A 114,489-nucleotide genomic window follows, 5' to 3' on the forward strand; every position below is an offset into this window, starting at 1 on the left:
CCCAAAGTACGACGCCACATGACGCTGGGAGGGCTCACCCCCAACGCCTATGCGGCTACTTTACAGTCCGTGTCTACTTAAATGGGGCCAGTCCACACTATTAACTATTAACTATTAACTATTAACTATTAACTATTCACTGTTAACTCTTCCCTGTTCCCTATTAACTCTTCACTGCTTTTCTTTTATATACCGCAGCGTGGCCCGATAGTCCCCTTCCAACGCCTGGTCGAAACGCTGGCCGATCAGTTTTTCCAGTTTGCCGCCCACCAGGGGCACCGAGGAGCGCACCGCCACCTGGGTGATCTGGCGGGATTCGCCGCCGCCATCGCTGCCGGGTAGCAGTGTCATGGTGCCGCTGACTTTCACCGGCACATTGCCGAGGGCGAAGCGGTATTCCGCGCGGTACCCGCCTTCCGGCGCCGGGTGCCAACGGAATTCCGTGGTCAGGTCGGCCCGGGTGGGCAAAAAGCGGCGGGCGAAACCGGGAATTTTGTCGGCGCGGATGGTAATCGGCTGGACGATGCGGATCAGCGCGCCGTCCTCGGTCTGTTCAAAGGCATCAAAGCGATAATCCTCCACCTTCCCCCAGGCATAACGCTGCTCGAAAAACGCCTTGCTGGTCAGAATCGCGTACAACGTTTCCACATCCACCGGATAGCGGCGCTCCACCGTCATTTCCATGTTGTCTCCCGAACGTTTTTTCGTATTGGCCAGTAAGCCTGTGTGCAAAGAACTCTATGATGGGCCAGAAACGGCGGGGAAGGTACACTGGAATACCAGTTCTGAACAGGATCGGGGGGCAGCATGAGCGACGCACGTCCCTATGCCTTGGTGTTATACGGCGCCACCGGTTTCACCGGCGGGCTCACCGCCCGCTACCTGAGCTGTCATTTGCCCCGGGATGTCCGCTGGGCCATCGCCGGACGGCACCGTGATGGTCTGGAGAAAATCGCCGCCGCCCTGGAACAGCGCGGCCACCGTCCGGATCTGCTGATTGCCTGCAGCGACGACGACACCAGCCTCGATGCCATGGCCGCCAGGACCCGGGTACTGGCCAGCACGGTGGGGCCCTATGTCCGTCATGGTGAACCGCTGGTGCGGGCCTGCATCAGCCAAGGTACCCACTACTGTGATCTCACCGGTGAGCCGGAGTTCGTCAATCGCCTGCTGCTGGAACACCATGCCGCTGCCCGCGACGCCGGCTGTGCCATCGTCAACAGTTGCGGCTTTGACTCCATTCCCTACGATGCCGGCGTGCTGTTCACCATCAACCGGCTGACCCAGGCCCACGGCCGCCCGCTGGACCAGCCGGTAACGGTGGAAGGGGCGCTGACCGCTTCCGCCGAGTTTTCCGGCGGCACCTGGCATTCCGCCCTGGAGGCCTTCGCCCGCCCCGGCGCCAATCGCGACAGCCTGCGCCGGGCCAACGAGCAACTGCGCCGGGACTATCCGAGACAGGTCGCCACTGTGCCCTTCCGCGCACGGCGCGACGCGGATCTGGGCGGCTGGCTGGCACCGCTGCCAACCATCGACCCGATGGTGGTGCTGCGCTCCGCCCGCGCTCTGGAGCGCTATGGCCCGCAATTCCGCTATGGCCATTACCTGGCCAGCGGCAATCCGCTCAAGCTGGGCCTGGGCGCCGCCGCCGTCGGCGCGTTGATCGGCGCGGCGCAAGTGGGCCCGCTGCGGCGCTGGCTGTTGCAACGCCGCCCCGCTGGCGAAGGCCCGGACGCGGCCACCCGTGCCCGCTCCTGGTTCCAGGTGCGGCTGCGCGGCCGTTGCGGAGACAGCGAAGTGCTGTGCCGGGTATCCGGTGGCGATCCCGGCTACGACGAAACCGCCTGCATGCTTGCCGAAACCGCCATGGCGCTGGCTCTGGATCCAGGCCAACCGCGGGACACCGGCGTCATCACACCAGTGATGGCGCTGCGCGACCAACTGCTGGAGCGCCTGATCAACGCCGGCATCCGTTTCGAGGAGATCCACGAGTCCAGCGGATAAGGAAACCAGGTGAACAGCCCATTCGCTTGCAGCGGCCCGCCGCCCGGACAAACTCCCACAGCGGCTTCGCGGTCCTTTCCGTGGAAACCGCCGGGCAGCATCGGGCCTTTCCCACAATTGCGCGCTGCCGCGTCAGCCCCCATAATGATAACCATTATTATTATCATGAATGAGCACGGGGAAGACGATCCGCGATGGCGAGTGGCGGCCAGTGGCACCAGCAAATCGACCGGCTTTATGGCGACCACCAGCGCTGGCTGGTGAACTGGTTCCGTCGCAAGCTCGGCTGCCATCAGCGCGCCGATGACCTCACCCACGACACATTCATGCGCCTGCTGGTGCGCCGGGAAGCCATTACCGTGCGCGAACCGCGGGCCTTCCTCACCACCCTGGCCAACCGGGTGCTGTCCAACCACTGGCGCCGCGAGCAAGTGGAAGCCGCTTACTTGAAGAGTCTGGCGGCACTGCCCGAGGAGCAGGCGCCCTCGCCAGAGGAACACGCTCTGCTGCTGGAAGCCTTGCACCAGGTGGACCGGATGCTGGGGGATCTGCCGTTGCCGGTGAAGCGTGCTTTTCTTTACGCCCAGTTGGACGGCCTCACCCATCAGGCCATCGCCGACAAGCTGAACCTGTCGATCAGCACGGTGAAGCGCTACCTGATTCGCGCCTCCGCCCAATGCTACTTCGCTCTGGAAAGCGCATGAGTGAGTTCTGGTCCGCCGACACCGAGGAAGGGCTGCCCACTCCTCCGGACATTCCCAAGGAGATCGCCCGGCAGGCGGTGGAATGGCTGGTGGAATGGCAATCCGGTGACATGGCCGCCGACCGCCAGGAGGCGTTTCGCCATTGGCATGATGCCGATCCGGATCACCGCCGCGCCTGGCGGCACATCGAGCAGGTCAACCAGCGCCTGCGCGATCTCGGCGGGCCGCGCCGGGCGCCGCTGGCCCGGGCTACCCTGCTCACGCCTCCTCTCTCTTCCCGGTCGCGCACGCGTCGGCGTCTGGTGCAATCGCTGGTCGCCGCCTTGTTTCTCGGTGGCGGCGCCTGGAGTACCCGTGATGCCTGGCCGGTGTGGCGGGCGGACTTGCGCACCGCGGTGGGCGAGCGTGCAACCCACCGGCTCGAGGACGGCACCGAGCTGACACTGAATACCGACAGCGCCGTGGATGTACTGTTCGACGATCAACAAAGGCGGCTGCGCCTGGTCGCCGGTGAAATCATGGTCAACACGGGTCAGGACCGCCGTCCTCTGGTGGTCGAAACCGGGCAGGGAGAACTGCGCCCGCTGGGCACCCGCTTCACGGTACGGGTTCTGGACGATGCCGTTCGTCTCAGCGTGCTTGAAGGCGTGGTGGCGATCCACCCCCGCGGTCAGGGGCACGAGGCCGCCAGGGTGCCGGCCGGCCAGCAGCGGCGCTTCAATGCCTTCGACGTGGCGCCGGCGGCTCCTCTGGACGACAACGCCGCGGCCTGGACCCATGGCATGCTGGTGGCCAGCAATCTGCGTCTGGCGGATTTCCTGACGGAACTGGATCGCTATCGCAATGGTTCTCTGAGTTGCGATCCAGCGGTGGCCGATCTGCGCTTGTCCGGCACCTACCCGCTGGCCGACAGCGACCGCGTACTGACCGCCCTGCCCGGCATCCTGCCGGTGGAAGTGCGCTTCCTGACCCGCTATTGGGTACGGATTTTGCCAAAATCGTCTTCCGGGTGAGCTGTTTCGCACGACTCGCGGGACATAGGAGGTAAAGCCACTTCTCTCCCTTGACCCGGAGTCCCTGATGTCTGTTTTGCTGACCTCCCTTGCTTACCGGTCCCTTCCCTCCCTGGGGCGGTCCCTGCTTGTCGCCCTGAGCCTTGGCCTGCCGCTGCTGCCCGCCGCCGCGCTGGCCCAGAATGCGACTCCCAGCGCCGATGCGCGACAGCGCTACAGTATCCCCGCCGGCCCCCTGGAAGCCGCTTTGAACCGTTTCGGACAACAGGCGCGGATCCTGCTGTCGTTCTCTCCCGAGCTGGTCAAGGATCAGCGCAGCCCCGGACTCAATGGCAGCTATACGGTGGCGGACGGCCTCCAGCAGTTGCTGGCGGGCACGGCGCTGCAGGCGCGCGCCAACGGCCAGGGCGGCTATCAAATCCAACCGGCGGCTTCGCGTCTGGCGCCGATCGACGTCAACGCCGATGTTCCGGCCTCCAGCGGTGCCATGCCGGTGCCGGTCTACGCCGGCGGTCAGGTGGCCAGCGGCGGCCGAGTCGGCGTGCTGGGCGACATGGATATGATGGAAGCGCCGTTCAATATCACCGCCTACACCGCCGAACTGGTGGACGATCAGCAGGCGCGCAGCGTCGCCGATATTCTGGTCAACAACAGCGCCGCGGTACGTCTCACCGGCGCCCGGGGCGACCTCAACGACAGCTACACCATTCGCGGCTTTCCGGTGAACAACCATGATGTGGCACTCAATGGCGTCTATGGCCTGCTGCCCTATTGGCGGGTACCGATTGAGTTCGCCGAGCGGGTGGAACTGATCCGCGGCCCCAACGCCCTGCTCAACGGCATGGCCCCCAGCGGCAGCGTCGGCGGCGCCATCAACGTGGTGCCCAAACGGGCGGCGGCGCAGCCGCTGACCCGGCTCAGCGTGGACTACACCTCCGACAGTCAGGTCGGCACTCATGTGGATGCGGGGCGACGGTTCGGTGACGAAAAGCGTTTCGGCGTGCGCTTCAACGGCGTCTATCGTCAGGGTGACACCGCTCTGGAAGACCAGAGCCGGGAATTCCCGTTGATGACTCTGGCGCTGGATTATCAGGGCGAGCGTTTGCGACTGTCCTCCGATCTGCTGTTCCAGAAGGAGAAACTCAACGGAGTGATCCGGCCGATCCAGGTGGCTGAAGGCGTGTCGATGCCGGACGCACCGGACTCCGACCGTCTGTTCGGCATGAAAAACTCCTATTCCGACGCCCAGACCTTATCCATCGCCAACAACGCCGAGTACGACTTCAATGATCACCTCACCGGCTTTCTTACCTTCGGTGGTCGCGAAAATGAATGGGACACCGAAGCCGCCAATGTTGTGGTTACCGATGGGGACAGCGGCGCGTCGGACTTCGGCTCGGCGCGCCAACGCGCCGAACGGCGCACCCTGGTGGCGCAGACTGGCCTGCGCGGACGCTTCGCCACCGGCGCCGTGAACCATCAGTGGTCACTGAGTGTGAATCGTCTTAAACATCGCGAAGGCGTCGTTTATGATTTTGGCGCACCCGTGACCGGCAATCTCTACGCTCCAGCCAAGGATCTGGACGTGGACTACTCCTCCCTGGATGGCCACATTCCCACCACCCAGGAATACGTCTTCAGCGGTCTAACCCTCACCGACCGCTTGTTGATGCTGGACGACCGCCTGCAATTGACCCTGGGCGCTCGCCGTCAGTGGATCAAGACCGATAACTACGATCAGAAAACCGGCGCCAAAACCAGCGATTACAACGAACAACTCTGGACTCCCCTGATCGGCCTGGCGGTCATGCCGTTGAACAACCTGACCTTCTATGCCAACGCCATCCAAGGCCTCAGTCCCGGCGATGCCGCGCCGCTCACCGCCAGCAATCCGGGCACCATTCTGGCCCCCTATAAAACCAAACAGTTCGAAGTAGGCGCGAAGTACGACAGCGGCCGGTTTGGTGCCACCCTCGCCGCTTTCCAGATCAAAAAACCCAGCGCCTACGTGAACAGTGACAATGTTTTCAAAGCCGACGGCGGACAGCGTAATCGAGGCGTGGAAGTGAGTCTTTTCGGTGAACCGGTAAACGGCCTGCGCGTACTTTCCGGTCTGAGTTATATCCAGCCTCGCCTGACCGATACAGAAGGCGGTGACAATAACGATAACGACGCCCCCGGCGTTTCCCGCAAGCAGGCCAACCTGGGTCTCGACTGGGATCTGTCACGCCAAATCAGTCTCGGCGCCCGCTGGATTTACACCGGCGAAGCTTATCTGGACGCCGCCAACACCCGCACTATTCCCGACTGGCACCGGGTGGACCTGGGCGCCCGCTACCGGCTCAATCTTTCCGGTACGCCCGTGGTACTGCGCGCCAACCTGGAAAACGCCTTTGGCGAGGATTACTGGCAGGGCGCCAGCGGTTATGAAGGGGTGAACATCGGCGTGCCACGCACGCTCACCCTTTCCGTCACCGTGGACCTGTGAAGCGCGCTAAGGGAGAACCATCATGACACCACGTGCCTTTCGCCTCTGGTCCTTCGTGCACAAGTGGAGCAGCCTGATCGCCACCGTGTTCATGCTGATGCTGTGCCTGACCGGTCTGCCGCTGATCTTTCATCATGAGATCGAACATCTGACGCTGCCGGAGCTGGAAACCCTGCCCAAGGACCACACGGCGGTGCCGGTACAGAGCATCATCGACCAAGCGGATCGCAACCGCCCGGATGAACAAGTCCTCTACGCGTTCTTCGACGACGAGGATCCACTGGTGATGGTGGCCACCGGCGCCTCGCCGATGAGCCTGCCGGAGACCTTTCACTATCAGACCTTCGATCTGCGTAATGGCCGGCGCCTGGACGTGGCGCAACCCACGGAAGGCTTCATGTATGTGATGAGGCGTCTGCACGTGGATTTGTTCGCCGCGCTGCCGGGCATGCTGTTTCTGGGATTGATGGGACTTCTGGTGATGATCGCCATCGTCAGCGGCGTGGTGCTGTACGCGCCGTTCATGCGCAAACAGCCCTTCGCCACGGTACGCACCCAACGCAGCCGGCGCCTGCGCTGGCTGGATCTGCACAATCTGCTGGGTATCGTCACCGTGGTCTGGCTGGCGGTGGTCACCCTGACCGGGATGATCAATACCCTGGCGGTGCCCATCGAGCGCCTGTGGCAGGCCAGCGAACTGGCGGCGATGAGCGCCTCTCATCGGGACCGGCCCGTACCGGAACACTACGCCGCCGCGGATCGGGTTACTGGCGCGGTCCGGGCCGCTTTTCCGGATAGTCACCTGCTTACCCTGGCCTTTCCCGGCACACCGTTCGCCAGCCCGCATCACTATGGTATCTATCTGGTGGGTAATACGCCGGTGACCAGCCGCGTGCTGACCCCGGTGCTGGTGGACGCCGCCAGCGGCGAGATCACCGCCACCCGCGCCATGCCCTGGTACGCCCAAACCCTGTTTCTGTCACAGCCGTTGCACTTCGGTGACTACGGCGGCCTGCCACTGAAGCTGCTGTGGGCGGTGTTGGATCTGATCACTATCGTGGTTCTTATTAGCGGATTGTATTTGTGGCTCGGCAAAGGACGCGGCAGCAAACGAGCCACGGAAGGAGAACCGGACTACCTGCTGGAGGACGCCGCATGAACACGCAGCAACGATCCGTGGCAAAACCCGCCGGGCTGTGGGGCATTTTCCGCATCCCGTTCTGGATCGGCGTGGTCAGCGCGGTGGGGCTGGTTTCCGCCCTGCTCGCCGACGGCGTCTGGGACGCCCTGTCGTGGCTGTGCCTGACGGTACCGGTGCTCATCGCCCTGCGCCCGCGACGCATTTGATCCGTCGCGGTCCTTTCCTCCCGGAAACGGGGTTGTGGATCAGCAGGCCCATGCGGATACCGGCAAGCCGACTCGCAGCTAAAGCGGCTTCCCATGGACCGGACTACGAAGCCACTGTAGGAGCCAGCCCTGCTGGCGAATTCTTTTTGCGGTGTGCCCTATTCGCCAGCAGGGCTGGCTCCTACAGCGGCTTTGTAGCGACCGGTTTTTTTGTTTCCAGGGTCCGGTTTTTGTGCGGGACAGACCAATCACCAACCAATGGCCTTGGGCAGCCAGGTGGCCACTTCGGGCACGAAGAACAGGATCATCACCGCCAGCATCTGCAACAACACAAACGGCAAGGCACCGAGATAAATGTGACGGGTGGTGATACCCGGCGGCGCCACGCCCTTGAGGAAGAACAGCGCCCAGCCAAACGGCGGCGTCAGGAACGACATTTGCAGATTCATCGCCACCAGCGTCGCCAGCCACACCATGTCGGTGCCATAGCCATGGAACACCGGCAGAAACATGGGCAACGCGATATAGGAAATCTCGATCCACTCGAGAAAGAAGCCGAGCACGAACAACAGCAACATCAGAAACAATACGGCGCCAATTTCGCCCCCGGGCAGCAGCGCGAACAGCTCATGCACCAGGTGATCGCCTCCGAGCCCACGGAAGGCCAGCGCGAAGGGCTGAGCGCACAACAGGATGAAGAACACCATGGCGGTGATGGTCAGGGTGCCGTGCAGCGTTTCGCGTAGCAACGTGGCGTTCATACGGCGGGCGGCGAGCGCGATCAAGGCGCTGCCGAGCGCCCCCATGGAGGCCGCTTCGGTGGGCGCGGCGATACCGGCGATGATCGACCCCAGCACCGCCATCATCAGCAGCAACGGCGGCAAAACGGTGCGCAGCAGGTCACGGCCCAGCCCACCCGATGTCGCCCGCTCCCCGGCGGGAATCGCCGGCACCCAGGATGGCCGCCACCGGCCCAGTATCAGCAGGAACACAACGTACACCAGCGCCAGCACCAGGCCGGGCAGGAACGCCGCGGCGAACAGCGTGCCCACCGATTCACCGACGATTTCGGCAAGCAGAATCAGCACCAGACTGGGGGGAATGATTTGCCCCAGCGTGCCCGACGCGCAAATCGTGCCGGAGGCGATGGACGGGGCGTAACCACGACGCATCAACGTCGGCAGGGTCAGCATCGCCACGGTCACCACGGTGGCGCCGACAATACCGGTGGACGCCCCCATCAGCACACCGACAATGACGATGGCGATGCCCATGCCGCCGTTCACCGGCCCCATCAGGCGGCCGATGGTTTCCAGCATGTCCTCGGCCACCCGCGATTTTTCCAGCATCACGCCCATGAACACGAACAGTGGGATCGCCAGCATGGTGTAATTGGTGACCACGCCGTAGAGGCGCGCGGGCAACAGCGAAAACAGCATGGGGCCGAAGCCGATGAAGCCGACGGTGAACCCCGATACCGCCAGTGAGATCGCCACCGGCACGCCGATCATCATCAGCGTCAGAAAGCCGCCGATCAGCGCCAGTATCAACCATTCATTACCGCTCATGGGCGGGGCTCCCGGCTATCCTCGGGTGCTGCGCGGGAAAACAACCGCGCCCCGGCACGCAGCACGTCGATCAATCCCTGCAACGCCAGTAACGCGAATCCCAATGGAATGAATACTTTGAGCAAATAGCGGTAAGGCAGGCCGCCGGGATCCGGCGATCCCTCACCGGTGTGATAGGACTGCATCACATAGGGTATCGCCAGCGTGGCGATAAGCGCGCCGACCGCCAGGGTCAACAGACTGGCGAGCAAATCGACCCATCCACGCGTGCGCGGCCCGAAGCGTTCATAAAGAAAATCCACCCGCACATCCGCGCGGTGATAGACCGCGTAGGCCATGCCGAGCAACGCGATCGGCGAGACCAGATGCCATTCGGCTTCCTGCATGCCCACCGGACTCCAGGACAACACATAACGCAGCAGCACATTGGTGGCGACCAGAACCACCAGCATCAGCACGGCGGCACGGGCCACCCAGCCTGCGGCCCGCACCACGGGCTCCAGGCGCTTCACTACAAAACGGTTCAACAACCCATCCATCAGCAAGGCTCTCACAGCATCATGAAGGCTTTTTCGCTCACCGCCGCCCAGGACTCGTGTTTGCCACGGAAATCCATGAAGGCGTCGTGCACCTTGCGCGTGGTTTTATCCGCCTTGGCCAGACTTTCGAGGGTTTCGGCGGTGACCTCCTTCAATTTCGCCACCACGTCCGCCGGCAACGGCCGGGCATCCACGCCTTCATTGGTGACCAGGTCGGTCAGGGCATCGGCGTTGACCGCTTCACACCAGGCATGGCTCTCCACATTGCACGCTTGCGCGGCGGTCCGTACCACCGCTCGCAAATCCTCGGGCAGGCTGTCCCAGGCTTTTTTGTTGATGATCAGTTCGGTGACGTTGGTCGGCTCGTGCCAACCGGTGGTGTAATAGTATTTGGCCGCCTTGTGCAGCCCGAGACGCCGGTCCTGGTAGGGACCAACAAACTCGGCGGCATCGATCACGCCCCGCTCCAGCGCCGGAAAGATTTCGCCGCCGGGCAACAGGCGCACGGTCACGCCAAGCTCGGCGTAGACCCGGCCCGCCAACCCCGGGATACGCATCTTGAGCCCATCCAGATCGCCAACATTTTCAATCGGCTTGCGGAACCAGCCCGTCATTTGGGTACCGGTGTTGCCCATTGGCATGGCCACCAGCCCGTGCTCGGCGTAGATCTGGTTCCATAATTCCAGGCCGCCACCGTGGTAAATCCAGGCGTTCATGCCCTGTGTGTTCATGCCGAAAGGTACCGTGGTGAAGTACTGCGCGGCGGGAATTCTGCCGGCCCAGAAATAGGCGTTGGCGGCGTTCATCTCCACCAGCCCCTTGGACACCGCGTCGAACCCTTCCATGGCGGGAATCAATTCGCCAGCGGCGAAATGCTGGATCTTCAGACGCCCGCCGGAGAGGATTTCCACTTTCTTGCAAAAGTCGGTGGGACTGCCCGGCCCCTGCACATAGAACGGCGCGCCCGGCGGGTAGGCGTTGGTCATCTTCCAGTTGAACGTGGTTTGCGACTCCGCGCGAACAACGGCGGGGGCACCCAGTATCGCGCCGGACGCGGCGGCCCCGGCGGTGGCGAGGAACTTGCGGCGATTCAGGGTCATGGTGGTCTGCTCCTGTTTCCATGATCAGCACCCGAAGGCATTTGTAATGCCGACCTCAGCAAGGCTCATGCCAAACCGTAGCTACCCGTAACGCTATGATTTTTATCTTTTTTCTTTTACAGCGAGCCATTCTCCATGAGCACCGGCATCGCCCAGTGCGGAGCCGGAAAACCGCACAAACGAATGACAAATGGCGTATCACCACGGGCCGGGAAGCCATTTGTCATCTGGCGGCAAACATTGGTGTCCGATCGTCAGTCCGGGGGCCGCCATCGCTGACAGATGTATGGCGCGCACCGCTTGCGTACCGCCGCACCCGCACAGTGCGAAGCCGACGCTACAGACGCGGGCCGCCACGCCGGTGCTTGACGCGGGACATCAGCATTTTGCAGTCGACGGAGAGGACCTCCGGACGGTTGAAGATGCGGCGGCGGGCAAAGGCGTCAAAGCTTTCGAAGCTGTCGGTGAGGGTGTGAATATGCAGGCTCTGCAAATCACTCATGATGTAAAGGCTGACTACTTCCTGGCAGTCCGCCAGTTCCTGGGACACCGTTTCCAACTGCGTCGGCGCCACTTTCAGATCGATGAAGAGGGAAATCACCTTGCCCAGCTTCTCCGGATTGACCACGGCGGAGAATTGCTCAATGACGCCGCTGGTCACCAGCCCCTGTACCCGGGTGCGGGCGTGGGCACGGGAAATGCCGAGCTGGCGGGCGATATCGGCGTAGGAGGCGCGCGCGTCCTTGATCAGTATATTCAGCAGAGCGCTGTCGAGTTTGTTCATGACCGGTCCACATCACCATGTGCCACCGGTCATGCAGGGTTCATGCCCTTCGCGGAGTCAGGCCGCCGCCCGCGCCGCCGGAGAGCGCGCCAGGTACGCCAGCGCCTGTTCGGTGTTTCCTTCAAAGAACGGATGGAAGCCGGGGTGAATCCAGCGCAGGGTCGCCGCCACCAGAAAGCTGAAGGTGGGCACATTGCCGGTGCGGCGCCCGGTGCGCTGCAACCGCCATAACAGTCGCGGAATCCACTGCCGGCCGATCCGGCGCACGCGCGGATCCGGATCCTGGCGCGCCAGGCTGCGCGCGCCTTCGGAGATGAAGTAAATGAACAATGGAAACACCAGCGCCATCAACGCCTGTCGGCTGACATAGAACCCCAGTTGGGTGCGGCACAGATGATCGAACAGATCGAAAGCCACGGTGCGGTGCTCGACCTCCTCCGCCAGATGCCATTTGAACAGGTCCGCCATGGCGGCGTCGCCCTGCTCTTCCCAGGACGTATTGTCCATCGCCCATTGGCCGAGTACCCCCGTGAAGTGTTCGATCGCGGCGATGAGGCCCACCCGCAGCACCAGCCAGGGCTTTTCCAGATGACGCTGCCGAAACATCGGTACCGCCAACGGCGTATCACCCAGGAAAGTGCCAAATAGCCAATCCACCCGCGCCACATAGTCCTCCACGCTCAAGCCGTGGCGGCGCAGGTACTCCTGGGCGCCGGAGTGGGCACGAGAGTGAATCGCTTCCTGGCGAATGAAGCCCTCCACCTCGGCCCGCAAAGCGTCATCGCTGATCAGCGGCAGGGCCTGGTTATAGACGCGACAGAACCACAGTTCCCCGGCAGGCAGCAGCAAATGGATGCCGTTGATCATGTAGGAGGAAAACGGGTCTTCCGGCAACCAGTGCAGTGGCGTCCCGGAGAAATCGAAGCGGACACGGCGGGCCTTCAAGGAATGGCCCGCCGCGCGATGCAGCTGTTGTGCTTTTTGTTTGGCGGTGGACATGTCGGATTCCATCTGGACGTTGTCTAGATAGAATCTAATTTACATCGATCAATGTCACTGTCAACAATGTCGAGCCACCGAAATGCCGCCGGTGCCGGTCTCGGTCGTCCTTACGAGGCCAGAAAACCCTGGATCTCCGCCGCCACCGGTTCGGGCGTATCCATATGCAAATGATGACGTCCAGGCAGGATGATCCGACGGGCGTCCCGGAGCCAGTCGAAGCGGTGCTCGAATTTCACCTCGCCGGCGAGACCATTCTCCCCCAGGATCAGCAAGGTGGGTGCTTCAATGGCACGGACAAAGCCTTCCACCTGTTCCTCGGTGAAGCGAACCGAGGAGGCAATCCGCAAACGCATGTCGGTACGCCAGGTCCAGCCGCCTTCCACCGCCACCAGCCCCCGCTCGCACAGCAGCCGCGCGGATTCGGTTTCGAGGCCGCCAAGCGCGGGCCGGCGCACCGCCACCGCGTCGTCCTGGTGGGCATAGACCGGCTTGCGCTTCTCCGGCAGGGAGTGCATCTGATCGATGGCCGTGCGCAGCGTACTGACCACTTCATTGGCCGGCGTGGCAGGCGGGCCCAGTCCTTCGATCAACACCAGTTTGCTGACCCGCTCGGGGAAAGTGGCGGCGAACAGGCAGGCCACCCCTGCTCCCATGGAATGCCCCATCAGCACGAAGCGGTCCCACCCCAATTGGTCGGCCACGGCGAGCACGTCGCGCACATGGTCCACGTAATGGGTGGCCAGCTCCGCCGGGCGGTGCTCGGAATGTCCATGGCCGGCGAAGTCCAGCGCCACCATGGGCCGGTTCAAATGCGCGGACAGCGGCAGAAAAGAAGCGGCATTGTCGAGCCAGCCATGCAGCGCCAGAATCGGTTCGCGCTCTTCCTCCGCATGTGGCCCATCCCAATACAGCGCCGCCAGGGTCTGTCCGTAGGCGGAAAAGCGGCGTTCTTCAGGCACTCTTTTGGTCGGCGGGGAGGACATGCTCGGCTCCGGTCAGTTCCACGATCAGTTCCCGCACCATTTCAGCGGTACGCTCCGGGTATTGCAACGGGTACATGTGGCCTCCTGGCGAGAACAGCCGGCGCAGACGGTGACGGCGCGCGTGCCGTGCGCCGCTGTGATGAAACGGCGGCGGCGAGTCCTGGCCGGTGACCAGGGCGCCGGGTACCTTGAGGCGGGGCATGCGCGTGAGACCGGTGGGGACTTCGCGGAAGATGGCCACTTCGATTGCCGGGCGGAAGCGCAGCCGCCAGCCGTCCCCGTGACGCTCCAGACCGGCCCGCAGATAATCCCGCAGGCAGCGCGGATCGAACGCCTTGAAGAAGCCACGGGAGCCGAAATAGCTCTCCACGTCCTCCCAGTTGTCCCAATGATCGAGCCGGGTTTTGCTGAGGCCGGCGGGGGTGAACCGGTCCTGCAGGCCCAGCGCCTTGATGCCGCGCATGACCACGCCGCGGAATCCGTTGGCCATGGGTGGATCCAGCATGATCAGCGCCTTGAACCAGTCCGGGTGGCGCTGGGCCACGTGAAACATCAGCACCGAGCCCATGGAATGGCCCAGGCCGATCAGCGGCTTGGGCAGCTCCCGCATCCACTCTTCCAGTTCCAGGCTCAGGCTTTTCCAGTCGGCGTCCACCGGGAAACGCGCATCGTGCGCCAGACACTCCATAATCCGCACATCATAGTGCTCCGCCAGCGGCGCCAGAAAGGTGTCGTAACTGTGACCGGGCACACCGTTGGCATGGGCGAACGCGAGCGTGGTTTCGCGCCCGGCGTCACCGGTGTTATCGGTATCCGTCATGCATGAACCTCAGAACCAGCGTGGAAAGGCGGACATCATAGCCACACCGGCGGGGAAACACATGGACCGATTACGACATCATGGGGGGCGAATTCGGTCAGCCGAGCGCTCAACGCAACGCAGGTCCGCTCGTGTACAATGCCCCGATGGCCGACGGCCGCCAGCGGCCGAGTAACGATCCGAGGAAAAGGCATGACTCTGATTTCTTTCAACATCAACGGTATTCGCGCCCGTCTGCATCAGTTGGAGGCGGTGATCAACAAGTACCAGCCGGCGCTGATCGGTCTGCAGGAAACCAAGGTGCAGGACAGCGAGTTTCCCGAACAGGCGGTGCGGGATATGGGTTATCACCCCTATTATTTCGGCCAGAAGGGACATTACGGCGTCGCCCTGATCACCCGTGAGCCGCTGGCGGATATTCGCTATGGCTTTCCCGGCGATGGCGAGGAAGCGCAAAAGCGCATGATCATCGGTCGTCTGCATGATCGCGATGGCGCTCCGGTGACGGTACTCAACGGCTACTTTCCGCAGGGCGAGAACCGTTCCCACCCGACCAAATTCCCGGCCAAGCAGAAGTTCTACGAGGACCTGCAACAGTACCTGGAAAGCGAACACAAGCCGGATGAACAATTGGTGATCATGGGCGATTTCAATATTTCCTCCACCGATCTGGACATTGGCATCGGCGAGGACAATCGCAAACGCTGGCTGCGCGAGGGCAAAACCAGCTTCCTGCCGGAAGAGCGCGAATGGTGGCAGCGGCTGTTGGACTGGGGGCTGGTGGACACCTTCCGCCACCTGAATCCGCAAACCAACGACGTGTTCTCCTGGTTCGATTACCGCTCCAAGGGCTTCCACCGTGATCCGCGCCGCGGCCTGCGCATCGACACCCTGCTGGCGACCCGGCCGTTGCTCGACAAGCTCAGGGACAGCGGCGTGGATTACGATATCCGCGCCATGGAGAAACCCTCCGACCACTGCCCGGTGTGGAGCCGCTTCGACCCGATCTCATGAACGTGCGCCTGAACCTGAAACGGCTGCGCCTGGATCTGGACAGCCTGGGCTATCTGGTCGATCTGGCGATGATCGGCCTGATCCTGCTCAATCTGGGACTGATCCTGTTCGACTGGCTGTTCCGCATCCCCGCCGTGCAGGATTTTCTGCACATGCTGTCACCGGCGTTTTTCAGCTTCTACCGGGACACCGTGCACGCCAATTTCCTCGAGATCGACCTCTGGTTCGTGGCGGTTTTCCTTACCGAGTTCGTGATTCGCTGGGGCTTCGCCATCGGCCGGCGCACCTACCATCGCTGGTTCTTCTACCCTTTCGCGCACTGGTACGATCTGCTCGGCTGTATTCCGGTGGGCAGTTTCCGCTGGCTGCGGATCCTGCGCGTGATCAGCCTCATGTACCGGCTGCAGAAGCGGGGCGTGGTGGATTTCACCGAGACCTATCTGGGCCGCACCGTGCTCAAGTATTACCGGATCCTGGTGGAGGAGATTTCCGACCGGGTGGTGATCAACATCCTGGAAGGCGCCCAGCGGGAGATCGTCAGCGGCGGCCAGTTGATGCATCGCATCGAGCAGGACGTGCTGCTACCGCGCCGTGACGAGCTGGTGGACTACCTCGGCGGACGCATCGCCGATGCCACCCGGCGCAGTCACGACCAGTACCGGGACCAGCTCGGCGATTATCTCAGCCACCTCACCAACGAGGCGGTGAACCGCACCCCGGCGGGCCGCCGGCTGGCGGCGATTCCGGTGGCCGGCCCCCGTGCCGTCGCCCTGCTTGGCGAGACCGTGCGCGATGCCGGCGACGCTCTGGTGGAGCAATTGGTGGAGGACATCAGCGCGCCGGCCAACCGTGAAAGGCTGGATCGTCTGATCAATGATCTGATCAACACCGCCACCAGCGGCCAGCAACAACAACTGAACACGCTGATTCGCGAAACCCTGCTCGATATTCTCGAAGAAGTGAAGGCGCAAATCGCCGTGCAGCACTGGAAGCACGAGGAAGCGGATGAGCGCATGCTCGAGGAGAAGCGCCGGCAGGAAGCCCGCAAAGCGCGCCGACAACGGCGCGAACGGGAAGCCGGGCAATAATGGAGCGAATCCTGGTTGATCGACATTCGCTTGCAAGCAGGCTTCTCACAGGGGCTTCATTGTCCTTCTCTGTGGGAAGCTGCCTTGGCAGAGAATTGTCAGCAGGGCCGCTCCGGCCCGCGCAACCATAATAGGCGGGCACCGTTGGCGGCGGCCACGTCCACATCCAGCGCCGCCACCGAACCGACCCGGAACGCCGGACGGGAGCACGGCTCACCAATCCAGGTGGCGGTGAGCAAGGACACCAGCGGCATGTGGCTGACCAGGACCAGGTTTTCCTGCTCCGGCTGCAGCATCAACCACTCCAGAAACCGCTCTGGCTGGGCCTCGGGCACCAGGTAACCGCAGGATTCCTGTTCCATGCCGCCGAACGCCTGAGCGATGCACAGCGCGGTCTGCTGCGCGCGCCGGTAGGGGCTGGCCACCAGGCGGCCCACGCTTACCCCTTCCTCACGCAAGGTTTGCCACAGGGACAACACTTCCGCGCGGCCCCGTTCGGTCAGCGGGCGCTCCGCGTCAGTGGGGGCCTTGGCCAGCGCTTCACCATGACGGCACAGGTAAACTCTCAAGATGAGGCTCCGTGGAAGCTGAATTCCACATCGTGTTTGTGTTCGCCACTCATCAGCCTCATCACCATGGTGTCCAGCGGCTGATGATCGTAAATGATGTCGTAGAGGGCGGTGGCCAGCGGCATATAGACCTGCAGCTCCCTGGCCCGCTCCGCCACCAGCTTGATGGTGTTGATCCCTTCCGCGGTCTGTCCCAGGTCCGCCACTGCCTGTTCCAGTGACTTGCCCTGCCCCAGCTCGTAACCGACCCGGTAATTGCGGGACAGCGACGAGGAACAGGTGGCGATCAGGTCGCCCACCCCGGCCAGCCCCAGAAAGGTCAGCGGATTAGCGCCCAACCCCACGGCGAAGCGGCTCATCTCCGCCAGGGCCCGGGTCAGCATGAAGCTGCGGCTGTTCTCGCCAACGCCGATGGCCGCCGCCATCCCGGACGCCACCGCGTAGATGTTCTTGAGCGCCCCGCCCAGCTCCACACCATACAGGTCCGGGTTGTCGTAGACACGAAAGTAATCACAGCTCAGGGCTTTCTGAATGGTGGCGCGCAGTTCTTCATCACCACTGGCGATGACGGTGCCGGTGAACTTGCGTTCCACGATCTCCCGCGCCAGATTGGGGCCGCTGAGCACCCCGACCCGGGTGTGCGGCCATTCGCGCTGCAACACCTGGCTCATCAGCAGGAAGCCGTCTTCCAGGATGCCCTTGGTGCAACTGACCACGATGGTGCCGTCCGGCACCCAATCGCGGGCCTGGCCGAGGACCTCCACGAAGGCGCTGCTGGGGACCGCGACGAACACCAAATCGGCGCCCTTGAGCACCTCTTCCAGGCTCTCGGATGCCACCACGCCGGCCGGCAGGGCCTGCCCTGGTAGATAGCGCGGGTTCTCACGGTCTTCATTGATGGCCGCGGCGGTTTCCGGATCGCGCACCCAGAGCCGGGTGCCGTGACCGTTTTCCGCCAGGATACTGGCCATGGCGGTACCGAAGCTGCCGCCACCGAGAATGGCCGCGGTATGTTGCGTCATGCAGGGCATCCTTTGTCCGGCGGCACGACCCCGGGGCCGCGCCGCGAATTTCCGGCATCATAAGAGCCTGGGCCGGATCTTTCCACCTTACGCCACTTTCCTGCTCCGGGTCCGTTGCCCGGCCTTCCTATCAAGCCCGTTCGGCGCGATCCTGCAGCAGTTGATTCAAGCGCCGGGCGGTGGCCGCCGGATCCTTCGGCAACTGGCCTTCAGCCAGCAGCGCCTGATCCAGCAGCAGCTGAGCCAGTTCGGCAAAGGTATCGCCGTCCTCCAGCTCCGCCATGCGCTGCATCAGCGGATGGGACAGATTCACTTCCAGGGTCGGCTTGCTCTCCGGCACCGGCTGGCCGGCGGCTTCCAGCATCATGCGCATCTGCGGGCCCAGCTCGTCGGCGCCGAGCACCAGACAGGCCGGGGATTCCACCAGCCGGGCGGTGGCGCGCACCGCTTCCACCTGCTCGTTGAGCACTTCGCCCAGACGGCCCAGCACCGGCGCATCCTGCCGCGGGTCTTCCGCCTTGTCGTCGTCATCGCCGGGCATGTCCAGCTCACCGCGCGCGGCGTTGACCAGGGTGTGCCCCTTGTACTCGGTGAGGAAGCCCATCATCCATTCGTCCACCCGCTCGGCCAGCAGCAGCACCTCGACGCCTTTCTTGCGGAACACTTCCAGGTGCGGGCTGTTCTGCGCGGCGCTCAGGCTGTCGCCCAGCAGGTAGTAAATCCGCTTGTTCTCTTCGCCGGCACGTTCGATGTAGTCATCCAGCCCCACGCTCCCCGGCGTTGGCGAGGTGGAAGAAGCAAAGCGCAGCAAACCGGCGATGGCTTCACGGTTATCGCCGTCCTCGCCGATCCCTTCCTTGAGCACCTGGCCGAATTGTTGCCAGAACGTGGCGTAGGCTTCCTGGTCACCGCTCAGCTTGCGCAGCATCTGCAGTACCCGCTTGGTCAGCGCCGCGCGGATCTTGCGCACCGGACCATAGTCCTGCAGCAATTCACGGCTGACATTCAACGGCAGGCCCGGCGCATCCACCACGCCTTTGATGAAACGCAGATACAGGGGCAGGAACTGTTCGGCGTCGTCCATGATGAACACGCGCTGAACATAGAGCTTGAGCCCCCGGCTGGCTTCCCGGTGGTACAGATCGAACGGCGCCCGCGGCGGTACGTACAACAGGCTGGTGTACTCCAGGCTGCCTTCCACCCGGTTGTGACTCCAGGTCAGTGGATCCTGGAAGTCATGGCTGACGTGACGATAGAAGCTCTTGTATTCGTCGTCGCTGATCTCCTGGCGGGGGCGCTGCCACAGGGCGGTGGCGGAATTGAGGGTTTCCAGCTTGGTGGCGTCCTCCTCCTTCTCGTCACCGGACGGCACCGCCATGCGGATCGGGAAGGCCACGTGGTCGGAATACTGCCGTACTATGCCGCGCAACTTGCCGGTGTCGACGAAGTCCTTGGCGTCGTCACGCAAATGCAGGGTAATACGGGTGCCACGGCGCGGCACCGTCAGCGTTTCCACACTGAACTCGCCCTGACCGTCGCTTTCCCAGCGCACGCCCTGCTCCGCGCTCTCTCCGGCCCGGCGGCTTTCCACGGTGACCTTGTCGGCGACGATGAATGCGGAATAGAAACCGACGCCGAACTGGCCGATCAGTTGCGCGTCCTTCTTCTGATCACCGGTGAGACTGGCGAGGAATTTTTCAGTGCCGGAACGGGCGATGGTGCCCAGATTCTCCACCACTTCCTCGCGGCTCATGCCGATGCCGTTGTCACTGATGGTCAGGGTGCCGGCGTCGGCGTCCACCGCCAGATCGATGGCCGGCTCCGGGTCTTCCTCCAACCACTCCGGGTGATCCAGCGCGGCGAAGCGCAGCTTGTCACAGGCGTCGGAGGCGTTGGATACCAGCTCACGCAGGAAAATTTCCCGGTTGCTGTACAGGGAATGGATCATCAGATGCAACAGGCGGGACACTTCCGCCTGAAAACCACGGGTCTCGCGGTCACTGCTCATCGAGGGGTCTCCGTTTTGTTGTCGGGTGCGGCTTTCGGATGGGAGAAAAATAGGGTTGGCGGCGGGAATTTCAAGGGGTCAAACCAGATCGGCCAGGGCCTGCTCCAGGTGCGGATAACGGAACACGAAGCCCTGCTCTTCCAGCCGGCGGGGATAAGCGCGCTGCCCACCGAGCATCAGCTGCGACATTTCGCCCAATGCCAGTCTCAGCAGCGGCGCCGGCATTACCCAGGGCGCCGGTCGCCGCACCGCCCGGGCCAGGGTGTGATGAAATTCGCGCTGGGTCACCGGCCCCGGCGCGGTACCGTTGAACACCCCCTCGACGCCGGGAGCGGTCAGCGCCCGGGTCAGAATCGCCACCAGATCATCCCGGTGGATCCAGCTCAACCACTGTTCACCGTTGCCGAGACGCATGCCCAGGCCGAACCGGTAAACGGGCAACAAGCTGGCCAGCATGCCACCGTTGGCGCCCAGCACCACGCCGGTACGGATGATCGTCAACCGTACGCCCAGACTGGTGACTTCACGGGCGGCCTGCTCCCAGGCGTCGCAGAGCCGGTAACCGAAGTCCTTGCGCCGGGCCGGGCTGCGTTCGGTCAGCTCGGCGTCACCGGCATCGCCGTAGAAGCCCACCGCGGAGCCGCTCACCATCACCGCCGGCGGCTGCCGCAGACGGCGCATCAGCGCCACCAACTCGTGGGTAACGCCGACCCGGGAATCCAGCAACCGCTGTTTGCGCGCCGCGCTCCAACGGCGGCTGAACAGGCTTTCGCCGGCCAGATTGACCACCGCGTCCAGCGCTTCGTCATCGGCAATGTCATCGAATGAGGCGATTATCCGGGTGCCGGGCGGGCACGACGCCAGCGCCCGTTGCTGGCTCTGGCGACTGAGCACCACCAGCCGGTGACCGAGACTGTGCAGATGATGTCCCAGGGCGCCACCGATGAAACCGGTGCCGCCGGTCATCAGAATATTCACCGAACCGCCTCCATGGACACGATATCGGGTAATGCATGGAAGTATTCCACTGTGCCGGCACCCACCGGCACAGTCAAAGTAATACGCCCGCCTTCCACCGCCTGCAAGCGCCCCTCCTGGGTTTTTCCATCCCCGGTGGTGACTCGCACCTGACGTCCCAGCAATGCCTGGTAAGGCGTCTCCGGCGCCACCGGGTCATCACCCGGCCGCGCTGGCGGCGGCGTATCGGAAATGGTGGGCGTCGCCACTTGCCAGCGGCGGCCATCGCGGCTGCCCAGGCTGTCGATGTGGGCGCCGTCCACGGCGATCTCGGCGTTGCCCGCACCCAGCGCCAGACGCAGCCAGAGCCGATCACTGGCGACCCGGGTCAGCACACCGGTGCGCTCGCGGCCACTGCTTTCGCGTACCGTCAGCTCGGTGCCGGTCAGCGGCGCCAGGGCCAGCAAGTCGGTCAGCGGCTCCGAGGTGGCCGGCCCCCTTGGTTTTACCGGCTCCGGCTGAACCGGCGGCTCCGGCGGCGGCTGGCGGCCACCGGTCATGGAACCCGGCGTCACCGCCCACCCCACCGGAGTCTTCTCCAGGCCGAGCTGACGCCGTTCACTGGCGCCATCGGAGCGGGTCAGGCGCACCTCCACCCGGCCCTCGCCGGCGGCACGGCGCAGGATCACGTTTTCCACGTCCACGTTTTGCAGTACCCCGGCGGGAAACTGGGTCTGCAAATACTGCTCCGCCACCCAGGCCAGGGTGTCCGGGTGATCGAAAGCGGCATCCACCTTGCCGTTCCGGTAGCGCAAGTGATTGGTGCGGGCGGTGAAGTCCCCCACCAGATAGCTGTTTTTCTCATCCGGCAGGACCAGTTGTATGGTGCCGCTGAAACCGCCGGGATCCCGTGGCGCCAGTGCCAGATCAAGACGGTAGCCGTTACTTATGATGCGCGTTTCCGGATATTGCTGGCCGGCGGGGGTCCAGGAAAGATGCACTTCCGGTGCCTGCTCCTCCCAGGGAGACACCAGCAAGGTGCGGCGTTCGCGGATGGCCTCCGCCGACCAGTTCAACAACAGGCTGACGGACAGTTCCGGCAATACACCGTTTCCCTGGTGCACTGTCAGCACACCATTGACGAGAGTCGCCTGGGGGGTTGTCAGATCGGTACCGTGCAGCCGGCCGCTAAGCGGATGCCCCTCGCCACGGGCCATCAGCAGGGCCGCTTCCGAGGAGCGCACGAAGGGGCTGCTGGTGATGTTGGCGGCGCCGCTCACCACCTGACCGGGCATCGAGGGAATCGTTGCGTTCTCGCGGTAGTCCACGTACATCAGTCCCAGGCCCGCCAGGGTGATCGCCAGCCCCGCGACCCGCAACAAGGCAAGCCGGCCGTAGGCCTCCCAGTTCTCCTGCACCTGCTGCAGACCCGCCACTGGCAATATGAACAGGACCAGGCTGTGACCACGCCAGGCCGCCTGCCTGATCAGCCCCACCGTGGCCATGACCGCCATGCTGACGCCCACTACCACCAGCCAATCCGCCATTGTCTCTTATCTCCCCAATCCCGGGTCCATGCCGCTCGCGGCCGCCCAAAAGGGCAGCTTACAAAGCCTCTGCGGAGCCCGCCAGCGTTTCCCCCGCCATCCGGGGATGGAGATTCCGGGCTTATGACCACGGTCACATAGCGCCGGCACCAGAAGGCCTCCGTGCAGACCCGCCCCCCGATGGAGAGACCCATCCTCGGTTGATCCGCGATGAACAAAAAAAATACTTGTATCGGGGAAAAACAGAAGTTATATAGGCGCTGAGGTAGTCGGGTTGGGAGTTTCGTTCGCGGAGTCCCCCTTGGCACCCGGTTGTTTACGGCGCTTTCGTTACCGAAAGGAGGCCCCATGAGTAACCGCCGCGCTGACCGTGACTATGAATCGGAAGATCTGCTGATGAATGATGATTTTGACCTTGTCGATGACGACAACGATGAGGAACTCCAGGAGGAACGCAGCGCCCGCGCTCGCAGTTTCAACATGGACATGCGTCATCGTATCGAGGATCGGCTGGAGGAGCGCCGTCTGAAACGGGAACTTAGCGAGTACGAGTTCCTTGATTTTGAAGACGACGATACTCTGCACTGAACCTCACCGGCCTCCGTCACCCTTCGGGGCTGACGGAGCCCGCCGGTATCTTTTTATTCTTTTTTCAAAAAAAAACGGGAAAACGTCACTTAGAAGCGTTCATTGTTCGCTTTGCCGAGGTTATTGATTTTGCTTTTCCTCAGTGCCTTGAGTAACAGGTTACGCAGGGCGCGCAACATCGGATACAGCACGGACGCGACCCTGGGCGAACGGAACATCCAGTAATTCAGGCGGTTGAACACCCCGGAACGGCTGCCCATCAATGCCAGCGCGTGGATGGCGTCGGCACCGTAATAGAGTTGATCCCCGACCTTCAACACCATGCCCTGATCAATGTCCCAGCCACGGGCCGTAATCTCGCGCAGGATATCAGTGTCCTCACGCGCATCGACCAGCTGCGGGGGGCCTACCGCATCACGCAGGCGAACCCAGCGGCAATAGTTGTCGCAGGCGGGGCATTGTTTGTCATAGACCAATACGACTTTTCGCTCGCTCACACCGTGCTCCAACACAAGGCCGCCGCCCCTACTCCCGATGGTTCAGCGCTCATCAGCATGCTGCAAGAGATAGAGGCGCCGAACCAGGATGATGAGACTGAGCGTCAGGGGAATCTCAAGGACATCCCCCGCCATCGTAGCCAGGTTGGCGGCAACGAAATGGTTCAGGGATTCCGCATTGCGGGTCAGACTGAATGCTACGTTGCCCAGCATTATCGATATCACCCACATCGCCCACCATGCGTACATCAAACCTGGCGGACGCTGGCCTTTCCAATGAGCAGGGGCGGCACTGGCGCACCAGATTTCCTGCATGGCCTTCAACGGCTGCCAGAGATTGGCGATGGGAATGAAATACCATCCCACCGACCATCCCGGTGAAATCGTCATGCCCTCCGCCCCGAGGCGGCGCGCGTTCTTGCTAGCGCGATAGATCCAGCGCGCCACCAAAACGAAACAGCTGAGCCTTACCGCCAACTGAAGCAGGCCAATCCCTGCCTGCCGCATGTCGTTGGCAACCAGAACCTCGTCGGCAAGTAGCGCACCCTGTTTCAAGTCCATCAGCATTTTCAGTTCAAGCCCCCCGGAGACCATCCCCACTACTGACAATACGATATTGGCGTACAGAAAACGTTTGACCCATCGTGTCAGAGTGGCCGCGGGGATCAAATCCCCGGTATGCACGGAACGCTCCTGCAGATCAGCCCGCGGCGGTGCGTAAAACCGGCTCTCCTCCCTGTTAATACTTCCCTGCTGTTTCATCCTCTGACTTCCTGTTCACGCTTATACGATTAGGTCAGCGCCGACGCCATTGCCCGGCGGACAGCCGGTAAAGACAGTGCTCCCGTATTGGCATGCCTTCCGGCACGCTGGGATGGTCAAAGGTTTCCTCCTGCCGCTCCATGCCCAGCCGCTCCATCACCGCCTGGGAGCGATAATTCAGCACACTGGTGAAGGCAACGATTTCCTCCAGTTCCAGGTTGTCAAAACCAAACTCGAGCACCGCTCTGGCGGCTTCCGTGGCATAGCCATTGCCCCAGGCATCGCGGCGCAAACGCCAGCCGATTTCCACACACGGCTGGAATGGCAGCATGACGTTGGGAATATTGAGGCCAACAAAGCCCAGAAACCGCTTCTGTTGCTGTTGCTCCAGCGCCCAGAAGCCCCAGCCGCGTTCGGCGATCAATGCCTCGCAATGATCCGCCATGGCCTGGCTCTGCGCCTCGTTCATGGTCTCGGGGAAGAATTGCATCACTTCCGGGTCCGCGTTCATAGCCGCGAACGGAGCACGATCCGCGGGCCGCCACTGGCGCAAACGCAGACGCTCGGTGTTCAGTTCGGCAACCGGTTGTTTCATCACTCCCTCCGAGGCAATAGTCTCTCTCAGGCGTTTCCAGCCTTGAAAAAAATGCGCGGCCGGGATCCCCGGCGACGCTGATAAAACGACTCCACCTGCTCCACGAAATAGCGGCTGAGCCGTTCGTCATTCTCCGCGATCCGGTACAGATCCACCGCCTTCCGTATGTCATGCCGACCTGTCAAGGACATTAGGGCCGGACCGGAACGAATTCAGGCTTTCCCTGAACCGGGGAAAGCAATGATGTTGTTGGGGAACTCACGGGAGGCCACCTCACCGGCGAAGTCCTCCGCCACCTGCAAAATGGTGCGGCTGACGTGAGCGTACTGCTTGGAGAACGGCGGCCAGTAATCGCCCAGTCCCAGGGCATCATTGATCACCAGCACCTGGCCGTCGCAGTCCGGACCGGCACCGATACCGATGGTGGGAATCCCCAGGGTGTCGGTGAGCGTCGCGCCCAGATCGTAGGGAATGTGTTCCAGCACGATCATGAAGGCACCCGCCTCCTGGATGGCGATGGCATCCTCCAGCACCTGCCTGGCTTCCTGTTCCGTGCGTCCCACCTTGGTGAAGCTCTTGGCGGTTTGCGGAGTCAGGCCGGTGTGTCCGACCACCGCGATACCGTTGTCCACCAGATGCCGGATCACCTCGGTCTTGGCGCCCTCCAGTTTTACGCTGTCCGCGCCGGCGGCGATCAGGCGGCGGGCGTTCCACAGCGCGGTGTCCGGATCCTTGTCGGTCAGGTAGGGCAAGTCACCGATGATGTGGGTTTCCGGCGCGCCACGGCGTACGGCACCGACGTGATAGGTCATGTGGTCGATGGTCACGTCACGGGTGCTCTCGAAGCCCATCTCCACCATGCCCACGGTATCCCCCACCAGGATCACCGGAATCGATGCCCGTTCCACCGCCCGGGCCACCGGGCAGGTATAGGCGGTCAACATGGCGATGGGCGTCCGCCCTTTCATTTCCATCAAAGCCTGTGCGTGCTTTTTCATCACAAACCACTCCTCCTGAAAACCGGAGCTTGAGCTAATCATGTTCCGCCGCGACAGACAATACGGGTGCGCCACCGCCCGTTGAAAAGCATGGAGACAGCCTTATCGCCCTATCTTCACGACGCCGATATCGTGCAAAATGCTTGCACGATGGCGGCTGATTCCCCAGCGCGGCCAGCAATTCCGCGATGGCCACGCCGTCGTCATGAGTTGGAGAAAAACAATATGTTCGATCTGGTGACACCGGAGCTGGTGGGAATCTCAAGCAATCGATTGGAGCGCGTGGCCGACTGGATGCGGACGCTGGTGGCATCGCGGCGGCTGGCCGGTATCAGCGTACTGGTTTACCGGCGCGGGCACTGCGCCTGGTTTGGCGGTGCAGGCCACCTGAAAACGGATCAGCAGCAAAAGATCGCCGAAGATACCCTCTTTCGTATCTACTCGATGACCAAGCCGGTCACCAGCGTCGCCGCTATGATGCTCTACGAGCAGGGCCTGTTTCAGCTCGATGATCCGATAGCAAAATTTTTGCCTGAGTTCACCGACATGCAGGTCTGTGTGGGCGGGGACGAGGAGAATCCCAAGCTGGAACCGGCGCGCAGCCTGATCACCATGCGGCAACTGCTGACACACACTTCCGGGCTGGCCTACGATTTCACCAGCATTCCACCGGTGGATGCCCTGTATCGCAAGCACGGCATCAACTTCAGTCGCCATCACGGTTCACTGGCGGAAATGACCCGGCAGGCGGCACGAATGCCGCTGCTCTTCCACCCCGGCACGAAGTGGAACTACAGCATCTCCACGGATGTGCTGGGGCGGGTGGTGGAGGTGATTTCCGGACAATCACTGGATCGCTATTTCGAGGAACATATCTTTGCTCCTCTGGGCATGAACGATACCGCCTTCTGGGTCGCCGAAGATAAATTGCACCGGCTGGCGGAGATGTACACCCTGGCTGGCGCCACGCCGCCACGCATCAAGGGCGAGCCCACCGAAGTCACCCCTGACCCGCGGGGCACGCTGGAAGTCAGTGGTGCGTCCGGTGGCCGGCAATTCACTCAGCCACCCAAAATTTTCTCCGGCGGCGGTGGTCTGACCTCCACCACCGGCGACTACCTGCGTTTCGCTCTGATGCTACGCAATGGTGGCAACTTCAACGGAGCACGCCTGCTGGGCCGCAAGACCGTGGAATTGATGCACAGCAATCACCTGCCCGGCTCGATGGCCGACATGGGCGAACCCCGTTTCAACAATACTCACATGGGGGCCGGGTTGGGATTCGGTCTGGGTTTTGGCGTGGTACTCAATCCGGCCTTGGCTCAAACCATGGGTTCGGTGGGCGAGTATTTCTGGACCGGCATGGCCAATACCCAGTTCTGGATCGACCCCAGTGAAGATCTGATCGTCATCCAGATGGCCCAGATGATGCCGTCCACGCTGGTACCGATCCGGCAAACCCTGCGCTCACTGGTCTATCAGGCGCTGATTGACTGAACCCCAAAAAGCATCGCGGCCCACGGGCCGCGATGACATTGGCGCTGGCGGCCGGACTCAAGGTCCGGCACCACCTGGCCTTACCAGCCAGTGGCTTTCTTCACGCCTTCGCCGATTTCCGCCGGGTTGCGCACGGTGACGACACCGGCGGCTTCCAGGGCAGCGAATTTTTCGTCCGCGGTGCCCTTGCCACCAGCGATGATCGCACCGGCGTGCCCCATGCGCTTGCCCGGAGGCGCGGTGACACCGGCGATGTAGCTGACCACCGGCTTGGTCACGTGCTCCTTGATGTAGGCAGCGGCTTCATCTTCCGCGGTACCGCCGATCTCACCCACCATGACGATGGCTTCGGTCTGCGGATCGTTCTGGAACATTTCCAGCGCATCGATGAAGGTGGTGCCCGGAATCGGATCACCACCAATACCGATACAGGTGGACTGACCGTAACCCAGCTTGGTGGTCTGGTTGACCGCTTCGTAGGTCAGGGTACCGGAACGGGAGACGATGCCCACTTTACCCGGCTTGTGAATGTGACCGGGCATGATACCGATCTTGCACTCGCCCGGAGTGATCACGCCGGGGCAGTTCGGGCCGATCAGACGCACACCGCCCTTGCGGGTGATGTATTCCTTCACGTACAGCATATCGAGAGCCGGAATGCCCTCGGTGATGCAGACGATCAGCTCGATACCCGCGTCGGCCGCTTCCAGAATGGAGTCCTTGCAGAACGGTGCCGGTACGTAGATCACGGAGGCGGTGGCGCCGGTTTCCTTGACCGCGTCGGCCACGGTGTTGAAGACCGGCAGGCCCAGATGGGTCTGACCGCCCTTGCCCGGGGTCACGCCGCCGACCATCTGGGTACCGTACTCGATCGCCTGCTCGGAGTGGAAGGTGCCCTGACTGCCGGTGAAACCCTGGCAGATCACTTTGGTGTTCTTGTCGATCAATACGCTCATTTGGCACCTCCCGCCGCTTTCACCACCTGCTCGGCGGCGTCATCAAAACTCTTGGCGGCGATGATGTTCATGCCGCTGTCGGCCAGCTTCTGCGCACCCAGCTCGGCGTTGTTGCCTTCCAGACGCACCACCACCGGCACCTCGACGCCCACTTCTTCCACGGCACCAATGATGCCTTCGGCGATCAGGTCACAACGGACGATACCGCCGAAGATGTTCACCAGAACCGCTTGTACCTGGTCGTCGGAGAGGATGATCTTGAACGCTTCGGTGACACGCTCTTTGGTGGCACCGCCGCCCACATCCAGGAAGTTGGCGGGCTGGCCGCCTTTGAGTTTGACCAGATCCATGGTGCCCATGGCCAGACCGGCGCCGTTCACCATGCAGCCGATGTTGCCTTCCAGGGCCACGTAGTTGAGTTCCCACTCGGCGGCGCGACGCTCACGCTCGTCTTCCTGGGAAGGATCTTCCAGCGCCTTGATGTCCGGGTGGCGGAACAGCGCGCTGCCGTCCACGTTGATCTTGGCGTCCAGGCAGTGCAGATCGCCCTGCTCGGTGACCACCAGCGGGTTGACTTCGATCAGCGCCAGGTCCTTGTCGTCGAACAGTTTGGCCAGACCGGTGAAGATCTTGGCGAACTGGTTGACCTGCTTGCCTTCCAGGCCCAGCTGGAACGCGATTTGACGGGCCTGATACGGCTGCGCGCCGACCAGCGGATCCACTTCCGCCTTGAGGATTTTCTCGGGGGTTTCCTCGGCGACTTTCTCGATTTCCACGCCGCCCTCGGTGGACGCCATGAACACCACCCGGCGGGTGGCGCGATCCAATACCGCGCTCAGGTACAGTTCCCGGGCGATGTCGGTGCAGGTTTCCACCAGAATTTTGGAAACCGGCTGGCCGTGCTCGTCGGTCTGGAAGGTGACCAGACGCTGGCCCAGCCATTTTTTGGCGAATTCAGCCGCTTCTTCCGCGCTGTCCACCAATTTCACACCACCGGCCTTACCACGGCCGCCCGCGTGTACCTGGGCCTTGACGACCCATTTGTCACCACCAATTTCCTTCGTCTTGGCGGCAACCTCTTCGGGGGTGTCGCAGGCGAAGCCTTTGGAAACCGGCAGGCCGTAATCAGCAAACAGCTGTTTCGACTGATACTCGTGGAGGTTCATGCCATTAATTCCGTCGTTGATGAAAGATCAAAAGGCGGGGCGGCGTGGCACGCCAACAACCGACGAAGTTCCGCGTTTGCGCCGACGGCTCCCGTGGGAGCGCGGCGGTGCAAACACACTACGTCCGGTATCGGTCAGCGCGGCACGCCGGGGCCCGACTCTTATTTCTTGCGGCGCCGTTGCGCCACGTGGATGGCCTTGTAATCCGTGGCCAGAGCCGCTTCGTGCACGGTTTCGGACAGGCTCGGGTGACCGAACACCATCAACTGCAGGTCTTCGATGCTGGCGCCGAATTCCAGGGAAATAACGCCCTGTTGCACCAGTTCTGAAGCCTGGGGGCCGAGCACGTGCATGCCCAGAACGCGGTCGCTTTTCTCGTCCACCACGAACTTCACCATACCGGCGGATTCACCGGCGGCCAGAGCACGCCCATTGGCGGCGAAGGGGACCACCCCGGTTTTGTAGGGCTCCCCGGATTCCTTCACTTCTTCCTCGGTTTTACCAACCCACGCCACTTCCGGGTGGGTATAAATCACCCCGGGGACGGCATCGTAGTTGACCTGGGTGTGCTCACCCGCGATCACCTCCGCCACCATGACCCCTTCTTCAATGGCCTTGTGAGCCAGGGCCGGACCTCGCACCAGATCACCGATGGCGTACACACCGGGGACGTCGGTACGGCACTGGTTGTCGACGTAAATGAAGTTACGCTCATCCAGGGTCACACCGGCGTCCTGGCTGAGCAGGCCTTCGGTATAGGGACGGCGGCCTACGGCCACGATCAAGCGATCGAAGGTTTCTTCGTGCTCGCCGTCACCATCGGTATAGGTAACGCGAACGGAATTTTTGTTTTTCTTGCTGCCAGTGACCCGGGCACCGAGGTGAATGTCCAGGCCCTGCTTGGTGAACTGCTTCATCGCTTCCTTGGCGATTTGCTGATCCACCGCCGGCAGGAAGGTGTCCACCGCTTCCAGCACGGTCACCTGGCTGCCCAGGCGCGCCCATACGCTGCCCAGCTCCAGGCCGATCACGCCGGCGCCGATCACGCCCAGTTTCTTGGGCACGCTGGTGAATTCCAAGGCGCCGGTGGAGTCGACGATGATCTGCTGATCCACCTCCGCCACCGGAATGTCGATCGGCACGGAGCCGGCGGCCAGTACCACGTTTTCCGCTTCCAGGGTCTGTTCGTCCCCTTCCAGCGGCTTGAACGCCACCTGCTTGTTGGCTTTGAGCTGGCCGGTACCTTGCAGCCAATCCACTTTGTTGGCCTTGAACAACTGGGCGATACCACCGGTCAGTTGCAGCACGATCTTGTCCTTGCGCTGCAGCATGGTGTCCAGGTCCAGGTTCAGCTTGCCAACACCGATACCGTGATCGGAGAAGGCTTCCTCGGCTTCATGGTATTTCCAGGAGGAATCCAGCAGCGCCTTGGAGGGGATACATCCCACGTTCAGGCAGGTGCCGCCGAGAGCCGGATCGCCCTGCTTGTTGATGCGTTTCTCGATGCAGGCGGTCTTGTAACCCAATTGCGCGGCGCGAATCGCGGCGACATAGCCACCGGGCCCGCCACCGATGACGATGACATCGTATTTCTCTGACATAACCAGTCCCTATATGCGTCGGGGCCACCGGCGCGGGGCGCGGGGCCCCGGGCCGGCGCCGGGAATCAGATGTCCAGCAGCAGCCGTGCCGGATCCTCGATGAAGTTCTTCACGGCGACCAGGAATTGCACCGCTTCCTTGCCGTCGATGATCCGGTGGTCGTAGGACAACGCCAGATACATCATTGGCAGAATCTTCACTTCGCCATCCACCGCCATCGGTCTTTCCTGGATCTTGTGCATCCCCAGGATGGCGGTTTGCGGCGGGTTGAGGATCGGCGTGGACAACAGTGAGCCGAAGATACCGCCGTTGGAGATGGTGAAGGTGCCGCCGGTCATCTCCTCGATGGACAGTTTGCCGTCACGGGCCTTGGTACCGAACTCGATGATCTGGGATTCGATTTCGGCCAGCCCTTTCTGGTCGGCGTCACGCATTACCGGCACCACCAGGCCACGCTCGGTGGATACCGCCATGCCCACGTCGTAGTAACCGTGGTACACGATGTCGTCACCGTCGATGGACGCATTCACCGCCGGGAAGCGCTTCAGCGCTTCCACGCAGGCGCGGGTAAAGAAGCTCATGAAGCCCAGGCGCACACCGTGGGACTTCTCGAACTCGCTTTGATAGTGCTTGCGCATGTCCATGATCGGCTTCATGTTGACCTCGTTGAAGGTGGTCAACATGGCCGCGTCCTGCTGCGCCGCCACCAGACGTTCGGCGATGCGCTTGCGCAGGCGGGTCATCGGTACGCGGCGTTCCTCGCGCTCACCCGCGGCCGGAGCCGGAGCGGCCGCCGGAGCCGGAGCGCTGGCGGAGGACGGGCTTTGCTGCTTGTTGGCCAGCGCCTTTTCCACGTCTTCCTTGGTGATGCGGCCCTTGGCGCCGGTGCCTTTGATGTCGGCGGCTCTGAGACCATGCTCGCTCATCAGCTTGCGCGCGGCCGGCCCGGCCTGAGCATCGCCGTCATCGTCACCGCCTTGCGCTTCGGCGGCCGGCGCCTCGGCTTGCGGTTTTTCCTCGGCGGGAGCGGAGGCGGACGCGCTGGCGCCCGCTTCCAACTGCCCGAGCACTTCCTGACTTTCCACGGTGGCGTCTTCGCCTTTGAGGATCTTGGTCAGAACACCGTCCATCGGAGCCACTACCTCGAGAACCACCTTGTCGGTCTCGATGTCCACCAGCAGCTCGTCACGTTTAACCGCCTCGCCTTCTTTCTTGTGCCAGGTGGCTACCGTGCCATCGGCCACGGATTCCGGAAATTGCGGGGCTTTGATATCTGTCGCCATGCCTGTTCCTTAAACCAGTTCGTTAGGCTGTCTACTTGATGTTGAAGGCGTCTTCGACCAGACGCTGCTGCTGTTCCACGTGCAGGGACATCGAACCCGCCGCCGGAGCCGCCGCCATGTCACGGCCCGCGTATTGCACGTACAGTTTCGGATTGACCGCGCGGGCCACCCGGAACATGTGGTGTTGGGAGCAGTACCAGGCGCCCTGGTTCATCGGCTCCTCCTGACACCAGACCACATGCTCGAGATTCGGATAGCTTTCCAGAATCTCGCGCAGCCGCTGCTCCGGGAACGGATAGAGCTGCTCGATGCGGACCAGAGCGGTGTCCTTGATGTCGTCGGACTCACGTTTTTCCAGCAGGTCGTAGTAGACCTTGCCGGAACACATGACCACGCGCTTCACCGCTTTGCTATCGAGCTCGGCGGTATCCTCAAGCACAGTGTGGAAACGACCCTCGGAGAGATCCTCCAGAGACGAGATCGCCCGTTTGTGCCGCAGCAAACTCTTCGGACTCATCACCACCAGCGGCTTGCGCAGCGGCCGTACCGCCTGGCGGCGCAGCAGGTGGAAGATTTGCGCCGGAGTCGACGGTACGCAGACCTGCATGTTGTGCTCGGCACTGAGCTGCAGGAAGCGTTCCAGACGAGCGGAGGAGTGTTCCGGCCCCTGCCCTTCGTAGCCGTGCGGCAGCAGCAGCGTCAAACCGCACAGCCGCCCCCACTTGGCCTCGCCGGAAGAGATGAACTGGTCGATCACCACCTGAGCGCCGTTGGCGAAATCGCCGAACTGCGCTTCCCACAGCACCAGAGCCTTCGGCGTGGTGGTGGCGTAGCCATACTCGAAGCCCAGCACCGCTTCCTCGGACAGCAGGGAGTCGTAGATATCGAACTCAGGCTGCCCTTCATAGAGGTGCTGCAGAGGAACGTACTGTTCGCCATTCTTCTGGTTGTGCAGCACCGCGTGGCGATGGGAGAAGGTGCCGCGGCCGCAGTCCTGGCCGGTAAGACGCACCGCGAACCCCTGATCCAGCAGCGTGGCATAGGCCAGGGTTTCCCCATAGCCCCAGTTCAGCGGCTGGGCGCCGGCGGTCATCTTGCGGCGGTCCTCCACGATCTTCTTGACCTGGCGTTGCAGCACCAGGCCTTCCGGCAGGGTTTCCAGACGGCTGGCCAGGTCCTGCAGCTTTTTCAGCGGGTAGCCGGTGTCCCAATCATCTTCCACTTCGTGGCCGATGTAGGGAGACCAGTCCACGAACAACGCCTTGTTGGGCTCGCGGACCAGGGCCTTGACCACATGGTTGCCCTCGTCCAGCGCGTCGCGGTAATCGTCCACCATCTTCTGCGCGTCCTGTTCGCTGATCACCTGCTGGCTGATCAACGCCTCGGCGTAGAGGGTGCGGGTGGTCGGGTGAGATTTGATCTTCTTGTACATCAGCGGCTGGGTGGAGGACGGCTCATCCGCCTCGTTGTGACCCAGACGACGGTAACAGATCAGATCGATCACCACGTCCTTCTTGAACTGCATGCGGTAGTCCACCGCCAGCTGGGTGACGAAGTACACCGCTTCCGGATCATCCGCGTTGACGTGGAAGATCGGCGCCTGGACCATCTTCGCCACATCGGTGCAGTACTCGGTGGAACGGGCGTCGTCCTGGCGGCTGGTGGTGAAGCCCACCTGGTTATTGATGATCACGTGCAGGGTGCCGCCGGTTTTGAAACCACGGGTCTGGGACATCTGGAAGGTTTCCATGACCACACCCTGACCGGCGAAAGCCGCGTCACCATGAACCAGAATCGGCACCACCTGATCACCACCGTGATCCTGGCGACGATCCTGACGGGCACGCACCGACCCTTCCACCACCGGAGAGACGATTTCCAGGTGAGAGGGGTTGAAGGCCATGGCCAGGTGCACTTCACCGCCGGAGGTCTGCACGTTGGAGGAGAAGCCCTGGTGATACTTCACGTCGCCGGAGCCGTTCTCGTTGAAGCTCTTGCCTTCGAATTCGCCGAACAGATCCCGCGGGCTCTTGCCCAGAGTGTTCACCAGCACGTTCAGACGGCCCCGGTGGGCCATGCCAAGCACCATTTCCTTGGCGCCGTAGCTGCCGACCCGCTGGATCATCTCGTCCATCAGGGGAATCAGGGATTCACCGCCTTCCAGACCGAAACGCTTGGTACCCGGGTAGCGACTGCCCAGGTATTTCTCCAGCCCTTCGGCGGCGGTCAGCCGTTCCAGGATATGTTGCTTGATCTCCGCATTATATTGCGGATGGCTGCGCACACTCTCCAGACGCTGCTGAATCCAGCGCTTCTCCGCGGTGTTGACGATGTGCATGTATTCGGCACCGACCGAGGAGCAGTAAGCGCCCTTCAGGCAGTCAACGATTTCACGGAGTTTGGCTTCCGGTTTGCCAATGAACAGGTTACCGGTCTGGAATACGGTTTCCAGGTCGGACTGGCTCAGACCATGATGGGCCAGTTCCAGATCCGCCACCTGCTCCCGCTCCATCAGCCCCAGCGGGTCCAGCCTGGCGACCTGGTGCCCACGGTTACGGTAAGCGGCGATCAGGTGCAGTACCCGCACCTGGCGGCGTTCGTGCTCGCTGCTGACCGCGCCGGCGCCCATCTTCTGGACTCGGGAGCGGTTCTTGGCTTCCAGCAAAAAGTACTCACGCACCGGTCCGTGGGGAACATCGGACTCAACGGCACCGTTAACACTGGGGAGTTTTTCGAAGTAAGCGCGCCAGTCTTCCGGCACGGAGTTGGGATCTGTCAGATAGGATTCGTACAGTTCATCGACATAGGCCATGTTGGCACCCCCGAGATGGGAGGATTGCCATTGGCGCTGCATGGAACTGTCTTGCATCGTCGCTCGTTCCTTAGCCGGGAGCCTGTCACGCCTGTGGCATGAGATGGTGCTGTGACCACAGGGAGGATGACCCTGTTCCCGAGCTTTCAATGTGTCCGGAGCGGCTGCCTTTTAAGCGCCACTCCACCCTGCTGCGTACACCGATTCCGGGGTTTCCGGAACCGGCCGATAGTGTAGTACGTTTGTGAGGCTTTTGTTAGAGCCGGTTTGGGGCTCACCGGCGGCCCGTACCCTGCCAACCGGCCTGTTCAGCCCCCCGACACTGTCCGACTTATCGACCTTTTGGGGAAGAACTTCAATGCCACCAAGGTCGAGTCTGGTTATCGGGGCTGCCGCGGCGATTTCAAGCTTATCCGAAGCGCGCCGGATTGACCCCCGGGGGTCGCATTCAGATACAAAAAATCGTCTGGAACGATTTTTGACATCGCGCCAGCGATGGCCCGACAGGGTGGCCGCCATGGACTGTGGCCATAAAATCGCCGGACACCACACCCACAAAAAAGGCGGCCAGAGGCCGCCTTTTTTGGTCCGGGTCAGATGCCCCGTTCCAACAGCATGGAACGGATGTGGCCGATGGCCCGGGTCGGGTTGAGCCCTTTCGGGCACACGCTGACACAGTTCATGATGCCATGGCACCGGAACAGGCTGAACGGGTCATCCAGCCGCGCCAGGCGCTCTTCGGTGGCGGTGTCACGGCTGTCCGCCAGGAAGCGATAGCCCTGCAACAACGCCGCCGGCCCCAGGAACTTGTCCGGGTTCCACCAGAAACTCGGGCAGCTGGTGGAGCAGCAGGCACACAGGATGCACTCGTACAGGCCGTCGAGTTTGGCGCGTTCCTCAGGGGACTGCAGCCGCTCGATGGCCGGTGCCGGCGTGCTGTTCTGCAGGTACGGTTGCACCTTCTCGTACTGGTTGTAGAACATGGTCATGTCCACCACCAGATCGCGCACCACCGGCAATCCCGGCAGCGGCCGCAGCACCAGCGCTTTTTTACCTTCTTTAACGCCAGGCGCCACGGAAGACAGCGAAGTGATACAGGCCAGACCGTTCTTGCCGTTGATGTTCATACCGTCGGAGCCGCACACGCCTTCGCGACAGGAGCGACGGAAGCCCAGGGACGGGTCCATCTCCTTCACCAGGTTGAGCACGTCGAGCACCATCAGGTCCTTGCCCTGAGTGTCCACGTCGTACTCTTTCATGGTCGGTTCGCGGTCGGTATCCGGGTTGTAGCGATAGATACTGACTTTCATTGCAGCTCTCCGTTAGTAGGTCCGCGCCTTGGGCTGGAAGGTATCCACGGTCTTCGGCTCGAAGTTCACCGCACGCTTGCCCAATTGCTTGGTGAGCGGATCGTAGATGGAATGGCACAGCCAGTTCTCATCGTCGCGGTCCGGGAAGTCGTAGCGGGCATGAGCCCCGCGGCTTTCCCTACGGCCTTCGGCGGCGATGGCGGTGGCTTCAGCCACTTCCAACAGGTTGTCCAGCTCCAGCGCTTCGACCCGGGCAGTGTTGAAGGACTGGCTCTTGTCCTCCAGATGAGCCTTGGCGACACGCTCACGCAGTTCGGCCAGTTTGGAAACGCCTTCGTGCATGAGATCACCCTTGCGGAATACACCGAAGTGGTTCTGCATGGTGCTCTGCAGCTCTTTGCGCAAGCTGGCCACGGACTCGCCACCCTGGGACTCATCCCAGCGACGCACCCGGCTCAGGGCCTGGTCGATATCGTCATTGCTCGGCTCGTACTGGGTCATGCCCTGACGCAGAGCGTCTTCAATGAAGAGACCGGCGGCACGGCCGAACACCACCAGGTCGAGCAGCGAGTTGCCGCCGAGACGGTTGGCGCCGTGCACGGACACACAGGCCACCTCGCCCACCGCGAACAGGCCGTTGACGAACTGGTCCTGACCTTCGTGGCCAGCGCTCAGTTTGATCGCCTGACCATGCACATTGGTGGGGATACCGCCCATCATGTAGTGACAGGTGGGTACCACCGGAATCGGTTCCTTCACCGGATCGGTGTGGGCGAAGGTGATGGCCAGCTCACAGATACCCGGCAGGCGGCTGTGCAGCACTTCCTCGCCCAGATGATCGAGCTTGAGGAAGACGTGGTCGCCATCCGGACCGGCGCCGCGGCCGTCCAGGATTTCCATCATCATGGAACGGGCGACAACGTCACGGGACGCCAGGTCCTTGGCGTTGGGCGCATAGCGCTCCATGAAGCGCTCGCCGTCCTTGTTGATGAGATAACCGCCCTCACCCCGACAACCTTCGGTCACCAGCACCCCGGCACCGGCGATACCGGTGGGGTGGAATTGCCACATCTCGATGTCCTGCACCGGCAAACCGGCACGCAGGGCCATGCCGACACCGTCACCGGTGTTGATCAGGGCATTGGTGGTGGAGGCGTAGATACGGCCGGAACCGCCGGTGGCGAAGACCGTCGCCTTGGCTTTGAAGAATACCGTTTCACCGGTTTCGATGCAGATGGCGATAACGCCACATACATTGCCTTGACCATCCTTCACCAGCTCCGCGGCGTACCACTCACTGTACACCTGAGTGCCGTTCTTCAGGTTCTGCTGATAAAGGGTGTGCAGCAGCGCGTGACCGGTACGGTCGGCGGCGGCACAGGTCCGGGCGGCCTGACCGCCCTCGCCGAAATTCTTCGACTGACCGCCGAACGGGCGCTGGTAGATCCGGCCTTCCTCGGTACGGGAGAACGGCAGCCCCATGTGGTCGAGTTCGAACACCGCTTCCGGGCCGACCGAGCACATATATTCGATGGCGTCCTGGTCACCGATGTAATCGGAACCCTTGACCGTGTCGTACATGTGCCAGCGCCAGTCGTCATTGGGATCGGCGGAGGCAATGGCACAAGTGATGCCGCCCTGGGCGGACACCGTATGGGAACGGGTGGGAAAGACTTTGGAAATCAGCGCGGTCTTGAAACCGGACTGCGCCATTTGCAGGGACGCGCGCATGCCGGCGCCGCCGCCACCCACCACAATGGCATCAAAGGTAATGGTGCGAATGGACATGGATCAAGCGCCTCCCCAAATCGTTACCAGGCCCCAAAGGACGTAGACCAGCAGCAGCAGAGCAATCACCATCTGCACGACGAGGCGCACACCGGTGGCGGATTTGCCAAAGGTCAGGCTGGTGAGATAGTCGGTGGTCACACCCCACAGACCGACCCAGGTGTGGGCGGCCACGGAAAGTACCAGCAAGGTGGTGGCGATTTGCATTGGCACGGAGCCGATGAAGGCTTTCCAGGTGCCATAGTCGAGATTCGGCTGGGCGATCAGATAAGCCAACATGCCGATGAAGTACACGCCGATAACAACGGCGCTGACGCGCTGAATCAGCCAGTCGTACAGGCCATTACGGCCCAGACTGGTGACGCTGGTTACCCGGGTTACCATATCCAAGCTCCTACCAGTACAACGAGAACGGCGGTGATGATGAACACCGACTTGGCGCCACGCCGCCCGCCTTCCAGGGTCTCACCCATCCCGGCGTCCATGAACAGATGCCGGATACCGGCCACCAGGTGATACAGAATCGGAGTGAGGATGGCCCACACGACCAGTTTGGCCAGGGGGGAATCAAGGAGTTGTTTCAGGTCCGCAAAGCTCTCCGGGGACGCCACGGAACGATCCAGCATCCACAGCAATATCGGCAACGCCACGAAAATGGCGACGCCGGTAATCCGGTGAGTGATGGACGCAATGGCGGTGACCGGGAACTTGATCGTCGATAGATCGAGATTGACGGGTCTTTTGTCGTTCACGGTAGCCTACACTTTTGCCGGGCTCCGGGCAGGCCGGAGCGGTTGTCGGGAACTTGGCATCACCGATGTCGTCTCAAGGTGAAGACTGGCGGCGAATGCGGTGATACCAGGGCCGGGGTGAAGCCCGTATTCCGGGAATCCATGACCAAGTCCGTTGCGGTCGGCGGTCGCCGGAATGCACTAGCGTCACCACCGCTGTCATCCACGAAAGAGGATGGCGGCGTGGCCGGTTGCGTATTCCCTGACAACGTCCGAATCAAGGGGCGGCGCCTGTCATTGCGCTTATACTGCTCGGCATCACGCCACCACCTTGCTGTGCCGCAAGGGACTCGGTCAGAGGTCCCCTTGCGGGCGGCAGTATATCGCCGCACCGACGGCAAAACAAACGCCAACTGGCGGAAAACAGGCTAAGGCTTTGTTTTATATAGGCACTTTTACATCAACCACCTTGCCATTCCGGGGCAAAATGCCAGCATTGCGCGCCGTAACAAGCTGTTTACCCTGCAAAAGGCACCTTTTCCCGTGGTCCCTTCTTCGTTGACAAAGACAGGCCAAAACTTTAACGTCCCCCGCGCTCTGGAGGACCTTGGGGGACCTCTGAACAGCCGCTGCTCGGCATCGCCGTCCGGACGCTGTCCACAGGTTCCGCTGCTGCTCCCTCTATACACCGAGGAGAAATTCCCATGACCGAGAAGAAAGCCATTCTCAAGGTAGAGGGCCGGGAGGATCTGGAACTGCCGATCCATACGCCGACCCTGGGCCAGGACGTTATTGATGTGTCCTCCCTCACCGCCAATGGCATCTTTACCTTCGACCCGGGCTTTACGTCCACCGCGTCCTGCGAATCCAAGATCACTTACATCGACGGCGAGAAAGGCCAGCTGCTGCACCGCGGCTATTCCATCGAGGAACTGGCTTCCAAGTCCGACTACCTTGAAGTGTGCTACCTGCTGCTCAACGGCGAACTGCCGAGCGCCGAGCAGAAAGTGGAATTCGTCAGCACCGTGAAGAACCACACCATGGTGCACGAGCAGATTCGCAACTTCTTCAACGGCTTCCGCCGTGACGCCCATCCGATGGCGATCATGTGCGGCGTGGTCGGGGCTCTGTCCGCGTTCTATCACGACTCGCTGGATATCAATAACCCCACCCATCGTGACGTCACCGCGTTCCGTCTCATCGCCAAGATGCCGACCATCGCGGCCATGTGCTACAAGTACGGTCTCGGTCAGCCGCTGATGTACCCGCGCAACGATCTGGGTTATGCGGAAAACTTCCTGCACATGATGTTCGGCAACCCCTGCGAGGACAGCAAGATCAGCCCGACCCTGGCCCGCGCCATGGATCGCATCTTCATCCTCCACGCCGATCACGAACAGAACGCGTCCACTTCCACCGTGCGTCTGGCCGGTTCTTCCGGTGCCAACCCGTTCGCCTGTATCGCCGCCGGCATTTCCGCCCTGTGGGGCCCGGCTCACGGCGGTGCCAACGAAGCGGTACTGAAGATGCTGGAGGAAATCGGCGACGTTTCCCAGATCGAAACGTTCATCGCCAAGGCGAAGGACAAGAACGATCCGTTCAAGCTGATGGGCTTTGGCCACCGGGTGTACAAGAACTACGACCCGCGTGCCACGGTGATGCGCGAATCCTGCCACGAAGTACTGGCCGAACTGGGCATCAACGATCCGCAACTCGAACTTGCCATGAAGCTTGAGGAGATCGCCCTCAACGACCCGTACTTCAAAGAGAAGAAGCTGTTCCCGAACGTGGACTTCTACTCCGGGATCATCCTCAAGGCGATTGGCATTCCGACCAGCATGTTCACCGTGATCTTCGCCCTGTCCCGTACCGTGGGCTGGATCGCGCACTGGAACGAAATGATCTCCAATCCCTACAAGATCGGTCGTCCCCGCCAGCTCTACACCGGCGAGACCGAGCGCTCCTTCGTGCCGCTCAACGAGCGCAAGTAGGCATCTCGAGACACCTCGGTGTCAGACAAGAACGCCGGCCTTCGGGCCGGCGTTTTTGTATTGGGCGAAACGAGAATCGGGACTCGTGAGCCTCTGATGTCCCACCAGTTCACTGACACGTTCATTCGCTGCCAAGGCAGTTTCCCACAGTGACTCTGTAGCCCTGTGGGAAGCGGCCTTGGCAGCGAATGCGCGAAATAAGCGTGCTCACAAGCCGCGATATGTCAGCGCCTCAACGCTGATACAACGACACCCGGTCCGCCAGTTTCAGCACGTCATCCAGCGCCCCCTGCAAACCGGAATCCTCCTGTCGCAGCAGCGCCAGCTCTTTCCCCAACCGGCTCAATGCCTCCACCGCCGCGCGGCAGGCCGTCAGGCGCGCATCAATATCGGCGTCAATGTCCTCGTCCAACTCACGAATCCCTTCCAGCAGCACACAGGCGCCTTCCAGCTCGGCCAGCGCCGCGCGCTGCAGTCTCTCGACCCCCTCCTGGTAACGCTGATAGGTCAGTTCGGTGGGCAGAAAGCGCTGATCCAGCCAGTGCAGCACCTGGCCGTGCACCTGCTCCAATTCTCCCAGCAGCTGCCGCAAGCGCGGTGCGTCCAACACTTGCAGCCGCCAGCGAAGGGAATGATAAGGACGGGCACTCACCGGCTCGGCATCGGAGAGCGCCAAACGCGCCTGCAACTGTTCCAACACCCCTTCCCGGCGATGACTCCAGTCCAGGGCACTGACCGGAAACAATGCCAACCCGGCCCGTTCCAACAGTCGATAGCGCTGCCACTGCCACGCCTCGCCCGCCTCCCCCACACCGATCACATCGATAGCCAGAGCGCCGCCGGCATGGCGCACCAGCAGATCCAGGGATTGGCCGGCGAACACGTAATCCAGCTCGCAACGCGCCCCCCACCCTTCCAGAACACCGACCAATTCCCGCCGCAAGGCTTCCACCGCTGGCGAGGCGCTGACGGCAATGTCATTTTGCCGCGCCACCGTGGTCACATAGCGGGCCAGCAATCCCTGTGGCCGCTCATCCAGAGCCCCCTCGCCGACAAACAGCCATTGCCGGTGTCGCACCCGGGTCACCGCCACATTGAACACGTCGGGCCGCTCCAGGTAGCGCCAGGCCGCTGCCGAACGGCCCGGATAAACGCCGGTGGCGACCAGCATGAAATCCCGCTCTTCCCCCTGGAAGGCGTAAGGCGTGCCAACGCGAAGATTGTGACGCCCCAGCGTGGTCAGCTCGAAGCTGTCCAGCAGCCGGTTTTCCAGCACCGTGGCCAGCGCCCGTGACATCGCCACCACACCGATTTGCGGGCAACGGTCATCCGGCAAGTCCCGGCACGCCTCGACCAACCCCCGCAACCGCGCCATCACCAAATCCACTTCCGCCAGATTCACGGTGTCCTTCAGCGTCACCGGACAGCTCTCCAGCCGCAATGGCTGATCCGACTCACGATTGTCCAGGCGGGTCAGCACCTTGAGCCGATCCGAATAGAATTCCGCGTTGCTGAAGCGGATCAGCGCCGGGTGGCTGCGGAAGTGTTCATCAAGGAACGCCACCGCCTCCTGGCTGGTCACCGCGTCCAGGGCATAATCCAGCAGCGAGCGCTCCCGGTAATCCAGATCCAGCGGTGCCCCGCTGACACCGTGCTGGATCGCCAGCGCCTGCTGGCGGTCACGGGCGAGAAAGGAGAAATGACGTAACTGCTTGGGGTCCCCCACCACCACCGCCCGGCGGGCCCGTTGCAGCGCCGGCAGCGCCAATGGCAGGTTGCATTGGGTGGCCTCGTCCATCACCACCAGATCGAACAGCGGTTCATTGACCGGCAGGCTTCGGCTCAGAGCATGAGCGGACACCACCCACACCGGAAAAGTGCTGGTCAGCAGCGACCAGTCCAGTTTGTCGAAGCGGTCCTGGCGTAACGCTCCACTACGGGAACGCAACGCCCGCGACAAGGTGCTCAGTTGATTGCGGCGCTGACGCAACAGCGTCGCCAGATTGTCGTTGCCCCCCGCTTCCAGAGTATGCCGGGCCAGTTCCTGGTGCGCCTCCACCGACGCCTGTAACTGCTGCCATTGTTGCGCCAGCATCGGTTGCGCCAGTAAGCGCCGGCTCGCCCACCAGCGCCGCAGTTGAGCCCAAAACCCACCAGCGCGCGCGCCGGCCCGTTCCGCCCGGCGCAAATCCCGGCGGAATCGCCGCTCCAGCCCCCGGTAGGCCACGGTCGCCTGGTCCATCCGCTTTAGCAAGGCCGGCCGTTGCGGCTCCGGCGCCAGCGCCATTTCCCCGGACAGCCAGTAATCCAGCCGCTCCAGCAAGAGCTTGCGATGGTCACCGCGGCCGGCACGCAGGATCAGATCCCCGGCATCGCCGAACAGATCATCCAGTTTGCCGCGCACCACATCCGCGGCATGCTCGTTACTGCATACGATAAGCACCGATTCCCCGCGCATTACCCGGTCCACGGTGAGGCAGGAGAGCGTATAGGTCTTACCTGTACCGGGCGGGCCGTTGATCACGCTGAGCGTTTGCGAGGCGGCGTTTTGCAGGGTCTGTTGCTGGGCGTGAGTAAGACTGGCCGGCAGGGTGTCCGGCTCGGCCGGCCGCACCTGTTCCGGCGCCGGCACCGGCTCTCCCAGCACCTGCCGCAAAGGCGGCGACAAAGGAACTTCTCCCTCCGCCAGTCGCTCCAGCTCGAACAGCACACTGCGTTGCAAGGGCGAGCGGGCCGACAACCAGGCCACGCCCGCCGGGGTGCAGCGTGGACGGCCACCATTGCGCGGCCGCGGAAAACCCCGGGCGTTATCGGCGTATTCCCGGCTGTCCATCGACGCCAGAATACGCGTCAGGGTGTCCTCGTCCACCTGTTCCGGGTCCAACTCGGCAACCCATGGCGTCGATTCCGCCAAGGCATCCAGCACCGCGCTGTTATAACGAAAGCCATCCACTGCGATGGCGGCGGTGTCACTTTGCTCGTCGCTCACCATCGCTTCGGCGATCAATAAGGGCGCGCGCACGTATCCGCGCCGCGAGCCCTCTCCGTCCACCGCCACGCTCACCACGAACAGCCCCGCCATGAGACGCCGCTCCTGGCGCTGAGCACTCTGCTCATGACGCAGCCGTTGCACCTCCTGCTCGGGTATCGGCCACCGGTAGGTCCCTGGAGCCTGTTCCCCATCGGCACGAAAAAAAACATGGCCGCGCTCGGATTGGGCGAACAGGTCGGTAATCAGGCGGTCGCCGCCATCCTCGGCGAGACAATCCCGGAAATAAGCGATCAACCCACGCGTCATGGCACGCAATATCACTGCCTCCCGCGAATCACGGATTGAGATCGATGGCGAGCGCCGAACGGGACGCCTCGGCTTGCTCCAACTGTGACAGCGCGTCATCCCCTTTGCGGGTCAACACCGCCATTTTCTGAATCGAATCGGCCATGCCCGGCAGGGCTTCACGGCGGAACCGGGCGATGTCTTCCAGGGAAGCATTGATATCAACGAACGCCTGTCGCAGGACCTCCATATCCAGCTGCGTGGACGCCGCGCGGGTATGGATCTCCGCGCCCTGCTGACGCAGCCGCTGGGCGGTACCGGCGATCAGTGTATCGGTGGTTTTGTTCACCGCGTCGATCTTGTCCAGCACGATGCGCTGATTGGCCAGGGCCATGGCCAGGGTCACCGCGATGCGCAGCGCATTGACGGTAACCTGGGTGGCGCGGTCCACGCCGCGGATCAGCTCGCGGTTATTGCGGACGATCACTTCGGTGGTGAGTACGCCCTGCTGATTCACCGCCAACTGCTGCTGCATATCCTGAATCCGCTGACGCAAGGGAAACAGCAACTCCTCCTGGACGAACCGGTGCCGCGGATCCTGGGGGTCGATGTCACGCTCCAGGGCACGGGACAAACGCGCATCGATCTGCTCGCCGAGGGCAACAGCCCGGCTCAACTGCCGACCGTTCTCGCGCATGTCCTGCTGATCCGCCTGCAGGGTGATGTTGTCCCGGCGTAACTGCTCACGCCCTTGCTCCAGTGATTCGACAATGGCGGCGATCACCGTGGACGCGGATTCATAGCGGGAAAAATAGCGTTTCAGCGGCGTGCCGACGAAGGGCAGATAGCCAGCCAGCCGGGAAAACCAGCCCGGGGACAGATCCACCCGCGCCGGGTCCAGTGACTCTACCTGGACTTTCAGATCGACCAGGGCGTTGGCCACGGGTCCGCCGTCCTCGGCGCGGCTGGCGAGCCGGTGCACCGGCTCCTCCAACAACCGGCTTTGACGGGCCGCGCGCGCCTGAACATCCCGCCCCATGTTTTCCACGGCGCCGCGCGCCGGGGCCGGGTCACCGCTGGCAGACGCGCTCAGTAACTGTTCCACCAGTTGATCAGCCCGTTGTGCCAGCGCCTGACTTTCATCCTCCGCCACTGGCACGGCCGAATTCAATTCCGCCGCCAGCGCGTCGGGCGCCGCCACCTGCAAACCGCCCTGTTCCGGATTTACGTTGCTCATATTGCTGTCCTTATCCACTATTATCCCGGCGCCGGCGTCCCGCTCCATGATCCCGTTCCGCTGCCCCTTTCCGCGATTTTCCGCGATCCCCGCGGGAAGGTCATCGCCATCTTCCACTGGCATGATAGCCTATCATGCCCCGGCGGGACGGATTGCGCTCCGCATTCGAGGCTTCAAGAGTAAGGAAGACAAAATGAAAAAAGCCCTGTTGATCCTGATCCTCCTGGTTCTGGCCGGTTACCTGTTGTTCTGGCCTGTGCCGGTGGAACCGGTGGCCTGGGACGCTCCCGAAGCACCGGCTCTGGAAGGCCCATACGCAGTAAACGACCAGCTCGGCCGGGTACACCGTTTGGCCGCGGGCGAAGGCCGGGGCCCGGAAGATGTGGCGGTGGATAAAGAGGGACGTCTCTATGTCGGTTATGAAGACGGGCGCATCGTCCGCTTCCGCGGCGACGGCAGCGACGCCGACCTGATCGCCAACACCGGCGGCCGGCCGCTGGGGCTGGATTTCGCCCCGGACGGCACTCTGGTGGTGGCCGATGGCTATCAGGGCCTGTTGCGCATCAATGCGCAATCCGGCGCGGTCACGGCGCTCACCAAGGAGGCGAACGGCGTACCCTTCAAATTCACCGATGACGTGGACGTGGCCAGCGACGGCGTCATTTACTTTACCGATGCCTCAAGCAAATTCGGCCCGGCGATGAAAGCCCGGGACGATATCATCGAACATGGCGGCCACGGCCGGCTGCTGAAGTACGATCCGCGAAACGACACCACCACGGTCCTGCTGGACGGCCTGCAATTCGCCAACGGCGTGGCCCTGGCCCCGGACGAGTCCTACCTGCTGGTGGTGGAAACCGGCAGCTACCGGGTGCTGCGTTATTGGCTCAGTGGCGAACGGGCCGGTGAAAACGACGTGTTCATCGATAATTTGCCGGGTATTCCCGACGGCATCTCCGGTAATGGCACCGATACTTTCTGGGTGGCCCTGTTCGCACCACGCAACGCCGCTCTGGATGCCATGGCCGACAAGCCCCTGTTGCGCAAGGTGGTCTTTCGTCTGCCCGAGTTCATGCAGCCGCAACCGGCCCATCACGCCTTTGTGCTAGGCCTGGATACCGACGGCAACGTCACCCATAACCTGCAGTATCTCGGTGACGATGCGTTTTCCCCCATCACCAGTGTGGAGCAGGTCGGCCAGCGCTTGCTGCTGGGCAGCCTCACCGCCGACAGCTTCGCCATCTACAACCTTGAGGAGCCCCAATGATTTCCCGAGTCGCATTTATCGGCCTTGGTGTTATGGGCTATCCCATGGCCGGTCACCTGGCCCGTGCCGGCCTGGAAGTAACGGTCTACAACCGCACCGGCGCCAAGGCCGAAGCCTGGGTGAAGGAATACGGCGGCCGCCATGCCGCCACTCCGGCACTGGCCGCCGAAGGCGCCGATGCGGTGTTCCTGTGCGTGGGCAATGACCAGGACCTGCATCAGGTTACCCTTGGCGAAGACGGCGCGGTGAGCACTCTGGCCACCGGCGCGGTGCTGGTGGACCACACCACCGCCAGCGCCACCATGGCCCGCACCCTCGACGACGCCTGCCGCGAACAGGGCGCCCATTTCATCGACGCACCGGTTTCCGGTGGCCAGCAAGGCGCCGAGAACGGCCAGCTTTCGGTGATGTGCGGCGGCGAGGAAGCGGTGTTCGAGCGTGTCGCCCCGGTGCTGGATCACTATGGCAAGAGCGTGGTGCTGATGGGACCGGCGGGCAGCGGCCAGCTCACCAAAATGGCCAACCAGATTTGCGTCGGCGCGGCGATCCAGGGCGTGGCCGAGGCCATTGCCTTTGCCCAGGATGCCGGGTTGGACGCGGAAAAAGCCATGCAGGTGATCGGCGCCGGCGCCGGCAGTTCCTGGCAATTGCTGAACCGCCACCAGACCATGATCGCCGATGAGTACGACCATGGCTTCGCCGTGGACTGGATGCGCAAGGATCTGATGATCTGTCTGGCCGAGGCCAATCGCACCGGCACGCCCCTGCCGGTGACCGCGCAGATCAACGAATTCTATAAGGACATTCAGGCCATGGGCGGCGGCCGTTGGGATACGTCCAGTCTGCTGCGCCGGTTACGGCGGCGGGATTGATCAGGGAATCGTGACCCACTGTGGGAGCCAGCCTGCAGACGAATGGCGCGCCGCACCAGTGAGCTTGCAAGGCAACATGGAATCTCCCACGGCGGCGTAGAGCTATTTCGCCACGGCGCCCTTTTCCGGCACCAGCGCCTTGGCGTTGTCGCTGGCCACCCGTCGCGCCACCTCTTCCGGCAGGGCGTTCAGCAGCGGCCGATAGCTGTTGAGGATTTTCTTCATACTGCCGAAATGTCCGACCAGGTCGGTGCCCAGGGTGAAGCGGTCGGGATGATCATTGATCAGCGTCAACCACACCTCGCGCGGCCGGTCATCATCCAGCAGGTAGTGCTCCCGCACACTCCAGGACAGATCCACGTAGAGGTTGTCATAGCGCTCCAGCAGCGCGCGGACAATAGCCGGCAGCGTCTCCAACGGCGCTTGCCGCGCTTCCACCCCACCACTGGTGCCGGCGTGGGCAAGAATAAAGCGGGTCTTCGGGTTTTCCTTGAGCGCGTCTTCCAGCTCCTCAAGATAGATCGGCGTTTTCTCCCGTAGCGAAGTCAGATTGCTGTGCAGCAGCACCGGCAAACCGTGGCGGGCGGCCACCCGATATACCTTCATCAGCGCCGGGTGATTGGCCCGCGGCGTTTCCCCTTCGGTCAGGGCGGTGAGATCATCATGGCGAGTGATTACTTCACCGATCCCGCGCCACAGGCCCGGATAGCGCTCGATCAGCGCCTCCACGTGCCGGGCGGCGTTGAGGTCGGTGGGATTGATACCGCTGATAAAGGGCATCAGCCGCCGCCGGCGCTCTTGTGGCAATGCGGCGATGGCCTGGGCCAACAGGTCGTCGGTGGCGCTGTAGTAGTACAACGGTGCTTCGTCGCCAAGGAAGTAACGGGGCCGGCGCGGCGCGCTTTGCTCCCACTTTTTCACCACCGGCAGGCCAAAGACCCAGGCCTGCTCCACCCTGGCCTTGTCCATGGCATTGAACATGGCGTCCATGCCTTCGCTTTCCTGCATGAAATCCACGTAATGCAGGTGCGCGTCCACATACCGCCCCTCGTAATGAGCATCCCTTGCCCACAGCGGTGAGCTCACCAGCAACGCCAATACGGCCAGAAATCGCATTATTTGCTTTCCTCCATGATGTCCTGCCTTCCTTGACCGGCGAAGCTGCCAGGGGTTCGGCGGATTATACAGAGTCTTACCCTTTTATCCATTTATGGACAAATCGCATATTTATGTCCTAATATGGACAAAACGTCAGGAGGTGCCCCATGCAACCGGCCCACGACACTCAGAATCTGCCCGCTCTGGACGATCAGGCCCGCCATGCCGCCCTGCGCGCGGTGCTCAAACTGCTCGATTTGTGGCAATGCACTGAGAAGGAGAAGACCGCGCTGCTCGGCGTCGGCCGCTCCACCCTGCACAAGTACCAGAGTCGCCCGGAAAGCGCCCGCATTTCCAATGATTTGCTGGAGCGCCTGAGCTATCTGCTCAACATTCATCAGGCGTTGCGCACCCTGTTCGGCAACCGGGAGAACGTCTATGGCTTCGTGCGCATGCCCAACCACAATCCCTACTTCAACGGCATCAGCCCCATGGAGGCCATGAGCACCGGGCGGGTCGCCAGCCTCTACGAGGTGTTCCGTCATCTGGACAGCCTGCGCGGGGGCCAGTGGTGAACGAAGCGGACTATCGTGAACTGCCGCTGCGTGCCTTTGACCATCAGGAGGCGTACCGTCTCGTCAACGGCAAATACCCACCCATTGATCTGTTCGATGATGTCGCCGACGAGAGCGATTTCGGCGCCCTTTTCGCGGTACAGGCGCTGACCAATCCCCGCCTGCAAACCCAGATCGGAGAGCTGAACCGGGTACCGCCGGAACGCCGTCCCTGGGGCATTCCGGGCTGCAGCTACGCCCTGGCCCCTTTTGTCCACGTCAATCCCGCCGGCTCGCGCTTCTCCGACGGCGGCTTCGGCGTGCTCTACTGCGCCGAGCGCATGGCCACCGCCATTGCCGAAACCCGTTATCACCAGCAACACTACTTCCAGCAGGTCGTTGGGCTGAAGTACGACCGGGTGGTGATGCGCGGTCTGCGGGTTCGCTTTTCCGCCGAGTTACGCGACATTCACAACCCGCCGCGCGACGACGATCAGTGGTATCACCCCGAGGATTACAGCGGCGCCCGCCGCCTCGGCCAGCGTCTGTTTGAAGCCGACGAGCATGGCCTCGCCTACAGCTCGGTACGCGATCCGGGGGCGCTGTGTTTTGCCCTGTTTTCCCCACATCTGGTGGAGTCAGTAATTCCCAGCACCCACTATGAATACATCTGGGATGGTGAGCGCATCGCCCATGTTCTCACCATCCGCCGTGTCACCGGGTGATCAGTATGGAATCCATGGGAACAGTGATCATCGGCGGCGGCGTGGTGGGCCTGGCCATTGCCCGGGAACTGGCCCTGGCCGGCCGCGCACCGGTATTGCTGGAAGCGGAGGCGCACTTTGGCGAGCACCTGTCCTCGCGCAACAGTGAGGTGATCCATGCCGGCCTTTATTACCCACCGGGTTCCCTCAAAGCCATGTCCTGCCTGCGCGGCAATGCCCTGCTCTACGAGTATTGCCAGCGCCGCCGGGTGGCCCATCGCCGTTGCGGCAAATGGGTGGTGGCAAGAGGCGAGGAGCAGGCCCGGCAACTGCGGGCTGTGTACGACAACGCCATTGCCGCTGGCGCCAGCGGATTGCACTGGCTGGGGCGCCCTGCTCTGCAACATGAGGAGCCCTGGCTGGCGGCGGATCTGGCGCTGGCCAGCGAACACACCGGCATCGTCGACAGTCACGGCCTGATGGCCGCTCTGGCCGCCGACGCCGAAGAAGCCGGCGCTTTGTTGTGCCTGCGGCACAGTGTGACCGCCCTGGGCGGAGACCGGCACGGTTTCGAGTTACAGGTGACCGGCCCGGATGGCGGCTTTCAGTTGCACTGCGAGCAACTGGTGATCGCCGCCGGACTGGGCAGCGTACCGTTGCTGCAACGTCTGCACGGGCTGCCGGCGGAGCTGGCTCCGCAACAGGGACTGGCGCGGGGTAATTATTTCCGCCTGCGTGGCGCCAGCCCCACCCGACGCCTGGTCTACCCACTGCCGGAACGGCACGGCCTGGGCGTGCATCTGACCGTGGATCTGGCGGGCCAGGCGCGCTTCGGGCCGGACGTGGAATGGATCGACGAGGTGGATTACCGCGTCAATCTCCAGCGCGAGCCAGCATTCGAGGATGCGGTGCGGGCCTACTGGCCGGGCCTTCCAGCCGGCTCACTGTTGCCGGACTACACCGGCATCCGCCCCAAATTACGCCTGCGCGGCGAATCCCATGCGGATTTCTGCCTGCTCGACGAGCAGGATCACGGCCTGCCAGGCCTGATCGCCTTGCTGGGCATCGAGTCACCGGGACTCACCGCCGCCCTGGCGCTGGCGGAACGGGTTCGGCGGTACTGAGCCGCCCCTACCATTGCATGTCCGGCATCGCCTGGAAGGCACCACGCAAAGCCTGAGACCAGGCCTCGCCCAACGCCCGGAAGCCCTCGTGATGCTCATCCACATCATAGTGAAGATGGTCATCAAAGCTGTCGCGGGGATACTTGAGAACATCCAGGGGCAAGCCCACCGACAGGTTGGAACGAAGGGTGGAATCGATACTCAGCAAGGCGCACTTGATGCCATCGTCCAGGGAGGTACGGTATTCCACCACCCGGTCGATGATCGGCTTGCCGTACTTGGTTTCGCCGATCTGAAAGTACGGCGTGTCCGCCGTGCATTCGATGAAATTGCCTTCCGGGTAGACCAGAAACAGCCGCGGCGCTTCACCGCGAATTTGTCCCCCGACGATGAAGCTGCTGCCGAAATCCACCGACCCCTGCGTCTGACCGGCGTCGCGCTGACGCACTTCGCGGCTGGTGGCACCGACAATGGCCGCCACATCATACAGCGAGCCGACGCCGTTGAGATTGGGCCGGTCGCTGTCCAGACGCATGCGCAACAGGCTGACCACGCTCTGAGTGGTGGCCAGGTTACCGGCGCTAAGCAGAACCACCAGACGCTCCCCGGACACCTGGAAGGTATGCAGCTTGCGAAACGTGGCGATCTGATCCACGCCGGCGTTGGTCCGCGAATCCGCGGCGAACACCAGCCCTTGTTCCAGGCGCATGGCGACACAATAGGTCATCGGTTTCTCCCGGCGATCACTGATCCCCGGCGCCGGTCTGCCGCACCAGGGCCGCCGCTCGCAGGGATTCCACGCCACCACCGTAACGGACGCCGCGTACCGGGCAGGCGTCCAGATAATCGAAGCCCACCGCCAGCTTCAGATGGCGTCTCGGACGGCGGGTCTGATTGGTCACGTCAAAAGTGTGCCAGCGTTCATCGAACCAGACCTCGGCCCAGGCATGGCTGGCGACGTGCTCGGAATCATCGCTGTAAAGATAGCCGCTGACGTAGCGGGCGGGAATCCCCAGGGCCCGGCAGCAGGACAGAAATACATGGGTATGATCCTGACACACCCCTTTCCTCAACCGATATGCCTCGGCGGCGGTGCTGGACACATCGGTGACGCCGGGCGTAAACGGCATTCTCGACAGGATGGTTTCGCTCAACCTCTCAAGATTGGCCAGGATCCCGGCGGCGCACTGATGGTTCCGGGCCAGTTCATGGAGCAACGAATCCGGACGGGTAAACGGAGAATAACGGCAGTAAACCAGAGGGGAAATCCGGGTGTCATCGTCCTCACGGTCCTCGCCCTCGATTTCCACTTCGCCAGTGGCGGTGAGACGTATGGCCTCGTGGGGCTGGTCCAGGGTCAGCACGTGCAGGATATTACCGAAGCCATCGGAGGCCTCGCTGGCCGGCTCCGGCATGTCCAGATGCCAGTGCAGAATACGCTGCCGTGCCGATGGACGCGGCGTCAGCCGCAGATACTGCGTACTGTGCAGCACTTGCTCGGAATAACGGTATTCGGTGCTGTGTCGAATCGACAGTTTCATACGACCTCCAGATATTCCTCGCGGATGGTATCCGCCAGCTCATTGATACGGCGCAGAAAATCCGTCAGGTAATCGTGCAAACCGGTGTCCAGCACATGCTCCAGATCACCGTATTGCAGCCGCGCGAACTGCACCGCCGCCAAGCGCTTGGCGGTCTGCCCGGCCCGCCCCTCGATCGCCGGCAGCAACTCACACAGCATCTGCATGCAGGAGCGCAGCGAGCGTGGCACCTCGGCGCCCAGAATCAGCAGCTCCGCCACCCGGTCGGCATTAATGGCCTCGCTGTAAAGCTCGCGATAGGACTCATACGCCCCCACCGAATGCAGCAAGGCGTGCCAGCGATAGAAGTCCATGGCGTCACCGCCGGAGGGAACGCCGTAAAGAGTGCCGATCTGATATTTCACATCCAGGATACGGGCCGTGTTATCGGCCCGCTCGATGAAGGTGCCAATGCGCAGAAAGCGGAAGGCATCATTGCGCATGATGGTGCCGTAGGTGGCGCCACGGAACAGGTGGGAGCGCTTTTTCACCCAATCAAAAAAGGCGCTGGCGCCGTATTGGTCCAGGCCCCCGCGGCGAATTTCCTTCAACTCCAGCCAGGTGCTGTTGATGCTTTCCCACATCTCGGCGGTGATCTTGCCACGCACCGCGTGGCCGTTTTCCCGCGCCAGACGCAGGCAATTGAAAATACTGCCGGGGTTGTCCTGATCCAGGGTGAAGAAATGCAGGACCTCGCGCACCTGGACGTCATCGTGCCGGCTCATATACAGCTCATGCGAGCCCGAGATCATCAACGGCGCTATCATCTCATCACGGGGATTGGCGACGAACGGCATCATCGACAGATTCCAGGCCACGTCGAGCATGCGAGCGGTGTTCTCGGCCCGCTCAACCAGGCGGGACAGCCAATACAGGTCGGAGGCGGTGCGACTCAGCATGACGGCGCCTCCACCACCCAGGTGTCCTTGGTACCGCCCCCCTGGGACGAATTCACCACCAGCGAACCGGCATTCATCGCCACCCGCGTAAGACCGCCCGGCACCATGCGGGGGGCACGGCCGTCACTGAGCACGAATGGGCGCAAATCGATATGCCGGGGCGCGATACCCTGCTCGACGAAGATCGGGCAGGTGGACAGCGACAAGGTCGGCTGGGCGATGTAATTATCGGGCCGTGCCCGCAGACGCTGACGAAAACTCTCGATCTCCTCGCGGCTGGCCGCCGGCCCGACCAGCATGCCGTAACCGCCGGCACCGTGGACCTCCTTAACCACCAGTTCCGGCAGATGCTCCAATACGTACTGGAGATCCTCCGGACGGCGACACAGCCGGGTTGGAACATTCTCCAGAATCGGCTCCTCACCCAGGTAGAAGCGGATCATCTCCGGTACATAAGGGTAAATGGACTTGTCATCGCCGACCCCGGAGCCGATGGCGTTGGCCAGCACCACCTTACCCTGCCGGTACACCGACAGCAGGCCAGGCACTCCCAGCATGGAGTCCGGATTGAACGCCAGCGGGTCGAGAAAATCGTCATCAATACGGCGATAGATCACGTCCACCCGTTGCGGCCCGGCGGTGGTGCGCATGTAGACGAAGCCATCCTTGACGAACAGATCCGCCCCCTCCACCAACTCGATCCCCATCTGCTGCGCCAGAAAGGCGTGCTCGAAGTAGGCGCTGTTGAAACGCCCCGGGGTCAGCAGCACCACCGTGGGATAGGGCACGGCGCTGCTGTGCTGCAGGGTATCCAGCAACAGCGATGGATAGTGCTCCACCGGCGCCACCGATTGCCCGGCGAACAACTCCGGGAACAACCGCATCATCACCCGCCGGTTTTCGATCATGTAGCTGACCCCGGACGGGGTACGCAGATTATCCTCCAGAACGTACCAGGTTCCCTCTCCGTCACGGATCAGGTCCACGCCGCTGACGTGGCTGTACACCTGGTTGGGCAGATCCACATCCTGCATGCAGGGCTGGTAATGGGCGTTGCCATAGATCTGGTCGGCGGGAATGCGGCCAGCACGGATGATCTCCTGGCCGTGGTAAATATCATCGAGGAATTGGTTCAGCGCCCTCACCCGCTGGGCCGTACCCTGCTCCAGGTGGCGCCATTCCTGCTCGGGAATAATGCGGGGAACCACGTCAAAAGGAATCAGCCGCTCCGCGCCGCTCTCCTCGCCGTAGACATTGAAGGTGATACCAACCCGGTGGAACAGCAGCTCGGCTTCCTGACGCTTGCGGTGCAGGAGCTCCTTGGACTGCCCCAACAACCAGCCGTGATAACTGGAATAGTGGGGGCGAACCGCCCCTTCCCTGGCGAACATCTCATCAAAGCCGGACACCGCCGGCGGTGTAATCGACTGCATGGCGCTTTATTCCCTGTGGCCCTCTCCCCAACGACGGGGATAGCAACAGGCTCAGCAAGGGATATGCCAATTCGGGGGCAAAGGATTCAGGGGCATCCGCCCCGGCATGGCGCAGGACCGCGATCCATGCTGAAGCAGGCCGACCTTGGGGCACCAAATCGGGGCACGACAAGGCTTCGCCAGCAGGGCAATGGATTCTCCCGTCCCAAAAGCAGAAAGCCCGGCACTAGGCCGGGCTTTCCAGGGCATCTTCGAATGCGGGCGTTCAGAGCTTGCTGTCGAGCTCCGGTACCGCTTCGAACAGATCCGCCACCAGACCGTAGTCCGCCACCTGGAAGATGGGGGCTTCTTCGTCTTTGTTGATGGCCACGATCACTTTGGAATCCTTCATGCCCGCCAAGTGCTGGATGGCACCGGAGATACCGACGGCGATGTACAGGTTCGGGGCAACGATCTTACCGGTCTGACCCACCTGCATGTCGTTCGGCACGAAACCGGCGTCAACGGCGGCGCGGGACGCACCCACGGCGGCGCCAAGCTTGTCGGCCACTTTGTAGAGGATTTCGAAGTTGTCGCCGTTGCCCATGCCGCGCCCACCGGAGATCACGATGTCGGCGCTGGTCAGCTCCGGACGGTCGGACTTGGCCAGTTCCTCGCCCACGAAGGAGGAGATACCGGCGTCCTTGACCACGTCAACGCTCTCAACGCTGGCGGAACCGCCTTCCTCGGCAACGCCGTCGAAGGAGGTGCCGCGCACGGTGAGCACTTTCTTGGCGTCGGCGCATTTCACGGTGGCGATGGCGTTACCGGCGTAGATCGGACGCTTGAAGGTGTCGCCGTCGACCACGTCGGAGATTTCAGAGATCTGCGGAGCGTCCAGCAGAGCGGCCACGCGCGGCGCGAAGTTCTTGCCGGTGGTGGTGGCGGCGGCCAGGATGTGGCTGTAGTCGCCGGCCAGTTCAACCACCAGGTCGGCGATGTTTTCCGCCAGCTGGTGCTCGTAGGCGTCGTTGTCGGCGCACAGCACCTTGCTTACGCCATCAACCTTGGCGGCCGCTTCAGCCACGGCGCCACAACCTTTACCAGCAACCAGGACGGTGATGTCGCCACCGATCTCTTTGGCGGCGGCAACCACGCTCAGGGTAACCTTGTTGAGCGTAGCGTTATCGTGTTCGGCGTAGACTAAAACACTCATCAGATCACCTTCGCTTCGTTTTTCAGTTTATCCACCAGCTCATCAACGGAGCCCACCTTGACACCGGCACTGCGTTCCGGCGGCATTTCCACTTTCTCGGTGGTGACGCGCGGAGTCAGGTCAACGCCCAGATCAGCCGGGGTTTTCACGTCCAGCGGCTTCTTCTTGGCTTTCATGATGTTCGGCAGGGAAGCGTAGCGCGGCTCGTTGAGGCGCAGATCAGTGGTTACCACCGCCGGCAGGCTCAGTTCAACGGTTTGCAGGCCGCCGTCGATTTCACGGGTCACTTTCACCTTGCCGTCGGCCACGTTCACTTCGGAAGCGAAGGTGCCTTGCGGCATGCCGGCCAGAGCCGCCAGCATCTGACCGGTCTGGTTGTTGTCACCGTCGATGGCCTGCTTGCCGAGGATGACCAACTCCGGCTTTTCTTCATCAACGATGGCTTTGAGGGCCTTGGCGATACCCAGAGGCTGAACTTCCTCGTCGGTTTCCACCAGAATCGAACGGTCCGCGCCCAGCGCCATGGCGGTACGCAGTTGTTCCTGGGCGGCCTTGGGACCGATGGACACGGCAACGATCTCGGTAACCACGCCTTTTTCCTTCAGCCGTACCGCTTCTTCCACAGCGATTTCACAGAAGGGGTTCATGGCCATTTTCACATTGGCGAGATCAACACCGGAGTTGTCTGCCTTCACGCGAACCTTAACGTTGTAGTCAACGACTCGCTTGATGGGTACAAGAACCTTCATAGGATCCTCGGAATGTTCCACTGATGACTTGTAGAAGGAGGCGAGACGACGCCGTTACCGGGTCCACCCCCGCGAGAGAGCGGCTATCTTGAACTCTGCCCGGAACGAGGTCAATAGGCCGGAAAATCGTAAGCAGATGATTTTGTTGCAAATAGACACCAATTTTCGCCCATTTTTCATGACCTTGCGGTCATCCCGGCAATAACGGCCGGCTTGCTCCGTCTCCCCCGCCCTTGCCCATTTCCACTGATCCGACGATAATCCAAACGCTCGTTTGAATTAACGTGGAAAACCATTCCGAAAGTGGTGGAATATAGCTGATGCTTATATACTCCGCGCACCCTAAGGCCTGCCCCCGCCCGGTTTATGCGGTGGCGGATGCAGGCGCCCGAACCTCTGAACAGCGCTCTATGTCTTGCCGGCCCATAAGGCTCGCAGCGACTGGCCGGCCATACCAAGGCCCGGAACAATGTGCGCCGAGCCCGGCACCAAACAAGGTGGCGCCTGGCTCGGGGGTTCCCGACCGGCCCCAGCAGAAGGGCTGTAACGCAACCGATAGTTAGGAGACAGGCTGTGGAACGCGAATCTATGGAAGTCGACGTTGTCATCGTCGGCGCCGGTCCGTCCGGTCTCGCAACCGCCTGCCGTCTGGGTCAGATCGCCCAGGAAAGCGGTCAGGAACTCAGTGTGGTCGTAGTGGAAAAAGGTTCCGAAGTCGGCGCGCACATTCTTTCTGGTGCGGTACTGGAACCTCGTGCCCTGAATGAACTGTTCCCCAATTGGAAGGAACTGGGCGCGCCCCTGAACGCTCCCGTCACCGATGATGAGATCTTCTATCTCACCGGTGCCGAGAAAGGCTCCAAAGTGCCCAACCTGTTCGTGCCGAAGACCATGCACAACGAGGGCAACTATGTCGTATCCCTGGGCAACGTCTGCCGTTGGCTGGCGGAACAGGCCGAGGGCCTGGGCATCGAGATCTTCCCGGGGTTCGCCGCCAGCGAAATCCTCTATAACGAAGATGGTTCGGTAAAAGGCATCGCCACCGGCGATTTCGGCATCGACCACAATGGCGAGAAAAAAGACAGCTACATGCCGGGCATGGAGCTGCACGCCAAGTACACCGTTTTCTCCGAAGGCTGCCGCGGCCATCTCGGCAAGCAGCTGATGGAAAAATTCAACCTGCGCGAAGGCACGGATCCCCAGCACTACGGCATCGGCATCAAGGAGCTGTGGGAAATCGATCCGTCCAAGCACCGTCAGGGCCTGGTGGTGCACACCGCCGGTTGGCCGCTGACTGAGTCCGGCTCCCCGGGCGGTGGTTTCCTCTATCACCTGGAGGACAATCAGGTCACCCTGGGTCTGATTACCGATCTGGCCTATTCCAACCCGCACGTTTCTCCGTTCGATGAGATGCAGCGTTGGAAAACCCATCCGGAAATCAAGAAATTCCTGGAAGGCGGCAAGCGTCTCAGCTATGGCGCCCGCGCCATCGCCAAGGGCGGCCTGCAATCCCTGCCGAAGATGACCTTCCCCGGTGGTCTGCTGGTGGGCTGTGACGCCGGCACCCTGAACTTTGCCAAGATCAAGGGCAGCCACACCGCCATGAAATCCGGCATGATCGCCGCCGAACTGATGGCCGAAGCGATCAAGAACGGCCAGAGCCATGATGAGCTGGTGGCCTACAAGGATGCGTTCGAGAACAGCTGGATTCACGAAGAGCTGCACCAGCAGCGCAACTTCGGGCCGGCTCAGCACAAGTTCGGCAACTTCATCGGTTCCGCCTTCGCCTTCGTGGACATCAACCTGTTCAACGGCAAGCTGCCGATCACCATGCGCGATACCACTCCGGATCACGACACCCTGAAGCCGGCGGATCAGTGCAAGAAGATCGACTACCCGAAACCGGACGGCAAGATCACCTTCAATAAGCTGGACTCGGTGTTCCTCTCCAACACCAACCATGAAGAGGATCAGCCCTGCCATCTGCAGTTGAAGGATCCGAGCATCCCGATCGAGTACAACCTGCCCAAGTACGACGAACCGGCGCAACGCTATTGCCCGGCCGGTGTGTACGAAGTGGTGGAGGACGAGAACTCGGGCGAGAAGCGCTTCCAGATCAACGCGCAGAACTGTGTGCACTGCAAGACCTGCGACATCAAGGACCCGACCCAGAATATCAACTGGGTGGCCCCGGAAGGCACCGGCGGCCCGAACTATCCCAATATGTAACGGTCCGTTGGTAACGACAAGAAAGGCGCCTCTACGGCGCCTTTCTTATTGGGATGCCTAGGATCAAAAGAGCGGACTTACGATTTTTCTTTCTAGCGGGGGAGCGTCTTTGCGGGTCCCTCGGGTGTCCATGACTGTGTGAGGCAGGACGCCGAACGCAAGCCTACGGGGATGTATTCACCGCGGGTCATGGGCACCCGGGATACCCGCAAGACCCGCCTACGAAGCACCAAGGCTTCCCATCACAAAGAGTCGATTTCCCGCTAATCCGCGACGCCCCCCTAAAGTGGCCAGTGCAGTTGAATGTTGCCACCACCAAACGCCGCGCGATGCAACCGTACCGAGGGCGCAATGGTCAACACCGCGTCTTGTTCCCGCGATAGCACGATCTGCCAGGGCACGGACAACTTGCCGATCCAGTCATCGTCATCCCGTTCGCTCCAGTCACCGATAGCGTCTTGCTCCACCCCTGCCCGGCTCACATACAGCGCCGGCAGCAGTCTGTGGCGTTCGTTCAAAGGGATGTTCAGGCTGGAAAACAGCAATGGCTCGCGCCGCTTGACCCGCCCGGCGTCATTGACCTCCCGACCGAACCAACCGCTCTCGTCCAGTCTCAGATAGCGCACCCCCAGCTCCGGCTGCCAGCGATGCCGCAGTTGGGTGGCCGACAGCGTCACCGCCTCCATGTCCCGCTCGAACGGTATCCCGCCGGGCACTTCGTCCAGATCGTGATCGCGCCGGGTACGCTCGGCTTCCAAATCCAGCCGCCAGCCCCAGCCTCCCCAGCGCCGCCCGTGGGAGAGCGCCAGACGGGTCTGGCGACTGGCCACTTCGACGCCCTCATCACGATCATCCAGTACCGAGCGCGGTGAATGGTTGAGTGACACCGTGGTGACGGCGCCGTCGCCATGGGGCCGGTGCCATTGCAGGAACAGGGTATGCGGCCGCCGTCGCATCTCGCTGTCGCCGCCGGTCTTGTCATTGAAGTAGGCATCCGGCAGCACCCACTGGGCTTCCAGCCAGCCGCCACCGGCCAGCAGCCGGCGTACTCCGAAATAGATATCAGTCCGGGACTTGTCGGAAAACAGGTCACCACGCAGGGAGAGTTGCCAGCGCCCGCCCAGTATCTGGCGAAAGCCCACCACCTGACGCTGGAAATCGCCGTCGAAATCCTCGCCACGCTGTATGTCGAGCAGAAAGGCCCGGTCGGGATTATCGAAGGGAAAGGTCTGCCGGTATTGGAAGTCCAGGTAGAGACGATCGCCGGTGACACTGCCGGCGGTGCCACGAATGCCATCCTCCAGCGGCCCCATTGATGACAGATGCCGATAACTGAACACATGCAGAAAGCGTTCACTGTTGTAATCCTGATCGCGCCCCTGCACTACTGCATCGGCACGCCAAGGCTGGGGCTGGTGCCAATTCATGGCCCCGGCCTCCAGCGTCACGGTGGTGATCAGTCCGGCGATCACGCGCGCCGGACGCGGCGCGTCCACGGTGTGCCTCCCGGGAGATATCCCTTGTGAGACGGCGGTTTCGTCAGCCTATGCCCGTCCGGCTCTCCTCTCAACCCCTTGGCGCCAGCGGCGCCAGAGCCGCTCGACCCGGGCAATCAGCCGCAACGGCGGCATCGCCGGCATGGCCAGCCGGGGTTCGGGAACCGGGCCGTCATCGTCGCGTCCGGTGGCGGGGTGCTCCACGGGATCATGGAAGGTCATGGCGGTCTCCTGTGGTGAGTGCTCAGTCAATGAATGGCCAACGCCAGACTGAGGAGTTGCCACTAATCAATCAAACGAATTACTCTTCATCCACCTTTCAATAAAACTGAAAGATTAAAAGTGACCAATCCATCCCGGAGTTCCCCCCCAATGGACCTGCCCTTGCTCGATATCGATGTGATCCGGAGTTTCGTCGCCATCGCTGAAAGTGGCGGTTTCAGCCGCGCGGCGGTGACGGTGCATCGCACCCCCTCCGCGCTGAGCATGCAAATCAAGCGGCTGGAGGAAATGCTGGATCAGCCCTTGTTCATCCGCGAGGCAAGACAGGTGAGGCTTACCCCCCAGGGCGAGGCGCTGCTCGGTTACGCCCGCCGGCTGCTGAAACTCAACGAGGAAACCGTCGGCCACTTTCTCAAACCGGCGCTGACCGGCCAGGTGCGGCTGGGTTCGCCGGACGATGTCGGCACCCGCATTCTGCCGCGGGTGCTGGCACGTTTCGCCCGCACCCACCCGGCGGTACAGGTGGATGTGCTGGCGGGACGCAGCGTGGATCTGGTGCAACGGCTCAATGACGGTGATCTGGACATGACGCTGGTGACCGTGGGGAACGATGGCCTGGAGCCGACGTTGGGGGAAGTGGTGCACAGCGAACCGCTGGTGTGGGCCGGTCGCGATGGTGGTCTGGCGGTACAGCGCCGGCCTTTGCCTTTATCCCTGGCCAATCAGGGCTGTGCCTGGCGCCGTGTGGCCCTGGCGGCGCTGGATCATGCCGGTATCGATTACCGGATCGCCTACAGCAGCGAACATTGCGCCGGCCAGGAGGCCGCCATGCTGGCGGATCTGGCCGTGGCGCCGTTTCCGCAGAGCCTGGTAAGACCTCCATTACGGCGACTGGACCAGGAGGCCGCTCTGCCGGAGCTGGGTCACTACCAGATCGCGTTGGTGCGCGGCACCGCCGGGCCCGCCCACGATGCCCTGGCGGAGCAGGTGAAAGCCGCGTTTCGGGATTATCGTTAAGTTCCCGGGCTAATCCAGCGCTCTGAGCCCCTTCCAGGTCAGGTCGTACAGATCTCCACGGCGGTCGCGCAGGTTGGTCACCGAACCTTCGCTGTGCAGCAGCTTGAGCTTTTCCAGATCCACATCGGCGAACAACAGCATTTCCGTATTCGGCACGGACTCACTGATGATGCCGTCGTGGGGAAAGTAGAAATCGCTGGGAGAGAACACCGCCGACTGAGCGTACTGAATGTCCACGTTATCCACCCGGGGCAGATTGCCGATGCTGCCGGAAATGGCCACATAGCATTCGTTCTCGATGGCCCGCGCCTGGGCGCAGTGACGCACCCGCAGATAGCCGTTCTTGGTGTCGGTCCAGAATGGCACGAACAGAATTTCCATGCCCTGCTCCGCCAGCAACCGGCCCAGCTCCGGGAACTCCACGTCATAGCAGATCAGAATGCCGATACGGCCGGCGTCGGTGTCGAAGATGCGCAGTTCATTGCCGCCCTGGATCGCCCAATCCTTGCGTTCGTGGGGGGTAATGTGGATCTTGCGCTGCTCTTCCACGGAGCCATCGCGGCGCATCAGATAAGCCACGTTATACATGCGGCCATTCTCTTCCACCGGCATGGAGCCGCCGATGATATTGATGTTGTAACTGACCGCCATGTCCGCCATGGCATCGCGGACCTCATCGGTAAAACTGGCCAGATACCGCACCGCCTCCACCGAGTTGAGTTCCGGTTTCAGTCCCATCAGCGGCGCGCTGAAAAACTCCGGCAGGACGGCGAAATCGGCACGGTAATCGGACAATGAGTCGACGAAGAACTCCACCTGACCGAGCAGATCCTCCACCGAGCGGGCGGCGCGCATGCGACGCTGCACCACGCCGATGCGCACAGTGGAACGTCGCGGCCACTCCCCGTCCTCGTCCGGCTGATAGAGGATGTTGTCCCATTCCAGTAACGTGGCGTAGCCACGGGAGCTTTCGTCCTCGGGCAGGTACTTGGTCAACAGCCGCTTGACGTCGAAACCATTGGACAGCTGGAAAGTCAGGATCGGGTCATAGATGGCCCGGCTTTCCACCTGGGAGATGTACTCGGTCACCGACATCTTGTCGGCCTGATCGTTATAGCCGGGCAACCGTCCGCCGGCGAGAATCGCCCGCAGGTTTTCGTCACGGCACAATTCCTTGCGCGCTTCGTAAAGACGCCGGCCAAGCCGGTAGCCGCGATATTCCGGATCCACAAACACATCCAGGCCGTATAACGCGTCCCCCTTGCGGCTGTGGGAACGGATCTTGTCGTCAGTGATCAGGTCTTCATAGCGGTGCGGATTGGAAAAGCGGTCGTAGTCCACCTTGATGGTCAGAGCCGCCGCCACCAGTTCACCGTTGTCATCGATCACCAATTGCCCTTCCGGGAACACGCGGATCAGGGCCTTGATGGTGTCTTCCGGCCAGGCGCCACCAATGTCGTGGTAAACCTGGTCCATCAGCCGGGCCAACGCCGGGTAATCTTCCGTGGTCAACTGCCGCAGCCGCAAACGGGTGCTTTCTTCCGCCATGACGATCTCCGCTCAACTGAGAGGGGGAAAAGGAATCAGCCAGCAACGATGCTGGTCACGCAGGGCATTCTGGCCGTCAGGGTAAAGCGCCACGCCGTCCGGACGAATGAACAACACCGCGCCGGAGTGCAGGGCCACATAACCGGAAACCTGCTCGGTCACGTAGCCGGCGCCCTCACGGAAAGTCGGCCGCAGCGCATCGGGAATGGTTTCATAACCGATCAACCCGTTGGCCAGCGGGTCGTCCACTGAGGCCCGATCACGGTACAGACCGACGGCGTCCGCCCCCACCAGCAGCACCATGCCCTGGTGAAAATGCAGCAGATTGACCCGGCCGCGCTGCGGCAGGGACACAATCTCCTGCTGTGCAATAATGGTGTCCATAATTCTCCATGGGTAAGAGACATGCAGGAAAAGATTGTAATACTTACCGGTGCCGGAATCTCCGCGGAGTCAGGTATCCGCACCTTTCGCGACAACGGTGGTCTGTGGGAGGAACACCGTATCGAGGAGGTGGCGACACCGGAAGCCTTCCAACGCGACCCTGTGAAAGTGCATCAGTTCTACAATCAGCGGCGCCGGCAATTGCACGGTCCGGCCATTACCCCCAATCTCGCGCATCGGGCCCTGGCCCGATTGGAAGCCGCCCTGCCCGGTCAGGTGCTGCTGGTCACCCAGAACGTGGACAACCTGCACGAACGCGCCGGCAGCCGCAACCTGATCCATATGCACGGAGAGCTGTGCAAAGCCCGCTGCCGCACCACCGATGCCCTGGTGACCGTGGACGATGAGCTGAGCACGGGGCTGGCCTGCCCGCTGTGCGGGGTGCCCGGTTGTCTGCGGCCCCACGTGGTGTGGTTCGGTGAGATGCCCCTGGAGATGGACCGGATCTACGCGGCGCTGGCCCGCTGTGAGCGGTTCATCAGCATCGGCACCAGCGGCAACGTCTACCCCGCCGCCGGCTTCGTCGCCGAGGCCCGCGCCAACGGCGCCCATACGGTGGAACTGAACCTGGAACCCTCCGAGCAGCTCAACGCCTTCCACGAACACCACCACGGCCCCGCCACGCAGCTGGTGCCGGAATATGTGGAAAAACTGATTAAGGCAGCTAACAGTGAATAAGGAACAGGGAACAGCGACGCGAGCCGCCGTTGCAGGTAACGGGAAGCCCTGGTGGCCGCGCCGCTATTCACTGTTAACTATTCACTATTAACTGCCCTCTGGCTCTGTGTTATTTCTTCGTCATCCGGATTCGGCTAGACTGCCGGGTCCGCAGAGACTGAAAACACAGGCCAATCCAGCATCATGAGCCAGATACGACAGGTAGACGATCTCAATATCGAGTCCCAGCACGTGTTGATCACGCCACGGGCGCTCAAGGAAAAGTTGCCTCTGAGCGACGCCGCCCGGGACTCGGTGGTCGGCGGCCGGCAGGTGATTCGTGACATTCTCGACCGCAAGGACCCGCGTCTGTTCGTGGTCATCGGGCCCTGTTCCATCCATGATCCGAAAGCGGCTCTGGAATACGCCAGTCGCCTCAAGGCCCTGGCCGAGGAAGTCGACGATGCTCTCTTTCTGGTATTGCGGGTCTATTTCGAGAAGCCCCGCACCACCGTGGGCTGGAAGGGCCTGATCAACGACCCGTATATGAACGACTCCTTCAAGGTGGAGGAAGGGCTGCATATCGCCCGCCGTCTGCTGCTGGACGTGGCCGAACTGGGCCTGCCGGCGGCCACCGAGGCACTGGACCCGACCACGCCACAGTATCTGCAGGATTTGATTGCCTGGTCCGCCATTGGCGCCCGCACCACCGAATCCCAGACTCACCGGGAAATGTCCTCTGGTCTGTCCAGCCCGGTGGGCTTCAAGAACGGCACCGATGGCAGCCTGGATGTGGCGGTGAACGCCATGCTCAGCGTACAGCACCCGCATCGCTTCCTGGGCATCGACCCGGATGGCCGCGTGGCGCTGACCACCACCCGTGGCAACCCCTATGCCCACGTGGTACTGCGCGGTGGCGGTGGCAAGCCTAATTATGATTCGGTCTCCGTGGCCCTGGCGGAAAGCGCCCTGCACAAGGCCGGCGTTTCCACCAACATCATGGTGGACTGCTCCCACGCCAACTCCAACAAGGATCCGAGCCTGCAGCCGCTGGTGATGGAAAACATCGGCAATCAGATCCTCGAGGGCAACACCTCCATCGTCGGTCTGATGGTCGAGTCCCATCTCAACGAAGGGAATCAGAAAATTCCCGAGAATCTGGATGATCTGCAATACGGCGTTTCCGTCACCGACGGTTGTATCGGCTGGCAGACCACCGAGGACGCCGTACGCGCGCTGGCCAACAAGGTCCGCGACGTGCTGCCGCAACGCGACCGCTGAGTCCATAACTGTAGGGGCTTTGTCCGGGGGCGGGCCGCTGCAAGCGAATTGCACCGCGTCTGAAGAATTCGCTTGCGGGCAAGCCCCTACAGCGGCTTTGTAGCCATCGGCCGAGGGCCTCCTACCGTGACGCCGGCACCGCGCTGTCCAGCACCCTGAGAAAGGTCACCGGTTCGGATCGGTAGCGGGAATTCCCGGCCTTGTCCACGTAGCGAATATCACCCAGGCTATCGATGATGATCACCGTGGGGTCCACGGTGTCGGATTGATGCCCCAGCAGCTCCAGCCCCAGAGGGGTACCGCCGGGATCCAGCAATTGCAGCTGCCGGGCAGCGGTCAGATCCGGATCGATCCAACGTTCAAGCGGTACGCCCAGCCGATCCGCCATGCGGCAGGAGCGGGCATCGCTGTCGGCGCTGATCAGGACGATACGGGCGCCGCGACGCCCCAGGGCACCACGATGCCGCGCCAGCAGACGCAACAGCTCCACGCTTTTCGGGCACCAGTCGCCGCGATGAAATAACAGTACCGCCGGGGCGCCCCGCAATGAGGTGGAGGATACCGCATTGCCGCGCAAGTCCTGAAACGTCAGCACCGGCAACCGCTGACCGGGCCGGGGCCCATCGCCGCGTTCCCGGTATTGAGGGAAATACCAAAGCAGGCAGGCCGCCAGTCCGACCAGGCCAATTGCCGTGTAGATCCACGCCAGCGGCTGGGGATCATCCAGCGACAGGGTACCGAGCAAGGTCCAGGCGCTGCCGAGCCAGGCGCTCAACAACACCACAGGCAGTTGCGAGCCGCAGCCGGAACGGCCACGCCGCACCAGCCATACCGCCAGCGACAAGGTCGGCGCGTTGACCAGCAGAGGGCCAAGCCAGATCCAGTGACGCTGAGAGACCGCCATCCAGAAAGCATGGCAACAGATCGCCGCGGCCACCAGTGGATGCATGGCAATCAGGAAAGCCCGGATCCGTTTCATCACGTGCCGCTTGCCCTCCCCTTTTCCAACCCCGTCCGTGGGCACCACCACGGCCCGCGACACTGTCCCCTTGCGTCGCCCTCGCCGCGCCAATGCCATACCGATCATTGTCGCCCCCTGACTATTGTTGACTATCATTATGCGGATCGCGGGGCCAGGCCGCCGCCATCGGAGGTGATTGCTTGTCTTCCCTGAAACGTTTTCCCCAACGCTTCGGTATACGTTACAAGGGATAAGTTAGGTGGTCACGAAAGGTTTAACAAGAGAGAATGTAACCTAGGGCCTGTTCCCCCTATTTCCACCGCGCCTGTTGCGGCTAAAACGTCACCAATCCAGGCACAAGGAGAGAAGTTTGGTCATTCCAAATGAACAACGAGTAACGCAGAGTGGTGATGTTTTAGCCGCAACCCGAAGGGCTGGAGCCCTTTTTACCTCCCGCGTCGTTGTCGGTTGCTCATTTGGAATGACCAAACCGCGCGCCCTCCGCCTGGCTGGAGGCAAAAAGGGCATCCAGCAGGCGCGACGGAAATAGTGTGAACAGACCCTAGCCAAATCAGAATGACCGGATTCATTGGGCCCGTCCGGTCCGGCATGGGCAGAAACGGAGCAATCAACAGGATGTCGTCCCAGTCCCCATCCCAGCGTGAGCGCTGGCGCCACATTATCTTTGGCACGGATACCCCGGCCGGCCAGCGTTTCGACCTCTTGCTGATCATCGCCATCCTCAGCAGCGTTGTCGCCGTCATGCTGGACAGCGTGCAAAGCATCCACCAGCGTTACGGCGACTGGTTGTATGGCGTGGAATGGTTCTTCACCCTGCTGTTCACTGGTGAGTACCTGGTTCGCCTCTGGGTCAGCGACCGCCCGCTGCGCTATGCGCGCAGTTTCTTCGGCGTGGTTGATCTGCTTTCCGTGGTCCCCACTTACATCAGCCTGCTGGTGCCCGGCGCCAACTATCTGCTTACCATTCGCGCTCTGCGGGTGCTGAGAATCTTCCGCATCATGAAACTGGCGGCGCTGATGAGCGAGGCCAATCAGCTTGGCCTGGCGCTGGTCCGCACCCGCCGCAAGATCGGCATTTTCATGTTCTCGGTGCTGGTGGTGATCATCATTTTCGGCAGTCTGATCTACGTGGTCGAAGGGCCAAGCAATGGCTTCACCAGTATTCCGCGCAGCATCTACTGGGCCATCGTCACCGTGACCACGGTGGGCTACGGCGACATCTCACCACAAACGCCCATCGGCCAGGCCGTGGCGTCCCTGGCGATGATCACCGGCTACGCCATCATCGCCGTGCCCACCGGCATCGTCACCGCGGAAATCTCCGCCGCGCACATTGCCCGCCGCTATGAACGGGAATGCCCCAATTGCCACCGCCATGACCATGATCCGGACGCCCGCTTCTGCAAACAATGCGGTACCGGTTTGCCCAAGCCCGGCGGCGACGACGAGGCCTGATCAGCCGACGGCGACTTCCACCAGCTCGCCGCGCAACCGGACCGGATACACGGTCAGGGATACCGTCTCGTCCTCCAGGCACTTCCCGGTTTCCAGACAGAAGTGCTGTTTATACAGCGGTGACGCCACCACTCTGGTCCCCCCCAGGGAGCCCAGCAGACCGCGGCTGATCACATTGGCGCGGCTGAACGGGTCCATGTTATCCAGCGCATGGAGCTGGCCGTCGCGGGTACGGAACAGCGCCGCCTGCCCCTCGGGCAGGCGCACTCCGACACCGGTACCGGGCAGAATTTCATCCACTTTGCACACCGCTTTCCATTCCAGAGTAACGGAACTGTTCATGCCTTAACCCTCCTGTTGCACCAGCTCGATACGTTCATGCTCATAGGCCGGACGACGCTGACCACGCTCACGGACGTAATGCAGATTGTCATCGGCGACATCATCGTTAACGAAGTGCTTGAAGCGTTTCACCGCCTGGGGATCTTCCACGGTGGTCTTCCACTCGCATTGATAGGTGTCGATCACCTGTTGCATCTGCGCCTCCAGCTCTTCACCGATACCCAGCGAATCCTCCAGCACCACCTGCTTGAGGTAATCCAGCCCGCCTTCCAGGTTCTCCAACCACACGCTGGTGCGCTGCAGGCGGTCGGCGGTGCGGATGTAGAACATCAAAAAGCGGTCGATGGTTCTGATCAGTTGTTCATCGGACAAGTCGGAGGCGAGCAGATCCGCGTGACGGGGACGCATGCCGCCGTTGCCGCAGACATAAAGGTTCCAACCCTTGTCGGTGGCGATCACGCCCACATCCTTGCTTTGCGCTTCGGCGCATTCGCGGGTGCAGCCACTCACCGCCATCTTGATCTTGTGCGGGCTGCGCAGCCCCTTGTAGCGTTCTTCCACCTGAATGGCGGTGCCCACCGAATCCTTGACACCGTATCGGCACCAGGTGGAGCCGACGCAGGATTTCACCGTGCGCAGGGATTTACCGTAGGCGTGTCCGGTCTCGAAACCGGCGTCCACCAGAATCTTCCAGATTTCCGGCAGCTGATCGACGCGGGCACCGAACAGATCCACCCGCTGCCCGCCGGTGATCTTGGTGTACAAATCGTATTTCTTCGCCACTTCGCCCAGCACGATGAGCTTGTCCGGCGTGATTTCACCGCCGGGTACACGGGGCACGATGGAGTAAGTGCCGTCACGTTGCATGTTGCCAAGAAAATAATCGTTGGTGTCCTGCAGACCGGCGTGGGGCTTGCTCAGCACATAGTCGTTCCAGCAGGACGCCAGCACCGAAGCGGCCAGCGGTTTACAGATATCGCAGCCGTCGCCACTGCCGTGTTTTTCCAGCAACTCGTCGAAGGTCTTGATTTCCCCCACCCGCACCAGGTGATAGATCTCCTGGCGGGAATACGGGAAGTGTTCGCACACGTGGTTATTCACCTCCACGCCGCGCTTGGCCAGCTCGCTGTCCAGCACCTGCTTGACCAAAGCGGCGCAGCCGCCGCAGGTGGCGGAGGCCTTGGTGCAGGCTTTCAGATCACCAACGGTGGTGGCGCCGTCATCGATGGCGGCGCACAGCGCGCCTTTGGAAACATTGTTGCAGGAGCAGATCTGGGCACTATCCGGCAAGGCATCGGCGCCGAGCATGGGGGCATCGCCGGCGGCCGGAGCGATCAGAGCGGCGGCTTCTCCGGGCAGGTCGATCCGGTTCAGGCACAGTTGCAGCAGGTTGCCATAATCGTTGGCGTCGCCCACCAGTACCGCGCCCAATAGTTTCTTGCCACACTCGCTGACCACCACTTTCTTGTACACGCCGGTGCTCTGGTCGAAGAACACCGCGCTGCGGGCACCAGGCGTCTGGCCATGGGCATCCCCCACCGAGGCCACGTCCACACCCATCAGTTTCAGCTTGGTGCTCATATCGGCACCCTGGAAACTCGGCTCGGAATCCGCGCACAAGCGCGCGGCGGCGGTCTCCGCCATTTGATAACCCGGCGCCACCAGCCCGAAGATCCGGCCCTGCCATAACGCCACCTCGCCGATGGCGAAAATATCCGGGTCGGAGGTGACACAGTAATCATCAATCACCACCCCGCCGCGTTCACCGACCTCCAGCCCGCAGGCGCGGGCAAGGCTGTCCTCCGGACGAATGCCGGCGGAAAACACGATGATGTCGGTTTCCAGGTGGCGGTCCTCGCCAAAGTCCATGCGATGGCGGTGCTGTTCGCCGTCGACGATGGCCCGGGTGCCGGTATTGGTGTGGACCGTCACGCCCAGCGCTTCGATTTTGTCCTTCAACAAACCGCCACCGAGATCGTCCACCTGAACCGCCATCAGACGCGGCGCGAACTCCACCACATGGGTTTCCAGTCCCAGATCGTGCAGGGCCTTGGCCGCTTCCAGGCCGAGCAGGCCGCCGCCCACCACGGTGCCGATACGGGCCTGATCCGCGGCGGCGATAATCTCGTCCAGGTCATCAAGGGTGCGGTAAACAAAGCAGTTCGGGCGGTCGTTACCGTCAATGGGCGGCACGAACGGATAGGACCCGGTGGCCAGCACCAGTTTGTCGTAATCCAGCCGCTCTCCCGCTTCGGTGATCACTACCCTGGCGTCCCGGTCGATCTCGCGCACCCGGGTGGACAGCTTCAGGGTCAGCCCCGGTTGTGCCATGAAACCCTCCGGCACCAGCGACAGAGCATCGGCATCGCGCTCGGTAAAGTAACGGGTCAAGCCAACCCGGTCATAGGCCGGCCGGCTCTCCGCGCACAGGATCGTCACGTCGTAGTGATCAAGACCACCACGGTCCGCCAGCGCCTCCAGAAAGCGCTGCCCCACCATACCGTGGCCTACCAGCAACACCTTTTGTTTCGTCATGGGAATGTCCCCTTTCACCGTTTCAGCTTGCCAACTGTTGAACAGGGTGAAAGCAAAGCCCATGCCATGTGCATAACCCTTTGATTTAAATGGGTTTAAGGCCATGAAGAACGATCAGGGGAAGAGACACTCGCTTTAGCGGCGGGCAAGGACGCCCCATTTCGAGGCAGATTATGGTGCGCCATGTTGGAACAAAAACGGGCACGGTTGTGGGGCGGCACTACACCCTGAGAAAGATCAAATCGGAGGTCGCTACCAGGCCACCGCAGGAGCTTGCCTTGCAAGCGAATTCGGCTTCCGGCGCAAAAGATTCGCTTGCAAGGCAAGCTCCCACAGCGGCTTCGTGGTTAGTCCGGTCTGGTTGTGTATCAGAACGAGCCGAGGGAAAAACGGGCGCCGTCGCTGTCGATATACAAGTGGGTCACGCCGTCCCGCTCTTCATGGCCGGCCCACTCCACCAGTTGGTAGAACATGTTGCGGGAAATCAGTGCTTCCAGATTGTCGCGCACGTGCAGATAAGGGGACGGCTCCCCGCTGTCCGGGTCGTGTTCTATTCGCAATGGATGCCGTTCACCAGCCACCACGTGAGTTCCCACATTGGTGGTGAACACCAGCTTGTCGACACCATCGTCCTTCACACGCTGTACGTCGGTGGCGACAAAAGGCGCGTCGTCCACCTCGATGCGCAGTTTTTCCACCGGCGTAATCAGGAAGTAGTCATCGCCTTCACGCAACAGAATGGTGGAAAACAATCGCACCATACGCTCTCGTTCAATCGGCGATTCCTGGTAATACCAGGTGCCGTCACGGGCAATGCGCATACGGCTTTCGCCCTGATGTTCCGGGTGCCACTGATGCACCGGCGGCAGCCCCTGCTCGTCCCGTTCGGCCTTTTCCAGCAGGGCCAACAGGGAATCGGCGGAAGTCATTTTCGGCGTTGTCCTTTATTGCCCATGCGAATACCAATTTCGATCAGGAAGTCGAGGAAATCCTCCTTTTCGTCGATCAGCCCCATATAGAACGGCGATTGCACCAGCGCCACGGCGCCGTGGGCCAGCGCCCAGGCCGCGCAAATGTGATAAATCGGCGGCACGTCTTCCAGGGAGCCCTCACTGATGCGCGCCTTGACGATGCTCTTGAGTCGTTCGAAATTGGCTTCGCGGATGTTGTGCAGTTTCTCCACCAGTTCCGGCACCGCGTGGTCCTTGATCACCTTGTTTTCCAGCCGGTCGAACAGTTGGTAGCGGGCCGGGTCGTTGATGCGGAAACGAAAATACTCGCGGGTCAGTTTTTCCTTGTCGTCGTCCTCGGAAATACTGTTGAACACCGCCGCCAGATCCTCTTCATAACGCAGCATCAGCAGCAGATAGATCTCGTTCTTGGTTTCGAAGTGCTTATAGATGGTGCCTTTGCCAATCCCCACCCGGTCGGCGATCATTTCCACGGTGACACGATCCTCTCCCTGCTCCAGGAATAATTCCAGAGCGGTATCGAGGATTTGTTGCTCCCGTTGCCGGAATTCCTGTGCCTTACGCGTCGCTTTTTCCAGATCAGCCATTCATCCTTACTCCCAAGACCGGTGAATCCCGCGATTCACCACAGTTTATCCCACCCCCGGGCACCATGCATCACGGGCCAGGTTGACCTGCCACGGCAATCGGTCATGCTGTGAGTCATGTGTTCCGGCGAATTATCGATGCCCCTTTCGGGCAGGATGATACCCACCCGCCCGGCAATGACAATGGAGTCGATCATCACATGACCAGCGCTCTGGATCTGTCCGCGGAATTCCCTCTTGAAAACGACGTGCTTTATCTCAATCACGCCGCCGTGGCGCCGTGGCCTAAACGCACCCGGGACGCGGTGGTGCGTTTCGCCGAGCAGAACATCACCGTGGGGGCGCGGGACTATCCGCGCTGGCTCGACACCGAGCAAACTCTGCGCGGCCGCCTCGCCGCGCTGATCGGCGGTGTGCCGCACGAAGACATCGCCTTGCTCAAGAACACCTCCGAAGGGCTGTCCGTCATTGCCCAGGGGCTGTCCTGGCGGGACGGCGATCAGGTGCTGATCAGCGATCAGGAGTTCCCCTCCAACCGCATTCCCTGGCAGGCCCTGGCCGAACAGGGTGTGGAGGTGATCCAGGTGCCGGTGGACGGGGACAACGCCGAGCAGCGCGTCATCGATGCGCTTGGCCCCCGTGTACGCCTGGTGTCACTGTCATCGGTGCAATATGCCAGTGGCATCCGCCTGGATCTGGCGCCGATCGGCGCCGCGTGCCGGGAACGGGGCGTGCTGTTCTGCGTGGACGCGATCCAGAGTCTGGGGGCTCACGTCTTCGACGCCGAAAGCATCAATGCGGATTTCGTCGTCGCCGACGGCCATAAGTGGATGCTGGGGCCGGAAGGGCTGGCGCTGTTTTACGCCCGTCCGGAAGCCCGCGACCGGCTGCGCCTGCGTCAGTTCGGCTGGCACATGGTGGCGGCATCCGGTGATTATGACCGCCAGGACTGGCGGCCGGCGGATGATGCCCGTCGTTTCGAGTGCGGCAGCCCCAACCTGTTGTGCGCCCATGCGCTCAACGCGTCTCTGTCGTTACTGGAAGAGGTGGGCATGGCGGCGGTGGAACAGCGCCTGACCGATACCGTGACCGGCCTGATCGGCGAGCTCAAGGCGCGCGGCGCGGAGTTGCTGACCCCGGAAGCGGCACGCCGCCGCGCCGGCATCGTCACGTTCCGGCTGCCCGGCGAGGAACCGCAATCCACCTTTGAACGTCTGCGTCAGGGCGGCGTGGTCTGCGCCCAGCGCGGTGGCGGCGTGCGCTTCTCGCCCCACTTTCATACTGACCAGTCAGTCATCGACCGCGCCCTGGCGCTGTTGTAGGATAGCCCCCCATGCGAACGCAACGACTCTATCAATGGCTGTGCGAGCGCCTGCAACGTCAGGACGGCGGCAAGGATTGGCCGCAAAGCAGCCTGGACCATCAGCGTGTCCTGCTGCAGCCCTGCGACGTGTTGCTGGTGGACAGCGAAAGCGCTCTGGACCGGCGACTGCGGCGGCTCACCGGCAGCCGGTTCTCCCGAGCCTTGCTTTATATCGGCCGTTTGCACGACGTCGCCGATCCGTCCCTGCGCGCCCTGCTGGCCGATTATGTGCCTTGCGAACCGGACACCCAACTGGTGCTGGATGCCAGCCTGGAGCGAGGATTACGGGTGCGGGAATTGAGCACGCTCAGCGGCCTGCACCTGCGCGTCTGCCGTGCACAGAATCTGTCCACCGACGAGCGTCAGGACGCACTGCGTTACGCCATCAGCCGGGTCGGCACTGGCAGCACCACCTCCTGGAGCACGTTGATGCTGCTCTGGCTGTTTCCCTGGCGCACGCTGCCAAGCGGCTGGCGCCGGCGCCTCGCCAACCGTCTGGCCACCGAGCTGCTGCGCACCCTCAGCGGCAGTCTGGTGGGCGAAGCCTTCGCTTTCATTCAATTCCCGGTTTATCCGCTGGTGAAACGGCCGGAAGACGACGGCTCGCGGTTGCTGCGCCTGCAGCCGCGCCTGTTCCACGCCGCCGATTTCGATCACTCGCCCTATTTCGATGTGATCAAGGCTCCTTATCTGCTGGATCAGGTCCCCGCCGGATTTCAGGCGATTCCGTGGAAGGGGAACGCCGGCGCCATGGCCTCGGAACAGCGCGCCTCTCACTTGAGCCTGGTGGATACCCCATAGGGGCCCGTTTACGACCGAATAGACCGTAAACAGGCTCCAACCAGTAGCAACCCCCACCACCCCAATCCCACGGCGCCACCACCGCCGCTGCCGCCAGCTCCGGCACGAGGCGTCTCCGCCCGCGCCTGGGATGGCAGGAACGACAATTGGGTATCGCCGGCCGGGAAATCGCCGCTGGAAGAGCCACCATCCAAATAGACCCGGCCCTCGCCCTCTCCTTCGATCACCAGTAACCGACTGGCCTGAGCCCCTTCCGCCAGGTCCCCCAATTGACACCGGACCACGGCGCCACCACTGCATCCCTCGGGCAGGCTCCTCCAGGACCAGCCTTGCGGAATGCGGAACGACAACCAGGCGTCCCGGGCGGGAAAATGGGTGGCACGATTGGTCAACCGGGCTTCCAGGGTGACGGTGTCGCCGTTGAGACGCTGGGTTCCGGCCATCAGCAGATCCGGCTGATCACTGAAGATCGCCGTCACCGCATCCCGTTCCAACCGGTAATAATCGTGGGCGGCGCTGTCCGGCCGGATCCACAATCGGGACTGCACCGTCGCACCAGTGCTGGACTGTACCCGCAAGCGATAATCGCCGCTGCTGGCGCCGCGCTCCAGCGATGCATCCCCCCGGCACAGGCTGTAACCGTCATGGTCACTGCAGGCCAGCTCATCGGCACTGACCCGCACCCCTTGGTCATGATCGATGCGCGCGCCCACTTGGTGCGCCGCATTGACCCGGCTCTGATTCTCCAGCCTCAAAGACAAGGTCAGAGTTTCCCCCGGAAGGCCGTAGCGGCGCCCTCCCAGCGGGCGGCTGTGCAGGTCCACCAGAGCATCGCCGGAGGTGCTCTCCAGCCACGCCAGGTAATCACTGACCCGGGTGTAGACACCCGGCGCATCCGGTGTGGCGCACTGGGGTGGGCCATAGCTGGTGATGCCGGCCAGCCAGGGGCGGCCGTCATAGTGATAGGTCAGAGGTCCGCCGCTGTCTCCCCGGCAGGTATCGCGTCCCGAATCCCCCTGCCTTTGCAACTCACCGGCGCACAGCTGGCGATCAGTAAGGTTGGACCAGTGACGCGCGCAGCGCTCCGGAGTGATGTAATCCAACGCCACCTGATGAAGCATCCGGGGGGCGCTTCCGCTCTCGGTGGTGCCCCACCCGTAGGCAGTCAGAGCCCGCTCGGCGGCGCCGTCGATCAACGCCTGCATTTCCCGGTTCTTGGCCAGGTCGAGCGCGGCCAGGGCGGATGCCCCCTGCATTTCCAGTAACGCCAGGTCATTGTGGAAGACGCCGTAGACGAATCGCGGGTGCACATGTACAGCCCGCACCGGCCAGCGCTCCGCCGGCTCCCCGCCACGATCGGCACTGCCCAGAGCAACGAACAGTTGCTCCGGCTTCAATTGACTGCCGCTCTGACCACGCACGCAGTGTGCCGCCGTCAGCACCCAGCGGGGCGCCACCAGGACCGAGCCGCACAAAAACGAGCCCTGTTCCGGGTCACCGGAACGGCTCACCTCCAGCTCCGCCATCCAGGACGGCGCCGCGGCAACCGGTTCTCCTCCGATAATCTGTGGCGACATGCTCTGTGCCCGGCCTCCCAGGGGCGCCAGACAAAGCAGTACACAGGAGAAAGCAACAAAGATACGCAAATTCACACCACACCCACCAAGGCAATTTCGCAAAGAGACAGGACATTAATCTCAGAGCAATGAGAAATTCTACCTAGAGTATGAGTACGGATATATTACTGTGACACGTATCACAAAATGATATGTGCAAAAATAATAAAAAGGCGCCATTTCGTGCGGGTTAACCACACGATTGGCGCCTATTTAAGTTTTTTATCTACAATTTATAGCACTATAAAAAACAGCTTATTGATCGTCGCCATCCTCGCCTTCCTCATCCTCCACCGGAGGCGGCAGATTACGCCGGGCCTTGGCCCCCAGATCCCGCAATTTATGCGCCTGCCCCAGCAGATTGCCACGCCCTTCCGTGAGCCGCTTGTAGGACGTTTCCCAGGCCTGTTGCGCCTTGCCGAGCTTGTCTCCCACATCCTCCAGGGATTCGCTGATCAGAGACACCTGATCACAGATCCGGCCGGCGCGATCGGCGATATCCAGGGCATTGCGGTTCTGATACTCATACCGCCAGATGTTCTGGATGGTGCGCAGGGTCACCAGTAAGGTCGTGGGACTGACCAATACGATGTTGCGCTCGTAGGCCTCGGTATAGAGCCCCGGTTCCGCTTCCATGGCGGTCATGAAGGCCCCTTCCACGGGAATGAACAGCAGCACGAAGTCGAGACTGCGAATCCCGTCCAGACGGCTGTAATCCTTGGTGTCCAGCCCCTTGATATGGGCGCGCAGGGATTGCAGGTGCTGCTCGCGGGCCTGGCGACGTTCCTCCTCATCCTCGGCGCTGGTGAAGCGCTCATAGGCCACCAGGGAGACCTTGGCGTCGATCACCACGTCCTTGCCCTCGGGCAAATGGACGATGGCGTCCGGCAGCCGCCGGCCTCCGTCCTCGCCGCGCAACGCCACTTGGGTGTCGTATTCTCGTCCTTTGGTGAGGCCGGAACTTTCCAGCACCCGCTCCAGAATCATCTCGCCCCAGTTGCCCTGGGTCTTCACCTGGCCACGCAGGGCGTCAGTCAGATTCCGGGCGTCCTGATGCATTTGCTGGTTGAGACTCTTGAGATGCTGGAGCTGCTCGGTCAGCGCCGCCTGGGCCCGGGCATCATCACCGTGGATCTGGTCAACCCGGCGGCGGAATTCGGTCAACTGCTCACGGAACGGCTGCAGCAGGGTATGGATGCCTTCGCGGTTTTTCTCCTCGAACTGACGGCTGCGCTGCTCGAAGATGCGCCCGGCCAGCAATTCGAATTCCTTGCGTAGCTGCTCCCGGCTCTCCTCGGCGAAGCGCAGCTTGTCCTGTTGGCCGGCCAGACGTTCCTCCAGACGGGCCTGTTCGGCGCGGGCGACGGACAGTTTTTCCTCCGCCTGGCGCCATTGCTGACCTTGCTGTTCCAGGTGCCGACGTTGCTCGTCACGTTCCTGTTCCAGCACCTGGATCCGCAGCGCCAACCGCTCCGCTTCCTGCTCCAACAGGGCACGGCGGCGGCGCATAGGCAGCCAGACCAGCAGCGCGGCGATCACCGCCGCGGCCACGGCGGCGGCCGCCAGCCACCACCAAAACGTCGCCATCGTCACGGTACCGCCTTATTGAACAGCTGGAAGAAGTTATGGCGGGTAATGCGCGCCAGCTCCGCCACCGGCAGCCCTTTCAGTTGCGCCACGCACTCCGCCACCTTGGCGACGAAACGGGGTTCGTTGGGTTTGCCCCGGTAAGGCACCGGCGCCAGCCAGGGGGCATCCGTCTCGATCAGCAAACGTTCCACCGGCAACGCGGCAACGGTTTCACGCAGCGCTTCCGCGTTGCGGAAGGTGACGATACCGGAAATGGAGATGTAAAAACCCAGTTCGATGGCCTGCTCCGCCATGTCACGGTCCTCGGTGAAGCAGTGCAGGACACCCCGCACCCGTCCTTCCCCGTGTTCGCGCAGCAGCGCCAGGGTATCGTCCTTGGCGCCGCGGGTGTGCACCACCAGCGGCAGACCGGTGTCGCGAGCGGCACGGATATGCTCAACGAAACGCTTCTGCTGCCACTCCCGCTGCTCCTTGGCGTAGAAGTAATCCAGGCCGGTTTCACCGATGCCCACCACTCTGGGATGGTCCGCCAGGCCGATCAGCTCCGCCGCGTCCGGTTCATGCACGTCCTTGTAAAGTGGATGCACACCGACGGTGGCGAACACGTCCGGCTGGGTTTCGGCCATCTCCCGCACCCGTGGAAAGGTTTCCAGATCGACACCGATGCACAGCATGGTGCCCACGCCGTCGGCGCGGGTGGCGTCCATCAGGGCCTGAAAATCACCTTGGTAGGCGTCCAGATTGAGGCGGTCCAGGTGGCAATGGGAGTCCACCAGATCAAGGGTCTCCGTAGACATGAAACACTCCGTATTGAACTGCGGGCATTCTACATGAAACGGGATCCCGGGTGCCGGACGGCAGGCGCTACATCGTATGCGTGGGCCGGTCCGATTGCAGCGATCCGGCGAGGTGATTTTCTATGGTGCGCCGGGCGGTGTCGTCCTGATCGGAGAACTGCACGCCGATGCCGGCACTGCGATTGCCCTGGGCGCCTCTCGGCGTGATCCAGACCACCCGGCCGGCCACCGGTATTTTCTCCGGCTCATCCATGATGCTGAGCAGGAGAAAGATCTCCTCCCCCAACTGATAGGCTTTCTCGGTCGGCACGAACAGGCCGCCATTGCCGATAAACGGCATGTAAGCAGCGTACAGCGCTGCCTTGTCCTTGATACTCAGCGAAAGAATGCCACTACGGCCCCCCGGCATCTTCATGCCACCCCCCTGTCGCGGTACTGCGTGTGATTGTTGTGCATGCCAATTCCGTGGGCGCTTACTGCAAGGCGGCGTCCACGCCCACCAGCACCAGCATCCATTGCTCCATGAGCAATTCCTTGTTCGGGTTGGCCCCGGCCAGGATTTGCCGGCGGCCTTCCTGGATCCGTTGGGTGGCGCGCATCAACCGCGCCACCGGAACGGTATCGGCGAGCTGCCGCAGCAGCGGCTCCAGTTGCGCATCGCCTTCGCCGGCGGGTGTGGCCGCGCCCCCAAGCGCCGCCAACCGCGTCGCCCTGGCCAGCCAACCATACAATATCCGCGCCATGGTGTCCGGCTCGAACGCCGCCAGCGCCTGTGCGCCCTGGGCTGGAGACAGACGCCCCTGGGCCACTCTCAATACCTGTTCGGCAAGCCGGCGGCGATCACTGAACCAGTCCGCGTCCTGCAGCACCAGCGCTTTCAAAGGCGCGCCCTGGGCCGCGTCCAGCAACGCCGGCGCCGCCTCCCCAACCTGCGGCGTCAACCAGGAGAGCGCCTGATCGGCGGCGGGCACCGGCAACAATCGTTGCTGGCAACGGCTGCGCACGGTGGGCAGCAGCAGGCTGGGCTGGTGGCTGACCAGAATCAGGGTCATGCCCGGCCCCGGCTCTTCCAGAGTCTTGAGCAGCGCGTTCTGCGCACTGCGATTAAGCGCTTCCGCCGGGGATAACAGCGCCAGCCGCCCGCCGCCGAACTGGGCGGTACGGGAGCAGAACTCCACCAGACGCCGCACCTGATCGATCTTGATCGCCCGGCTGCCCCCTTCCGGTGTCAGCACGTGCATATCCGGATGGGTGCCGGCGGTGCTCAGGTGGCAGGCCTCGCACTGGCCACAGGCCACGCCGGCGCTGGGCTGCCGGCACAACAGCGTCTGCATCAGCGACTGCGCCAGCCGGTATTTGCCGATGCCTTCGGGGCCGGCCAGTAACAGGGCATGGGGCAAACGCTGACGCTGGTGCTGATCCAGCAGCCGCGCCATCTCCTCCTGATGCCAGGGGCAGGGTACCTGTACCGGCGCTTTGTTCATGCCCCCTCCGTAATCGCATCCACCCAGGCGCCCAGGCACTCGCGCACCTGCTCCAGCGGCCGGGTGGCGTCCAGCCGCACGAATCTGCCGGGTTCATTGCGGGCCCGTTGCAGATAGCAGTCACGCACCCGCTGGAAAAAATCCCGGCTCTCCTGCTCGATGCGGTCCAACTCGCCCCGTTTGCCGGCGCGGGCCAGCCCCACTTCCACCGGCACGTCGAACAGCAAGGTGTGATCCGGCGTCACCCCGGCCAGCACCAGCTGCTCGAGAATGGCGATGGCGTCACGGTCCAGGCCGCGCCCGGCGCCCTGGTAGGCCCAGGTGGCGTCCATGAAACGGTCGCACAGCACCCATTCGCCGCGGGCCAGGGCGGGCCGGATCAGAGCGTCCAGGTGCTGGGCACGGGCGGCGAACACCAACAGCAATTCGGTGGTATCGGCCATCGGCTCCTCGCTGGGCGCCAGCAGCACCTGACGGATGCGCTCCGCCAGTTCGGTACCCCCAGGCTCCCGGGTAACACGCACCGTCTTGCCGCGCTGACGCAGGCGTTCGGCCACCCATTCCAGGTTGACGCTTTTGCCGGCGCCCTCACCGCCTTCAAGTGTGATGAAGCGGCCGCTCATGGTGCCGCTCCCGGGCTTGAGCGGTAATCATCACGCCGGTTGAGCTGGTATTGGCGTACCGCGCGCCGGTGCTCCGCCAGCGTATTGGAGAAGGTGTGGCTGCCGTCGCCACGGGCGACAAAATACAACGCCTTGGTCTGTTGCGGATGCACGGCGGCGAAGATGGCATCGCGGCCGGGCATGGCGATGGGCGTCGGCGGCAATCCGCTGATCACATAGGTGTTGTAAGGGGTGGGCTCACGCAGATCGGCCCGGCCAATGCGGCCGGCGTAGCGCTCGCCCATGCCATAGATCACCGTGGGGTCGGTTTGCAACCGCATTCCCAGACGCAAGCGGTTGACGAAAACTCCGGCGATCTGGCCGCGTTCCTTGGCTACACCGGTTTCCCGTTCCACAATGGAGGCCATGATCAATGCCTGGTAAGGGTCGTCATAGGGCAGCTTATCATCGCGGCCGAGCCAGGCTTCGTCCAGTATCTTGCGCTGACGCTCCAGGGCCCGGCGCAGCAACTCCATATCGCTGGTGCCGGCGGTGTAGAAATAGGTGTCCGGGGCGAACCAGCCTTCGGGGTGGGTGTCCGGCATTCCCAGCCGCGCCATCACTTCCTCGTCGTCAACGCCGTCCAGCGTGACGGTGAGCCCTTCCAGTTCGGACAGACGGGCGCGAAACTGGCGAAAGGTCCAGCCCTCCACCAGGGTGACACTGCGCTGCAGCACCTCCCCCCGGTCGATACGCTCCAGCAGCGTCAACAGAGAGTCCCCCGGGAACAATTGATATTCCCCCACATGCATGCGCCCTTCGACGCCGGTGAACCGGCTATACAAACGTCCCGCTACCCGGCGCAGCGTGGACTCGGGCTCACCACCCAGCAAGCCTTCCCCTTGCAGTCGGTTCATCAGATGACTGAAGCCGGTGCCGGCCGGCACCTGCACCAGGCGGGCCTCGGTCACCGGCAAGGGTCGATGCAAATACCCACTTACCCAAAAGCCCGCCAACGGAATCGCCACGATGACGAACACCAGCAGCAGAGCAAAAACTCGTATTTTTCGACGCATGGATTGAATTTCAATGCCTGTATTGACGATCCCTGGCCACGGAGCGGGATCGGGGTTATGCGCGCGCTCAGTCGTTGAACTGCGCCCGCCAGAGCTGTTGCCAACATAGAATATGCGGGTTCATCGGCCACGCCCACTGCGCCAGTTTACGCACCGGCAACAGGCCGACAATACTGTTGGTAAGAAAAATGCCATCGGCCCGGCGCAGATGTGACAGGGGCCTCGCCCTTACCTCCACCCGCCAGCCCTGATCACGGGCGATGTCGAGCAGCCAGTCGCGTGCCACGCCGGCGACTCCGGCGCGCTCCAGGGAGGGCGTCCAGAGCAAGTCGCCGAACACGGCGAACAGATTCATCGAAGTGGCTTCCACCGGGCATCGGTGGCGGTCCAGCAACAGCCCCTCGCGCCAGCCATGGCGGCCGGCCTCGGCGCGCGCCGCCACTTGTGGCAAGCGGTTGAGATGCTTGAGTCCGGCAAAGGGATCGTCCGGCAGCACGGTATCGCAGAGACCGATTTCGACCCCGTGAAGGAGATGGTCGCGCGGTTCCGCTGTCAGCGGGAACCATTGACCAAACAAGGTGGGTTCAGGCCGCGCCGGTGGCAAATAACCACGGCCACCGCTGCCACGGGTCAACACCAGTTTGACCACACCGGCCTCCGCGCCGTGATCGCGCAGTTGCGCCGCCAGAGCCCGTTCCAATTCCCCCGCCGCCAGCGGAATCGCCAGCCGGCGGGCGCCGGCCAGCATTCTCGCCCGGTGCCGGGGCCACAATGGCACCCGGCCGTCCGCGCCGACCCTCAGGGTTTCAAACAGACCATCCCCATAGGCCAGGCCGCGGTCACTGCGGGACAGCATAGTGCTCCGCTCAGACGCGGCGGAACAACAGGGTGCCGTTAGTGCCGCCGAAGCCGAAGGAGTTGGACAAGGCCACGTCGATCCGCCGGTCCTGGGCCTGATTGGGCACCAGGTTCAGATCACAACCATCATCCGGATCGTTCAGGTTGATGGTCGGCGGCGCCACGTTGTCACGCATGGCCAGCAGACACATGATCGCTTCCACGGCACCAGCGGCCCCCAGAAGGTGGCCGATCATGGACTTGGTGGAGCTCACCGCCAGCTTGTCGGCGTGCTCGCCAAACACCTGCTTCACCGCGTTCAACTCGGCCAGATCACCCAGCTTGGTGGAGGTGGCGTGGGCATTGATGTAATCCACTTCGCCGGCGTCCATCCCGGCATCACGCAGAGCGTTACGCATGGACAACGCGGCACCGGCGCCGTTTTCTGACGGCGCGGTCATGTGGTAGGCGTCATCGCTCATACCGTAGCCGACCAGTTCGGCGTAAATAGTGGCGCCGCGGGCCTTGGCCCGTTCGTATTCTTCCACCACCACGGCGCCGGCGCCGTCGCCGAGCACGAAGCCGTCACGCTCACGGTCCCAGGGCCGGCTGGCCGCCTGGGGCTCGTCGTTACGGGAAGACAGTGCCCGCGCCGCGGCAAAACCGCCCATGCCCAGCGGAGTGGAGCCTTTTTCCGCGCCGCCGGCGATCATCACGTCGGCCACACCCAACTGGATCTGCTGGGCGGCGAAGCCGATGTTATGAGTACCGGTGGTGCAAGCGGATACGGTGGCGAAGTTTGGCCCCTTGAAGCCGTACATGATGGCCAGGTTACCGGCGATCATATTGATGATGGTGCTGGGCACGAAGAATGGAGACAGCTTGCGCGGGCCGGAATCCAGCAACTTGCGGTGGTTCTCTTCGATATTGGTGAGCCCGCCGATGCCGGAACCGATGGCGGCGCCAATGCGCTCGCCGTCTTCCTTGTCCATATCCAGACCGGCGTCGCCAATGGCCTGGATCGCCGCCACCATGCCGTACTGGACGAACAGGTCCATTTTCCGGCCCTCCTTGGCGGACAGGTAATCACCCAGCTCAAAATCCGGTACCAGGCCGGCGAATTTGGTGGAGAAATCCGAGGTGTCGAAGTGCTCAATCGGGCGAATGCCGCTACGGCCCGCCTTGATGCCCTCCCAAGTACTGTTCACATCGGCGCCCAGGGGCGTGAGCATACCCAGGCCGGTTACCACTACTCGACGTCGTGTCACCTGTATTCCTCCCAAAATGACGATTCCGGGGCCGGACCTGTCAGCGCCGGCGCCCTCGGATTATAGCGTACCGATTCGCTGCCAGGGCAGCTCCCACAGCAGCTCCGTAGCGCTCTCTGCGGAAAGCAAGCCTGCTCGCGAATACAGCGCGACTTCCTATCTCCAACGCGAACAAACGCAGCACAACCACCACGGATGGCGGTCACAGACAAATCGCCGGGAGCGATTTTTGACGTCGCCCCGGCGACGGCCCGCAGGGTGATCACCATGGACGGTGATCACAAACAAATCGTCCGGAACGATTTTTGACGTCGCCCCGGCGACGGCCCGCAGGGTGATCACCATGGACGGTGATCACAAAAAAACCGCAAGCCCGTACAGAGCCTGCGGTTTTCCTTAGCGCAGCGTTACGACCGAAATCAGCTGTGGGCTTTGATGTAGTCCACGGCTGCTTGTACGGTGCTGATCTTTTCAGCTTCTTCGTCGGGGATTTCGGTCTCGAATTCTTCCTCGAGGGCCATTACCAGTTCAACGGTGTCCAGGGAATCGGCGCCCAGGTCTTCCACGAAGGAAGATTCGGATTTCACGTCTTCCGGCTTAACGCCCAATTGCTCGACAATGATCTTCTGGACCCGTTCTTCGATGCTGCTCATGATCCTATTACTCTCCTATTAATGGTGTGCAAGCACCTATGAGCGGCTATTCTAGGTGAACGCGATTTGCGCTTGCAAGCCGCCGCCGGTGCCCGTTTTCACGGATACGTTTCCAAATATGTTGAACCCCACCCACCGTGGAGACGGTAATACCATCTCGACGGGGGCCACCCTGAAGCAGCGGCCCGGGCGAATCCATTGCATAAACCAGCCCCAAGGGGCCGGCGCATTCCAACCGGAACCGGCAGCTTAGCGGTTTCCGGAGGATTTGTCCCTACCCGGTGAACATGCCACCGTTAACATGGACCGTGGTACCCGTCACATAGCCACCACCGTCACCGGCCAGCCACGCCACCGCGCTGGCCACTTCATCGGGACTGCCGAGGCGGCCCAGGGGGATCTCCCGCAGCAGCGCATCGCGCTGGGCCTCGGGCAGAACATCGGTCATGTCGGTCTGGATAAAGCCCGGCGCCACCGAATTCACCGTGATGTTACGCGAGCCCAGCTCGCGGGCAAGGGCACGGGTAAAGCCCTCCACACCGCCTTTGGCCGCGGCATAGTTGGCCTGGCCGGCGTTGCCCATGGTCCCCACCACGGAACTGATATTGATCACCCGGCCCCAGCGGGCCTTGGTCATGCCCTTGATGCAGGCCTTGGTGACCCGGTACAGCGAATTCAGGTTGGTGTTGATCACATCCATCCATTCGTCGCTCTTCATCCGCAACATGATGTTGTCACGGGTGATGCCGGCGTTGTTCACCAGCACCAGCGGCGCGCCGTGCTTTTCCACGATGGCCTTGATCGCCGTCTCCACCGAAGCGTCATCGGACACATTCAGCACCGCGCCGTCACCATTCTCTCCGAGAGTGTCGGCAATGGCCTTGGCACCATTCTCGCTGGTGGCGGTACCAACCACGAAGAAACCGGCGTTCACCAGATTCTCGGCGATGGCTTTGCCGATGCCGCGACTGGCACCGGTGACCAGGGCCACTTTACGTTCGTCGCTCATGAGGCGTCCTCAACCGTTCAAAGCCGCCTGAAAGGCGTCCAGGGATTCCAGGGGCTTGGCATCCAGCCCCCGGTCGATACGTTTGGCCAGGCCGCACAGCACCTTGCCGGGGCCACATTCGTACAGGGTGGTCACGCCATCGGCGGCCAGAGCCTGCACCGTTTCCACCCAGCGTACCGGGGAGTACAGCTGCCGGATCAGAGCACTGCGAATCGCTTCCGGGTCGGTTTCCCTGGCCACGTCCGCGTTATTGATCACCGGCAGCTCCGGGGCGTGGAAACGGACCTGGGCGAGGCGTTCCGCCAGCGCTTCAGCGGCCGGCTTCATCAGCGCACAGTGAGAGGGCACGCTCACCGGCAGCGGCATGGCGCGCTTGGCACCGGCGGCCTTGCAGGCAGCAATGGCGCGTTCCACCGCGCTACCCTGGCCGGCGATCACCACCTGACCGGGGGCGTTGAGGTTGACCGCCTCCACCACTTCACCTTCGGCGGCCTCGGCACAGGCCTGGCGCACCTGATCGTCGTCCAGACCGAGGATCGCCGCCATGGCGCCCTCGCCTTCCGCCACCGCCTGTTGCATCAATTCGCCGCGGGTGCGCACCAACCGCACCGCATCACCCAGACTGATTACCCCGGCGCAGGTCAGCGCGGTGTATTCACCCAGGCTGTGTCCGGCCAGCAGCGCCGGGCGCGGGCCACCGCTCTGCTCCCACTCCTTCCACAGGGCGACGCCGGCGGTCAGCAGCAGCGGCTGAGTATTCTCGGTGCGATTGAGGTCGGCCTCGGGGCCATTCTGGGCCAATTCCCAGAGATCCATGTCGAGGGCGCCGGAAGCTTCCTGGAAAGCCTGGCGCACGGCGGTGTGATCGGCGAAATCGGCCAGCATACCCAGGCTCTGCGAGCCCTGACCGGGAAAAACGAAAGCGGTTTTTGACATGCGTTTCCCTGATTCGCGAAGGACGGCCGGTGGAACTCCGCGGGAGCCCGCCCCGGACGTCGGGTTATTGGATTTGGCGGCAGTATGCCTTTACCCGTCCGGCTTGTCCGTTCCGGGCTGCAACAAAGTATGAATGGCCCCGGCGCGGCATCCGTCAAGAGGCGGGCTGCTCGGAGGCCCGGACCAACGGTGCCACGGCGTCACGGATCAGTGCCGGCACGTTGCGGCGGGCTTCCAGCAGCGCCACTTCCAGGGCACTGGTAAAGCCGGCTTCGCCGGTGCCGCCATGGCTTTTCACCACCACGCCGTTAAGTCCCACCAGACTGGCGCCATTGTAGCGCTCTGGATCCATACGGCGTTTGAGGCCGTTCAACACCGGCAGGGAAAACAGGCCACTGAGCTTGCGCCACCAGGAACGGCCTATCTCCTCACGGATCATCCCGCCGATCATGGTGGCCACGCCTTCCATGGTTTTCAATGACACGTTACCGACGAAGCCATCGCAGACCACCACGTCCACGTCACCGAGGAAGATGCCATTGCCTTCGACGAACCCCACGTAATTGAGGTCCTCGGCGGCCTGCATCAGAGCAGCGGCCTCCTTGATCTGCTCGTTGCCCTTGATGTCCTCTTCGCCGATGTTGAGCAACGCCACCCGCGGCTGGCTAAGCCCGTCGACGGCGCGGACCACGGCCTGCCCCATCTGCGCGAACTGCAACAGGTGCTCGGGCTGGGAGTCCACATTGGCGCCCAGGTCCAGCATGTGGCAATGGCCCTTGGCGGAGGGAATGGCGGTGCAAATGGCGGGACGATCGATACCAGGAAGGGTTTTCAGCACAAAGCGGCTGACCGCCATCAGGGCACCGGTATTGCCGGCGCTGACCGCGGCCTGGGCACGGCCTTCCTTGACCAGATTGATCGCCACCCGCATGGAGGAATCTTTTTTCTGGCGCAGCGCCACCGCCACCGGATCATCCATGGCCACCACTTCGGAGGCGGGCTCAATGGAAACACGGGCGTGGCCCTCGAGACCGGCCTTGGCCAGCGCCGGCGCCAGAACATCGGGATTACCGACCAGAATGATATGGAGACTGGAATGACGGGAAAGCACACGGCCGACGGCGGGAACGGTGACAGGTACCCCGTGATCCCCCCCCATGGCGTCCACCGCCAGAGTCACGTCTGACATGACCACTCAATTCCTTAAAGGCATGGCGGCACCCAGAATACTCCTAATCCGGCCCAGGTAAAGGCCGGACACGGGCCAGTGCCCCAGAACGAAAAACGGCGCCCGTCAGACGCCGGATATAACCGGGTGACGGGCGCCGTTCGGCTTATTCTTCTTCGTCCAGATCCGAGGTACGCAGAACCTGGCGGCCGCGGTACATGCCGTCCGGAGAGATGTGGTGACGGCGATGCACTTCACCGGTGTTGCTGTCTTCGGTCAGCGTGGCGGCGGACAGCGCATCGTGGGAACGACGCATACCGCGCTTGGAACGGGTTTTGCGATTCTGTTGAACAGCCATTGTCGAGCTCCTCGGCGTGTTACTTGCGGCGACCCTTGAGCTGGGCCAGCACGGCAAAGGGGTTATCCGGATTGTCTTTGTCCCGGCCCTCGCCGTCTTCCCCATCGTCGCGGGTATCCGGCAGCGGATTCGGGCATTGATCGTGCAGCGCCACCAGTGGCATTGCCAATAGCAGCTCTTCCTCGAGCACATCCGCCAACGGCAGACGCTCCTCGGTGACCAGCAGAGGATCCAGGTGCGCGGGCAATGCCTTTGCCTGCTCCTCGCTCCAGACCATGGTCAGGTCCACATTGGCGAGGATCCGCTGGTGCACGGGTTCAAGGCAGCGCTGGCAAATCAAAACCAGCGTGGTTTCCACCTGGCCCCGAACGCACCGGTGCCCGTCCTCGTCGCGGCCAAAAGCCAGCGACACCCGGACCGGCTGGTCCAGGCTCTCGCGATATTCCCGCAGCCGGGGCAGATCCCCAACCCGGGCTTCGCCCTCGATGACGCGCTCCTGGTCCGCGAACTTGCGCGGTTCCAGGTACGGTGGCAGTTGCCCTGAAAACATAAGCGCGCAATTCTAGGCCCGCGCCGCGGCGCTGTCAAAGCGAAAATCACGCCGGCGGCCGGTGCCTAACCATCTGAGAAATTTGGATTTTTCGTGCACTGCCATGCCCACCTCTTTTACACTCGCTGCTTTGAAAACCGAGGAGACCATGGTGAACGACACTCAGCCGACTCTGATTCTGGCCTCTTCCTCTCCGTTTCGCCGTGAGCTGCTAGGCAAACTGGGGCTGCCTTTCACCGCCGCCAGCCCGGATATCGACGAATCCGCCCTGCCCGGCGAAAGCGCCACCGAGCTGGTACTGCGCCTGGCCCGGCTGAAAGCCCAGGCCCTGGCCGCCGACCATCCCGGCGCGCTGATCATCGGTTCCGACCAGGTGTGCGTGCTGGATGACGCCATTCTCGGCAAACCCGGTGACCGGGACAACGCCATCAATCAGTTGAGTAACGCCAGCGGCCGCAGCGTGGTGTTTCATACCGGTCTGTGCCTGTACAACAGCGCCACCGGCCGTCACCAGAGCGGCTGCGAAAACTTCACCGTGCATTTCCGCACTTTGAGCCAGGACCGCATCCGCCGCTACGTGGACAATGAGAAACCGTTCAATTGCGCCGGCAGCTTCAAGTCCGAAGGCCTGGGCATCGTCCTGTTCAAGGCGCTGGAAGGCCGGGACCCCAACGCCCTGGTGGGGCTGCCGCTGATTCTACTGACCGACTTCCTGGCGGCGGAAGGCGTCAGCCTGCCCTGAAGGCAATCGCGGTCCTTTCTTTATATGACTTTCTTTAATTAAGAAGGACCGCGATACCTGTACTAACGTAAATCCGGCACGTACTGCTCCAGCCCCAGGCTACTCCCCAGCCCCTTGCCGATGGAAACACCAAAGCGCTGCAGCAGCTGCTCCACCGGGGACGGGCTGTAAGTGTAGTTCACCAGCTTATCAAGCCCGATGACATCGCGGGCCACCTGGCCTGGGCTCTTGAGACCGTCGATCAGCCCCAAATCCAAAGCCCGCTCACCGGTCCAGAACAGACCGGAAAACAGTTCCGGGTGGCCATCCACCTGGAGGCGGTCACCGCGCCCCTGTTTCACCGCGGCAATAAACTGCTGGTGAATTTCATCCAGCATTTCCTGCACGTGCCGGCGATGGGCCGGATTGACCGGCGCGAACGGATCCATCAGATCCTTGTTCTTGCCGGCGGTGTAGACACGGCGCTCCACGCCCAGCTTCTCCGCCGCTTCCTGCAGGCCGAATCCGGCCATGATCACGCCGATGGAGCCGACGATGCTGGCCGGATCGGCGTAGATATCATCGGCGGCCGAAGCAATATAGTAGGCCCCGGAGGCACCGGTGTCGGTGATCGCCGCATAGACTTTCTTCTCCGGATGCTTCTCGCGCAACCGCCGGATCTCGTTGTAAACCTGATTGGATTGCACCGGTGACCCGCCGGGACTGTTGATGCGCAGCAACACCGCCTTGGCGTTGTCCGCCTCGAACGCTTCCCGCAGACCGGCACTGATCAGGTCCGCCGAGGCCTCGCTGTCGGCGCTGATGACGCCGTCCACGTCCACCACCGCCACGTGGGGCTCGGAAACGGCCAAAGCGCCGTCGCGGCCGGGGATCAACATGAACAGCACGACGAACAGGTAAATAAAGGTCAGCGTCTTGAAGAAAATGCCCCAGCGGCGACTTTTACGCTGCTCCGCCTGGGCCTGTCCCAGCAGCTTCTCGATCAGCTTCCACTCTTTATCACTGCCTTGCGGCTGGGACGGCGGTTGATTCGAATCCATCTACATCTGCTCCTCGCGTGGTTACCCCTACCCCAATCAGGGGCAGCAACTGTGGCAAAGCATCGATCATCGCCCGCGGACTCCGCTGGCGCAGGCGCTCCGGCGTGTGAGCGCCATAGCTGACCGCCACCCGGTCAACCCCGGCGGCCTCGGCCATATCCAGATCAAAGGTAGTGTCTCCCACCATCAGCGCCCGTTCCGGCGCCACTCTCAATTCCTCCAGCAGCTCCAGCACCATGGCTGGATGCGGTTTGGAGCGGCTTTCGTCGGCGCAGCGGGAGGCGTGAAACAAGGCGCCCAGGCCGGTGTTGGTCCAGACCCGGTCCAACCCCTTGCGCGACTTGCCGGTGGCGACGGCCAGTTGCATACCTTGCTCACGCAGCGCCAGCAAGGTATCGCGGGCACCCGGATAAGGCACACTGGGGGAGCGCTCCGCCAATACGAAATGATGAGCATACCGTTCGCGCATGGTGGTCACCATGACTTCGTCCAGAAAGGGGTACAAAGTAAGGATCGCCTCCGGCAAGCCGAGGCCGATGATGCCGCGCACCACCTCATCCTCCAGCGCCGGCAGGTCAAGATCGCGGGCGGCATCGTGCATGCAGGTGACAATGCGGGCGGTGGAGTCCATCACCGTGCCGTCCCAATCGAAAATCACCAGATCGTAGCTCATGTTGCCAGCGCCTCGGGTAGCATTAATCCACTTCAGGATCGGGACCGGCGCCGCAGTGCCGCCAGAATCGACTCGAAATCCTCGTCCAGGGGAGCCTCCACCCGTACCCGGCGCTCGCTGAGCGGATGCCGGAAGGTCAGGCTATGGGCATGCAGACACAAACGACGCACGCCGAGTTCCCCAAGCAGGCGATCCCCCTGATCGTTGCCGTACTTGTCATCGCCCAGCAGCGCGAATCCGCCGAACTGACTGTGCACGCGGATCTGGTGGGTGCGTCCGGTGCCCAGAGTGGCCTCCACCAGACTGACACCGCCGAGCCGTTCGAGCAGCCGGAAGTCAGTGACCGAGGGCTTGCCCTCCCGGGACACGCGCACCACCCGCTCGTTTCCCTGCATCAATTTGAGCAACGGCGCCTCGATACGGCGTTCCTTGCCCTTGAAGCCCTGGCACAACAGCCAGTAGCGCTTTTCCACGCCGCCCTGCTGCATCAATCGCTGCAATCGGCGCAAAAAACTGCGTCGGCGCGCCACCATGATGCAGCCGCTGGTATCCCGGTCGAGCCGGTGCACCAACTCCAGTTCCCGTTCCTCCGGATAAAGCACTCGCAACGCCTCGATCAAACCGAGACTGACGCCGCTGCCGCCATGCACCGCCAGGCCCGCCGGCTTGTTGAAGATGAACAGGTGCTCGTCTTCGTAAATAAGGGTGCGGGAAAGCCGCTCCGCCAGAGCGTCGCTGACTTTGGGCGGCGCCTCGGACTCGGCGGTGCGGATCGGCGGAATGCGCACGATGTCGCCATTCGCCAGACGGGTGGTCTGTTTGGCGCGCTTTTTGTTCACCCGCACCTCGCCGGACCGGATGATCCGGTAGATACGGGAACGGGGCACGCCCTTGAGGTGCGTGATGAGGAAATTATCCAGGCGTTGACCGTCACGCCCTTCATCAATAGTGACGAAGGATACGCGGTCGGCGGAGGGGGTCTCGGACATGCGGGGGATTCTGACCTCAGCCCCCGCGCAGGTCAATTGCCGCGCCAGCCCGACAGCGCCATCAGATTGATCTTATTGCGGTTTTGTTGCTATAGTGCCTTGTCTGGCAACAGCTTTACGATCGTTGTGTCCGCCCATTACTCATATTTACGGATAGCGGGGCGCGAACAGTGAAGCCGGTGGTCCCGTGAGCATGACGGGCGGCCCGGGCCGGCGCCCTGCTCCCCTATCGGGTCAAGTCAGGACGCCCCCGGAAACATTTATCCTTGCCGCTTCCCGTGCCCGCCCACCCAATCAGAGACGCTCGTTGCGCCCGGTTACCGTGAAAAGATGGCCTCCGATGCGCGATCGGAACGCTGATGACAGACTCATGTCGGCCGCGGCAGGCCAACGGCGACGCGCAGCGACCATTCGCCGTCAAGATCAGACCGCCCGCCCCGCCCGACCATGATGACGTCGCGAGAACTCCCACCGGAGCGCGACGCTGCAGCATGACCTCCCGGGCCGCATCAATGCCCGGCAGGTTGCCGACAACCTAAACAGGCGGACTGCAGCCAGGCTGAAGACAGAGAACCGGTATACAGACAAACCAAAGTTTACCCGGTCCGGCGCCAAGCAAATCCGAGCGCCGGGCACAGCGTGAAGCACAACCACGGGGCATGACATCCCCGGCGCAACACCAACGGAACGACTTCCTATATCCGGAGGAGAAAGAGTAGCGAACAGGCAGAATCATCACCGTCGTCTCCGCGCCTCAAGGCGCCGTAAACACGTGACGTCAATGCCTGCGCGGCTTTTCCTCGTTCAGGGTCAGGGTCTGATACCGGCACCAAGCCGGCCCGCTGCATGCCGCCACGAAACAACGTGGTAGCACAATGAAACGTATGTTGATCAACGCCGCCCATCCCGAAGAGGTTCGGGTGGCCCTGGTGGACGGCCAGCGTCTTTATGACCTGGATATCGAACACCGCTCCCGCGAGCAGAAAAAAGCCAATATCTACAAAGGCAAGATCACTCGCATTGAACCCTCTCTTGAAGCCGCTTTCGTGGACTTCGGCGCCGAACGCCATGGTTTTCTGCCGCTGAAGGAAATTTCCCGTCAGTACTTCACCAAGGATCCCAAGGACATCCAGGGTCGCATCAACATCAAGGATGTGATCAAGGAAGGCCAGGAAGTGATCATCCAGGTGGACAAGGAAGAGCGCGGCAACAAAGGCGCCGCCCTGACCACCTTCATCAGCCTGGCCGGCCGGTATCTGGTGCTGATGCCCAACAATCCGCGCGCCGGCGGCATTTCCCGCCGTATCGAGGGTGAGGAACGGCAGCAGCTCAAGGAAGCTCTGGCCAGCCTCAAACTGCCCGACGAAATGGGCGTGATCGTGCGTACCGCCGGCCTCGGCCGTGGCGCCGAGGAACTGCAATGGGACCTGGATTACCTGCTCAAATTGTGGGATTCCATTTCCGAAGCATCGCAGTCCCGCAAGGCCCCGTTCCTGATCTATCAGGAATCCAATGTCATCATCCGCGCCATCCGCGACTACCTGCGCAAGGACATCGGCGAGGTGCTGATCGACTCCGAGAAGGTGTTCGAGGAAGCCCAGGCCTTCGTCCAGCAGGTGATGGCTGACTACAAGCACAAGATCAAACTCTATAACGAGGAGATCCCGCTGTTCTCCCGTTTCCAGATCGAATCCCAGATCGAGACCGCGTTCGAACGGGAAGTGAAACTGCCTTCCGGCGGCTCCATCGTTATCGATCCCACCGAAGCACTGGTGTCCATCGACATCAACTCCTCCCGTGCCACCAAGGGCGCGGACATCGAGGAAACCGCCCTGCAGACCAACCTGGAAGCCGCCGACGAGATCGCCCGGCAACTGCGGCTGCGGGATATCGGCGGCCTGATCGTGGTGGACTTCATCGATATGGGGCCGGCCCGCAACCAGCGCGAAGTGGAAAACCGCATGCGCGACGCCCTGGAAGCGGACCGCGCCCGAATTCAGCTGGGCCGCATTTCGCGCTTCGGGCTGCTGGAACTGTCCCGTCAGCGGCTGCGTCCCAGCCTCGGCGAGACCTCCAGCATCGTCTGCCCGCGCTGTAATGGTCAGGGCCATATCCGCGACGTGAAATCCCTGGCGCTGAGCATTCTGCGCCTGATCGAAGAAGAGGTGATGAAGGAGCGCACCGGCGAAATCCAGGCCCAGGTGCCGGTGGCCGTGGGCACCTTCCTGCTCAACGAAAAACGCCCCGTGCTGCGCGATATCGAAACCGCGCACAACGCCCGAGTGCTGGTGATCCCCAATCCGAACCTGGAAACACCTCACTTCCTGGTCGAACGGATCCGCGACGATCAAGTCAAATCGCAGACCAGTCACGAGCTGGAACTGGTGGACAACAGCGCCGAGGAGCCCGTCACCAATACCCAGGAAGCACCGGCGAAACCCCAGGAGCCGGCGGTCAAGCTGATCACCCCGGACACCGCCCCGCCAACGCCCAAGGCGCAACCGGCGGCCGCGGCACCAGCGGCGGCCACGGCTGCGGCAACCGAAAGCACGCCCGGCCTGTTCGCCCGGCTGTTGGGCTGGTTCGCCGCCGTGTTCGGTGGCGGTGCCGGACAGGAACAGAAACAGCAATCCAAGGGCGGCCAGAAAGAAGGACGCCGCCAGCAGGAGCATTCCTCCCAGAACCGTGACCAGCGCGGCAACCGCGACAAAGAGCGCGGCCGTGGTCAACAGCAACGGGGTAACAACCGTAATACTCGTAACCGTCGGGATGACACGGAGCAGCAGGACGATAACCGTCGTGGTAACCGTGGCAACCAGAATCGCAACCGCAACAAGGCGGATGGCCGCGACGGTGACAACGCCGGCGGCAATAATCGCCGTGGTCGCAACCGTGGTGGCGACCGGTCCTCGGACAACAAGAGCACGGACAATAAATCCAGCGACGCCAAGTCCAGCGATGCCAAGGCCAACGAGAACCAGGGCCGTCAGGAACGCCGCGGCGAAGGCCCTAAAGCCAACCGCCGTCAGGACGCCAAGGATGATCGTCCGCTGCGCGAGCGTGAACGGCCGCGCAAGAGCCAGGACGATCGCAAAGCTCAGCAACAGGACGCTCCGCAGCAAAACGCTGAACAGCAAAAGAGTGGCGACACTCAGCAACGCAAGGACGAGTCCCGCAACGATGGCGGCAAGGCCGCCGCGCAACGGGACAATGACCAGCGCCGCAATGATCAGCGCCCGCAAAACGCCGGCCGGGGCGAGCCCCAGGCGGACAACAAGCAGGACACCGGCAAGGGCGGCGCTCCGGTTCAACCGCCGCTGATGACCAGCGAGGACAATACGCCGGGACGCGATCAGGAACGCGGCGACAGCCGTCCGCCCAAGGCCAAGCTGGTTCCGGCCCAGGAAAGCGGCGAAGGCAATGCACAAGCCGAGCAGGCACCGGTCCAGGCCAAACCGGCTCAGGCCAAATCTGCCCGGGATGGCGATGCCAAAGACGCTCCGGCGGAGCAACAATCAGCGAAGCAACAAAACGATCATTCCCGGCAGCAGCACGACAAGCCGGTGAGCAAGCCACAACAGCCGGAACAGGAAAGCAAGCGGGAAGCACCGAAGCCCGCCGCCGAAGCACCGGCCCGGGACGAGAAACCGGCGGCCTCCGCCGAAGCGGAAGAGCAACCGGTACGGCGTGCCGGCAACGATCCGCGCCAGCGTAACCGCCAGGCCGCGGCCCAGGCCGAGACCAAGCCTCAAGCGCCCGAGCCGGAAAAAACCAACGGCGGTCCGGCCACGCAGCCGGAACAGGTTGCCAAACCGGTAGAGGAAAAGCCGGCGACGGAAACACCGCAACCGGCGGTTGAGCGCGCCCCCGCTCCAGCGAAGACCGCGGAGAAAGCAGCGGAAAAAGCCGAGGCCAGCAAGCCGGCCCCGGCCGAGCAGCCGAAACCGGAGACTCCGGCGGCTGAACCGAAAGCAGAACCGAAAGAAAAACCGGTAGCCGAGCCGAAGGCGGAAGCGAAGGCCGAAACGTCCCCCAGCGGCGACGCCAAGCCGGAGGCAGACAGCAAACCGGTGGAAGCGGCGAAGCCGGCGGTCAACCCGGAACAGCCGGCACTGGCGAGCGATGCCAAAGGCAGCGGCCCCGAAGTCGCGCCCCAAGCGCCGGCCGCCGCTCCGCAAGGCCGGGCCAGCAATGACCCGCGCCTGCGCCGCCGCCAGCAACAACAGCAGGCGGCCGCCGCGGCGGACAGTACCAAGGACGCCGACACCGGCGCCTGATGCCCTGATCCTTCAGGCATGAAAAAGCCCTCGCCGGGTTACCGGCGAGGGCTTTTTTATGACCGCCATGGACGGCGGTGACCCTGGCTACGAAGCCACTGTGGGAGCTTGCCTGCAAGCGAATCTTGGAGCCCGGAAGCCCATTCGCTTGCAGGCAAGCTCCCACAGTGGCTTCGTGGCCCTTTCTGAATTAGTGTTCCCAGCACCTGCCGATATGGCATTGCAGAAATTCACAAGCCAGAGCGTCAGACTCTCCTGAAATTACGGGACACCAATGGCTCCCGGCATCAACACCGGCTCCTGCTCCAGTTCCACGCCGAAGCATTGCCGCACGTCTTCCCGCACCGCCGTCGCCAGCGCCAGGACGTCCACGGCGGTGGCGCCGCCATGATTCACCAGTACCAGTGCCTGCTGATCGTGCATGCCCACCGGGCCGAGACGCCGGCCCTTCCAGCCGCTGCGCTCGATCAGCCAACCCGCCGCCAGTTTCCGGCCTTCGGTCACGGGGAAAGAAACCAGATCCGGATAGCGCTCCAACAACCGCTGGTAGTGGGTCAGCGAGACCACCGGATTCTTGAAGAAACTGCCCGCATTGGGCAGCTTCGCCGGGTCCGGCAGCTTGCTTTGGCGCAACGCGATGACGGCTTCGCGCACCCGTGCCGGGGTCACTGGCCCGCCGCCTTCCAGTCGCTCCGCCAGCCCGCCATAGCCCAATCGAAAAGAGTCCAATCGGCAGTCGCTGCCACGACGCAGATTCAATGTCAGGTGGGTAATAATGAATTCACCCCGGCAGCGGCTCTTGAACAGGCTGTCCCGGTAGGCGAATTCGCACTGATCGGCATCGAAGCTGATGTTGCTGCCGTCGTCCACCGACACCGCTTCCACCGTCGATACCACGTCCGCCAGTTCCACGCCGTAGGCACCGATGTTCTGGAATGGCGCCGCGCCGACGTTGCCGGGAATCAGGGAGAGATTCTCCAGCCCCTGCCAGCCGGCGGCGACGGTGTCCGCCACCAACCGGTCCCAGACCACGCCCGCGCCAACCCGCACCTGGGCCAGGCCCTCATCCACCTGCCGGTAGCTTACCTCATCGAAAACCGGCATCACCGTCAGGCCGGGCAAGTCCCCGGTCAGCACCAGGTTGCTGCCACCGCCGAGTACGAACAGCGGGTCCGCCCCGCGCCCGGTCAATACCCGGGCCAGCTCATCCACATCGGCCGGGCGGGCCAGCCGCTCGGCGCGGGCCGGCAGGGCCAGGGTATTGGCCGTGCTCAGATCCACATCGGTGTCGATCACAGCGATGCCCGCAACTGTTCCAGCCACAGCTCGCTGGCCCGTTCCACCAGATCCAGCACCTGATCGAAGCCGTCTTCACCACCGTAATAAGGGTCCGGCACTTCTTCCGGTTCGCCCTCACCCAGCACTTCCAGGAAACGGGCCACCCGTGCGCGGCCGCGGGCCGGCGCCAGTTCGGAAACATCGTGGAAGTTGCTGTGGTCCATGCACAGGATGAGGTCGAAACGGTGAAAGTCATCCACCGTGATCTGGCGGGCGCGCAGTTCATCCATGACGTAACCGCGCCGGGCAGCGGCAGCGGCGGCACGGCGGTCCGGGGCACGGCCGATGTGCCAGTCTCCGGTGCCGGCGCTGTCGATCTCCAGCCGGCCGTTCAGTCCCGCCGCGGCCACCCGCTGCCGGAATACCGCCTCGGCGGTGGGCGAACGGCAAATGTTACCCAGGCAAACGAACAATACCGCCGGCTTGTTGGCGTCAGTCATGCATCCCTCCCCGCAGCAAAGCCCGCATACGCTCCAGATCCTCCGACGTGTCCACGCCACCGGGCACGTCCTTGCAGGCCGGCGCCACATGAATCGCCGCGCCATTGGCCAGGGCCCGCAATTGCTCCAGGGATTCCAGTTTCTCCAGCGGCGCCGGCGGCCAGTTGACGAACTGGTGCAGGAAGCCGACGCGATAGGCATAGATACCAATGTGCCGCCACCATTCCCCGTCACCAAGCTGTTCCCGATCCTGGGCGAACGCGGTGCGATCCCAGGGTATCGGCGCCCGTGAAAAATACAGCGCCCGCCCCCGGTTATCGAATACCACCTTGCAGATATCATGGCTGAACAGATCCGCTGCCGTGGTGATCGGCTCGCATAGCGTGGCCATCTGGCAATCCGGATTAGCGGCCAGATTCTCCGCCACCTGGTTGATTACCTCCGGCGGGATCAGAGGCTCGTCCCCCTGCACATTGACGATGATGTCGTCGTCGGCGAGACCCAGTTGCGTCACCACTTCCTGTAAACGGTCGGTACCGGAGGGATGGTCCGGCCGCGTCATCACCACCGGACAGCGTTCGCCCACGGCATCGGCGATGCGCTGATCATCGGTGGCCACCCACACCTGCCCGGCGGCGCTGAGCAGGCAACGTTCGGCCACCCGCAACACCATCGGCTTACCGGCCAGATCCGCCAACGCCTTGCCCGGCAGACGCGCTGACGCATAGCGGGCCGGCACCACCACGGAAAAACTCATTCTCTCTCCTTCTCGACGGATTCCAGCGCCGCTGCGGACGGCGCCGAATCCGGATTCAATGCGCGGTCGATCATGGCGTCCAGTATCGTTTCCGGCAAGGCGGCCCGCACCGGCAGCATCCATAGTCGGGTATTGTCGAAGCCCTGGCATTTCACCGCGTCTTTCTCGGTCATCACCACCGGGCGACCATCGGCGAACGCCAGATCCTCGGGTTTAAAAGCATGGTGATCGGCAAACGCATGCGGCGTCACCGCCAGCCCCAGTACCGCCAGGGAACGAAAAAAACGCTCCGGATGGCCAATACCGGCAACGCCGTGCACGGCGCCAAAGCGCTCCCGGAACGCTTCCCCGTCCAGGGTCAGGCCATCGCTCAGACGAGTCAGTTTACCGGGTTTGAGATGCATGGTGACGGCCCCTGGCCAGACGCCGCCGTTGGCCACCAGAAAGTCCACCTGTTCAAGACGGCTGGCCGGCTCGCGCAAGGGGCCGGCGGGCAGGCAGCGGCCATTGCCGAGCCCCCGGCGGGCGTCGATCACGACGATTTCGGCGGAACGGGGCAAGGCATAATGCTGCAGGCCATCGTCACTGATCACCAGGTCCGGTGCCAGCTCACGCACCACATAGTTCAAGGCACGGTCGCGGCGTGGATCCAGCACCACCGGCACTCCGGCCCGGCGCACGATCAACAGGGGTTCATCGCCGACCACCGCCGGGTCGCTGGCGGGCGTCACGGTCATCGGGTATCGGCCAGCCTTGCCGCCGTAGCCCCGGGAGATCACCACCACGCTGAGGCCACGCTCGCTGGCGCGCTGGGCCAGAGCCACCACCAGCGGGGTTTTTCCGGTACCGCCGACGGTGATATTGCCGACCACCAGCACCGGCATCGGCGGCGCGGTCCGCTGCCGCCGGAAAGCGGCCAAACGGCGCCCCGCCACCCGCCCCACCAGCCAGCCCAAAGGGCGCAGGGGCGTCAGCCAGGGGCTGCCTTGATACCAGCCCCGCTCCACACGGCGGGCGAAATCAGTCATTAACGTCGTCGGCGAAATCCATCTTGTAGAGTTGAGTGTAGAGTCCATTCTTTTCCAACAGCTCGGCGTGGGTGCCCTGTTCAATCAACTGGCCCTGATCCAGCACCAGAATACGGTCCGCTTTCTCGATAGTGGACAGACGGTGCGCGATCACCAGCGTGGTGCGGCCTTCCATCAGACGTTCCAGCGCCTTCTGGATATGGTGCTCCGACTCCGTGTCCAGCGCGCTGGTGGCCTCATCCAGAATCAGAATCGGAGCGTCCTTGAGCAACGCCCGGGCGATGGCCACGCGCTGGCGCTGGCCACCGGAAAGCTGAGCGCCGTCCTGGCCGACCATGGTGTCCAGGCCCTTGTCCAGGCCCTGAATGAAATCCCAGGCATAGGCGTTACGGGCCGCCTGCTCCACCGCCGCTGCGTCGGCATCGCGCATCTCGCCGTAGGCGATGTTGTTGCGCACGGTGTCGTTAAACAGCACCACTTTCTGGCTCACCATGGCGATCTGGTGGCGCAGATCCGCCAGCCGGTAATCCGGTAGCGGCACGCCATCCAGCAGCACCGAACCCTGGTCGGGATCGAAGAACCGGGGCAGCATGGCGGAAATGGTGCTCTTGCCGGCGCCGGAGCGGCCAATCAGCGCCACCGTTTCACCACTGCGAATGGAGAAACTGAGATTACGCAGCACCGGCTGATTCGGGTCATAGCCGAAGGTGACATCACGGAATTCCACGTTGCCTTCGGTGCGCGGCAGCGTCAATTGTCCCAGGTCCCGCTCCACCGGACGGTCCATCAATTCAAACAAGGAGGCGGCGCCGGTCACGCCGCGCTGAATCTTGACGTTGACGTCGGTAAGCTGCTTGAGCGGCTTCTGCACCATGCCGGCGGCGGCGATATAGGACAGGAAACCGCCCACGGTAAGCTGCTCGCCCATCATCGTGATATACAAATAAGTGATGGCGCCAATACCCACCGCCACGAACAGCTGCACGATCACCGTGGAAGCGATCTTACTGGCATTGAGCTTGGTGTTCTGGCGCGCGAACCGGCGGCTGACACTGTGGAAGCGGTCCCCTTCCAGCTTCTGCCCACCGAAGATCTTCACCGCCTGATTGCCCTCGATGGCTTCACCGAGGAACTGGGTGATGTTGCCCATGGACGACTGAATACGGCGGCTGATATGGCGGAACCGTTTGCTGGTGACATTCACCACCAGGCCGATCACTGGCGCCACCACCAGCAGAATCAGCGTCAGCTTCCAGTTTTGATAGAACAGGAACGCCATCAATCCGATCACCGTCAACCCTTCCCGGAAAATCACCATCACCGCGTCGGTGCCGGCGCTGGTCACTTGCTGGGCATCAAAGATGATCTTGGACATGATGCGGCCGGAAGCGTTGTTGTTGTACTCCGACTGAGGCAGCCGCAGCACATGACCAAACACTTCATTACGCATGAAATAGACGATTTCCTGGGCCACCCAGGCCAGCGTGTAGCTGCCCAGGAACTGCCCGACCCCTTGAGCCAGGGCGATGAGCAGCGGCGCCACGGAGACCACCAGTACCCGGTGAGGTTGCGGGTCGACCACGGTTTCACCCAGGTAGCCGGCCAGTTGCGCGGCGGCGGCCTGGGTGCCGGCATAGATGGCATAGCCGAGAAAACTGGCGAGTAACAGCAACCAGTGAGGTTTTACATAGCCCAGCAGCCGTTTATACGTTTGCCAGGCACTTTCCGATTGTTGGCTCATTGGCCCTCTTCAGCGGCTTCACGTGTAGTGAGCGACAGCTTATCAAAGCCTAGCTGGCCCGCCACGTCCATCACCGTCACCACCGCCTGATAGCTGGCGTAGGCGTCGGCGGTGATCAGCATGGGCCACTCGGTTTTGTCCTGGCCCAGCCGCAACAGTGCGGAGCGCAGGCCGGCGTCGCTGTTATCGATCAGTTTTTCGCCGTTGATCACATACTCACCCGCCGACGACACCAGAATCTCCACTGCCTGGGGCGCCTGTTCCGGCGGTGTGCCCTGCGCTTCCGGCAGAGTCAGCGATAACTGCGTTTCGCGGGTGAACGTGGTGGAGACCATGAAAAAGATCAACAGCAGGAACACCACATCGATCAACGGCGTCAGGTTGACGCTGATTTCTTCCTGCCGGGGCCGTGGGAATTTCACGACTTCGCTCCTTGCCCCTGCTCCGGCTCGCGGTCACCGTGGACCAGATCGACCAGATGCACCGCGTTTTGTTCCAGCCCGACGGTAATCTCCTCCACCCGGCGCACAAAGAAGCGGTGGAAGAAAATCGCCGGAATCGCCACCACCAGGCCGCCGGCAGTGGTGAGCAGGGCCTGGGAAATACCACCGGCGAGCTGGGCCGCGTCGCCGGTGCCGTGAATCATGATCGCGGCGAATACGTCGATCATACCCACCACCGTGCCAAGCAGGCCCAGCAAGGGCGTGATGGCGGCGACCGAGCCCAGCGTCGCCAGATACTTCTCCAGGTCGTGGACCACCCCGGTGGCCGCCTCCTGAATGCTCTCCTTCATGATCTCACGGCCATGGCGGGCGTTGGCCAGCCCGGCCGCCAGAATCACACCGAGGGCGGACTGCGATCTCAAGGTTTCCAGCCGCTCATCGGACAATTGCCCTTTCTTCAACCACCCCTGTACTTCCGCCAGGGTGCCCGCCGGCGCCAGCCGGGACGGACGCAAAGTCCAGAATCGTTCCGCCACGATGGCCAGCGCCACCACCGAACAGATCAGGATCGGGAGCATCATCCAGCCCCCGGACTGCACCAATTCCTGCACGTTATTATCCCCTTGCTCAGTTGCGGTGGCGCGCCGTGACATCAGGCCAATCCGGTAACCCCCTTACCAGAAACCGCCGGGCCCATGCCAGGGCCGGCCGTGATCGTCACGCCACCTTGTTATAGGCGCGGCATTATCGGTGGCCCCCAATTGAAACTCAATCATGCCGGCCCGGTCGGTGCGCAGAACCGTGACGCCTGCCGCTTCCAGGCGCTCCAGGACCGCTGGCGCCGGGTGGCCGAAGCGGTTAGCGTAACCGGCCGAGGCTACCGCCCAACGGGGTTGTAATCGCGACACCCAGGCCCGCGACGTGCCGGTGCCACTGCCATGATGGGACAGCACCAGAACGGTTACCGGCGCCACCTGATTCAATAGCCGGTACTCCACCTGATGGGTGATATCACCGGTCAGCAGCACGCGGTGAGGGCCGGCCTCCACCCACAGGACACAACTGGCGTCATTCCCTTGCCAGGCCCGATCGCGAGGCCACAAAAAACGAAAGGTCACACCATCCAGGATCCAGCTCTGCCCGGCCTGGCAAGGCGCCGCGCCGGCGCTACGGTCCGGCTCGCCGGACAGCAGCAAGCCCGGCTCACGCAGGTCCCTCAAGCCACCGGCGTGATCCAGATCGCCATGGCTGACAACGGTGATCGATGGCCGCAACCGCTGGCGGCGCAACCACGGCTCCAGCACACTGGAACCGGCGGAACCGCCGGGCCAGGCCGGGCCGGTGTCGTACAGGACCAGGTGCTCATGGGTGCGCAGGGCCACCGCCTGCCCCTGCCCCACATCGAATACCGTCATGCGCAATTGTCCGGGCGGGGGCGCGCTACTCTGCGGCCACAACCAGGGCACCATCAGCAACGGCAGCATGCGGCGCGGCCAGGGCCAGGCTCTCAGCGTCGCCAGCGCCACCGCCAGCAACAACGCCGCCGCGGCCATCCCCGTCAACAGCGGCGGCGTCCCCGGCATGAACCGCGCCAGCACCGTCATCAGCGCCACCGCCCCTTCCACCCCGGTGGCGGCCGCCAATGACAGCGCCGGCCAATCCAATAAAGCGCCAGCCAAGGCCAGCGGCACGATCAACAGGCTGAACAAAGGCACCAGCACGGCGTTGGCCACCGGCGACGTCCAGTGCCAGCTGTCAAACAACACCGCGCTGATCACCGCCATCATCAATGGCAGGCCGATCCACAACCAGGGCCCTCCCGTCCGCACTATCAGCAGGATCGCCAATACCGCGCCGAACGACAGCCACAGACTGGCCGACAACGCCGCCAGCGGATCCCGCAACAACACCACGCACAAAGCCAGGGCGAGGATCTCCAGCGGTGGCCGTGGGCGGCGGCGACATACCGCCAGGGCCAACACCGAGATCATCAAGGCCGCGCGCTGGGTGGGCAGGCTGAATCCGGCAAGCGCCGCATACCCCCAGGCCGCCGCCACCGCCGGAGGCCAGGCCAGCAGCGCCAGCGGGAGCCGCCGTAACGGGCCGCACAACCACTGGCAAAGGGGGCCGAACAAAACCCTGCCCAGCCACCAGACCATGCCGCTCACCAGGGTCAGATGCAGTCCGGAGATGGCCAGCAAGTGCGCCGTGCCGGTATCCCGGAACAAGTCCCACACCGGCGCCGGCAAGCCCCGGCGATCCGCCACCACCAAAGCCGGTATTACCGCCGCGCCATAAGGGCTGATCGCCAAATGACCGGCGATCCGGTCGCTGATTGCCTGCCGCCAGCCCGGCAGGCCGCCGCCTCCCCAGCGCGCCTCCACGGCCCTCACCGTGGCGCGGGCGTCGATGCCCTCGGCCAAGAAATAACGTTCCGCATCGAAGCCGGCTTCGTTATAGGTGCCGCGAGGCACATGCGGACGCAGCCGTGCCCGTATCCATTCGCCGGCGCGCAGCGGCGGGTCGGGATTCCAGTAACTCACCCGCAGCCGATGCCGTCCCGGCCAACGACCCGGCGGCGCGCTGACCCGGCCTTCCAGACGCGCGACCTGGTTGATGCCGGCCTCCCCGTAATGCACGCCGCCGCGGGTCTCCGGTAACGACGCCACCCGCCCGACGAACACCAGTTCCTCACCGTTGAGGTGTTCCGGCAAACGGCCCTCCAGCGCCAGTTGCAGCGTCGCGACGGCGTAAAGGTAAGCCAGCGCCGGCCACAACCAGTCCCCAGCGGACCCACCCCGGCGCCGGGCCAGCAGCGCCAGCACCAATCCCACCGCCACCGGCCATAGCAGGCCGTACCACACCGCCACGATCATCGCCGCGGCCATACGCCCCCAGGGCATCCTTGCCTCCCGCCGCCAACCCTCTGATGTTGACAGCTTCCATTCAGCTTACCTGTTCTACACTGCCGGAACGGCGGGACTCACGCGCACTAGGCGCGACCGTCCCACATCGGCATAATGCGCGCACCTGGAACCGGATTCTCGACTTTCCATGCCGAAACGGTTATTCCGAAAATATCTGCCCTCCCCCGAGAAACTTCGCGGACATCGTTCCCTGAAGTTCCTTGGTGAAATCCTGTCGGATCCGAACCTGTGGCACATAAATCGGCATTCCCTGGCCGGCGCCGCCTTCATCGGTGTGTTTACCGGACTGTTGCCCATTCCCATGCAGATGGGCCTGGCGGCCTTCCTGGCGGTACGTTTCCACTGCAACCTGCCGCTGTCGATGATGCTGGTCTGGCTGTCCAATCCGCTCACCTATGTTCCAGTGTTCTATTTCAACTATCGTATCGGTGCCTGGCTGATGGGTCTTCCTCCCCATCACGGCGAAGGCATCACCACCGCCTGGTTCCTGCAGCAGCTGGTTCCCCTGTGGATCGGCTCACTGATCGTGGCCCTGGTGGCGGGGCTGCTTTCCTATGGGGCGGTGAAAGTCTTCTGGCGTGTGGCGGTGGTGCGCAGTTGGAAGCTGCGCTCCAGAAAACGCCGGAAGCCGGTGAACGAACCCTAACCCGGCATCACGGCGGTGGCTGTAAGCTTTCGTGGCGATCAGTTGTAAGCCGTGGCGGATTTAGTCCGTCACACCGGCGGGAAAGATAAAGATCCGATCCAGACTTTCCGCGCCGCCATTCCAACCGGTATTGAAACAATCCGCCAAAGCCTGACACCAGGCCAGCGGACGCGCGGGCAGGCCCTCCTTGAGATAGCGCCGGGCCCGGCGGTACACCTGCTCCGCGAAAGCGGTCTCCAGCCGCCGGGCGGCTTCGTCACCATCGAGGTTGTCCATGGAGACACGGAAATCATGGCCGCAGGCGGCACAGAACAAGGCTTCAAGCGCCTGTGGCGATTCCTCCACCCGGGCAAACAGGCTTTGCTGAGTGGCATCGCGGCCATCCGGCGCGTACCAGTAGCCGTAATCCTCCAGGGTGCGGCGGTGGCGGCCGGCCACGCACCAATGCGCCACCTCGTGCAGGGCGCTGCGGAAATAGTCACGGGTATAAACAATACGGTGGGGTGTGCCCGTTCCATCTTCGCCCGGTAAATAAACAGGCTCCTCGGCGCCCCCCTCCAGCACGGTGTGATAGCGCCGGTAAAAGGTATCGCGAAACAGTTCTTCCAGGGTTCGGGAGCGGTACATCCCTGGGGCGCTTTGCGGTATGGTAGCCGCCCCGTGCCTCTGCTCCCGATCCGCATCATGTCCATTCGCCGTAAGGAATACGCTGCTCAACTCGCTCTCGCCCTGCCGATTCTGGGTGGCCAGTTGGCGCAAACCGCCAACGGCTTCGTCGATACCATGATGGCCGGTCGCGTGGGTGCCGAGCATCTGGCCGCGGTGGCGGTGGGTGCCAGCATCTGGGTGCCGCTGTTCCTTTTCATGACCGGGGTACTGACCAGCGCCACACCGATTTTATCCCGCCATCTGGGGGGCGAAGCTTACCATCGGGTCAACCCGCTGGCCCAGCAGGCGCTGTGGCTGGGGCTGGGATTGGGGCTGTTCGCCGCCGTGGCCTTGCGCAGCATGTCACCGGTGCTGCACGCCATGGACGTGGACCCGGCCATGCTGCCTCTGGTGCAGGGTTACCTGGAAGGTCTCAGTTGGGGCATGCCCGGCGCCGCCTTGATGCTGGCCATGCGCAGCTACACGGAAGCCATGCGCCACACCCGTCCGGTGTTGTGGATCAGCATCATCGGTCTGCTGATCAATATTCCCACCAACTACGTCCTGATCTACGGCAAACTGGGCTTCCCGGCCATGGGCGGCGTCGGCTGCGGCTGGGCCACCAGCGTGGTGATGTGGTCCATGGCGCTGATGATGGGGCTGTACATCCGCCGCCATCCGGTCTATCAGCCGGCACGTCTGAATCTGCGGCGGCGCCATCTGGAATTCGCCAGTCTCGCTTACATGCTGCGGCTGGGGCTGCCCGTGGGGTTATCGATCTTTTTCGAGGTCAGTATTTTCGCCGTGATCGCCCTGCTGATCAGCAGCCTGGGGCCGGAAATCGTCGCCGGTCATCAGATCGCGCTCAACTTCACCTCGCTGATTTTCATGGTGCCGCTCAGTTTTTCCCTGGCCGCCACGGTGCGGGTGGGCCACGCTCGCGGCCGCCACAACCGCGATGACTTGAATCTGGCGGTGGGCAGCGCGATACGCATGGTCAGCCTGGTCGGCGTTGCCGCCGCGGTCCTGCTGGTGCTGATCCGGCACTGGGTTCCCTGGATCTATACCCGCAACCCGGAAGTCATCGCCCTGGCCTCTCATCTGTTGCTGTTCGCCGCGCTTTACCAGATCTCCGACGCCATTCAGGTGGTGGCCAACGGCTGCCTGCGCGGTTTCGAGGACACCGCCTGGCCGATGGTAATGACCTTGCTCGCTTACTGGGGGATCGGCCTGCCGCTGGGCTATGCGCTCGCCCTCACCGACCTGCTGGTGCCGGCCATGGGCCCCAGCGGCTTCTGGATCGGTCTGGTGGCCGGGCTCACCTGCGCCGCCATTTTACTCGGTATCCGCCTGCGCTGGCGTCTGCGGCAACCGCTGGCCGCCCGTGCCGGTAACGGCGATCAGTCTCTGGACCACGCCGCCTGACTTGCGCCTCCGCCCGCAACCGTCTAGTGTGAAAATCGTAGAGTCTGGAATAGCCCGTGCGAGGACGATCCGCCACGGGATCGGTGCCGACGCAGGGGTATTCCATGGTTCTCTTGGGCGGAGGCGCTTATGGTTCGGGCTAACCGGCAGGATCCACGCGGCAGTAACGTCATCCCCTTCACCCCGAGACGGCGCTCCGGCAAGCCGTCCATTCTCAGACTCTCTCCGGAGTACGACGGCATGGAGCTGCTCTATGCCAACGATCAACATCCCGACACCCTGTTTTCTCTGAAAATTCTCGCCTGGGCCCGTCTCGAGGACGGCACCACTCAGGCGCTGGTGCCCTGGCTGCGCGATCTGGTCACCGCCAGTGCTTTGTCCGATCCACTCAATGGCCGCTGGGAAGGTTATCGCCTGCCCGACAGCGACTACCTGTTCCGTGACGCACCGGAACACAAGGTGCAGGAGTTGGATGCGGCGCTTCGTTTTTTCGGCAAACCAGGCGACCACAGCTGCCAGGAAATTCCCGACACCATCGGCACCCACGCGGTGTTCTCCCAGGACGAATTCGAGACACTGTCGTTGATGGAAGTGGTGAGCTGGCGCGTGCAGGGTGACGGTACCCCCCAGGCCATGGTGGCGGACGAGGCGGCGGTGACACAGACACCGGTATTGCCCGGCGACGCCAGTCTGGTCGCCGCCGAACAACAGGAAGGGTTCCGCTATTTCTTCCAGCATGGCATCGCCAACCGGCTCAAGGAACACGACCCCGAAGCCCTGGCCGCCATCGCCATGCTGGCGGCCCGTTACTGACGCCGACATCGCTCCCCGGTCCGCCGCGACAGGTGGACCGCCGATGCCCCCGTGGCCGGCTCCGCCGGCCACCGGTGGCCCTCGCCGGTTGAACGTGCTTTACGACCCCTGCGCCACCCTGTAGTTTTCCTACACCCGCTTACTCTCCCGGCTGTCAGACCGGTGACACCCAGCATGTGGCTTACTGGCGAGACGTCCGGGCCAGGCGGTCATATCCGCGCAAAACAGGAATGCTAGTCTGTCAGTTTTATTGAACGGACCCGTGCTTGAACACAATGCCAGGGCGCCGGTGTGGCAAGGGAATCATCAACGGATTGATACGCGTCTAATCGGACTTTTATGAAAAAAACCACTCTCGTATTGATCGCCGCCGCCATGGTGCTCGGCGCCGTGGCCGTGGTGGCCATACTGGCGGCCATGCGCCCGCAACCGGAGGTGGAGGAGCGGCCGGCGATGGCGGAAATCGTCGATGTGCTGCCGATCGAAACCGCCCACAGCCAGTTTCAGCTGCGCTCCCAGGGGACCGTGCAACCGCGCATCGAAACCCAACTGGTGGCGGAGGTGTCCGGCAAGGTCATCCGCATCGCCGATGAGTTCGTCGCCGGCGGTTTGTTTCAGGCCGATCAGGTGCTGATCGAAATCGACCCCAGCAATTATCGCAACACCCTTGCCCAGGCGCAGGCGGAATTAAAACGGCTGCGGGCGGCGCATCGCCTGGCCCGCCAACAGCTGGACCGGTTCGAGAATCTTTATCAGCGCAAGAACATATCGAAATCGGATCTGGAGCAGCGGCAATCGGAAGCGGAACAGACCCAGGCCGCGATCCAGTCACAGCAGGCCCTGGTTCAACAGGCGCAACGGGACCTGGAGCGGACTCGCATCCATCTCCCCTACGACGGCCTGGTCAAAGAGCGCAGTGTGGATCTGGGGCAGTTCGTGGCCGCCGGCAATCCACTCGGTACTGCCTTCAGCGTCAAGGAGGCGGAAATACGGCTGCCGTTATCCCAGCAGGACAGCGCCTTCGTTGATCTGCCTCGCCCGGGCTATCGGCCGCCCTCGCTGCCCCAAGTGACCCTGCAAGCGCGGATCGGCGGCGAAACGGTAACCTGGCGCGGCGAAATCGTCCGTACCGAAGGGGTGGTCGATGAGCGCACCCGGCTGATCTACGCGGTGGCCCGGGTACAGGATCCGTACGATCTCGAAGGCGGCGACGAGCAGCCGCCACTGCCCATTGGCACCTTTGTCAGCGCCCGTATCCAGGGCCGCTCAGCCGAGGGACTGGTGGTGTTGCCACGAGTCGCCTTGCGTAACGGCGACCAGGTCTATGTGGCGGACAGCGACGACAAGCTCGCCATACGCCGGGTCCAGGTGGTACGCAGTACGCCGGAGCAGGTCTACACCAACGACGTGTTTCGACCCGGCGACCGCGCGGTGATCACCGCGATTCAGACACCGATACAGGGCATGGCCTTGAAAATCCGGGATCTGGACGCGGACCAGGACGACAGCGAGCCATCCGCCCCGGCACCGATGACGGCACCGGGGGAACACGGTGGCGCCGAGTCCGCTGACGATCAGGGAGCCTCGCATGTCGTCACCCCCTGATGCGGATCACCAGCAATCCGGTGCGCCACGGCTGAACGCTTACACCGGTCTGATCGCCTGGTTCACCCACAACCCGGTGGCCGCCAACCTGTTGATGGCGATCCTGATCATTGGTGGCGCCATCACCGCGTTCACCATCACCAAGGAAATCCAGCCGCAGGTGGAGACCAACTACGTCACCATCACGGTGCCCTACCTGGGGGCCACGCCCACGGATGTGGAACAGGGTGTGCTGATCAAGATCGAGGAAGCGATCCAGGACCTCGAAGGGATCAGGGAAATCGTCTCCATCGCCAGTGAAGGCAACGGTTCGGTGCAAGTGGAGGTGGCTCCGGATTACGACATCCGCGAGGTGATGGACAACATCAAGATGCGGGTGGATTCGATCACCTCTTTCCCGGCGGAGACCGAGCGGCCGGTATACCAGCGCAACGTCTGGAGCACCGAGGTGATCTGGGTGGCGGTGTCCAGCGTCGACGTGGACGACCGCACCCTCAAGGAAGTGGCGCGGCGGGTGCGCGATGACATCACCGCCCTGCCCTCGGTGACCAAAACCGAACTGATCGGCGACCGCCCCTATGAGATCGGCATCGAGGTCAGCGAGGAAACCCTGCGCAATTACGGCCTGACGCTGACCGAAGTGGCGGACGCCGTGGGCCGCTCCTCCCTGGATTTGCCCGGCGGCCGCATCCAGGCCGCCGGCGGCGATATACTGGTGCGCACCGTGGGCCAGGCCTACGTGGGCCGGGATTTCGAGGATATCGTGGTGCGCACCAACCCGGACGGCAGCCGGCTACTGCTCCGCGACATCGCTGATATCCGCGACGGTTTCGTCGAGGATAACTACTACCTGACCCACAACGGCCGCCCCGCCGTGGGCATCCGTGTACTGGCCCTGGGCGAACAGGACGCGCTGGCGCTTTCCCGGGAAGTCCGCGACTACGTGGACCGGATGCAGGAAAGTCTGCCCGACGGTGTCCAGGTAAACTGGATGATCGACGTGTCCTACTACCTGGAAGGCCGGCTCAACATGATGTCGGAAAACCTGTTGATGGGCGCGGTGCTGGTGTTCCTGATCCTGTCGTTGTTCCTGCGTCTGAAACTGGCGTTCTGGGTCATGGCCGGGCTGCTCACCGCCTTCCTCGGCACCCTGTTCACGCTGCCGCTGTTCGGCATCACCATCAATCTGATCAGTTTGTTCGCCTTTCTGGTGGTGCTCGGTATCGTCGTCGACGACGCCATCATTATCGGCGAATCCGCCTATACCCGGATTCAACGGGATGGCCACTCCACCAACAACGTGGTGCTGGGTGTGCTCGATGTGGCCGGCCCCGCCACCTTCGGCGTGCTCACCACCATGGCCGCGTTCCTGCCGATTCTGCTGGTCTCCGGTATCTGGGGGCAGTTTTTCGCCTCCATTGGCGGTGTGGTGGTGATCTGTCTGTTCTATTCGCTGATCGAATCAAAACTGATTCTGCCCGCCCATTTGGCGCACATGCGCGACGCTCCCGCGGAAACCTCAAAACCGAATCGGATGATCCGCTTCCAGCGGCGCTTCTCCGACGGCCTGTTCCGTTTCGTCGACAACACCTACCTGCCCCTGCTGCGGCGCATCCTGCGTCATCGTTATCTGGCACTGGCCGGCGCCCTTTCCGTGCTGATTCTGGCCGTGGGCCTGATTGTCGGCGGACTGTTGCGGGTGGTGTTCATTCCCGACCTGAGCGGCGACTTCGTTCAGGTGGAACTGGAAATGAACAAAGGCACGCCGGCCTACGTGACCCAGACCAACCTGGACACCATCGGCAAAGCGCTCACCGAAGTGGACCAGGAACTCCAGCAGGAATTGGGACTGAATGAGCCACTGGTGCGCACCCAGCTGGCCTGGACCGAAAGCGACACCACCGGCGGCATCGTGGTGGAATTGGTAAAGAGCGAGAACAGTCTGGTGTCGGTGCCGGAGCTGTCACGGCGCTGGCGGGAGAAAGTCGGCCGCATTCCCGGGGCCCGGACTTTCCACATAGGTGGCGAGGGCGGCCCCGACGACAACGATATCTCACTGGAACTGGTTGGCCAGAATCAGGCCCATCTGGAGGCAGCCAGCGCCGAACTGGAACAACGATTGCGGGACTACAACGGCGTTTACGACCTGCGTAATTCCCATGACAGCGGCGTGCGTGAAATCCAGCTCAGGATCAAACCGGAAGCGGAGCTGCTCGGGCTGAGCCAGCGGGATCTGGCACGGCAGGTGCGCCAGGCGTTCTACGGCGAGGAAGTGCAACGCATCCAGCGAGGCCAGGACGAAGTGAAAGTCATGGTTCGCTATCCCAGAGCGGAGCGACGGTCCGAGGGTTATCTGGAAGACATGCGCATTCGCACCGGCGACGGTCAGGCCGTGCCCTTCTCCGCCGTGGCCGATCTGGACATGGGCAGCAGCCCGGCCACCATCCGCCGCTTCGATCGTCAGCGTTCGATCAGCATCACCGCCCGGGTGGACAAAGCCGTGGCCGAACCCGGCCGCATCACCAAGGATCTGATCGAGCACCAGTTGCCGGACATTCTCAGCCATCATCCCGGCGTCAGTTATCGTGTCACCGGCGCCACCCGGGATCAGGAAAAGATGATGGTCGATCTGCTCTATGGCACCGGCCTGGCCCTGTTCCTGATTTATGCGCTGATGGCGATCCCGTTGAAGTCCTATGTGCAGCCGCTGATGATCATGTCGGTGATTCCGTTCGGCACCATCGGCGCGGCGGTCGGCCACCTGGTGCTGGGCATGCCCTTCAGTCTGCTGTCCATGTTCGGCATCGTCGCCCTGGCCGGGGTGGTGGTGAACGACAGTCTGATTCTGGTGGATTTCGTCAATCGCTACCGCCGCGATGGCGAGCCTCTGGTGGAAGCCGCGATCAAGGCGGCGCGGGCCCGGTTCCGGCCGATCATCCTGACGTCGCTGACCACCTTTCTGGGGCTGGTGCCGATCGTGTTCCTGGAATACAGCCTGCAGGCACAGGTGGTGAAACCGATGGCGGTATCACTGTCCTTCGGCATCGTCTTCGCCACTTTGATCACGCTGGTACTGATCCCGACGCTCTATATGGTGATGGACGATGTGACGGGATGGTTCGCCGGGCGGCGCAAGAATGCAGCGCCGGCCGGTGATGAGAATGCAGGATAAGAGCCGGTATCAAGCGTCCTCTTCCAACAGAAAGTGGCGCCACAGATTCAGGCATTTTCGCGTGGCCAGGCGCCCCGCCATCAATGAGGCGTCCACCCGCAGCGACAGAGTCAACCGGCCGTTGACGATAATGGCGCCATTGGCGACCGGATGATTGGGGCTGCCCGGCCCGCATACCGCCAGACAAGCGGAATCGGAAAAGCCGGCGGCACCGAGATCGAGCCGCCAAACCCCCAGGTTGCTGAACGAGCCGAGATGACCGGGCCCCTCGAGCATACGCCGGCATAACCAATCCACCCCGCGCTCACCAACCCAGCGGCCCACATGCGCCAGGTGCCAGAAACGCCAGTGCTGCTGCTGGCGCAGCCCCTCGCGCAAAGCGGCGTACAACACCGCCACCGATTGCTCCGGCGCCACCGGCACATAAAAACCACTGGACAGGTTCATGTCATCCCGGGGGCGGCTCACCGCGCCGCGCATATTCACCGGATATAACCAACTGCCGGTGGACGGCGTCTCCAACAGCGTTTCGCCCACCGCCCGATGCAGACGATGCAGCAATAAACTGTTCAACGAACCGTGCTCCTGCTTCGCCCGCGCCATGATCGCCGCCGTGGCTTCGGGGTCGAAACACGTGGTTTCCACCTGGCCGTGGGGTTCGGGGCCACGCAGACGGCGCCAGGGAAGCGGCTGTCCGGGCGGCGCCCCCGGTGCCCGCAGCCATTGCCACCAGGGAGGAGGCGAACTCTGACGGCTGTGTGGCACCGGCGGCAACGGTACTCCCCATTGC

The 114,489-nt window shown here is 62.7% G+C and carries 103 protein-coding genes (1 of these 103 only partly in view); 30 read left to right on the forward strand and 73 right to left on the reverse strand.

What is annotated here, in order from left to right; all coding sequences use genetic code 11:
* Positions 1 to 171 precede the first annotated feature (171 nt).
* The gene (locus CRO06_RS13910) at positions 172 to 684 is read right to left on the reverse strand and encodes a DUF2505 domain-containing protein (RefSeq protein ID WP_022995990.1); all 513 of its coding nucleotides are present in this window, start codon (positions 682 to 684) and stop codon (positions 172 to 174) included.
* Between the two features lie 123 nt (positions 685 to 807).
* Here CRO06_RS13910 and CRO06_RS13915 point away from each other — a divergent pair, with 123 nt between their 5' ends.
* The 6 genes from CRO06_RS13915 to CRO06_RS13940 all read left to right on the forward strand — a co-directional run bounded on the left by CRO06_RS13915 (position 808) and on the right by CRO06_RS13940 (position 7,556).
* Positions 808 to 2,004 (forward strand): saccharopine dehydrogenase family protein, encoded by a 1,197-nt coding sequence (locus tag CRO06_RS13915; protein WP_026949615.1) that lies wholly within the window; start codon positions 808 to 810, stop codon positions 2,002 to 2,004.
* 194 nt (positions 2,005 to 2,198) lie between these two features.
* A complete protein-coding gene (locus tag CRO06_RS13920) occupies positions 2,199 to 2,708 on the forward strand; it encodes a sigma-70 family RNA polymerase sigma factor (protein WP_022995992.1) in 510 nt (169 codons plus the stop codon).
* Complete coding sequence (locus tag CRO06_RS13925) at positions 2,705 to 3,721, forward strand: FecR domain-containing protein (RefSeq protein ID WP_097058695.1); 1,017 nt, start codon at positions 2,705 to 2,707, stop codon at positions 3,719 to 3,721. Before CRO06_RS13920 ends, CRO06_RS13925 begins: the two co-directional genes overlap by 4 nt.
* A gap of 67 nt (positions 3,722 to 3,788) precedes the next feature.
* The gene (locus CRO06_RS13930) at positions 3,789 to 6,209 is read left to right on the forward strand and encodes a TonB-dependent receptor (RefSeq protein WP_097058696.1); all 2,421 of its coding nucleotides are present in this window, start codon (positions 3,789 to 3,791) and stop codon (positions 6,207 to 6,209) included.
* 22 nt (positions 6,210 to 6,231) lie between these two features.
* On the forward strand, positions 6,232 to 7,368 hold the full coding sequence (locus CRO06_RS13935; RefSeq protein ID WP_097058697.1) for a PepSY-associated TM helix domain-containing protein: 1,137 nt from the start codon (positions 6,232 to 6,234) through the stop codon (positions 7,366 to 7,368).
* The gene (locus CRO06_RS13940; RefSeq protein ID WP_097058698.1) at positions 7,365 to 7,556 is read left to right on the forward strand and encodes a hypothetical protein; all 192 of its coding nucleotides are present in this window, start codon (positions 7,365 to 7,367) and stop codon (positions 7,554 to 7,556) included. The genes CRO06_RS13935 and CRO06_RS13940 overlap by 4 nt, the downstream gene beginning before the upstream one ends.
* Before the next feature lie 248 nt (positions 7,557 to 7,804).
* Here the strand turns inward: CRO06_RS13940 and CRO06_RS13945 are convergent, their stop codons facing one another.
* The 7 genes from CRO06_RS13945 to CRO06_RS13975 all read right to left on the reverse strand — a co-directional run bounded on the left by CRO06_RS13945 (position 7,805) and on the right by CRO06_RS13975 (position 14,352).
* Positions 7,805 to 9,124, reverse strand: a complete 1,320-nt coding sequence (locus CRO06_RS13945) for a TRAP transporter large permease (RefSeq protein ID WP_097058699.1) — start codon at positions 9,122 to 9,124, stop codon at positions 7,805 to 7,807.
* Positions 9,121 to 9,663, reverse strand: coding sequence for a TRAP transporter small permease subunit (locus tag CRO06_RS13950; RefSeq protein WP_063141554.1), 543 nt, complete (start codon positions 9,661 to 9,663; stop codon positions 9,121 to 9,123). Before CRO06_RS13950 ends, CRO06_RS13945 begins: the two co-directional genes overlap by 4 nt.
* Before the next feature lie 11 nt (positions 9,664 to 9,674).
* Positions 9,675 to 10,763 carry a TRAP transporter substrate-binding protein gene (locus CRO06_RS13955; RefSeq protein ID WP_063141552.1) on the reverse strand — a complete coding sequence of 363 codons (1,089 nt, stop codon included), beginning with the start codon at positions 10,761 to 10,763 and terminating at the stop codon, positions 9,675 to 9,677.
* Positions 10,764 to 11,100: 337 nt separating this feature from the next.
* Positions 11,101 to 11,547 carry an Lrp/AsnC family transcriptional regulator gene (locus CRO06_RS13960; protein WP_097058700.1) on the reverse strand — a complete coding sequence of 149 codons (447 nt, stop codon included), beginning with the start codon at positions 11,545 to 11,547 and terminating at the stop codon, positions 11,101 to 11,103.
* Between the two features lie 57 nt (positions 11,548 to 11,604).
* Complete coding sequence (locus CRO06_RS13965) at positions 11,605 to 12,546, reverse strand: metal-dependent hydrolase (protein ID WP_063141550.1); 942 nt, start codon at positions 12,544 to 12,546, stop codon at positions 11,605 to 11,607.
* 110 nt (positions 12,547 to 12,656) lie between these two features.
* Positions 12,657 to 13,532 carry an alpha/beta fold hydrolase gene (locus CRO06_RS13970; RefSeq protein WP_097058701.1) on the reverse strand — a complete coding sequence of 292 codons (876 nt, stop codon included), beginning with the start codon at positions 13,530 to 13,532 and terminating at the stop codon, positions 12,657 to 12,659.
* Positions 13,501 to 14,352, reverse strand: coding sequence for an alpha/beta fold hydrolase (locus CRO06_RS13975; protein WP_080531141.1), 852 nt, complete (start codon positions 14,350 to 14,352; stop codon positions 13,501 to 13,503). Before CRO06_RS13975 ends, CRO06_RS13970 begins: the two co-directional genes overlap by 32 nt.
* Before the next feature lie 192 nt (positions 14,353 to 14,544).
* Here CRO06_RS13975 and xthA point away from each other — a divergent pair, with 192 nt between their 5' ends.
* Positions 14,545 to 15,366 carry an exodeoxyribonuclease III gene (gene xthA / locus CRO06_RS13980; RefSeq protein WP_022996003.1) on the forward strand — a complete coding sequence of 274 codons (822 nt, stop codon included), beginning with the start codon at positions 14,545 to 14,547 and terminating at the stop codon, positions 15,364 to 15,366.
* On the forward strand, positions 15,363 to 16,454 hold the full coding sequence (locus tag CRO06_RS13985) for an ion transporter (protein ID WP_026949605.1): 1,092 nt from the start codon (positions 15,363 to 15,365) through the stop codon (positions 16,452 to 16,454). The genes xthA and CRO06_RS13985 overlap by 4 nt, the downstream gene beginning before the upstream one ends.
* Positions 16,455 to 16,552: 98 nt before the next feature.
* Here CRO06_RS13985 and sixA read toward each other — a convergent pair whose 3' ends face one another.
* The 5 genes from sixA to CRO06_RS14010 all read right to left on the reverse strand — a co-directional run bounded on the left by sixA (position 16,553) and on the right by CRO06_RS14010 (position 22,557).
* Complete coding sequence (gene sixA, locus CRO06_RS13990) at positions 16,553 to 17,023, reverse strand: phosphohistidine phosphatase SixA (protein ID WP_097058702.1); 471 nt, start codon at positions 17,021 to 17,023, stop codon at positions 16,553 to 16,555.
* A complete protein-coding gene (locus CRO06_RS13995; RefSeq protein WP_022996006.1) occupies positions 17,020 to 18,045 on the reverse strand; it encodes an NAD(P)H-dependent glycerol-3-phosphate dehydrogenase in 1,026 nt (341 codons plus the stop codon). The genes sixA and CRO06_RS13995 overlap by 4 nt, the downstream gene beginning before the upstream one ends.
* 130 nt (positions 18,046 to 18,175) lie before the next feature.
* Positions 18,176 to 20,053, reverse strand: a complete 1,878-nt coding sequence (gene htpG / locus CRO06_RS14000; RefSeq protein ID WP_097058703.1) for a molecular chaperone HtpG — start codon at positions 20,051 to 20,053, stop codon at positions 18,176 to 18,178.
* 78 nt (positions 20,054 to 20,131) lie between these two features.
* Positions 20,132 to 21,031 (reverse strand): TIGR01777 family oxidoreductase, encoded by a 900-nt coding sequence (locus CRO06_RS14005; protein ID WP_063141540.1) that lies wholly within the window; start codon positions 21,029 to 21,031, stop codon positions 20,132 to 20,134.
* The gene (locus tag CRO06_RS14010) at positions 21,028 to 22,557 is read right to left on the reverse strand and encodes an LSm family protein (RefSeq protein ID WP_026949602.1); all 1,530 of its coding nucleotides are present in this window, start codon (positions 22,555 to 22,557) and stop codon (positions 21,028 to 21,030) included. Before CRO06_RS14010 ends, CRO06_RS14005 begins: the two co-directional genes overlap by 4 nt.
* A gap of 348 nt (positions 22,558 to 22,905) precedes the next feature.
* On the opposite strand from CRO06_RS14010, the gene CRO06_RS14015 reads away from it, so the two are divergent.
* Positions 22,906 to 23,145, forward strand: coding sequence for a PA3496 family putative envelope integrity protein (locus CRO06_RS14015; protein ID WP_014995007.1), 240 nt, complete (start codon positions 22,906 to 22,908; stop codon positions 23,143 to 23,145).
* An 89-nt stretch (positions 23,146 to 23,234) separates the two neighbouring features.
* On the opposite strand, the gene CRO06_RS14020 is transcribed toward CRO06_RS14015, so the two are convergent.
* From CRO06_RS14020 to panB, 5 genes are read right to left on the reverse strand one after another with little or no spacing between them, the layout of a single operon-like run.
* Entirely contained in the window at positions 23,235 to 23,642 is a 408-nt protein-coding gene (locus CRO06_RS14020) for a DCC1-like thiol-disulfide oxidoreductase family protein (protein ID WP_097058704.1), read from the reverse strand.
* A 42-nt stretch (positions 23,643 to 23,684) separates the two neighbouring features.
* The gene (locus tag CRO06_RS14025) at positions 23,685 to 24,404 is read right to left on the reverse strand and encodes a DUF4328 domain-containing protein (RefSeq protein WP_097058705.1); all 720 of its coding nucleotides are present in this window, start codon (positions 24,402 to 24,404) and stop codon (positions 23,685 to 23,687) included.
* Positions 24,405 to 24,438: 34 nt separating this feature from the next.
* Positions 24,439 to 24,999: a GNAT family N-acetyltransferase gene (locus tag CRO06_RS14030; protein WP_097058706.1), complete on the reverse strand. Its 561-nt coding sequence runs from the start codon at positions 24,997 to 24,999 to the stop codon at positions 24,439 to 24,441.
* Between the two features lie 26 nt (positions 25,000 to 25,025).
* A complete protein-coding gene (locus CRO06_RS14035; RefSeq protein WP_179746612.1) occupies positions 25,026 to 25,190 on the reverse strand; it encodes a hypothetical protein in 165 nt (54 codons plus the stop codon).
* 21 nt (positions 25,191 to 25,211) lie between these two features.
* Positions 25,212 to 25,997 (reverse strand): 3-methyl-2-oxobutanoate hydroxymethyltransferase, encoded by a 786-nt coding sequence (gene panB, locus CRO06_RS14040; protein WP_022996014.1) that lies wholly within the window; start codon positions 25,995 to 25,997, stop codon positions 25,212 to 25,214.
* A gap of 225 nt (positions 25,998 to 26,222) precedes the next feature.
* Here panB and CRO06_RS14045 point away from each other — a divergent pair, with 225 nt between their 5' ends.
* A complete protein-coding gene (locus tag CRO06_RS14045) occupies positions 26,223 to 27,494 on the forward strand; it encodes a serine hydrolase domain-containing protein (RefSeq protein WP_022996015.1) in 1,272 nt (423 codons plus the stop codon).
* Positions 27,495 to 27,574: 80 nt separating this feature from the next.
* Here CRO06_RS14045 and sucD read toward each other — a convergent pair whose 3' ends face one another.
* The 9 genes from sucD to sdhC form a co-directional block, all read right to left on the reverse strand.
* Positions 27,575 to 28,450, reverse strand: coding sequence for a succinate--CoA ligase subunit alpha (gene sucD / locus CRO06_RS14050; RefSeq protein ID WP_014995015.1), 876 nt, complete (start codon positions 28,448 to 28,450; stop codon positions 27,575 to 27,577).
* On the reverse strand, positions 28,447 to 29,616 hold the full coding sequence (sucC, locus tag CRO06_RS14055; RefSeq protein ID WP_014995016.1) for an ADP-forming succinate--CoA ligase subunit beta: 1,170 nt from the start codon (positions 29,614 to 29,616) through the stop codon (positions 28,447 to 28,449). Before sucC ends, sucD begins: the two co-directional genes overlap by 4 nt.
* 161 nt (positions 29,617 to 29,777) lie before the next feature.
* Positions 29,778 to 31,217 (reverse strand): dihydrolipoyl dehydrogenase, encoded by a 1,440-nt coding sequence (gene lpdA / locus CRO06_RS14060; protein WP_022994657.1) that lies wholly within the window; start codon positions 31,215 to 31,217, stop codon positions 29,778 to 29,780.
* 65 nt (positions 31,218 to 31,282) lie between these two features.
* Positions 31,283 to 32,500 (reverse strand): 2-oxoglutarate dehydrogenase complex dihydrolipoyllysine-residue succinyltransferase, encoded by a 1,218-nt coding sequence (gene odhB / locus CRO06_RS14065; RefSeq protein WP_097058707.1) that lies wholly within the window; start codon positions 32,498 to 32,500, stop codon positions 31,283 to 31,285.
* Between the two features lie 31 nt (positions 32,501 to 32,531).
* The gene (locus CRO06_RS14070) at positions 32,532 to 35,369 is read right to left on the reverse strand and encodes a 2-oxoglutarate dehydrogenase E1 component (protein ID WP_022994655.1); all 2,838 of its coding nucleotides are present in this window, start codon (positions 35,367 to 35,369) and stop codon (positions 32,532 to 32,534) included.
* 536 nt (positions 35,370 to 35,905) lie between these two features.
* Entirely contained in the window at positions 35,906 to 36,622 is a 717-nt protein-coding gene (locus tag CRO06_RS14075) for a succinate dehydrogenase iron-sulfur subunit (RefSeq protein ID WP_026949599.1), read from the reverse strand.
* Positions 36,623 to 36,634: 12 nt separating this feature from the next.
* Positions 36,635 to 38,410, reverse strand: a complete 1,776-nt coding sequence (gene sdhA, locus CRO06_RS14080; protein ID WP_097058708.1) for a succinate dehydrogenase flavoprotein subunit — start codon at positions 38,408 to 38,410, stop codon at positions 36,635 to 36,637.
* 3 nt (positions 38,411 to 38,413) lie between these two features.
* Complete coding sequence (gene sdhD, locus CRO06_RS14085) at positions 38,414 to 38,794, reverse strand: succinate dehydrogenase, hydrophobic membrane anchor protein (RefSeq protein WP_022994652.1); 381 nt, start codon at positions 38,792 to 38,794, stop codon at positions 38,414 to 38,416.
* Complete coding sequence (gene sdhC, locus CRO06_RS14090) at positions 38,788 to 39,162, reverse strand: succinate dehydrogenase, cytochrome b556 subunit (protein ID WP_022994651.1); 375 nt, start codon at positions 39,160 to 39,162, stop codon at positions 38,788 to 38,790. Before sdhC ends, sdhD begins: the two co-directional genes overlap by 7 nt.
* A 683-nt stretch (positions 39,163 to 39,845) precedes the next feature.
* Between sdhC and gltA the strand changes: the two genes are divergently transcribed.
* Entirely contained in the window at positions 39,846 to 41,132 is a 1,287-nt protein-coding gene (gene gltA, locus CRO06_RS14095; RefSeq protein ID WP_097058709.1) for a citrate synthase, read from the forward strand.
* A gap of 232 nt (positions 41,133 to 41,364) precedes the next feature.
* On the opposite strand, the gene CRO06_RS14100 is transcribed toward gltA, so the two are convergent.
* On the reverse strand, positions 41,365 to 44,430 hold the full coding sequence (locus tag CRO06_RS14100) for an AAA domain-containing protein (protein ID WP_101536273.1): 3,066 nt from the start codon (positions 44,428 to 44,430) through the stop codon (positions 41,365 to 41,367).
* A gap of 28 nt (positions 44,431 to 44,458) precedes the next feature.
* Positions 44,459 to 45,646 (reverse strand): toxic anion resistance protein, encoded by a 1,188-nt coding sequence (locus tag CRO06_RS14105; protein WP_167374850.1) that lies wholly within the window; start codon positions 45,644 to 45,646, stop codon positions 44,459 to 44,461.
* Between the two features lie 193 nt (positions 45,647 to 45,839).
* On the opposite strand from CRO06_RS14105, the gene CRO06_RS14110 reads away from it, so the two are divergent.
* Positions 45,840 to 46,913 (forward strand): SMP-30/gluconolactonase/LRE family protein, encoded by a 1,074-nt coding sequence (locus CRO06_RS14110; protein WP_097058711.1) that lies wholly within the window; start codon positions 45,840 to 45,842, stop codon positions 46,911 to 46,913.
* Positions 46,910 to 47,785, forward strand: coding sequence for an NAD(P)-dependent oxidoreductase (locus CRO06_RS14115; RefSeq protein WP_026949596.1), 876 nt, complete (start codon positions 46,910 to 46,912; stop codon positions 47,783 to 47,785). Before CRO06_RS14110 ends, CRO06_RS14115 begins: the two co-directional genes overlap by 4 nt.
* A gap of 102 nt (positions 47,786 to 47,887) precedes the next feature.
* On the opposite strand, the gene CRO06_RS14120 is transcribed toward CRO06_RS14115, so the two are convergent.
* Positions 47,888 to 48,901: an amidohydrolase family protein gene (locus CRO06_RS14120; RefSeq protein ID WP_097058712.1), complete on the reverse strand. Its 1,014-nt coding sequence runs from the start codon at positions 48,899 to 48,901 to the stop codon at positions 47,888 to 47,890.
* Between the two features lie 149 nt (positions 48,902 to 49,050).
* Here CRO06_RS14120 and CRO06_RS14125 point away from each other — a divergent pair, with 149 nt between their 5' ends.
* Genes CRO06_RS14125 through CRO06_RS14135 form a run of 3 tightly spaced genes read left to right on the forward strand, consistent with a single transcriptional unit; the run spans position 49,051 to position 51,265 of the window.
* On the forward strand, positions 49,051 to 49,458 hold the full coding sequence (locus CRO06_RS14125; RefSeq protein ID WP_022994644.1) for an MbcA/ParS/Xre antitoxin family protein: 408 nt from the start codon (positions 49,051 to 49,053) through the stop codon (positions 49,456 to 49,458).
* Positions 49,455 to 50,162 (forward strand): RES family NAD+ phosphorylase, encoded by a 708-nt coding sequence (locus CRO06_RS14130; protein ID WP_051414481.1) that lies wholly within the window; start codon positions 49,455 to 49,457, stop codon positions 50,160 to 50,162. Before CRO06_RS14125 ends, CRO06_RS14130 begins: the two co-directional genes overlap by 4 nt.
* A 5-nt stretch (positions 50,163 to 50,167) precedes the next feature.
* Positions 50,168 to 51,265, forward strand: a complete 1,098-nt coding sequence (locus tag CRO06_RS14135) for an NAD(P)/FAD-dependent oxidoreductase (RefSeq protein ID WP_097058713.1) — start codon at positions 50,168 to 50,170, stop codon at positions 51,263 to 51,265.
* A 7-nt stretch (positions 51,266 to 51,272) separates the two neighbouring features.
* Here CRO06_RS14135 and CRO06_RS14140 read toward each other — a convergent pair whose 3' ends face one another.
* The 6 genes from CRO06_RS14140 to CRO06_RS14165 form a co-directional block, all read right to left on the reverse strand.
* The gene (locus CRO06_RS14140) at positions 51,273 to 51,992 is read right to left on the reverse strand and encodes a proteasome-type protease (protein WP_097058714.1); all 720 of its coding nucleotides are present in this window, start codon (positions 51,990 to 51,992) and stop codon (positions 51,273 to 51,275) included.
* A 16-nt stretch (positions 51,993 to 52,008) separates the two neighbouring features.
* Positions 52,009 to 52,806: a transglutaminase family protein gene (locus CRO06_RS14145; RefSeq protein ID WP_097058715.1), complete on the reverse strand. Its 798-nt coding sequence runs from the start codon at positions 52,804 to 52,806 to the stop codon at positions 52,009 to 52,011.
* A complete protein-coding gene (locus CRO06_RS14150; RefSeq protein ID WP_097058716.1) occupies positions 52,803 to 53,744 on the reverse strand; it encodes an alpha-E domain-containing protein in 942 nt (313 codons plus the stop codon). The genes CRO06_RS14145 and CRO06_RS14150 overlap by 4 nt, the downstream gene beginning before the upstream one ends.
* Entirely contained in the window at positions 53,738 to 55,177 is a 1,440-nt protein-coding gene (locus CRO06_RS14155; RefSeq protein WP_097058717.1) for a circularly permuted type 2 ATP-grasp protein, read from the reverse strand. The genes CRO06_RS14150 and CRO06_RS14155 overlap by 7 nt, the downstream gene beginning before the upstream one ends.
* 265 nt (positions 55,178 to 55,442) lie before the next feature.
* Entirely contained in the window at positions 55,443 to 56,372 is a 930-nt protein-coding gene (locus CRO06_RS14160; RefSeq protein ID WP_022994637.1) for an electron transfer flavoprotein subunit alpha/FixB family protein, read from the reverse strand.
* Positions 56,372 to 57,121 (reverse strand): electron transfer flavoprotein subunit beta/FixA family protein, encoded by a 750-nt coding sequence (locus CRO06_RS14165; protein ID WP_022994636.1) that lies wholly within the window; start codon positions 57,119 to 57,121, stop codon positions 56,372 to 56,374. The genes CRO06_RS14160 and CRO06_RS14165 overlap by 1 nt, the downstream gene beginning before the upstream one ends.
* Positions 57,122 to 57,694: 573 nt before the next feature.
* Here CRO06_RS14165 and CRO06_RS14170 point away from each other — a divergent pair.
* Positions 57,695 to 59,350, forward strand: coding sequence for an electron transfer flavoprotein-ubiquinone oxidoreductase (locus CRO06_RS14170; protein ID WP_097058718.1), 1,656 nt, complete (start codon positions 57,695 to 57,697; stop codon positions 59,348 to 59,350).
* 281 nt (positions 59,351 to 59,631) lie between these two features.
* On the opposite strand, the gene CRO06_RS14175 is transcribed toward CRO06_RS14170, so the two are convergent.
* Positions 59,632 to 60,846 carry a hypothetical protein gene (locus CRO06_RS14175; RefSeq protein WP_026949591.1) on the reverse strand — a complete coding sequence of 405 codons (1,215 nt, stop codon included), beginning with the start codon at positions 60,844 to 60,846 and terminating at the stop codon, positions 59,632 to 59,634.
* A 48-nt stretch (positions 60,847 to 60,894) separates the two neighbouring features.
* Positions 60,895 to 61,068: a hypothetical protein gene (locus CRO06_RS20080; RefSeq protein WP_155854841.1), complete on the reverse strand. Its 174-nt coding sequence runs from the start codon at positions 61,066 to 61,068 to the stop codon at positions 60,895 to 60,897.
* A gap of 150 nt (positions 61,069 to 61,218) precedes the next feature.
* Between CRO06_RS20080 and CRO06_RS14180 the strand changes: the two genes are divergently transcribed.
* A complete protein-coding gene (locus CRO06_RS14180) occupies positions 61,219 to 62,085 on the forward strand; it encodes a LysR substrate-binding domain-containing protein (protein WP_022994632.1) in 867 nt (288 codons plus the stop codon).
* Positions 62,086 to 62,094: 9 nt separating this feature from the next.
* Here the strand turns inward: CRO06_RS14180 and CRO06_RS14185 are convergent, their stop codons facing one another.
* Positions 62,095 to 63,633 carry a bifunctional GNAT family N-acetyltransferase/carbon-nitrogen hydrolase family protein gene (locus CRO06_RS14185; RefSeq protein WP_063141517.1) on the reverse strand — a complete coding sequence of 513 codons (1,539 nt, stop codon included), beginning with the start codon at positions 63,631 to 63,633 and terminating at the stop codon, positions 62,095 to 62,097.
* A 12-nt stretch (positions 63,634 to 63,645) separates the two neighbouring features.
* A complete protein-coding gene (locus tag CRO06_RS14190; protein ID WP_097058719.1) occupies positions 63,646 to 64,017 on the reverse strand; it encodes a hypothetical protein in 372 nt (123 codons plus the stop codon).
* A 21-nt stretch (positions 64,018 to 64,038) separates the two neighbouring features.
* Here CRO06_RS14190 and cobB point away from each other — a divergent pair, with 21 nt between their 5' ends.
* Positions 64,039 to 64,755, forward strand: a complete 717-nt coding sequence (gene cobB / locus CRO06_RS14195; protein WP_022994629.1) for a Sir2 family NAD+-dependent deacetylase — start codon at positions 64,039 to 64,041, stop codon at positions 64,753 to 64,755.
* 183 nt (positions 64,756 to 64,938) lie between these two features.
* The gene (locus CRO06_RS14200; RefSeq protein ID WP_097058720.1) at positions 64,939 to 66,015 is read left to right on the forward strand and encodes a 3-deoxy-7-phosphoheptulonate synthase; all 1,077 of its coding nucleotides are present in this window, start codon (positions 64,939 to 64,941) and stop codon (positions 66,013 to 66,015) included.
* A 121-nt stretch (positions 66,016 to 66,136) separates the two neighbouring features.
* Here the strand turns inward: CRO06_RS14200 and CRO06_RS14205 are convergent, their stop codons facing one another.
* A complete protein-coding gene (locus CRO06_RS14205; RefSeq protein WP_167374852.1) occupies positions 66,137 to 67,102 on the reverse strand; it encodes a redoxin domain-containing protein in 966 nt (321 codons plus the stop codon).
* Between the two features lie 510 nt (positions 67,103 to 67,612).
* Between CRO06_RS14205 and CRO06_RS14210 the strand changes: the two genes are divergently transcribed.
* Positions 67,613 to 68,452: an ion transporter gene (locus CRO06_RS14210; RefSeq protein ID WP_022994626.1), complete on the forward strand. Its 840-nt coding sequence runs from the start codon at positions 67,613 to 67,615 to the stop codon at positions 68,450 to 68,452.
* On the opposite strand, the gene nirD is transcribed toward CRO06_RS14210, so the two are convergent.
* From nirD to CRO06_RS14230, 4 genes are all read right to left on the reverse strand, one after another.
* Positions 68,453 to 68,794 (reverse strand): nitrite reductase small subunit NirD, encoded by a 342-nt coding sequence (gene nirD / locus CRO06_RS14215; RefSeq protein WP_022994625.1) that lies wholly within the window; start codon positions 68,792 to 68,794, stop codon positions 68,453 to 68,455.
* A 3-nt stretch (positions 68,795 to 68,797) separates the two neighbouring features.
* Positions 68,798 to 71,329: a nitrite reductase large subunit NirB gene (nirB, locus tag CRO06_RS14220; RefSeq protein ID WP_097058748.1), complete on the reverse strand. Its 2,532-nt coding sequence runs from the start codon at positions 71,327 to 71,329 to the stop codon at positions 68,798 to 68,800.
* A 368-nt stretch (positions 71,330 to 71,697) separates the two neighbouring features.
* Positions 71,698 to 72,258 carry a DUF1285 domain-containing protein gene (locus tag CRO06_RS14225; protein WP_022994623.1) on the reverse strand — a complete coding sequence of 187 codons (561 nt, stop codon included), beginning with the start codon at positions 72,256 to 72,258 and terminating at the stop codon, positions 71,698 to 71,700.
* Positions 72,255 to 72,887, reverse strand: coding sequence for a TetR/AcrR family transcriptional regulator (locus CRO06_RS14230; protein WP_014995053.1), 633 nt, complete (start codon positions 72,885 to 72,887; stop codon positions 72,255 to 72,257). Before CRO06_RS14230 ends, CRO06_RS14225 begins: the two co-directional genes overlap by 4 nt.
* A gap of 200 nt (positions 72,888 to 73,087) precedes the next feature.
* Here CRO06_RS14230 and CRO06_RS14235 point away from each other — a divergent pair, with 200 nt between their 5' ends.
* Together CRO06_RS14235 and CRO06_RS14240 are read left to right on the forward strand one after the other, a co-directional pair.
* Positions 73,088 to 74,209 carry an aminotransferase class V-fold PLP-dependent enzyme gene (locus CRO06_RS14235; protein WP_097058721.1) on the forward strand — a complete coding sequence of 374 codons (1,122 nt, stop codon included), beginning with the start codon at positions 73,088 to 73,090 and terminating at the stop codon, positions 74,207 to 74,209.
* An 11-nt stretch (positions 74,210 to 74,220) separates the two neighbouring features.
* Entirely contained in the window at positions 74,221 to 75,051 is an 831-nt protein-coding gene (locus CRO06_RS14240) for a hypothetical protein (protein WP_097058722.1), read from the forward strand.
* An 8-nt stretch (positions 75,052 to 75,059) separates the two neighbouring features.
* On the opposite strand, the gene CRO06_RS14245 is transcribed toward CRO06_RS14240, so the two are convergent.
* From CRO06_RS14245 to CRO06_RS14315, 15 genes are all read right to left on the reverse strand, one after another.
* Positions 75,060 to 76,703, reverse strand: coding sequence for a S1 family peptidase (locus CRO06_RS14245; protein ID WP_143247744.1), 1,644 nt, complete (start codon positions 76,701 to 76,703; stop codon positions 75,060 to 75,062).
* A gap of 219 nt (positions 76,704 to 76,922) precedes the next feature.
* Positions 76,923 to 78,254 (reverse strand): DNA recombination protein RmuC, encoded by a 1,332-nt coding sequence (locus CRO06_RS14250; protein ID WP_097058724.1) that lies wholly within the window; start codon positions 78,252 to 78,254, stop codon positions 76,923 to 76,925.
* 2 nt (positions 78,255 to 78,256) lie between these two features.
* Positions 78,257 to 79,054 (reverse strand): TatD family hydrolase, encoded by a 798-nt coding sequence (locus CRO06_RS14255; RefSeq protein ID WP_022994618.1) that lies wholly within the window; start codon positions 79,052 to 79,054, stop codon positions 78,257 to 78,259.
* A 67-nt stretch (positions 79,055 to 79,121) separates the two neighbouring features.
* Positions 79,122 to 79,469 carry a PilZ domain-containing protein gene (locus CRO06_RS14260; protein ID WP_014995059.1) on the reverse strand — a complete coding sequence of 116 codons (348 nt, stop codon included), beginning with the start codon at positions 79,467 to 79,469 and terminating at the stop codon, positions 79,122 to 79,124.
* 58 nt (positions 79,470 to 79,527) lie between these two features.
* Positions 79,528 to 80,538: a DNA polymerase III subunit delta' gene (locus CRO06_RS14265; RefSeq protein WP_097058725.1), complete on the reverse strand. Its 1,011-nt coding sequence runs from the start codon at positions 80,536 to 80,538 to the stop codon at positions 79,528 to 79,530.
* On the reverse strand, positions 80,535 to 81,161 hold the full coding sequence (tmk, locus tag CRO06_RS14270) for a dTMP kinase (protein WP_097058726.1): 627 nt from the start codon (positions 81,159 to 81,161) through the stop codon (positions 80,535 to 80,537). Before tmk ends, CRO06_RS14265 begins: the two co-directional genes overlap by 4 nt.
* Positions 81,158 to 82,216 (reverse strand): endolytic transglycosylase MltG, encoded by a 1,059-nt coding sequence (mltG, locus tag CRO06_RS14275; RefSeq protein WP_097058727.1) that lies wholly within the window; start codon positions 82,214 to 82,216, stop codon positions 81,158 to 81,160. The genes tmk and mltG overlap by 4 nt, the downstream gene beginning before the upstream one ends.
* A gap of 67 nt (positions 82,217 to 82,283) precedes the next feature.
* Complete coding sequence (gene pabC / locus CRO06_RS14280; protein ID WP_097058728.1) at positions 82,284 to 83,072, reverse strand: aminodeoxychorismate lyase; 789 nt, start codon at positions 83,070 to 83,072, stop codon at positions 82,284 to 82,286.
* Between the two features lie 10 nt (positions 83,073 to 83,082).
* Entirely contained in the window at positions 83,083 to 84,321 is a 1,239-nt protein-coding gene (gene fabF / locus CRO06_RS14285) for a beta-ketoacyl-ACP synthase II (RefSeq protein ID WP_097058729.1), read from the reverse strand.
* 419 nt (positions 84,322 to 84,740) lie between these two features.
* Complete coding sequence (gene acpP / locus CRO06_RS14290) at positions 84,741 to 84,974, reverse strand: acyl carrier protein (RefSeq protein ID WP_014995065.1); 234 nt, start codon at positions 84,972 to 84,974, stop codon at positions 84,741 to 84,743.
* A 274-nt stretch (positions 84,975 to 85,248) separates the two neighbouring features.
* Entirely contained in the window at positions 85,249 to 85,983 is a 735-nt protein-coding gene (fabG, locus tag CRO06_RS14295; RefSeq protein WP_022994612.1) for a 3-oxoacyl-ACP reductase FabG, read from the reverse strand.
* Positions 85,984 to 85,992: 9 nt separating this feature from the next.
* A complete protein-coding gene (gene fabD, locus CRO06_RS14300) occupies positions 85,993 to 86,919 on the reverse strand; it encodes an ACP S-malonyltransferase (protein WP_022994611.1) in 927 nt (308 codons plus the stop codon).
* A 154-nt stretch (positions 86,920 to 87,073) separates the two neighbouring features.
* A complete protein-coding gene (gene plsX, locus CRO06_RS14305) occupies positions 87,074 to 88,108 on the reverse strand; it encodes a phosphate acyltransferase PlsX (RefSeq protein ID WP_022994610.1) in 1,035 nt (344 codons plus the stop codon).
* A 145-nt stretch (positions 88,109 to 88,253) separates the two neighbouring features.
* Positions 88,254 to 88,445: a 50S ribosomal protein L32 gene (gene rpmF / locus CRO06_RS14310; protein WP_097058730.1), complete on the reverse strand. Its 192-nt coding sequence runs from the start codon at positions 88,443 to 88,445 to the stop codon at positions 88,254 to 88,256.
* 19 nt (positions 88,446 to 88,464) lie between these two features.
* Positions 88,465 to 88,995, reverse strand: a complete 531-nt coding sequence (locus CRO06_RS14315) for a YceD family protein (protein WP_022994609.1) — start codon at positions 88,993 to 88,995, stop codon at positions 88,465 to 88,467.
* A 148-nt stretch (positions 88,996 to 89,143) separates the two neighbouring features.
* On the opposite strand from CRO06_RS14315, the gene CRO06_RS14320 reads away from it, so the two are divergent.
* Positions 89,144 to 89,737, forward strand: a complete 594-nt coding sequence (locus CRO06_RS14320; protein WP_097058731.1) for a Maf family protein — start codon at positions 89,144 to 89,146, stop codon at positions 89,735 to 89,737.
* A gap of 62 nt (positions 89,738 to 89,799) precedes the next feature.
* Here the strand turns inward: CRO06_RS14320 and sppA are convergent, their stop codons facing one another.
* The 3 genes from sppA to CRO06_RS14335 are packed head-to-tail and all read right to left on the reverse strand — an operon-like array spanning position 89,800 to position 92,439.
* Positions 89,800 to 90,777 carry a signal peptide peptidase SppA gene (gene sppA / locus CRO06_RS14325; protein ID WP_097058732.1) on the reverse strand — a complete coding sequence of 326 codons (978 nt, stop codon included), beginning with the start codon at positions 90,775 to 90,777 and terminating at the stop codon, positions 89,800 to 89,802.
* Positions 90,737 to 91,450, reverse strand: coding sequence for an HAD-IA family hydrolase (locus tag CRO06_RS14330; protein ID WP_097058733.1), 714 nt, complete (start codon positions 91,448 to 91,450; stop codon positions 90,737 to 90,739). The genes sppA and CRO06_RS14330 overlap by 41 nt, the downstream gene beginning before the upstream one ends.
* 32 nt (positions 91,451 to 91,482) lie before the next feature.
* Positions 91,483 to 92,439 (reverse strand): RluA family pseudouridine synthase, encoded by a 957-nt coding sequence (locus tag CRO06_RS14335; RefSeq protein WP_097058734.1) that lies wholly within the window; start codon positions 92,437 to 92,439, stop codon positions 91,483 to 91,485.
* 875 nt (positions 92,440 to 93,314) lie between these two features.
* On the opposite strand from CRO06_RS14335, the gene rne reads away from it, so the two are divergent.
* Complete coding sequence (gene rne, locus CRO06_RS14340) at positions 93,315 to 96,716, forward strand: ribonuclease E (RefSeq protein ID WP_218839890.1); 3,402 nt, start codon at positions 93,315 to 93,317, stop codon at positions 96,714 to 96,716.
* A 261-nt stretch (positions 96,717 to 96,977) separates the two neighbouring features.
* On the opposite strand, the gene murB is transcribed toward rne, so the two are convergent.
* The 8 genes from murB to CRO06_RS14385 form a co-directional block, all read right to left on the reverse strand.
* Positions 96,978 to 98,012 carry a UDP-N-acetylmuramate dehydrogenase gene (murB, locus tag CRO06_RS14350; protein ID WP_097058736.1) on the reverse strand — a complete coding sequence of 345 codons (1,035 nt, stop codon included), beginning with the start codon at positions 98,010 to 98,012 and terminating at the stop codon, positions 96,978 to 96,980.
* Entirely contained in the window at positions 98,009 to 98,494 is a 486-nt protein-coding gene (locus CRO06_RS14355; protein ID WP_097058737.1) for a low molecular weight protein-tyrosine-phosphatase, read from the reverse strand. Before CRO06_RS14355 ends, murB begins: the two co-directional genes overlap by 4 nt.
* Complete coding sequence (gene kdsB / locus CRO06_RS14360) at positions 98,487 to 99,251, reverse strand: 3-deoxy-manno-octulosonate cytidylyltransferase (protein ID WP_097058738.1); 765 nt, start codon at positions 99,249 to 99,251, stop codon at positions 98,487 to 98,489. The genes CRO06_RS14355 and kdsB overlap by 8 nt, the downstream gene beginning before the upstream one ends.
* Entirely contained in the window at positions 99,248 to 100,279 is a 1,032-nt protein-coding gene (lpxK, locus tag CRO06_RS14365) for a tetraacyldisaccharide 4'-kinase (RefSeq protein WP_097058739.1), read from the reverse strand. The genes kdsB and lpxK overlap by 4 nt, the downstream gene beginning before the upstream one ends.
* Positions 100,272 to 102,020: a lipid A export permease/ATP-binding protein MsbA gene (gene msbA / locus CRO06_RS14370; protein ID WP_055099311.1), complete on the reverse strand. Its 1,749-nt coding sequence runs from the start codon at positions 102,018 to 102,020 to the stop codon at positions 100,272 to 100,274. The genes lpxK and msbA overlap by 8 nt, the downstream gene beginning before the upstream one ends.
* Positions 102,017 to 102,442, reverse strand: coding sequence for an ExbD/TolR family protein (locus tag CRO06_RS14375; RefSeq protein ID WP_022994598.1), 426 nt, complete (start codon positions 102,440 to 102,442; stop codon positions 102,017 to 102,019). Before CRO06_RS14375 ends, msbA begins: the two co-directional genes overlap by 4 nt.
* Complete coding sequence (locus tag CRO06_RS14380) at positions 102,439 to 103,074, reverse strand: MotA/TolQ/ExbB proton channel family protein (RefSeq protein ID WP_026949056.1); 636 nt, start codon at positions 103,072 to 103,074, stop codon at positions 102,439 to 102,441. Before CRO06_RS14380 ends, CRO06_RS14375 begins: the two co-directional genes overlap by 4 nt.
* Positions 103,075 to 103,137: 63 nt before the next feature.
* Positions 103,138 to 105,366: a DNA internalization-related competence protein ComEC/Rec2 gene (locus CRO06_RS14385; protein ID WP_097058740.1), complete on the reverse strand. Its 2,229-nt coding sequence runs from the start codon at positions 105,364 to 105,366 to the stop codon at positions 103,138 to 103,140.
* Between the two features lie 151 nt (positions 105,367 to 105,517).
* On the opposite strand from CRO06_RS14385, the gene CRO06_RS14390 reads away from it, so the two are divergent.
* Entirely contained in the window at positions 105,518 to 106,036 is a 519-nt protein-coding gene (locus tag CRO06_RS14390; RefSeq protein WP_097058741.1) for a DUF2062 domain-containing protein, read from the forward strand.
* A gap of 60 nt (positions 106,037 to 106,096) precedes the next feature.
* Here the strand turns inward: CRO06_RS14390 and CRO06_RS14395 are convergent, their stop codons facing one another.
* Positions 106,097 to 106,663 carry an elongation factor P hydroxylase gene (locus CRO06_RS14395; RefSeq protein ID WP_097058742.1) on the reverse strand — a complete coding sequence of 189 codons (567 nt, stop codon included), beginning with the start codon at positions 106,661 to 106,663 and terminating at the stop codon, positions 106,097 to 106,099.
* Positions 106,664 to 106,720: 57 nt separating this feature from the next.
* On the opposite strand from CRO06_RS14395, the gene CRO06_RS14400 reads away from it, so the two are divergent.
* The 4 genes from CRO06_RS14400 to CRO06_RS14415 all read left to right on the forward strand — a co-directional run bounded on the left by CRO06_RS14400 (position 106,721) and on the right by CRO06_RS14415 (position 113,699).
* Positions 106,721 to 108,109: an MATE family efflux transporter gene (locus tag CRO06_RS14400; RefSeq protein ID WP_097058749.1), complete on the forward strand. Its 1,389-nt coding sequence runs from the start codon at positions 106,721 to 106,723 to the stop codon at positions 108,107 to 108,109.
* A gap of 129 nt (positions 108,110 to 108,238) precedes the next feature.
* Positions 108,239 to 108,922, forward strand: a complete 684-nt coding sequence (locus tag CRO06_RS14405; protein ID WP_026949059.1) for a hypothetical protein — start codon at positions 108,239 to 108,241, stop codon at positions 108,920 to 108,922.
* A 339-nt stretch (positions 108,923 to 109,261) separates the two neighbouring features.
* A complete protein-coding gene (locus CRO06_RS14410) occupies positions 109,262 to 110,527 on the forward strand; it encodes an efflux RND transporter periplasmic adaptor subunit (protein WP_097058743.1) in 1,266 nt (421 codons plus the stop codon).
* Positions 110,511 to 113,699, forward strand: coding sequence for an efflux RND transporter permease subunit (locus CRO06_RS14415; protein ID WP_097058744.1), 3,189 nt, complete (start codon positions 110,511 to 110,513; stop codon positions 113,697 to 113,699). The genes CRO06_RS14410 and CRO06_RS14415 overlap by 17 nt, the downstream gene beginning before the upstream one ends.
* A 9-nt stretch (positions 113,700 to 113,708) precedes the next feature.
* Here the strand turns inward: CRO06_RS14415 and CRO06_RS14420 are convergent, their stop codons facing one another.
* A protein-coding gene (locus CRO06_RS14420; protein WP_097058745.1) for a hypothetical protein crosses the window boundary here: on the reverse strand, positions 113,709 to 114,489 show its 3' portion. The gene runs 173 nt beyond the window's last position; the window shows 781 of its 954 coding nt (coding positions 174-954); its start codon lies beyond the right edge, outside the window; it ends in the stop codon at positions 113,709 to 113,711.

The sequence above is a fragment of the Alloalcanivorax xenomutans genome (assembly GCF_900217905.1).
GTDB classification, from domain to species: Bacteria; Pseudomonadota; Gammaproteobacteria; order Pseudomonadales; family Alcanivoracaceae; genus Alloalcanivorax; species Alloalcanivorax xenomutans.

Bases quoted from the DNA above. Each gene is read 5' to 3' on its own strand.
- CRO06_RS13910 (WP_022995990.1), bottom strand. From the start codon at position 684: ATGGAAATGACGGTGGAGCGCCGCTATCCGGTGGATGTGGAAACGTTG.
- CRO06_RS13915 (WP_026949615.1), top strand. From the start codon at position 808: ATGAGCGACGCACGTCCCTATGCCTTGGTGTTATACGGCGCCACCGGT.
- CRO06_RS13920 (WP_022995992.1), top strand. From the start codon at position 2,199: ATGGCGAGTGGCGGCCAGTGGCACCAGCAAATCGACCGGCTTTATGGC.
- CRO06_RS13925 (WP_097058695.1), top strand. From the start codon at position 2,705: ATGAGTGAGTTCTGGTCCGCCGACACCGAGGAAGGGCTGCCCACTCCT.
- CRO06_RS13930 (WP_097058696.1), top strand. From the start codon at position 3,789: ATGTCTGTTTTGCTGACCTCCCTTGCTTACCGGTCCCTTCCCTCCCTG.
- CRO06_RS13935 (WP_097058697.1), top strand. From the start codon at position 6,232: ATGACACCACGTGCCTTTCGCCTCTGGTCCTTCGTGCACAAGTGGAGC.
- CRO06_RS13940 (WP_097058698.1), top strand. From the start codon at position 7,365: ATGAACACGCAGCAACGATCCGTGGCAAAACCCGCCGGGCTGTGGGGC.
- CRO06_RS13945 (WP_097058699.1), bottom strand. From the start codon at position 9,124: ATGAGCGGTAATGAATGGTTGATACTGGCGCTGATCGGCGGCTTTCTG.
- CRO06_RS13950 (WP_063141554.1), bottom strand. From the start codon at position 9,663: ATGGATGGGTTGTTGAACCGTTTTGTAGTGAAGCGCCTGGAGCCCGTG.
- CRO06_RS13955 (WP_063141552.1), bottom strand. From the start codon at position 10,763: ATGACCCTGAATCGCCGCAAGTTCCTCGCCACCGCCGGGGCCGCCGCG.
- CRO06_RS13960 (WP_097058700.1), bottom strand. From the start codon at position 11,547: ATGAACAAACTCGACAGCGCTCTGCTGAATATACTGATCAAGGACGCG.
- CRO06_RS13965 (WP_063141550.1), bottom strand. From the start codon at position 12,546: ATGTCCACCGCCAAACAAAAAGCACAACAGCTGCATCGCGCGGCGGGC.
- CRO06_RS13970 (WP_097058701.1), bottom strand. From the start codon at position 13,532: ATGTCCTCCCCGCCGACCAAAAGAGTGCCTGAAGAACGCCGCTTTTCC.
- CRO06_RS13975 (WP_080531141.1), bottom strand. From the start codon at position 14,352: ATGACGGATACCGATAACACCGGTGACGCCGGGCGCGAAACCACGCTC.
- xthA (WP_022996003.1), top strand. From the start codon at position 14,545: ATGACTCTGATTTCTTTCAACATCAACGGTATTCGCGCCCGTCTGCAT.
- CRO06_RS13985 (WP_026949605.1), top strand. From the start codon at position 15,363: ATGAACGTGCGCCTGAACCTGAAACGGCTGCGCCTGGATCTGGACAGC.
- CRO06_RS13995 (WP_022996006.1), bottom strand. From the start codon at position 18,045: ATGACGCAACATACCGCGGCCATTCTCGGTGGCGGCAGCTTCGGTACC.
- htpG (WP_097058703.1), bottom strand. From the start codon at position 20,053: ATGAGCAGTGACCGCGAGACCCGTGGTTTTCAGGCGGAAGTGTCCCGC.
- CRO06_RS14010 (WP_026949602.1), bottom strand. From the start codon at position 22,557: ATGGCGGATTGGCTGGTGGTAGTGGGCGTCAGCATGGCGGTCATGGCC.
- CRO06_RS14015 (WP_014995007.1), top strand. From the start codon at position 22,906: ATGAGTAACCGCCGCGCTGACCGTGACTATGAATCGGAAGATCTGCTG.
- CRO06_RS14025 (WP_097058705.1), bottom strand. From the start codon at position 24,404: ATGAAACAGCAGGGAAGTATTAACAGGGAGGAGAGCCGGTTTTACGCA.
- CRO06_RS14030 (WP_097058706.1), bottom strand. From the start codon at position 24,999: ATGAAACAACCGGTTGCCGAACTGAACACCGAGCGTCTGCGTTTGCGC.
- CRO06_RS14035 (WP_179746612.1), bottom strand. From the start codon at position 25,190: ATGTCCTTGACAGGTCGGCATGACATACGGAAGGCGGTGGATCTGTAC.
- panB (WP_022996014.1), bottom strand. From the start codon at position 25,997: ATGAAAAAGCACGCACAGGCTTTGATGGAAATGAAAGGGCGGACGCCC.
- CRO06_RS14045 (WP_022996015.1), top strand. From the start codon at position 26,223: ATGTTCGATCTGGTGACACCGGAGCTGGTGGGAATCTCAAGCAATCGA.
- sucD (WP_014995015.1), bottom strand. From the start codon at position 28,450: ATGAGCGTATTGATCGACAAGAACACCAAAGTGATCTGCCAGGGTTTC.
- sucC (WP_014995016.1), bottom strand. From the start codon at position 29,616: ATGAACCTCCACGAGTATCAGTCGAAACAGCTGTTTGCTGATTACGGC.
- lpdA (WP_022994657.1), bottom strand. From the start codon at position 31,217: ATGTCAGAGAAATACGATGTCATCGTCATCGGTGGCGGGCCCGGTGGC.
- odhB (WP_097058707.1), bottom strand. From the start codon at position 32,500: ATGGCGACAGATATCAAAGCCCCGCAATTTCCGGAATCCGTGGCCGAT.
- CRO06_RS14070 (WP_022994655.1), bottom strand. From the start codon at position 35,369: ATGCAAGACAGTTCCATGCAGCGCCAATGGCAATCCTCCCATCTCGGG.
- CRO06_RS14075 (WP_026949599.1), bottom strand. From the start codon at position 36,622: ATGAAAGTCAGTATCTATCGCTACAACCCGGATACCGACCGCGAACCG.
- sdhA (WP_097058708.1), bottom strand. From the start codon at position 38,410: ATGTCCATTCGCACCATTACCTTTGATGCCATTGTGGTGGGTGGCGGC.
- sdhD (WP_022994652.1), bottom strand. From the start codon at position 38,794: ATGGTAACCCGGGTAACCAGCGTCACCAGTCTGGGCCGTAATGGCCTG.
- gltA (WP_097058709.1), top strand. From the start codon at position 39,846: ATGACCGAGAAGAAAGCCATTCTCAAGGTAGAGGGCCGGGAGGATCTG.
- CRO06_RS14100 (WP_101536273.1), bottom strand. From the start codon at position 44,430: ATGACGCGTGGGTTGATCGCTTATTTCCGGGATTGTCTCGCCGAGGAT.
- CRO06_RS14105 (WP_167374850.1), bottom strand. From the start codon at position 45,646: ATGAGCAACGTAAATCCGGAACAGGGCGGTTTGCAGGTGGCGGCGCCC.
- CRO06_RS14110 (WP_097058711.1), top strand. From the start codon at position 45,840: ATGAAAAAAGCCCTGTTGATCCTGATCCTCCTGGTTCTGGCCGGTTAC.
- CRO06_RS14115 (WP_026949596.1), top strand. From the start codon at position 46,910: ATGATTTCCCGAGTCGCATTTATCGGCCTTGGTGTTATGGGCTATCCC.
- CRO06_RS14120 (WP_097058712.1), bottom strand. From the start codon at position 48,901: ATGCGATTTCTGGCCGTATTGGCGTTGCTGGTGAGCTCACCGCTGTGG.
- CRO06_RS14125 (WP_022994644.1), top strand. From the start codon at position 49,051: ATGCAACCGGCCCACGACACTCAGAATCTGCCCGCTCTGGACGATCAG.
- CRO06_RS14135 (WP_097058713.1), top strand. From the start codon at position 50,168: ATGGAATCCATGGGAACAGTGATCATCGGCGGCGGCGTGGTGGGCCTG.
- CRO06_RS14140 (WP_097058714.1), bottom strand. From the start codon at position 51,992: ATGACCTATTGTGTCGCCATGCGCCTGGAACAAGGGCTGGTGTTCGCC.
- CRO06_RS14145 (WP_097058715.1), bottom strand. From the start codon at position 52,806: ATGAAACTGTCGATTCGACACAGCACCGAATACCGTTATTCCGAGCAA.
- CRO06_RS14150 (WP_097058716.1), bottom strand. From the start codon at position 53,744: ATGCTGAGTCGCACCGCCTCCGACCTGTATTGGCTGTCCCGCCTGGTT.
- CRO06_RS14155 (WP_097058717.1), bottom strand. From the start codon at position 55,177: ATGCAGTCGATTACACCGCCGGCGGTGTCCGGCTTTGATGAGATGTTC.
- CRO06_RS14160 (WP_022994637.1), bottom strand. From the start codon at position 56,372: ATGAGTGTTTTAGTCTACGCCGAACACGATAACGCTACGCTCAACAAG.
- CRO06_RS14165 (WP_022994636.1), bottom strand. From the start codon at position 57,121: ATGAAGGTTCTTGTACCCATCAAGCGAGTCGTTGACTACAACGTTAAG.
- CRO06_RS20080 (WP_155854841.1), bottom strand. From the start codon at position 61,068: ATGACCTTCCATGATCCCGTGGAGCACCCCGCCACCGGACGCGACGAT.
- CRO06_RS14180 (WP_022994632.1), top strand. From the start codon at position 61,219: ATGGACCTGCCCTTGCTCGATATCGATGTGATCCGGAGTTTCGTCGCC.
- CRO06_RS14185 (WP_063141517.1), bottom strand. From the start codon at position 63,633: ATGGCGGAAGAAAGCACCCGTTTGCGGCTGCGGCAGTTGACCACGGAA.
- CRO06_RS14190 (WP_097058719.1), bottom strand. From the start codon at position 64,017: ATGGACACCATTATTGCACAGCAGGAGATTGTGTCCCTGCCGCAGCGC.
- cobB (WP_022994629.1), top strand. From the start codon at position 64,039: ATGCAGGAAAAGATTGTAATACTTACCGGTGCCGGAATCTCCGCGGAG.
- CRO06_RS14200 (WP_097058720.1), top strand. From the start codon at position 64,939: ATGAGCCAGATACGACAGGTAGACGATCTCAATATCGAGTCCCAGCAC.
- CRO06_RS14205 (WP_167374852.1), bottom strand. From the start codon at position 67,102: ATGATCGGTATGGCATTGGCGCGGCGAGGGCGACGCAAGGGGACAGTG.
- CRO06_RS14210 (WP_022994626.1), top strand. From the start codon at position 67,613: ATGTCGTCCCAGTCCCCATCCCAGCGTGAGCGCTGGCGCCACATTATC.
- nirD (WP_022994625.1), bottom strand. From the start codon at position 68,794: ATGAACAGTTCCGTTACTCTGGAATGGAAAGCGGTGTGCAAAGTGGAT.
- nirB (WP_097058748.1), bottom strand. From the start codon at position 71,329: ATGACGAAACAAAAGGTGTTGCTGGTAGGCCACGGTATGGTGGGGCAG.
- CRO06_RS14225 (WP_022994623.1), bottom strand. From the start codon at position 72,258: ATGACTTCCGCCGATTCCCTGTTGGCCCTGCTGGAAAAGGCCGAACGG.
- CRO06_RS14230 (WP_014995053.1), bottom strand. From the start codon at position 72,887: ATGGCTGATCTGGAAAAAGCGACGCGTAAGGCACAGGAATTCCGGCAA.
- CRO06_RS14235 (WP_097058721.1), top strand. From the start codon at position 73,088: ATGACCAGCGCTCTGGATCTGTCCGCGGAATTCCCTCTTGAAAACGAC.
- CRO06_RS14240 (WP_097058722.1), top strand. From the start codon at position 74,221: ATGCGAACGCAACGACTCTATCAATGGCTGTGCGAGCGCCTGCAACGT.
- CRO06_RS14250 (WP_097058724.1), bottom strand. From the start codon at position 78,254: ATGGCGACGTTTTGGTGGTGGCTGGCGGCCGCCGCCGTGGCCGCGGCG.
- CRO06_RS14255 (WP_022994618.1), bottom strand. From the start codon at position 79,054: ATGTCTACGGAGACCCTTGATCTGGTGGACTCCCATTGCCACCTGGAC.
- CRO06_RS14260 (WP_014995059.1), bottom strand. From the start codon at position 79,469: ATGAAGATGCCGGGGGGCCGTAGTGGCATTCTTTCGCTGAGTATCAAG.
- CRO06_RS14265 (WP_097058725.1), bottom strand. From the start codon at position 80,538: ATGAACAAAGCGCCGGTACAGGTACCCTGCCCCTGGCATCAGGAGGAG.
- tmk (WP_097058726.1), bottom strand. From the start codon at position 81,161: ATGAGCGGCCGCTTCATCACACTTGAAGGCGGTGAGGGCGCCGGCAAA.
- mltG (WP_097058727.1), bottom strand. From the start codon at position 82,216: ATGCGTCGAAAAATACGAGTTTTTGCTCTGCTGCTGGTGTTCGTCATC.
- pabC (WP_097058728.1), bottom strand. From the start codon at position 83,072: ATGCTGTCCCGCAGTGACCGCGGCCTGGCCTATGGGGATGGTCTGTTT.
- acpP (WP_014995065.1), bottom strand. From the start codon at position 84,974: ATGAGCAGCATCGAAGAACGGGTCCAGAAGATCATTGTCGAGCAATTG.
- fabG (WP_022994612.1), bottom strand. From the start codon at position 85,983: ATGAGCGACGAACGTAAAGTGGCCCTGGTCACCGGTGCCAGTCGCGGC.
- fabD (WP_022994611.1), bottom strand. From the start codon at position 86,919: ATGTCAAAAACCGCTTTCGTTTTTCCCGGTCAGGGCTCGCAGAGCCTG.
- plsX (WP_022994610.1), bottom strand. From the start codon at position 88,108: ATGTCAGACGTGACTCTGGCGGTGGACGCCATGGGGGGGGATCACGGG.
- rpmF (WP_097058730.1), bottom strand. From the start codon at position 88,445: ATGGCTGTTCAACAGAATCGCAAAACCCGTTCCAAGCGCGGTATGCGT.
- CRO06_RS14315 (WP_022994609.1), bottom strand. From the start codon at position 88,995: ATGTTTTCAGGGCAACTGCCACCGTACCTGGAACCGCGCAAGTTCGCG.
- CRO06_RS14320 (WP_097058731.1), top strand. From the start codon at position 89,144: ATGGTGAACGACACTCAGCCGACTCTGATTCTGGCCTCTTCCTCTCCG.
- sppA (WP_097058732.1), bottom strand. From the start codon at position 90,777: ATGGATTCGAATCAACCGCCGTCCCAGCCGCAAGGCAGTGATAAAGAG.
- CRO06_RS14330 (WP_097058733.1), bottom strand. From the start codon at position 91,450: ATGAGCTACGATCTGGTGATTTTCGATTGGGACGGCACGGTGATGGAC.
- CRO06_RS14335 (WP_097058734.1), bottom strand. From the start codon at position 92,439: ATGTCCGAGACCCCCTCCGCCGACCGCGTATCCTTCGTCACTATTGAT.
- rne (WP_218839890.1), top strand. From the start codon at position 93,315: ATGAAACGTATGTTGATCAACGCCGCCCATCCCGAAGAGGTTCGGGTG.
- CRO06_RS14355 (WP_097058737.1), bottom strand. From the start codon at position 98,494: ATGACTGACGCCAACAAGCCGGCGGTATTGTTCGTTTGCCTGGGTAAC.
- kdsB (WP_097058738.1), bottom strand. From the start codon at position 99,251: ATGAGTTTTTCCGTGGTGGTGCCGGCCCGCTATGCGTCAGCGCGTCTG.
- lpxK (WP_097058739.1), bottom strand. From the start codon at position 100,279: ATGACTGATTTCGCCCGCCGTGTGGAGCGGGGCTGGTATCAAGGCAGC.
- msbA (WP_055099311.1), bottom strand. From the start codon at position 102,020: ATGAGCCAACAATCGGAAAGTGCCTGGCAAACGTATAAACGGCTGCTG.
- CRO06_RS14385 (WP_097058740.1), bottom strand. From the start codon at position 105,366: ATGCCCTGGGGGCGTATGGCCGCGGCGATGATCGTGGCGGTGTGGTAC.
- CRO06_RS14390 (WP_097058741.1), top strand. From the start codon at position 105,518: ATGCCGAAACGGTTATTCCGAAAATATCTGCCCTCCCCCGAGAAACTT.
- CRO06_RS14395 (WP_097058742.1), bottom strand. From the start codon at position 106,663: ATGTACCGCTCCCGAACCCTGGAAGAACTGTTTCGCGATACCTTTTAC.
- CRO06_RS14400 (WP_097058749.1), top strand. From the start codon at position 106,721: ATGTCCATTCGCCGTAAGGAATACGCTGCTCAACTCGCTCTCGCCCTG.
- CRO06_RS14405 (WP_026949059.1), top strand. From the start codon at position 108,239: ATGGTTCGGGCTAACCGGCAGGATCCACGCGGCAGTAACGTCATCCCC.
- CRO06_RS14410 (WP_097058743.1), top strand. From the start codon at position 109,262: ATGAAAAAAACCACTCTCGTATTGATCGCCGCCGCCATGGTGCTCGGC.
- CRO06_RS14415 (WP_097058744.1), top strand. From the start codon at position 110,511: ATGTCGTCACCCCCTGATGCGGATCACCAGCAATCCGGTGCGCCACGG.